We start from the raw sequence: 115343 nt of genomic DNA, 5'->3' as shown, positions 1-115343 counted from the left end.
GACGCCGTACTCGGCGGCGGTCTCCTCGATGTACTGACGGATACGCGGTCCGTCGGCGAGCACCTTGGTGCCGTTCCATGGACGGAAGCCGTAGCCGAAGGTATACATATCCGAGTCGGATCGAATTCCGGGATACCGGAACAGATCCCAGGTGCCACCGACCGCTGACCTGCGCTCCAGGATGACGTAGCTGCGTCCAGTGCGCTCTTTGGTCAGATGGCAGGCCATGCCGATTCCGGACAGTCCGGCACCAATGATCAGTACTTCGACATGCAGCGTCATCGGGTACTCGTTTCGTCGGGTCGGCACGGACACCTTCGGCCGAGCGCTGCCGCCAGATTACGTGTTATCTACAGTTACGTCTAGTCGCGCCTGGGACGCTTTCACACGGCTCCGCGTCACACCTTTTCGTGTCCGGTTACCTGCACGCACTGGTTCCGGGCGTGCGTCTTGCCGAATGCAGCGCCTCGACCCCAGCGAGCACGGCGGCGGCGGCGCACCGTCGAACAGCTCAACGCCGCGCTGTCGACACGGACGCAAACACCCCGGTAATCGGCGCAATTCCGAGCGCGGCGACAATGATTACCGATCCGGCCTCCGGCCGCGACCGGAAAGTCGACGTCTTAAGGGAATCATGACCAGTACATCCGCCCGGCGATGGCGTCGCCGCCTGCCCGACACCGCGATAACCGAGGCAGGCGCGCCAACGCTCGCGCGCAGGCTCGGACGGCTCGATCTCACCGCTATGGGCGTCGGCACTATCGTCGGCGCGGGGATCTTCGTCATCACCGGCGTCGCCGCCGCCGAAAAGGCCGGCCCCGCAATCATTTTGTCGTTCATCCTGGCTGGAACGGTCTGCGCATTGGTGGCACTGTGCTATAGCGAACTCGCGGCGATGGTGCCGGTGTCGGGCAGCGCCTATACCTACACCTACGCGACACTCGGGGAAGGTCCGGCGTTTCTGGTCGGATGGAACCTGCTGCTGGAGTTCATTATCGCCGGTGCCGCCGTGGCGATCGGCTGGTCGGGAACCACCGTGTCAGCACTGGACTCGATGTTCGGCATCACCGTCCCGAAGGCGCTCGCCGCCGGGCCCGCCGAAGGCGGCGTGGTGAACCTGCCCGCCATGCTGATCATCGCGGCGATCGTCGTGGTACTGGTCGGCGAAGTGACGCTCACAGCGCGGATCACCAAAGCGCTGGTAACGGTAACCATCGGTGTGCTCGTGCTGGTGGTGGCCGTCGGAGCGCCACACGTCGATATCGGCAATTGGACGCCATTCGCACCGTTCGGGCTCGGTGGCGTCATCGGCGGCGCGGCGATCGCGTTCTTCGCGTTCCTCGGCTTCGACGTCGTGGCCGCGTCGGCGGAGGAAGCGCGTGACCCGCGCCGGGACGTGCCATTCGCCATCATCGGTACGGTGCTGATCGCGACGCTGCTCTACGCGCTGGTCAGCGCGGTACTCACCGGTATCGCGCCGTTCGCGGAGCTGAACAACGGAGCACCGATCGCGACCGCGTTCGGCGGACTGCACATCGGCTGGATCGGCAACGTCATTGTGGTCGCGTCGATCATCGCGCTCAGCAAGGGCCTACTGATGGTCGTGTACGCGCAGGTGCGGCTGATGTTCGCGATGTGCCGCGACCGGCTGCTCCCGTACGGACTCGCGGTGACCGGCAAGCGCTCGACCCCGACACGGCTGACACTGGTGCTCGGCGTGCTCGGCGCGATGGTCGCGGGCTTACTGCCGATCGATATCGTGGTCGAACTGGTGAACATCGGCGCGTTGTCGGCGTTCGCGGTGGTGTGTGTCGGTGTACTGGTGCTGCGCCGGATGGAACCGGATCGCGAACGACCGTTTCGGACCCCGTTCGTCCCGCTGGTTCCAATTCTCGCGCTGACCGGCTGCGCCCTGCTCGCGACCACGCTCGACGCGCTCACCTGGGTGCGGTTCGCAGTATGGGTGCTCGTCGGACTCGCGGTCTATTTCGGTTACGGGCGCAAACGCTCCACGCTCGTCGAAGGATGACGCGCCGCTGAGCGGCCCCGGTCAGGGAATCTCACGGCCGATAGCCCTGGACGCACCACGTGTCCGCACAAGTTGCACATCTGCATCGCATGCCAAGGCATCAACCTTGCCCGGTGGCACCGCTGGACACTCCGGCATCGCCGTGCGGATCGGTGCGCTGAACCGACTCGAGCGTGTCGAGGTCGACATGATCTGCGGCTGCGCCGATCGCGCCGCGCCGCACTTGATGCAAGGCTGCGCGGAATGTGGAATTCCGTAGCGGCGCAACTATTTTCACAATGGCATCGACTGCACTGCCGGTTCCACGTGAATCAGCTCCGGGTGGACGCGCGCAACGGCTGTGCCCCTGATCGCCCAATCCCGGCGAACAACCGTTGCCGCGGTCACATCGTCTCGCCGCAGCACGGGCGTCTAGGGTCGAGCGATGACCTGCACCGCGGGATTCGACCTCGATATGACGCTGATCGACTCGCGCCCCGGCGTCTCCCGGGCCATCGACATTCTCGCCGCAGAGTTCGGCCTCCCGCTCTCCGGTGACAACTTCGCGGATCGGCTCGGACCGCCACTGGCCGATCTGCTCGTCGACGCCGGAGCACCCGCGGAACTTGTGCCCACGCTGGTCTCCCGTTACCGCGCGCTGTATCCCGCGCTCGTGCCGAGCATCCCTGCCATGCCCGGCGCGCAGGAGGCACTGGCGGCCATCGAGGCGCGCCATGGACGGGTGCTCGTTGTCACCGGCAAGCACGCCCCGCTCGCGCGCCTGCATATCGACGAACTCGGTTGGCGCGTAGATCATCTCGCGGGGGATCTGTGGTCGGCGGCCAAGGCGACCGTGCTGCACGAGCAGGGGGCGGATCTGTTCGTCGGCGACCACGTCGGCGATATGCGCGGAGCGAGGGCCGCCGGAGTGGTGGCGGTCGGAGTCACCACGGGCCCGTGCGCGGCGGATGAGTTGCACGCGGCAGGCGCCGACGTGGTGCTCGCGGACCTCACCGAGTTCCCCGCCTGGTTCGCGAAGGAGTTCGGCACAGCGGTCGTGGGGTAGCGAGCAGTGCTTCGAGTCGCGACGTCGGACCGTCCGGCAACGCCCGAAGGCCAGTGTCGAAGACCACCCTGGCGCTTCTCGCGCTTCCTCGCGCGGCCAGGCGCACCTCGTCGAATACGGATGGCCGCCGCGGTCGACCACCCTGGACCATGGGACCTGAATCCATGAACCGCCCATCGGACGCACCCGCAGCGACATGTTCGCACTCTGAGAGGAGAATGAGCGATGCACCGATTCACCGACAAAGTCGCCATCGTCACAGGCGCCGCACAGGGCATCGGCGCGGCGACAGCGTTACGCCTGGCCGCGGAGGGTGCGAGCGTCGCCGTACTGGACCGCAGTTGCACCGACGAAACCGTCGCGCAGATCACCGCTGCGGGTGGTGTCGCGCTCGGTTACGTGTGCGACGTCACCGATCGCACGTCGGTCCAGACCACGTTCGATGCGACGGCATCCGATCTCGGCCACCCGCACATCCTGGTCAACAACGCCGGCATCACCCGCGACGACCTGTTCTTCCGCCTGTCCGAGGATGACTGGAGTACCGTGCTCTCGGTCAATCTGACCGGCGCCTACCACTGCGCGCAGGTCGCGCAGAAGTTCATGGTGGCCCAGCGTTACGGCAAAATCGTGTCGCTGTCGAGCCGATCGGCGCTCGGCAATCGCGGCCAGGCCAACTACGCGGCCGCCAAAGCCGGCATCCAAGGGTTGACCGCGACACTCGCGATCGAGCTCGGCCCATACAACGTCAATGTCAACGCTGTCGCGCCCGGATACATCGCGACGGCTATGACCGCCGCCACGGCGGACCGGGTGGGGATGACCGCCGAGGACCACCAGACGATGGTCGCCGAACGCACGCCGCTCGGCCGGGTCGGGCAGCCCGAGGAGGTCGCGGCGGTCATCGCCTTCCTCGCCAGCGACGAAGCCTCCTATGTCAGTGGGCAGACGCTGTACGTCAACGGCGGCGCGCGCTAGCGATTTCGGACCGGCGTACCTGCTGGTCCCATCACAACGACCGGCCCACGCACCGCGGTGATCGGCCCAGAACGCGAGCGCCGGGCTCACTCACCAAGCCACCGGGCCGGTCCGGTCGAAAAATCCACCGGTCGGCCCGTCCGGGCCGAGGGTTGCCAGCCGCACAATCGCATCGGTCCCCTCGGTGACGGTCTGGACACCGGCATGACCGTTGAGGTCCGTCGCGGTGTAGCCGGGGTCGGCAGCGTTGACCTTCATTCCTGGCAGCGCGCGCGAATACTGCGAGGTGATCATGTTCAACGCCGTTTTCGACGCAGGGTAGGGCAGACCGAGCAGTGTGGATTCGAGCCGACCGGGGTCGGAGGTGCGCGCCAGCGAACCGATGCCGCTCGAGACCATCACGATGCGCGGTTGTGCCGCATCGCGCAACAGCGGCAAGAACGCGTTGGTCACCTGGACCGGTCCGAACACGTTGGTTTCGAACACCGCACGGAGATCAGCGGCCGAGACCTCGTGCGGCAGCTTGCGAGTACCGCCGATACCCGCGTTGTTGACCAGGACGTCCAGCCGGGGCGAGCGCTGCTGGATCACCTCGACCGCTGCGGCGATCGACGCGTCCGACGTGACATCGAGCTGGACGAACTCGACGTCCAGCCCGATCCGGACGAGTTCCGCGGCGGCCGCCGCGCCCCGAGCCGCGTTCCGTGAGCCGAGGAACACTCGCCAGCCCAAACCCGCCAGTCTGCGTACGGTTTCTTGTCCCAGTCCTTTATTCGCTCCGGTCACCAGCGCCGTTGTCGTCTCAGTCATGCCATGAGCGTCGTGTGATCCCGAACCGGTGCACAGGGCTGCCAACTCCTGGGAGTAGCGGTCCCACCCCGGTCGCGACCGGCTGCGGCATGATCGGATGATGGATCGAACCGAGTTGGCCGCACTGCTCCGGCAGGCACGCGACAGGGTGCGTCCGGGTGATGTGGGCTTGCCCGCCGGTTCGCGCAGGCAGGTGCCGGGTCTGCGCCGTGAAGAGGTTGCACAGCTCGCCGGTGTCAGCGTCGACTATGTGGTGCGACTGGAGCAGGGGCGGGGCCCCCACCCGTCCAGCTCGGTGCTCGCCGCGCTCGCCCGTGCGCTACGGCTCAATGACGAGGACCGCACGCTGCTGTTCCAGTTCGCGGGCGCGGCACCGCCGCAGCAGGGCCGCATCGAGATGGTGGTGCGGCCGAGCGTATTGCGTCTGCTGGACCGGATGGCAGACCTGCCCGCGTTGGTCTTGTCGGCGAAATCCGATGTTCTGGCGTGGAATTCGATGGCTACCGCATTGCTCGGTGATTTGTCGGCGTGGCCGCCCGCGCGGCGCAACATCATCTGGCAGCGTTTCCTGGGAACCGAGCGAGGACGGTTCACAATGACGCCCGCAGAGGCCGACAACGCCGCGGCGTTCTCGGTGGCAAGTCTGCGCGGCGCCCGCGCCCGTTACCCCGACGATTCCGATCTGCTCCGCCTCATCTCGGAACTGCGTGCCCGCAGCCCGCGTTTCGAGCAACTGTGGAACGAGCGGCGGTCCGAGCAGTGGCGTAGTGCGAGCAAAACGGTCGACCATCCGGAGTTCGGGCCGCTTCGGCTGGACTGCGACACCCTGTTGGTTCCGGATACCGATCAAGCCGTTGTCGTCTACTCCGCGGCTCCCGAGAGCCCAGAAGCCTCCGCGCTGGATCTGCTCCGGGTCACCGGAACGCAGCGGTTCACCCCGGCGTAGTAACCGGGGGGAACCGCCAAGATCAGCCGGATAGGCGCAACGGCCTGGTCGGAGGGTTGCTGGCTGGCTATGGGGTGGGGTGCGACTGTTGGTTACGTTCCGCCGCAGTCGGTGACGACTCCTGCGCGGTGGTCGCGGTTCGAGGGGGTGTGGGGTGTGGGGCGATGGTCGGCCGTTACTGTGCGTGGGGTCTTGTTGGGTGTGGCGGGAGAGGGTTTGTGGTTGACGTCGATCGAGCGCACTGCTTATCCGCAGTTCAAGCGGTTGACCTCGGCGCGGGTGTTGCATGTGTTCTTCACTCCCCCTGGCGGAGGAGATCGCGTGGGCGCGGGAGCGGACCGGGGGTCCAGAGGCGTTGTTCGCGCTGGCGCTGGATCGGAAGTGTTTCCAGAAGATGGCACGATTCTGTGCGCGCCAGGAGATCGCCGAGGTCGTGATCGACCACGCCGCTCGGGACCGAGCGGAGGTCGACCCAGACCACGGCAAAGACCCGCGAGGCCGGTATTGCATGGCGGTGTTCACCGGCGGGAGCACCATCGGGCCGTACGAGGCGGCGGAATTCATGCTGGCCACACTGTTCGGGTTCGATCTGATGCCGCGCATCGGTAGCTTCGCCGACCTGACCTTCTTCCGCGCCAACGAGCACGTGGTCTACCCGCACATCGACGCATTGTTCGGCGCACGCACCGCCGCCGCCGGCGGCGGCGGCCGGAACGTCATCGACTGGAAGCTGATCGAGCGGCACTGGCGCGATCCGATGCAGGTCGCGGTCTCCATCGGCGAAGGCCGACTGAGCTCGTCGACGTTGATGCGCAGGTTGCGGTCGAACTCCCGCAAGAACCGCATCTACCAGCTCTTCCGCGAGGTCGGCCGCAGCGTGCGCACCGTCGCCCTGCTACGCCATCTGGCCGACCCGACCCTGCGGGTTTGCGTCACCGCCGCCACCAGCAAGGTCGAGTCCTACTACGGCTTCGCCCAGTGGCTGTCTTTCGGCAACAACGGCGTGCTCGCCGACAACGACCCAGTCGAGCAGGAGAAGCTGATCAAGTTCAACACCCTGCTGGCCAACCTGGTGATCTTCCACAACGCCCTGGAGATCACCGATGTCGTCCGTCGCCTAGTTGCCGAGGGCTGGACCATTACTGCCGACCAACTCGCCGCGCTCTCGCCCTACCCGCGAGCCCATATCAGCCGCTTCGGTGCCTATGCCACCAACGAACTCACCCACCAACCCGACCCGTTCGACCCGGCGCTCACCGAGGTCCACTTCACCACCTTCGACCTCGCTGCCTGAGCGCCCGGTCACAGCGCCAGAAAGCCTTCGATGGGCGGGTCGGGCGTCGATGAGATCATCGCGGAAATGCTGCAGGCAGCCGAGCGTATCGCCGCCGCGCTTGTTTACAAAGCCGCCCCGTATATCAGCGAAACGCACCACGAATTCCCGCACGGGATACTGAACACCTTCGAGCGAGTCCAGCACGAAGACGAGCGGCTCGCACCCGAGATCTACGGGGTTGGTCCGGATGCGCGCGCCGAACGCAATACCACCGCCGAACACCCGGAATCCGGCGTAGATGCGCGGGGACCGGTCCACGAGCCGGACCCGACCGCTGAGGAAGGATCTCCGGACTCGTCCATCGAGGAGCAGATCCACCGAAACGATCGCCACCGATTCGAAATAACTCCGGAAGAGGCCCGGGAATTGTATGAGCAGGTCCGGGATCGGGAACCGGATTTCGCTGGGACCGGCAACAGGGTGAATCTGGTTGACACGAGCGCAGGCCCAGCTGTGGTCAGATTCAAAAAAGAAGAACCGGCTGTGACATTCTTGAAGAAATGGATGCCCGAGAACACGGCCATAAGATACGCACGTGATTGCGGCGACGTGAGAACACCTGATATCCTCTACGCCGGAGTGGATCCCACTACTGGCGGGGAGTTCACAATCATGCGGTATGTCACCGGTACGCGGCCTTCCAATGATCCCGAGCTCAATTGGTTACCTGATCTTTTGGATCAAGTGCAGTCGATGTCTTCACACCCCGTACCGGCAGGAATGGAACTCGACATTCCAGGGTGGCAACAGCAGATGATCCAGCATGCCGACGACGCGTATCACAACCTGCCACCAGATCGTCTGTCGGCGCTCGACGAACTCGGGATCGGGCCGCTGTCTGAGTATGTTCAGCCGGATTATAGGCGTGCTGGCGAACCGATTGTCTTTGCCCACAACGATCTCTATCCGTCCAACCTTCGACTCGATGACCAAGGGAAATTGTGGATTTTTGATTGGGAAACTGCCGGACCCAGCGATCCGCTCTACAACGCATCATTCTTCCTCAACCGTATGGGTTTGGGGGTAGACGAGGCGACCCGCGCTCGGGCCACTGCGATGTGGACCGAGCGGGTGTCTCCTGTGAATCCCGCCGCTCATACCGAATCAGCCCTTCGCATGTACCGCACTATGGAAGACTGGAGAGGAATAGCGATGTGCGCCGGGAAGATGTCGCGTAGCGATGCCGCTGACCCAAACCTCCTCGAGAACGAGGTCGACTGGTACCACGAGCGATTTTCTCGACAGCCCGATTGGCCTGACATTTCACGGGATAAATTACGCACACTGCTCCGCAAATGGGCCGAATTATCCTGAACGTCACGATGAATTTCGCGCTGGAGTAGGCAGGCAAGCCGTCCGCCGCCGACGCCGAGCTCGACAACGATCCGTTGATGTTGTCGTCGCAGTGGGCCGATGAGATCAAGGCCGAGTGAACGCGACGGACCGTGGCGGAAAAATTCGAACAGTCGGGCAGCGACATCGATCCGCTGGACTTGTTCGATCTGGGACCGATGATGCAGCGGTATCTGCAGATGGGGCAACCCTTCCCATTGCCTCCGATTTCACGTTTTCGATCTCTAGACGCTCCGACCAGGGCGTTGCCCCTTTCGCCTTATCTTGGCTGCCCCCAACCTGGCTCGAGCACGCCCGTCGGCGATTACGTGCGCGCCGTTACGCTGCCTTGTACCGGCGCATGTACTTACCGGTCAGCGAGGTGGGGTGGTCGAGAAGAGCGGCGGGCGTTCCGGTGAAGACGATCTCGCCACCGGCCTTGCCGCCATCGGGACCCAGATCGATCACCCAGTCCGAGTGGGCGACCACATCGAGGTTGTGTTCGATCACCACGACCGAGTTACCGCGGTCCACCAGACCATCCATCAGCGCGAGTAGCGTGTCCACATCCGACATGTGCAGGCCGGTGGTCGGCTCGTCCAGCACGTAGACGGTTCCAGTGTTGTGCAGTTGCGTCGCCAGCTTGATCCGCTGGCGCTCGCCGCCAGACAGTGTGCTCATCGCCTGACCGAGGCTGAGGTAGTAGAGCCCGACCTCGTTCATAGTGCGCAACTTGGCATTCAGGGCCTTCTCCGGGAAGAACCCGAGAGCTTCCTCGGCCGACAGCTCCAGCACATCGGCGATGGACTTGTCGCGCAGGGTCAGCGCGAGCACGTCGTCGGAGAAGCGCCGCCCATCACAGGCATCGCAATGGGTGGTCACCGGATCCATGTAGGCAATCTCGGTGATGATCACGCCGCGACCCTCGCATTGCTCGCATGCGCCCGCCGAATTGAAGCTGAACAGGCCGGGCGACTTTCCGGTCGCCTTGGCGAACAGCTTGCGGATCGGATCCATCAGACCGAGATAGGTTGCGGGCGTGGACCGCGACGACGCCGCGATCGCCGACTGGTCGACAAAGATCACCTCAGGATGCTCGACCACGAACACGTCTCGGATCAGGCTGCTTTTGCCGGAGCCTGCGACGCCGGTGATCGCTGTGAGGATGCCGGTCGGGATCCCGACGGTCACATTTTTCAGATTGTGTGTTGTCGCACCCGCGATGAGCAATTCGCCCGTACTGTCGCGGAAACTGTCCTTGACGCGAAACGGCCGGCGCAGCCCGGCGCCGGTAGGGGTCTCGGCCGCTCGGAGGTCGGCGAAACTGCCCTCGAACACCACCCGCCCACCGTGCACACCCGCGCGCGGGCCGACATCGACGACATGATCGGCGATCTGGATGACATCCGGATCGTGCTCCACCACCAGCACCGTGTTGCCCTTGTCCCGCAACGCTCTCAGCAGGTTGTTCAGGCGGCCGACATCGCGCGGGTGCAGACCTACGCTCGGCTCGTCGAAGACGTAGGTCATGCCGATCAATGTGCTGGACAGATGCTTGATCATCTTGAGCCGCTGACCCTCGCCGCCCGACAGCGTCGAGGTCGGACGGTCCAGGCTCAGATAGCCGAGGCCTATGTCGGCCACGCGCTGCAAAGCGGTCCGGATGGCGCCCGCCAGGCCGACGGCAGCTGGGTCGGTGATCTCGTCGAGTACCACCATCAGGTCGGTGACCTGCAATCCTGCCCAGTCCGCGATGTTGCGGCCGTCGATCTTCGTGGCGAGCGCCGCGCCGTTCAGCCGGGCGCCGTCGCAGGTCGGGCAGATGCCCTCGGTGAGGAACTGCTGCATCTGTGCGCGGGTCTTCTCACTGAGTGTCGAGGTGTCGCGCTGCAGCCGGGTGCGGGTGAACTTGGTGACGATGCCCTCGTAGTTCGCCTTCCAGGTGCCCTTGCTGAAGGTCAGCTCCACCTTGCCGCCAGTGCCGTAGAGCAGATCGTGGAATTCGTCGGCGCCGTAGTCGGACAGCGTCTTGTCCGGATCGAACCGGCCCGATTTGCCATACAGTTGCCAATCCCCACTGCCCACCGCGTAGCCCGGCAAGAGGATTGCACCCTCGTTGAGTGACTTGGTCCGGTCGAGCAGCCGATCCGGATCGGCACGCACGGTGACGCCGAGCCCGTCACAGTCCGGGCACATGCCTTGCGGCACGTTGAACGAGTAGTGATAGACGAATCCGGCCGAGGGCGAACCGAATCGGGCGAACATGGCCCGCACCATGGAGAAGATGTCGGTCATGGTGCCGACGGTCGAGCGCGGCCCGCCGCCTACGGGTTGCTGGTCGATGATCACCGGCGCAGTGAGGTTTTCGATCGCTTCGGCGTGTGGGCGCTCGTAGCGGGGCAAGAAGTTGAGGATGAACGCGGGGAAGGTAGCGTAAAGCTGACGCTGCGACTCCACGGCGATAGTGTCGAAGACGATCGACGACTTACCGGAACCGGAGACCCCGGTGAAGACGGTGATCTTGTTCTTGGGAATCTCCAGGGACACATCGCGCAGGTTGTGTTCGCTGGCCCCGAGTATCCGGATTACGTCCGGGAATGCGGTGGATTCTGCGGAAGGCATATCGAACACCTTGCCATCGGGTACCGACAGGGCGCCCGCAGCGGCCATGCCAGATCCCCGCTGGGCGCACTCGGCGCTCGACATCCGTTGCGGCGATGGGCTGCTGGTGAACGAACTTGCTCTCCTAGCCGGCGCAACTGCGGTGGCGGCTCATGTGGCGCTACACCCGGCCCTGGCGCAAATCGATGTGATCGGTCGTTCCCCGCGAGCGGAGTGTCGGGTTACAGTCGTGGTATGACGTCGCCTCGGGACCGTGGAACGCGGAAGGTCACCGTTACGCTGCCCGAGGACGTGGTGGCGGCGCTGGAGCGGTGGCGGACGACCGGCCGGATCGAATCGGTGTCCGCGTTCGTCGCCGAATCGGTGCTGGCGAGGATCAACCAATCCGAATCGCTGGCCAAGCTCGAGGAGGCCTTCGGTGGCCGACCTCCGCTGGACCTGATCAACCGCGCCCGCGCCGCGCAGGGGTTACCGCCGCTGTCCGAGGAGGAGGCGGGCGGCCCGCACGCCGGCGCGGCGTGAGAGCCAGGGCCCTGGGTGGCGTCGTCTTCGACGCCGCCGCCGTGATTGCGTTCGCCAACCGCGCCAACTATGCCCAGGCGGTCACCTGGGCGACGGTAAGCGCTGGCAACACCATCGTCGTTCCGAGCACCGTTCTCGCGGCGGCACGCGCCCACATTCCGGCCGACCGGCGCGACGTCCTCGGTGTACTGCTCGGCCTGCCACACACCGTGATCCCGGCGTTCGATCGAGCGACCGCAGAACGCCTCGGCGTCGACATCGTCGGCAATCCCGCGGCCGAAGCCCTGATCGCGGCGGGTCACGCTACGCGCGAGGCGGTCACGCGGGACTGGCCGTGCCTCACCAGTCGTCCGAAGAAACTGCGCCAGATCGACCCGCGCGTCATCATCGACCCGCTCCCCTGACGCCGGCCGGATCGGTCGGCCTCCGGGGTCAGGTCAGCGCAGGAGTTGGATGACAGGCGCGAGCTTGTTCATACTGTCCTCGAGGACCGTGACATAGGTGATGCCGTACCGGTCCCGACGCTCGCGGAGGTGGTCGGCCATCTCCTCCGGGGTGCCCATGAGCAAGAGGGGGTGCGCTTCCGGGGTATCGGCGACGTCGGGAGGCAGTGCGGGGCCGAAAATCTCGAGGACACCCGCGCGCTCGGCGGGCGGGACCACACGCTGCACCAAGATGTTGAACTCGACCCTGTCGATGCGTGGTCCGAGTAGTTCGCGCACGTAGGCCACGCGCTCCTCGATTTCGGCGAGTCCAGCCATTTGCAGCGGCGCGCCGTTACGCGCGGGGGCGGCGCCAGTGAAAGCGATGATGTCGGCGTGCTCGGCGGCAACACGCAGCAACCGGTCGCCCCAGCCGCCGATGAGCAGGGGCGGGCCGTACGGTTGCGCGGGCTGCGGCTGGTACTCCGGATCGGCGAACAGCCGCCGCAGTGTGATCACGGTGTCGGCCAGATGCTCGACCCGTTTGCGACCACTGTCGAAGGGGATGCCCGCGGTCTCGAACTCCGCCAGCACATAGCCTGCGCCGAGGCCGAGTTCGATCCGGCCATCTGTGAACTGGTCGGTGCCTGCCACGTCGCGAGCCAGCAGCACCGGGTTGTAGAACGGGGTGTTGAGCACGAAGGTGGTCACTCGAACCCGCTTGGTCGCCTCGGCGGCCAGGATCATCGCGGGGAAGGGCGCCGGCAAGCCGAGGTGGTCGGCGACGCCGATCACGTCGAAGCCGAGTTCCTCTGCCCTACGACATTTTTCGATCCACTTCGACCGAGACTCCGGGACCAGCATATTGACACCGAACCGGAAGGAGCGCTGCGCAGTCACGCCTCTTGTCTAACGAACCGGGTTGACCGCACTCACCTCGCCCCCGCGATCGCGGTTCGCACAGGGCCGGGCGCCCCCGCTGCCCCCGCGATGGCAATGGCGATGGCAATGGCGAACTAGAGAACGGCAGCGGCGGACACCGGGACAGGGCAGCTCAACACCTGCCGGACCATGCGATCGGTCTGCCTCTCGGCGGTGTCATCGGCCGCCCCGCGACGGTGGTGACGCGCTGGCCGTCATATTCCCGGCTTCGGGCCACTAGCTGACCGCGCTATGTCCGGGCGGGCGGCAGGATGAGCGCGTATGCCACTCCCGCATATCGCGTCGGCATTGGTGGACGATGTCATGCGAATTATCGCCGCGCTGATCGAGCCGAGCGCGCCCCCACTGACCTACAGTGAACGCTAGATATTTGCTGTCTGATGCTCCCCATCGATCCGAGAGGAACGTACGGATGACCGCACAGCTGGACCCGACGGTGCAGGAGTTCATCGACGCGCTCAATGCCAACGATCAGGATCGGTTCTTCGCGGTGCTCACAGACGACGCGACGATGTCCGACGACGGTGTGGAACGCGATCTCGCCCGGTGGAGTGAATCGGAGATATTCGGCAGCAACGCCCGCATGCAGATCGAGTCCATCAGCGCCGGCGGCACCGAACTGGTTGCCGACTACACCAACTCGCGCTGGGGCTCGATGCGCACGAACTGGCGATTCGTCGTCCGCGACGGGAAGGTCAGTCGCTTCGAAACCGGGCAGGCCTGAGCACTTGCCCTCCGGACCCCGAACTTGACATTCTGACCCCGTGTTCGTCGCACCCCGTTACGGAACAGGCTCCTTGGCCGACCTCTTCCCCTCCGTCCTTGCCGGGCTCGGCGTACCAGGCGCGGACGATCGACTAGGCCTCGAGCTCACCGCGGCCAAAGTCTGCGTCCTGCTCGTGGACGGACTCGGCGCGGACGCGCTCGCGGCGAATCTCGATGCGGCGCCATTTCTCTCCGGCCTCCCGTCCGCCACACTGACGGCGGGGTTCCCGACGACGACGGCCACCAGCCTGGGTTCACTCGGCGTCGGCGCCCCACCCGGCGAGCATGGGATTGTGGGTTATCTGCTCAGTATCCCCGGCTACGACCGACTGCTGAACCCGCTGGCCTGGCGGTTGCACGGCGAGCAGAACCCGTCCGATCTGCGGGCCGAGCTCGTGCCCGAGGAATTCCAGCCCACTCCAACGGTATTCGAGCGCGCCGCCGCCGACGGTATCGCGGTGGCGCAGGTGTCGCCGCGCTACCAGGAAGGATCGGGATTGACCAGGGCGGTGTTGCGCGGCTGCGAGTTCCGTCCCCAGATATCTTTCGGCGACCTGGTCGCCAACGTCAGCGACGCGTTGCGCGCAGGACCCCGCTCGCTCGTCTACACCTACCACGGCGAACTCGACCTCACCGGCCACGTGCGCGGACCGTCTGCCCTGTCCTGGCAGTTGGAACTCGCCAACGTCGACCGACTGGCGGCGGCCATCGCCGATCAGCTGCCCCGGGGTGCGGTTCTGATCGTCACCGCGGACCACGGCATGGTAGAACTCGTCGAGCGCGTCGACTTCGACACCACAGCCGCGCTGCACGAGGGCGTTCGTCTGCTCGGCGGCGAGCCGCGCGCCAGACACGTCTATACCCGCGATGGCGCGTCGGCCGACGTCGCGGCGACTTGGCAGGGCACGCTAGGCGCGGATTTCGCGATACTCACAAGGGACGACGCGATAGCCAACGGCTGGTTCGGGCCGACGGTCAGGCACCGGATCGCCGACCGTATCGGCGATCTGGTCGTGGTCGCTCGCGCGCAGGGCGGCGTGATCCGCAGCGGCACCGAGCCGTTGCAATCGATGCTGGTCGGCCACCACGGCTCGCTCACCCCAGCCGAGATGAACGTCCCGCTACGGGTATTCCGCGCGTAGACCCGGTCCACCGGTCGGCGTAGACTCGCGCGCCCCGGCCTTAGGCTGGACTCGATCGACGCGGGCATCGCCGCGACATAACCATTCAGGAGGAGCACATGAACGCCACGCTGTCACGGACCGGCCGAACCGGCCTCGGGATCGCGGCGATCGCCATGGTGCTCGCGGGCTGCACAGACATCGAGCGAGCCCTCAACCGCGGCGGTGACACCCCGTGCAACGAGTACATCAAGCAGGACCAGGACACCAAGCGCACGACAATCACCAAATTCGTCAAGGAACAGTCCCAGAACGATCGAGAACCGGCGGGCACCGTGGTAGATGCGACGATCGTTTCGGTCGACATGCTCTGCGGCAGCCAGGCCAATGCCCAAACCCCCATCAAGAACGCTGACGTCGCGGGGATTTTCATCAAGAAGTAGGCACTGGGTCACTGCGGCGAAGGAAGCGGGCGGCCGATCGGCCGCCCGCTTTCGTGCGTCCGCGCCGGCCGTCGGAGCGGCCTGGTGCGGTGTCCCGGGCGGGATGCCGCGCGCTATTGCGCACGGCCGACTGGGACGTCGACGCGATTCGGGACGATGTGCGTACCCGTCAACCAGGTCGGGCCGCCCGCCCGATTCACCACCGACCCGTCGCGGCTGGCGGTGTGTCGTCAAATCCGCCCGCTTGCACTCGGCATAGGTCAGAATGTGTGAGCGAAGGTGAGTTCACTCGACGATGGGGTTCTACCAGGTGGCGCAGTTCCGCACCCTCACTCAGCAGCGGGTCGAACTGGAACGAGAATGGGAACGCTGGGCGAGGACTCCGAATATCGCGATGCCGCGTACGCCTCGGACCAGCTTGCTACGCAAAGAGGTAGCGCAATCCTGGCAGCGGTCACTGCACACGGTCGATCCCGGCCGCACGGTCGCGCCGGGTTTGGACGACATCGGCGATCTGTGGGCCGAGTCCCCACTCCGACGCCCGGTGACCGAGTTGGCGCCCGATCTGCGCGGAATCGCTGAGGACTCCGGCTATCTCGCCGTGGTCAGCGATGCCGAGGGCACCATTCTCTGGTCGTGTGGTGCGCGCCCTCTGCGCCGGCAGGCCGAGCAGGTCAATCTCGCGCCCGGCGGCTGCTGGAACGAAAGCCACATGGGCACCAACGGTTTGGCACTCGCGTTGCGTACCGACCGCCCGGCATCGGTGTTCTCCGCCGAACATCTGGTGGCCGTGCTGCACGGCTGGGTGTGCTACTCCGCACCCATCCACGGCCCGGACGGCAGGCAGGTCGGCGCCCTGGATCTGTCCGGTTCCTGGGACCGGTCCCATCCCGCGGTACTCACCTCGGTCCGGGCCTTGGTCACCGCGGTGGAGACGATGCTGCGGGCCGCCGAACCCACCCCGTCACCCGGGCTCCGGCTGGACTGCCTCGGCACCGCACGGCTGCTGCGCGATGGCAGTCCACTTCCACTGCCGCCACGGCAACTGGAAATCCTCGCGCTGCTCGCGCTCGAGCCGAACGGCTTCACCCCGGAACAGCTGCATACCGCCGTATACGGCGACCGCGCGGTCTCCACCAGCACGCTGAAGGCGGACGTCTCTCGGCTACGCCGTGCCACCGGTGGCGAAATCACCAATCGGCGTTACCTTTTGACCGGGCCGGTGGGCTGCGACGCCGTGGACCTGCTCGGCGCCATCGCAACAGGCGACGTCACCTCAGCGGTGTGGCTGTATCGCGGCCCGCTGCTGCCGGGGTCGGAGACACCTGGCGTGGTCGCGTGGCGCGATTATCTTCATGTCGGTGTTAGGACCGCGGTTCTGGCCAGCGACCGCGTCGAGCACGCCGTGGCATTCGGCGAACGAGCGCCCGACGATGTCGAGGTGCACGAACACGCGTTGCGGATGCTCCCATCCGGCGATGTGCGACGTGCGGTGGTGACCGCACGATTGCACACCGCATTGCACGCTTAGCCGTTCCGCACCAACCTCGCACCAACCTCGTCGGACCATAGTGACCCGGTCAGCGAGAGTCACGAGGAGCAAGTGTCATGGTCTACGCCATATCGGGGTCCTATCCCGGCATCGTCGACTACGCCAGGTGCTGTGACGACGTCTTCGGTGGCGAGTGGGCGGCGCTGTGATGCCCGAGCGGATTCATCGGGTGGACATCACCGACCGCGCCAGGATCGCACTGCGCCGAATGATCGACCAACACGGCGCGGTGCTGTTTCACCAGTCCGACGAGCGTTTCGGCGGGAGCACGCCCGTGTGCCGTCCGGTCCGTGAGTTCCGGGTCGGCGGGGCGGATGTCCTGGTCGGAAGTCTGCCCTGGCACACCGAATTCTGGATGAGCGGTGACCAGTACGAACTCAGCAAGCACGCCCACCTCACCGTCGACGTCGCCTACAGTGGCGGCACGCTGGACACATCCGACGGCGTGCGCTTCACCCTCAGGTCACGGCTGCTCACGGACGAGGAAGCAGCAGCGCTGGCGGCACGACCACCGCCGCGCACCGGAGCCGACCGGTTGGCATGAGCCTGTATGGGCCGACCGGCGGGATGTCCGCCCGGGTGGGCACGACCACCCGGGCGGATGTCGAGCGTCAGCGACCCGGAAGGTGACGTAGGGCGCGGGCGATCGCCATGAGGAACGGCTGCCATTTGTTTCGCGGGAACAGTGTCGGCGGATCGAGATTCAGGTATCTGGTCACCACGACGGTTTGCGGTTCGGTGTATTTCAGCAGACCTTGGGGACCGTGCCTGCGGCCGACGCCGGAGATGCCCATACCGCCCATCGGCGCGGCCGTAGTGCCCCAGGCTGGCGCGTAGCCCTCGTCCACGCACACCGTGCCGGCGTGCAACTGGGCGGCGATCCGCTCGCCCGCGGACTTGCTCGCCGCCCACACCGACGCGTTGAGGCCGTAGTCGGTGTCGTTCGCCGAGCGCACGGCTTCCTCGATGTTGTCCACCGGATAGATCGACACCAGCGGGCCGAAAGTCTCGTCGCGGAAGCACTCCATTTCTTCGGTCACGCCGGTGAGCACGGTGGGCTCGAAGAACAGTGGACCGAGATCGGGGCGGCTGGCGCCGCCCGTGAGCACCTTCGCGCCCTTGGACGTCGCGTCCGCGACGTGTTTGGACACCTTCTCCAGCTGCGCTTCGGAGATGAGGCTGCCGATGTCGGCCGAATAGTCATAGGACGCACCGAGTCTCGCAGCGTTCACCGCAGCGACGAATTTCTCGGTGAACTCCGCTTCGACTTCCTGCTCGACGTAGAGCCGCTCGATCGAGATACACAGCTGCCCCGCATTGGAGAAGCAGGCCCGCACGGCGGCCTTCGCAGCCTTGTTCAGATCGGCGCCCTTGGTGACGATCATCGGGTTCTTGCCGCCGAGTTCGGCGGAGAACCCGATGAGTCTGCGGCCGCACCGCTCGGCGAGCCCGCGACCGGTCTCCGAGGAGCCGGTGAACATCAGGTAGTCGCAGCCCTCGACGATCGCGGTGCCGACCACGGTGCCCGGGCCGGGCACGACCGCCAGCAGATCACGCGGCAGCCCGGCACGGTAGAGCAGTTCGACACCGGCCAGCGTGGCGAATGGAGTCTGACTGTCGGGCTTGGCCACCACGGCATTGCCCGCGAGCAGCGCCGGGATGGAGTCGCCGATCGACAGCAACATCGGGTAATTCCATGGTGCGATGATCCCGACCACGCCCTTGCTCTGATAGCGGACGGCGGCTCGGTTGAGCACAGGGAACGCGCCGGGCACCTTGTGCGGGCTCAGCAGGCGCGGCGCCACCTCGGAAAAGTACCGGGCCGCGAACATCAACCCCATGACCTCTTCTTGGGCCGCCCAGCGTGCCTTGCCCGTCTCGGCCTGCAGCACGTCCATCAGGAAATGGCGGTGCTCCACCACCAACGCACGGTAACGCTCCAGCACTGCGGCGCGCTCCGTGACCGGGCGCGCCGCCCACTCCGCCTGAGCTGCGCGCGCCTTCTCGATAGCGACAACCACATCGTCGGAGGTGCCGATCGGTACACTACCCAGCGGCTTGCCGGTGAACGTCTCGGCGATCGTCTTGAGTTGGCGGTCCCCAGGCGCGTCGATCGCGGCCAACGCGCTCAGGCGCTCGAAGACTCCGGCTTCCGGCGCGGGCATCACGACCTCCTATTTGTGAGTAACCGCAAGATACAGACAATCTACTCCATCGCGAACCTGATCGGCAGCCGGTTTCCGCGACCGGCGACAACCCGATCCCGCACGGAATCGACCCACCCATATCAGCCCACGAATTCCCCTGCGGCACATCAGAAATGGCGTCATGTCACATTGGCGGGTAATTATTCCTCCATACCGACAGTGCGATGTCAAACCGAGTCCCGGTCAACGGGATAGGACATCGGGCGGACATCGATCTCGAGTACGTTGGGCAAATGTTCAGAAGGAGGCTCGGTGTCCGCGGCCGGATTTTGGCCATCGCACTCATCCCGAGTCTGTCCCTCCTACTAGTCGGCGTGGGTACGGCGGGGTACCTGGTGTTCAAGGGAACCTACGCACGGGTGTGGGCCATCCAAGTGCAGAAGTCGACGCCTTCGGCCAGGGAATTCACCGAGTCCGTCCAGCTGGAACGACGCCTGACCCTTGCCGAACTCGCGGGTGACCGTGAAGCCGCACCCGCACTCGCCGCGGCGCGGGTGCGAACCGACAAGGCGGTCGCCGAACTGCGCAACGCCTCGGGCGGGCTGCAAACACTCGCATCGTCCCTGATCGGAGACAAGGTCACCCACTTCCTGAATGTGTTGGACCGACTCCCGACGGTGCGAGCTCAGGTCGACACCGGGACACTGCCCATTCTGGAGGCGTACGCCTTCTACAACGATGGGCTCCGGGCCATCCCGACCGCCACACAGATCGCCCAGCAGTTCTCGCCGGACCCCGAGATCGCGATCGAACTCGCGGAGGGCCTGCGGCTGTTCTACGCGGCGGAAGCGATGTCGCGCAGCAACGCCCTGGCCCTGGCCCTGGTGAACGCACATGATCGCGCGACTGTCCCGGCGGCGGAATACCTCAGGCAGGTCGGCTATTACCACGCTCAGATCGACTATCTGACCAGCGAATTCGATGCTCCGCAGCGCGATGCCGCCAAGGCGGCGACCAGTTCCCCCGCATGGCAGCAACTGACCTCGATCGAAGAGGCCCTCGCCCGGCTGGCGCTGGGGAACCCTGCTGACGACGGTCAGAACACAATCCGGCCGGGTGGCCCGGACGCCGAGGGCACGCCAGGGGCCGGCATCGGCGCCGACTTGCCGCGGAGCGTGGCGGACTGGCAGAACGCGGCGACCGACGTCAACCGCGGGCTGATCGACATCTGGATCAACCAGAACAAGCAGGCGCAGGAAGTCGCCGAAGACAAGGCCGGCGGCTCCACAATGAACTCGCTGCTGTTCGGGATCGTGGTCTTGCTGGTTGCGATAGCGGGTTTCATCATCGCGGTCGAACTGGCCAATCGGATCATCCGCAGGCTGCGGCTGCTACGTGGGGAAACCCTCGCACTCGCCGACGAGGGTCTACCCGACATGATGCGCCGGCTGCGGGCGGGCGAGCCGGTGGACCTGGCAGAGGAGACGCCGCTCCTGGATTACGGCCACGACGAGATCGGCCAGGTCGCCAAAGCATTCGGTCGCGCGCACGCCGCAGCGGTCGCGGGGGCGGTCACAGAGGCCCGTACTCGCGAGGGCGTGAAAGCGGTCTTCCTCAACATCGCCCACCGCAGCCAGATCGTGGTGCACCAGCAGTTGGAAATCCTCGACGAGGCCGAGCGACGGCAGGAGGATCCCGCCTTGCTCGACACGTTTTTCCGGCTGGATCACCTGGCCACCCGAGAACGCCGCAATGCCGAGAATCTGGTTATCCTCGGCGGTGGCCAGCCAGGCAGACAGTGGCGTAATCCGGTGGACCTCGTCTCGCTGGTGCGCAGCGCCATCGGCGAAACGCTCGACTATTCGCGCGTCCGGCTCGCCCGGCAACCCGATGTGCTGATCGTCGGTTCCGCGGTCGCCGACTTGATCCACCTGCTCGCGGAACTGATCGACAATGCCACCGCGTTCTCACCACCGCAGTCACGCGTAGAGGTGAGCGGAACCGTCGTCGGCAAAGGCGTGGTCGTCGAGATCGAGGACCAAGGCATGGGCATGCCCACCGGCGAGTTGACCAAGGCGAACGAGATGCTGCGCAATCCACCGGATTTCGGTGTCGCCGCTTTGTCCGCCGATTCCCGTCTCGGGCTGTTCGTGGTTGCTCAGCTCGGTGTTCAGTACGGAATCTCGGTTCGGCTGGTCGAGTCCGATTATGGCGGGATCCGGGCTATCGTGCTCATCCCCTCCGCACTCATCGCCTGCGACACCGGGACACCGTCCTCGAGAGCCGAGAAATCGGAGGCGGCACCCGCACCATCGTCGGCACCACCATCCGCGCACAAGCCCCCCATACCGATAGCCGACTCGAGCCCGGCTTCCATCGAGGCGCCCATCGCGACGCTGGTCGCCGAGCCACCGGCAGCGAACCCGACAGCACCCAACGACACTTCCACCGAATCGCCCGGCAACGGCGAAGCCAGGCCCACATTGCCGCGCCGCAATCGCCAGGCGAATCTCGCACCGCAACTGACCGAGCCGGCCGCGACCCAGACCGGACCACAGCGACAGCGCACCGCCGAACAGGCACGTGATCTGATGTCAGCAATCGAGAACGGCACCAGACAGGGCCGCAAACCGCTCACAGACGACAGCCCCATCCCGGACGATCGGAAAGACTAAGGTGACTTCATCCAACCCAGGTGATCTCAATTGGCTGCTCGACGACCTCGTCGACCGGCTGGCCGGTGTCCGTCATGCGGTAGTACTGTCCACAGACGGATTGCTGCTCGGTCGCTCAGTGGCGATAACGCGCGAGGACGCCGAACATTTCGCCGCGATGTCCTCCACCCTGCACGGTCTCGCCCGCAGCGCCGGTCATCGCTTCGACGGCGGCGGTGTGCGCCAAGCAGTGATCGAACTCGACCGTGCCGTGCTATTCGTGACCTCCGCCGGTGACAACGCGTGCCTGGCGTTGCAGGCGGCCGAGTCCGCGAATCTCGGCATGGTGGCCTACGAGATGAACCTGACCGTCCAGCGGGTCGGCACATATCTGTCCACCGCTGCCCGACAAGATCCGGTCGGACAAGTCGAGTCCGAACTGGCATGACCAACCCCGGTGAGCCTTGGTTCGACGACGCAGCAGGTCCGCTGGTCCGTCCCTACGCGCGCACTCGTGGGCGCACCAAGGGATCCGGACCGGAACTGGATATGCTCACGTCCGTAGTCGCGGACGACTCCGCGCCCGCGCTGCGTCGGAACGAACCCGAATACACCGAAATCTCTCGGCTATGCCGGGTTTCGCAGACGGTGGCAGAAGTGTCCGCCCGGTTGCGATTGCCGCTCGCGGTCACCAAGATCCTCGTTGGTGATCTGATCGGCGACGGGCAGTTGATCTTCCGTGCCCCCGTTCCGACGGAGGCCGGACCCGATGACCTCAACATATTGCGAGCGGTGCTGGATGGAATCCGAAAAATTTGACTCGAGCGGCACGCCGCACCTGGCCGCCTCGGTCAAAATTCTCGTCGCCGGTGGGTTCGGCGTCGGCAAAACGACCATGGTTTCAGCGATCAGCGAGTGCGCGCCATTGCGCACCGAAGAGCTGATCACCGAGGTGAGTACCGGCGTCGATGACCTATCGGGTGTCGAGCGGAAGACCACGACCACGGTCGCGCTGGACTTCGGCAGGCTCACCATCGACGGCAACCTCGTGCTTTACCTCTTCGGCACCCCCGGCCAGGATAGGTACTGGTTCCTGTGGGACGAACTCGCTCGCGGTGCCCTCGGTGCTGTGGTATTGGCCGATACCCGCAGGCTGGGCAACTCCTTTGCCGCCGTGGACTTCTTCGAGCGCCGCCGCCTGCCGTTCATGGTCGGCGTCAACTGTTTCGAGGGCGCGCCGCGTTACACCATCGACGAGGTGCGTGACGCGCTGGACCTCGATTCGGTCACCCCGGTGATGCTCTGCGACGCCCGCGACCGCGGATCCTGCAAGACCGTGCTGCTCACCCTGGTCGAGCATCTGATCGAACGGGCGCACCGCAAGCGAGTCACGACCTGAACTCACCCCGCACAGCGTGTCGGGCGTCCCGCGGGCCAACCGCCTCCTCAGCACACCGAAGGGCAGCAGCGAGATAAGCCGAATAGGCACAGCGGCCTATTCAGCGGCGCTGGCCGAGTCAGACGTGACCGATCGCGTCGATTCGGTTGTGGTTCAGAGGGTTGTAGGGGACGGGGGAGGACGGTCCTTAGTTATAGTGCAGGGGGTGTTTCGGTGTGGGTGTAGAAGAGGTGCGTTCGCGACGTCGATCGAGTGCACCGCTTTACCGCAGTTCAAGCAGTTGGCTTTGGCGCGGATGTCGCATGCGTTCTTCACCCCCGACAAGGTCGAGCCATACCCTGGCTTCGCCACATGGTTGTCCTCCGGCAACAACGGCGTGCTCACCGACAACGACCCTGACGAGCAGGCGAAACTGATCAAGTTCAGCACCCTGCTGGCCAACCTGGCGATCTTTCACAACGCCCTCGACATCACCGACGTCGTCCGCAGGCACGTCGCCGACGGCTGGACCATGACCGCCAACCAACACGCCGCGCTCTCGCCCTACCTACGCGCCCACATCAGCCGCCTCGGCGCCTACGCCACCGACGAACTCACCCGCCAACACGACCCACTCGACCATGCGCTCACCGAGGTCGACTTCACCACCTTCTACCTCGCTGCCTGAACGCACGGTCACAGCGACAGGAAACCTCGATGGGCGGGTTGGGCGGCGGCGGGATCATCGCGAAGATGCTTCAGGCAGCCAAACGTCTCACGGCCGCGATCGGTGAGAAAGCTGCCGCGCGAATATGCGAAGCACACCACCAATTCCCACACGCGATACGAGACGGCCTCGAGCGGGCCTCGCACGAAGACGAGCAACTGGCACCCGAGTTCGACAGGATTGGTCGGGCTGTACACGCGGACCGCGATTACACCACCGCACACTCGACACCCGATGAGATAGCTGCACATGTCGCCAGAGCAGGGTGGGCCACCGACCCGATCACGTTGCGCACCCATACGACCGACACGGGAACGGTGATCCCGCCGAGAACCCTCTCGGAGGCCACAGCCACTGCCCCTCCCCCCCTTCGACCCACCGATCTTCCGCAGCCGAGCCGGTCTGACCGAACTGTTCCGAATGAACATCGAAAGAGGTGTCCGGCTTGATCAGCTCGAGCCGCTCGCACCGATCAATCCCCACTACAACTGTCACGGGTACACCTTCAGCCGCGACGGCGAAGCAGGGTGGCTGGCGGGCCGTTGGGTCGACGGGATCCTGTCGGACAACGGGTTCCGCAGAATATCCGATGTCGGTGCGGCGGCTCCGGGGGATGTAGTGGTCTACCGGGACGCCGGCTCCGTCGTCACACATTCCGGCGTGGTCGCAGGCGTTACCTCTGGTGAGGTCTATGTGGATTCCAAACAGGCAGCGCTGTCACTGGTGCGGCACCGACTCCACGAGGTGAGCGAGATGTACGGTTCGGATGTGGCGGTATACCGCACAGACCGCCCGGACGGCAGGTTCCTCACACCGGTCGAGGACTCTGGACTGCCGGCACCGCCATGGCCGCCTGCCCCTTCACCTCACGACCTGTAGCCGGTGGGCTACCGGCTACTGTCCCGCGAAAAACTCACCTTCGTCGTCTCCCGGCACCGGCATAAAGTCGACCTCGACAACTCCATCGCGTGCCGCTGTGGACTGTTCGTCGGCTCGAAGTATCGGCTCCGCCGAACACTCACGCCTGGCGCAGCCAAGCGAGAAACAACACACCGCCGCCCGCGGCCAGCAGGAGCGCGACCGGGAGTGGCCACCACTGCCCGTTCCGGCCGAGGAGACCACGGGTGAACCGCACCTGGAACGCGCCGAGTCCGGCCAGAGTCAGCAACCAGACCGGCAGCAAGCCGACACCGAGCACCGCATACACCGCCCACGCGCCCGCCAGAGTCGACCCGCCCCAAGAGCCTTTGACATTGTCCGCGATCAGTGGATAACAGATCCCCGGGTAGCTGCGACTACCACGAGGAAGACCAGAAACCGGGCGAGGACACCGACCGCACCGCTGAGCATCGAATGCGCGATCGCACGCACTGCCGAAAACTTATGCGGAAGAACGGTTTGGCCGAGCATTCGACGCGGCAGGCGCAGCCGTGTCCCGATTCGTCGCAGCGCCAGCGGTGGCATAACGCAGCAATGCTCGCATCCACGGCACGGCGCCGACAGTGACGGCGTTCGACCCGCGCCTCACCGCAGCTGTCCCGCCGCGACCAAGTCATCGAACAGCAGTTGGTCGACCGGAGGGACCAGAGCCCGGTCGGCATAGGAGAACCACGCGACCTCCTCGATCTCGTTGCTCGCGGCCAGCGAGCCGCGGTAATCGGCGGTATAGCAACTCATCCGCACTACCGGACCGCCCTCGGGCCCGTGCACCGCCTCGTAGGTACCGACGTATGCGATGGTTTCGGGGAGCAGCGCGACCGTGAGTTCCTCATCGATCTCGCGCAGCAATGTCTGCAGATCGGTCTCCGCACCCTCGCGCTTGCCACCGGGAATGTAGAAGACGTCCTTACCCCGCGGTCTGGCGCACAGAATCCGCCCGTCCTCGATCCGCACCCACGCGACCGTGTCGATCAACCGCTGTATGCACCCATCCGCCACCGCCGCAGCCTAGCGCCGTCGCGTGCACTCGGCCGAGTGGACAGCACCGAACCCGGTCCGGGTCGTCTTCCGCAGTCGGGAGAAGCGAGGACCGGTTGGCCAACCCTGCCGCTTGACTCCGAAGGGGCGCTGTCCGGTGCGCGGCTGTTCAAGAACCAATCCATGTACGAACACCTCCACCGTGGCCTGCCCTCTCGGTTCAGCCAGGAGGAAGCTGTTCCTGTTCGATCAGGTGCAGCGTCCAGATCAGCCGTGGCCGACTTCCTTGCCGACAGGCGCGGAAGCTCGCCAGAAGTCGAACCGATGCTGGCTTTCATCGTCCAACTCGACACACCTCGAGCGATCCCGTGGCAGGCGGACGCGGGGGGTTGGGAACCTGTGCGTGACAGCCCGCGTCGGCTCAGCGGACCCGCTGGTCGGCTGCGGCGGCGGTCTCGCGGACGGCCTGGGCGACGGCACGGAAGTCCCTCTTCACAATCTTGGAGTGATTACTCGCGACTTTCGCGCTCAGCTCGACGTTCGGGTTGGTGGCGAACACCGAATCCAGTGAGGTCCGTACCTTCTCCATCTCCCCGTCCTCGCTGCCGAGGCTGTTCCCGGTGGCCAGGACGAACCGCACCGGGCAGGGGAGACGCAGCAGGACAGGCGCACTGGCGTCGGCGATCTCGTTGAGTTCGAAGTTGACGTCGGCGTGCTGTTGAGCGCTCATCCGCGCGGCCATTCCGAACGGGCGCGCCAGCGGCAGCACGAACCGCATCTTGTGGAACAACTTCCGAATCCGCTCTCGGCCCTCCTCACCGGTCAGGCCGACCGGAGCGGCGTCCACGGTCACCACTCCGGCGACGCGGTCGGGATTGCGGTCGGCCCAGTGCCACGCGACGATCCCACCGTAGGACCAGCCCACGAGCAACGGCGACTGATCCACTGCCCGCGCGGCGAGGACTGCGTCCACGTCACGAAGGCACGCCTCGAAGGAGTAGTCCGCCGACCGCTGGGACTTCCCGCGAGCACGTTCGTCGAAGGTGATGTGGCGGAAGCCGGAACCGAGATCGGCGATCACCGGCCGCCAGGGTCGCTGACTGGCGTAGGCGCCGTTCAGGTAGACGACCGGTCGTCCGGTCCCGCCGGTGTCGGTGACCGCCAGGGCGGTATCGTCGACCGGCACCATGCCGGTCCAGGGAGAGGTGTTCGCTGTGCTGCTCATGGACATACTGTCACCGACTCGGCTGACATCGACCTGACACCACCCTGACATAGCCACCGACACAGCGTTCAGGCTGGTCACCGGGGTAGCGACGCACCTCCGATGAGCTGGTCCAGCTCGCCTCGCAACTGGGATATTCAGCAGAAGAGCGCCGCAACACCGAAGGTCGCGGCCACGAGCGCCAACCCGGTCACCAACATCGCGATCACGCCGACCAGCGCGGTGCAGGTGGTTGCACGTCGAACCGTACCGACCGGGTCGACCAGCCGCTCGGCCCGCGCGAGCACTGCGGTGCCTGCCACGGCCAGCGCCCCTGGTGGTGCGGGTTCGGCGATGCCGACGATCGCGAGCAGGCCGCCCAGCAGCGGAAGCGAACCGTGCGCCTCGGCAGCCCGGTCATCGGCGCACATCTCCAGTAATCGGGTGATCTCGGCAGCGCCGACGGTCATCAAGCGCAGGCCCGGCAGCGTGGTGGCGATTGCGCTCAGCGCGGCGGTCATCGGCGCGTGCCTGCCGGACAGATGCGCGCGTTCGTGGGCGAGAACCGCTGCGAGCTGATCGGTGGTCAACGCAGCGAGCGCGGCACTCGTGACGACGATGGTGTCTGGCCGACCCGGCAGGCAATAGGCCTGTCGCTCGGGCGAATCCAGTACGACAGCCCCGACGCCCGGCACTCGCCTGCCGACCAGACGCACAGCGCGCGCGTGGGCGCGTGTGCGCCTGCCCATGGACATGCCGACACCCACGGCCCGCGCCACCAGCGCGAACGTGGCCGTGGCCACCAACGCCGCCACCGCGAATGTGATCGCCTGGCCGGCCGCACCGCCGCGCACGTGGATCGGCACCCACAGGATCGCGAAGCAGACACGCAACGCTTCCTTCGGATGCCCCCAGTACGTAGCGAACTCGGTGGTCAGCATGATCGCCGCGACCACCCATGCGGCCAGTGCGGCACCGATCGCGACGCCCCATGCGATCGCGCCGAGCCGCGGCGCACTGCCGCGATGGGTGAGACCACGCAGTACCGGAGGACCCAGGGTCGCCACCGCGCTGCCATAGAGCACCAGCGCGATCGCCGGGCTCACGGCACTTCTGGGGTCTTGCGCGCCGACAGCCTGCGCAGCGCGGCGCGCAGCCCAGCCGATTCCTCGGCGCTGATCCGGTCGACGAAATGGCTGAGCACCAGGTCCGAGCGTCCGCCGGAACCGAGCGCCTCGAGCATCAGCCGGGCGCTGTGTTCTTCTCTGGTGAGGGTCGGCCAATAGCGATATGCCTTGCCGGCGCGCTCACGTGCCAGCCAGCCCTTGCGATGCAGGTTGTCCATGGTCGACATGACCGTGGTGTAGGCGATGTCCCGTTGCGTCGAGAGTTCGTCGAAGATCTCGCGCACCGTCGTGTCCTCCGCATCCCGATCCCAGATGCGGTCCATGATCACCGCCTCCAAATCCCCGAATCCACGCATCGTGCCGACTCCCTCATGGCTAGCTGTGCCCAATCGTGGCAACAGGGTACCGGCTATAGCGGATTACTACGGAGTCGAATCGTAGATTCGACCACGCCAGCCCGATGTCAGGGACTTACCTTCGTCGGCGTCGATATGCGAACATATGTTCGTGTCCGACGCCGCCGTCTCCCGATCTCGCCGAACCCGGATCGTCGCGCGGGCGGAGGCATCAATCCTGCATGCCGACCTCGACTCGTTCTATGCCGCGGTCGAGCAACGCGATGATCCGCGCCTGCGCGGCAAACCGGTGATCGTCGGCGGCGGTGTCGTGCTCGCCGCCAGCTATGAGGCGAAGGCGTTGGGTGTGCGCACGCCGATGAGCAGCGGACAGGCGCGCCGGTTGTGTCCGCAGGCAATAGTGGTCCGCCCGCGTGTGTCGGCCTACGCAGAGGCGAGCAAGGCAGTGTTCGAGATCTTTCACGACACCACGCCGATCGTGGAGGGCATCTCCATCGACGAGGCGTTCCTGGACGTGAGCGGGCTACGCCGGATCGCGGGCGAGCCGGCGGCGATCGCGCAACGGCTCCGCGCCGAGGTGCGCGATCGAGTCGGCCTGCCCATCTCGGTGGGGATCGCCCGCACGAAATTCCTGGCGAAGGTGGCCAGCGCAGTCGCCAAGCCCGACGGGCTGCGCCTGGCGCCCCCGGACGGCGAACTCGATTTCCTGCACCCGCTGCCTGTCGAAAGGCTGTGGGGCGTCGGCGATGTCACCGCTCGCACGTTGCGCGAACACGGCATCACCCGAGTCGGCCAATTGGCCGAGTTGGGCGAGGGACCACTGCGCGCGATACTCGGCCCCGCCGCGGCCCGCCATCTCTACGCGCTGTCTTGGGCACGCGATCCGCGCCGGGTCGAGACCGGTAAACGGCGCCGCTCGATCGGCGCTCAGCGCGCTCTCGGCCGCCGCTCTCGGCCGCCGGATGAGATCGAGGCCTACCTGCACGGCCTCACCGACCGACTCGGCAGGCGCCTGCGCGCCGCCGACCGAGTATGCCGAACGGTCGTGCTGCGCTTACGCTTCGACGATTTCACCCGCGCAACCCGTTCGCGCGCACTCGCCGAGGCCACCGACCACACCGAAACGATCCTGCACGCAACTCGCACCCTGCTGGCCGGGGCCATGCCACTGATCCAAGTGCGCGGCCTCACCTTGATCGGACTCGCGCTGACCAATCTCGACAATGCCGACGTGGTTCAGCTGACGCTGCCCTTCGAAGCCCGCGCCTCCAACACCCTCGACGCGACCCTCGACGACCTACGGCAACGCTTCGGGTCCGCCGCCGTCACCCGAGCTGCCCTACTCAACCGCGGCGAGGGCCTCTCGGCGCCGCTACTCCCCGACTGAACGGCGGCCCCACGGCTCAGCCCTCGCGACCGACGCCGATCGCGCTACCCTGCGGAGCCGACCGCGCTTCCCGTTGAATTTGCTCGAACTGGGCGCCCATCGCGGCCGACAGGGCTTGCGCAGCCGAGAGCGGGCGCACCATCACCATCAGGTCGTCGATCTTTCCGTCGTCGTCGAAATGCAGGAAATCGCAGCCGTTCACCGTCCGTCCATCGACGGTCGCTTCGAACAGCAGTGCGTGGTCACGTCCGTTCACGCCGGCGATCTCACGCACATAGCGGAAGTCTTCGAACACTCGCAGGACGCCGCGCAGAATCGCGGCGGTGATCGGCTTGCCTAGATACGGCTTGAAGGCCACGGGGCTGGTGAAGACCACGTTCTCAGCCAGCAGCCCCTCGATCGCCGCGATGTCCTTGGCCTCGACAGCCGCTCGGAATGCATTCATCCTTACCCCGCATATGCAACCAGTTGAATAGGTTGCCCTGACACTAGACCCTTTCCGGGTTGCCCGGAAGGCTGTTGCCACCCAGCCGCCCTATGCTCGAACCCTCACGAGGTACCGCGGCGGGTGTCGGGCACGCTCGGCGGGGCATTCCAGCACTGATCGTCGCAGCAGCAGTTGGGGACCGCACATGCCGAGTCGCGTCCGGCGTCGGGAAAGCTCGACGGATTTTCCGCACGAACCTGCCATCGACAGTCGACCAGGGGCGGCGGCAGTGATGCGCGACGACCTCTCGCGCGACGCACCCACAACGATCTGCGTCAACCTGCCACGCGGGCCGCCCTCGCCGACGTACCATGCCGTTCGTGGCCGATTCTGCTCGTTCCACCGCACTGCGGGTCCTCGTATACAGCAACGACGCCGACACTCGAAACCAGGTGATCCTCGCCCTGGGCAAACATCCGCACCCAGAACTTGCCGAACTCGACTTCCTCGAGGTGGCCACGGCGGCTGTGGTGATCGAGCAGATGGATGCCGGAGGCGTCGATCTGGCCATTCTCGACGGCGAATCGGCGCCAGCGGGCGGACTCGGCATCGCCAAGCAGTTGAAGGACGAAATCGCGGGCTGCCCCCCGGTACTGGTACTCACCGGCCGTCCGGACGACGCATGGCTGGCCAAGTGGTCGCGCGCCGAGGCATCGGTCGCGCACCCGATTGATCCGATCCGCCTCACCGAGGCGGTGGTCGGACTACTGCGCGACCGCTCCGCGGCCTGAGTAGCATCACCTTCGACAGCCACCACATCGCATTTATAGCGATCATAAATTAGTAATCTTCCACCGTCCGGACTCAGGCGTCCGGACGCGGCCTTTTGCCGTCCGAACGATTGCCGGGCGCTACCCGCGCGTCGTCGATTTTCGACTCCGAACCGCATCGAAACCCCACGAGACGTCGCCGACGCCGACGCATCCACGACGCAGGTCGACTACACATCAAACGTCACGTGACAATTTCCCGGATTACCCCCGTTTCAGTCATAAATAGGCGTACTGAATTCGATCAAACGGCGCACCAAAACGAGCTGCGTATCGACCGTTCAGTTGTAGGCTGTGCCCTAACTCACATGGGAGCGAGAGCGGTAATGAACTCGCTCCTCGAGTAAGCCGAGGGGCGAGCCTGGCCGAGGCGGACAACAACGTCAGCCCGCCTCGGGCGCGTTTGTTATTCAGCCCCAGCTCGCAGGAGGGGAAGTGCAATCGTGAACATCGAGGTGCCGACTCTTGTACTCGGCGCGATCGCTGCGGCCTTCGCGGTGTTCTCCATCGTCATGGCGGCCCTCGTCGGCCCGAAGCGCTACAACCGGGCCAAACTGGAAGCCTACGAATGCGGTATCGAACCCACTCCACACGCCGTAGCGGGTGGGCCGGGAAACGTTACCGGACAACGCTTCCCGGTGAAGTATTACCTCACCGCCATGCTGTTCATCATCTTCGATATCGAGATCGTGTTCCTCTACCCGTGGGCTGTCCACTTCGATGCGCTCGGTCTCTTCGGTCTTGCCGCGATGGCGCTGTTCATCGTCAACGTCTCCGTGGCCTACGCCTACGAATGGCGACGCGGCGGTCTCAGCTGGGATTGAGTGCCGGGCAACCGCATTCGTAGACGACGAGTGGAAGTGAGTCAGTAGAATATGGGTCTCGAGGAAAAACTGCCCAGCGGATTTCTGCTGAGCACGGTCGAAGATTTCGCAGGCTACCTGCGCAAGGGTTCGCTGTGGCCGGCCACCTTCGGCCTCGCCTGCTGCGCCATCGAGATGATGGCGACCGGCGCAGGGCGTTTCGACATCGCACGCTTCGGTATGGAAGCGTTCCGCGCCTCTCCCCGGCAGGCCGATCTGATGATCGTCGCGGGTCGGGTGAGCCAGAAGATGGCACCGGTGCTGCGTCAGGTCTATGACCAGATGACCGAGCCGAAATGGGTGCTGGCCATGGGCGTCTGTGCCTCTTCCGGCGGGATGTTCAACAACTACGCCATCGTGCAGGGCGTGGACCACGTGGTTCCGGTCGATATTTATCTGCCCGGCTGTCCGCCCCGCCCGGAGATGCTGCTCAACGCGATCTTGGCATTGCACGCGAAGATTCAAGAGACGCCGCTCGGCGTCAACCGCGAGGAAGCTGTCCGCGCCGCCGAACAGGCCGCGCTCGCTTCGACGCCGACCATCCGGATGGAGGGTCTCCTGCGATGACCTTCGACACCCCCGATGACACCGAAACCCCAGCAGCGCACAACGAGACCGATGCCGCGGCCACCGCAGGCCCCGAAGGCACACTGCCCGAGGCGGATTCCGCCCGGTCGGACGCCGAGGTGATCGGCACGCGCCGCGGCATGTTCGGCGTCAGCGGCACCGGCGACACCTCCGGTTATGGCCGTCTCGTCCGCCCGGTCAGCCTGCCGGGCAGTACCCCCGCTCCCTACGGCGGCTACTTCGACGAAGTCGTCGACGCGCTGCGCGCCGCACTACTCGCGGTCGGCACCCGCTTCGACGCGGCGTTGGAAAAAGTGGTCGTCTTCCGGGGCGAACTCACATTGCACGTCCGCCGCGAATATCTCGTTGCCGTCGCACGAGCGTTGCGCGACGACACCGCTCTGCGTTTCGAACTCTGCCTCGGCGTGAACGGCGTGCACTATCCACAGGACTCCGGCCACGAGTTGCATGCGGTATACCACCTCACGTCGATCACACATAACCGCCGCCTGCGGGTGGAGGTGTCCGTGTCGGACGCGGACCCGCACATTCCCTCGCTCTATGACGTGTACCCGACCACCGACTGGCACGAGCGCGAGACCTACGACTTCTTCGGCATCCTCTTCGACGGTCACCCCTCGCTCACCCGGATCACCATGCCGGACGATTGGCGAGGCCACCCCCAGCGCAAGGACTACCCGCTCGGCGGGATCCCGGTCGAATACAAGGGCGCGCGCATCCCGCCGCCCGACGAGCGGAGGGCGTACAGCTGATGAACGACACCGACACCCGGCCCGACGTCACCGACGACACCGGGCCGGAACCCGCTCTGGTCACCGTCGGAGGGCAGGATTGGGATCAGGTCGCCGAGACGCTGTCCGGCGCCGGCGAGGAACGCATCGTCGTAAACATGGGCCCGCAACACCCGTCCACCCACGGCGTGCTGCGGCTGATCCTGGAGATCGAGGGCGAGACAGTCACCGAGGCCCGCTGCGGGATCGGATACCTCCATACCGGAATCGAGAAGAACCTCGAATTCCGCAACTGGACCCAGGGCGTCACCTTCGTGACCCGCATGGACTACCTGTCGCCGTTCTTCAATGAGACGGCGTACTGCCTGGGCGTGGAACGGTTGCTCGACATCACCGAGCAGATTCCGGAGCGCGCCACAGTGATTCGTGTCCTGCTCATGGAACTCAACCGCATCTCCTCGCACCTGGTCGCGCTGGCGACCGGCGGGATGGAGTTGGGCGCGCTCACCCCCATGCTGTTCGGATTCCGCGAACGTGAACTGATCCTCGACGTCTTCGAGGCCATTACGGGCCTCCGAATGAACCATGCCTACATCCGGCCCGGTGGCCTCATCCAAGATCTCCCGACCGACGGCGTGACCAAGGTGCGCGAACTGCTCGCGCTGCTGCCCAAGCGGCTGCGGGACATGGAACACCTGCTCACCTCGAACCCGATTTGGAAGGCCCGCACCCAAGACATCGGCTACCTGGACCTGCAGGGCTGCATGGCTCTCGGGATCACCGGCCCGGTGCTGCGCGCGACCGGTCTCCCGCACGACCTGCGCAAGGCTCAACCGTATTGCGGCTACGAAAACTACGAATTCGAGATCCCCACCACCACCGGCTGCGACTGCTATGGCCGCTACGTGATCCGGGTGGAGGAGATGAAGGAGTCGCTGAAGATCGTCGAACAATGCCTGGACCGGCTGCGGCCCGGCCCAGTGATGGTGGATGACAAAAAGATCGCCTGGCCCGCTGATCTAGAGCTCGGCCCGGACGGACTCGGCAACTCCCCCAAGCACATCGGCAAGATCATGGGCACGTCCATGGAGGGCCTCATCCATCACTTCAAGCTGGTCACCGAGGGCATCCGGGTTCCGGCGGGCCAGGTGTACGTAGCCGTCGAGTCACCGCGTGGCGAACTGGGCGTACACATGGTCAGCGACGGCGGCACCCGACCCTACCGAGTGCACTATCGCGACCCCTCGTTCACCAATCTCCAAGCGGTCGCGGCGATGTGCGAGGGCGGGATGGTCGCCGACGTCATCGCCTCGGTCGCCAGCATCGACCCGGTCATGGGCGGAGTGGACCGATGACGGAAATCCTGCTGAAGCTCAGCACCCGACCAGAGCCCTACGCTCCGTTCGTGCGCGAACGGCTCGAAGCCGACGCGAAGGAGATCATCGCGCGCTACCCGCACCCACGCTCGGCGCTGCTTCCCCTGCTCCACCTGGTGCAGTCCGAAGAGGGCTACGTCACCGGCACCGGCATCGAATTCTGCGCCGACCAGTTGGGCCTCACCGGCGCCGAGGTCACCGCCGTGGCCACCTTCTACTCCATGTATCGGCGCACCCCGACCGGCGACTACCACGTCGGCGTGTGCACCAACACGTTGTGCGCGGTGATGGGCGGCGACGCCATTCTCGCCGACCTGAAACGCCACTTGGACGTCGAGCACGGCGAGACCACAGCGGACGGATCCATCACGCTCGAGCATGTCGAATGCAACGCGGCCTGCGACTTCGCGCCGGTGGTCATGGTCAATTGGGAATTCTTCGACAACCAGACGCCGGAATCGGCCCGTGCCCTGGTAGATGCGCTGCGTGCCGGTCAACAGGTGACGCCCACCCGCGGTGCGCCGCTGTGCACGTTCAAGCAGACCGCGCGCATTCTCGCCGGCTTTCCGGACGAGCGCCCCGGCGCCCTCGACGGCGCCGCGGGCGAGGCGACCCTCGCCGGTTTGCGCGTGGCCCGCGAGCAGAACATGCAGGCCCCTGAGCCACAACAGGATTCGGAGGGCATCTGATGTCGCTCACTCCGGTACTCACCAAGTACTGGGACGACCCGCAGTCCTGGACGCTCGACACCTACCGGCGTCACGACGGCTATCAGGCACTGCGGACCGCCCTCGACATGGACCCCGACCAGGTCATCCAGACCGTCAAGGACGCGGGTTTGCGCGGCCGCGGCGGCGCGGGGTTCCCAACCGGCATGAAGTGGAGTTTCATCCCGCAGGGCCTCGCTACCGACGGCGTCACCAAGCCGCACTACCTCGTGGTCAACGCTGACGAGTCGGAGCCCGGTACCTGCAAGGACATTCCGCTCATGCTGGCCACGCCGCACGTGCTGATCGAGGGCATCATCATCGCGGCATATGCCATCCGCGCCGCGCACGCCTTCATCTATGTCCGCGGCGAAGTGATCCCTGTGCTTCGCCGGCTGCAGGCGGCGGTGGCGCAGGCCTACGAGGCCGGGTTCCTCGGGCGCGACATCCTCGGCTCCGGCTACGACCTCGAGTTGATCGTGCACGCGGGCGCGGGCGCCTACATCTGTGGGGAGGAGACCGCACTGCTCGATTCGCTCGAAGGACGTCGTGGCCAGCCGCGCTTGCGTCCACCTTTCCCCGCCGTGGAGGGCCTCTACGCCTGCCCGACCGTCGTGAACAACGTGGAATCGATAGCCAGCGTGCCGCCGATCATCCGCAACGGCACCGCCTGGTTCCGTGCCATGGGCAGCGAGAAATCCCCTGGATTCACCCTCTACTCGCTGTCCGGCCACGTTGCCAGGCCGGGGCAGTACGAGGCGCCGCTCGGCGTGACACTGCGCGAACTATTGGGTTATGCAGGCGGCGTTCGCGCTGGGCACCAGGTGAAATTCTGGACCCCGGGGGGTTCCTCCACGCCACTGTTCACCGACGAGCACCTGGACGTGCCGCTCGACTACGAAGGCGTTGCCGGTGCCGGGTCGATGCTGGGCACCAAGGCATTGCAAATCTTCGACGACTCCACCTGCGTCGTACGGGCGGTGCTGCGCTGGACCGAGTTCTACGCGCACGAATCGTGTGGCAAGTGCACGCCGTGCCGGGAGGGTACCTACTGGCTGGTTCAGCTGCTTCGACGGATCGAAGCGGGCCGCGGCACGGAATCCGACCTGGGCAAACTCCTCGACATCAGCGACACCATCAACGGCAAGTCGTTCTGCGCCCTCGGCGATGGTGCGGCAAGCCCGATCATCTCCTCGCTGAAGCACTTCCGCGAGGAGTACATCGACCATCTGCGGCTCGGCGAATGCCCGTTCGACCCGGCGCACTCCACCGCATGGGCTGAAGTACGAGAAGGGGTTCGATGACCGCCACCGTGAGTAGCAACACCAGCGGGCTGGTTCCGGCCGACCTGGTGACTGTCACCATCGACGACACCACCGTCAGTGTGCCCGCCGGCACACTACTGATCCGGGCCGCAGAACTGATCGGCATCCAGATCCCCCGCTTCTGCGACCATCCGCTGCTCGACCCGGTCGGCGCCTGTCGTCAGTGCCTGGTCGAAGTGGAAGGCCAGCGCAAGCCGGTCGCGTCCTGCACCATGGCCGTCGCCGACGGCATGGTAGTGCGCACCCAGCTCACCTCCGCCGTCGCCGACAAGGCGCAAGAGGGCGTGATGGAGTTGCTGCTGATCAACCACCCGCTCGACTGCCCGGTGTGCGACAAGGGTGGCGAGTGTCCGCTGCAGAACCAGGCGATGTCCACCGGCCGTAGCGAGTCTCGGTTCGATGGTGAAAAGCGCACCTACCCCAAGCCGATTCCGCTGTCTTCGGCCGTACTACTCGACCGGGAACGCTGCGTGCTCTGCGCCCGCTGCACCCGGTTCTCGCAACAGGTCGCGGGTGATCCGTTCATCGAACTGATGGATCGCGGCGCGCTGCAACAGGTCGGCATCGCACAGGCCGAACCGCTGGACTCTTATTTCTCCGGCAACACCGTGCAGATCTGCCCCGTGGGCGCACTCACCGGCACCAGCTACCGGTTTCGCGCCCGACCGTTCGACCTGGTGTCCAGCCCGAACGTGTGCGAACACTGCGCCTCGGGTTGCGCCCAACGCACCGACCATCGGCGCGGCAAGGTACTGCGCAGGCTCGCGGGTGACGACCCCGAGGTCAACGACGAGTGGAACTGCGACAAGGGGCGCTGGGCCTTCGCCTACGCCACCGAACGCGACCGGCTCACGACGCCGCTGGTGCGCGGCTGGGACGGCAAACTCGCCCCGGCCTCCTGGTCGGAGGCGCTGGCCGCGGCCGCGGAGGGTCTCGCGGCCGCCTTCGGCAATGCCGGCGTGCTCGTCGGCGGCCGGGTCACCGAGGAGGACGCCTACGCCTACGCCAAGTTCGCGCGCATCGCCCTCGGCACCAACGACATCGACTTCCGCTCCCGCGTGCACTCCGTGGAAGAAGCCGACTTTCTCGCCGCCCGCGTCGCCGGGCAGGGCACCACGGTTACCTATGACAGCCTGGAGGCCGCACCGGTCGTCCTGCTCGTCGGTTTCGAACCGGAAGAGGAGTCGCCCATTGTCTATCTGCGGTTGCGGAAGGCGGCCCGCAAGCGTCGCCTGCCGGTCTACTCGGTGGCGCCGTACTCCTCACGCGGGCTCGATCGGATGTCCGGCCGCCTCGTGCACGCCACGCCCGGCACCGAACCACTCCTGCTCGACGCCATCCGCACCGGCGAGAGCGGCACACTCGCGGCCGATTCCGCCCAACTGATCGAATTGGCCCGGCTGCTGCGCGAGCCGGACTCGGTGATCATGGTTGGCGAACGGATGGCGGGTATCCCCGGAGCGCTGTCGGCGGCCGTCCAGCTCGCCGACGAGACCGGAGCAGCACTGGTCTGGGTCCCGCGCCGCGCAGGGGAACGCGGAGCGGTCGAGGCTGGGGCGCTGCCCGACCTACTGCCCGGTGGCCGTCCGGTCGCGGACCCCCGTGCCCGCCAACAGGTCCGGGCCGTGTGGAACGTGCCGGACCTGCCGGTCACCGGCGGCCGCGACACCGCGGCGATACTGGAGGCCGCATCCGGCCTCGGCGCACTGGTGATTGGTGGTGTCGACATCACCGACCTGCCCGACCCGGCTGCCGCGCTCGCCGCCGTCGACGCCGCGCGGTTCGTGGTCAGCCTGGAATTGCGCCACAGCCCGGTTACCGAACGCGCCGACGTGGTCTTCCCGGTGGCATCGGCCATGGAGAAATCCGGCACCTTCCGTACCTGGGAGGGACGGCCACGACCATTCGCCGCCGCGCTAGGTGATGACATGGTGCGCCGCCAGCCCGCACCACTGTCGGATCAGCGGGTGCTCCACGCCATCGCCGACGAGATGGCGGTGCGTCTCGCCCTGCCCGACACCGAATCCGCCCGGCGCGAACTCGCCGAACTGGGCACGTGGGACGGTGTACGCGTCGCACCGCCTACGCATGCCGCGCAACCGCCGGCTCAGCCCGGTCCCGGCGACGCGGTGCTCGCCAGTTGGCGAATGCTGCTGGACCTGGGCCGACTGCAGGACGGCGAACCGAACCTGGCGGGTATCGCCCGCCCATCGGTGGTGCGCCTGTCCGCCGCCACGGCCACCGAAATCGGCGTGACCGCCGACGATCGGGTCACCGTTGCCACCGAACGCGGCTCCGTCACGCTGCCGCTGCTGATCACCGATCTCCCCGATCGTGTGGTCTGGCTGCCACAGCACTCGCCCGGCTGCTCCGTTGCCGAGCAACTCGCCGTCCAACCCGGCGGCATCGTGCACGTGCGACGCGCCGACGACAGGATGAAGGAACACCGTCATGAGTGATCTGGCTGCGCTCTTCGCGGCGTCTGTGGAGCCCTCCGTGGTGACCCGAGCTGCCTCGTATGGGCCCGACGCGACCTCCAGCTTCGGACACGACCCGATGTGGCTCGTGATCGCGAAAGCACTGGCCGTCTTCATCTACCTGATGTTCATTCCGCTCATCGCGGTACTGGCGGAACGAAAAATTGTGGCACGCATGCAGATGCGGATCGGTCCCAATCGGACCGGCCCGTTCGGCTCACTGCAAAGCATCGCCGACGGCGTGAAGATGGCCCTCAAAGAGGACATCGTTCCAGCGATCGTGGACAAGCCGATCTACATTATGGCGCCGATCATCTCGGTGATTCCCGCCTTCATGGCGTTCGCGGTCATCCCGTTCGGCCCCGAGGTGTCGATATTCGGCAACCACACCGCGCTCCAGCTCACCGACCTGCCCGTGGCGGTGCTGTACATCCTGGCGATCACCTCGATCGGGGTATACGGCATCGTGCTGGCGGGATGGTCGTCCGGCTCCACCTATCCGCTGCTCGGCGGCCTGCGCTCGACCGCACAGGTCATCTCCTACGAGATCGCGATGGCATTGTGCTTCGCGACCGTATTCCTGCTCGGCGGCACCATGGCCACCTCCGGCATCGTCTCCGCGCAGGAAGGTACCTGGTATGTGTTCCTGTTGCTTCCATCGTTCCTGATCTACTGCGTCTCGATGGTCGGCGAGACCAACCGGGCGCCCTTCGATCTGCCGGAGGCCGAGGGCGAGTTGGTCGGCGGCTTCCACACCGAATACTCCTCGCTCAAGTTCGCCATGTTCATGCTGGCCGAATATGTCAACATGGGAACGGTTTCCGCGCTGGCGACCACCTTGTTCCTCGGAGGCTGGCACGCCCCCTGGCCACTGAATATGTGGGACGGCGCGAACTCCGGCTGGTGGCCGGTGCTGTGGTTCACCGCCAAGGTGTGGACGTTCCTATTCGTGTTCATCTGGCTGCGCGGCACGTTGCCCCGGCTGCGATACGACCAGTTCATGAGCATCGGCTGGAAACTGCTGATCCCGACTTCCCTGTTTTGGGTCATGGTGGTGGCCACCGCACGGGTGCTGCAGGCCGAAGGCTACCCGGTGCAGACGCCGATCCTGGTCTTCGGCGGCCTGGTGATCTCCGGGTTGCTGGTGCTCCAGTTCTTGCGCGCGGGACGGGCGAAAGGCGCGCCACCACCGACGGACCAGCCCGCAGCGGCCACCGACTCGACGGTGTTCCTCGGCTTCCCGGTGCCGCCGCTGCCCGCCGATATCCGCTCCCGGGACGCCGGCCAAGCAGGGCTACTGGAACCACTCGCCGGATTCATGGTCACCGCCGCCACGATGTTCAAGCGGCCCATCACCGAGTTCTATCCGGAACACAAGGTGCCCACCGCACCCCGCTACCACGGCAGGCATCAGCTCAACCGGCATCCGGATGGTCTGGAGAAGTGCATCGGCTGCGAACTGTGCGCCTGGGCCTGTCCCGCTGACGCGATCTACGTCGAAGGCGCCGATAACACCGAGTCGGAGCGCTACTCGCCGGGAGAACGTTACGGCCGGGTCTACCAGATCAACTACCTGCGCTGTATCGGCTGCGGGTTGTGCATCGAGGCATGCCCCACCCGGGCCCTCACCATGACCAACGATTACGAACTCACCGACGACAACCGGGCCGGTTTGATCTACGAGAAGGACCGACTGCTCGCTCCGTTGGGGACCGGCATGACCGCGCCGCCGCACGCCATGTACCCCGGCACCGACGAAGCCGACTATTACCTCGGCAATGTTCCGGGCACACCGGACACCGTCGCGACTTCTGACAACGGCGACGTCGAGCCGAGGCGGCCCGCACCGGCGAGCGCGGAAGGAGCAACACGGTGACCGACTCGATCCTGGCCGCCGAGCCATTGATTCGCGCCTCTACCGGTGAGGCCGTTCAGTTCTGGATCCTGGCTCCATTGGCGGTGCTCGGCGCACTCGGCATGGTGTTCGCGCCCAAGGCGGTGCATTCCGCGATCTGCCTCGCCGCGACGATGATCGCGCTAGCCGCGTTCTACATCGCCCAGGGCGCGCTGTTTCTCGGCGTCGTGCAGATTGTCGTCTACACCGGCGCGGTGATGATGCTGTTCCTGTTCGTGCTGATGCTCGTCGGTGTCGATTCCGCCGAATCACTGAAGGAAACCCTGCGCGGCCAGCGCCTCGCCGCCGCCGCGGTCGGCCTCGGCTTCGGGTTGCTGCTGATCAGCGGCATAGCCAAGGGTGTGCGCGACTCCGGAATCAGCTTCCCAGCCACCGGTTTCGCCGACCGCGACGTGATCGGCGAACTAGCCGAGTTGATCTTCGTGCGTTACGTGTGGGCCTTCGAACTCACCGGCGCCCTGCTTATCACGGCCACCATCGGCGCGATGGTGCTCGCGCACCGCGAACAGTTCGGACCACGGATGGGCCAGCGGGAGCTGTCCCGCCGTCGCTTCCGCGAAGCGGGCCACCGGGCCACGCCGCTACCGACGCCGGGCGTCTACGCCCGGCACAACGCGGTCGACATCCCGGCGCAGCTGCCCGACGGCACCTTCGAGGAACTCTCGGTCAGCACCATCCTGCGGCACCGCCGCGCCAGGGCGCTCACCGAAGCGGCCGTCATCTCGGTCGGCACCGCCGGCGCATCGAACGAGGCCGAGAATCAGAGCGACGAGGAAGGCAACCGGTGAATCCAGAGAACTACCTGTTCCTGTCGGCCCTGCTGTTCACGATCGGTGCGGCCGGTGTACTGCTTCGGCGCAACGCCATCATCGTGTTCATGTGCATCGAGTTGATGCTCAACGCGGTGAACCTCGCGTTCGTCACCTTCGCCAGGCTGCACGCCAACCTGGACGGCCAAGTGTTCGCGTTCTTCACCATGGTGGTCGCCGCGGCCGAAGTCGTCGTCGGCCTGGCCATCATCATGACCATATTCCGCGCCCGCCGCTCGACCTCGGTCGACGACGCCAACTTGCTGAAGTTCTGACATGGACACGGCAATGCTCTGGCTGCTGCCCGCGCTGCCCTTGGCGGGTGCGATCGTCCTGCTGCTGACGGGACGCTACGCCGATAAGTGGGGTCATCTCCTCGGCACCGCGATGGCGCTGGCCTCTTTCGTGGTCGCCGCGATCGCGTTCTTCGCGATGCTCGGGCGCGATACCGCCGAACGCGCGGTACACAAAGACCTGTTCAGCTGGGTTCCGGTGGCAGGTCTCCAGGTCGACTTCGGGCTGCAATTGGACCAGCTTTCGGTGTGTTTCGCACTACTGATCACCGGTGTCGGCTCGCTGATCCACGTCTACTCGATCGGCTATATGAGCCACGACCCGGCCCGACGTCGGTTCTTCGCCTACCTCAACCTGTTCCTCGCGGCCATGCTGTTGCTGGTGCTCGCGAACAACTACCTCGTGCTCTACCTGGGGTGGGAGGGCGTCGGCCTGGCGTCCTACCTGCTGATCGGGTTCTGGCACGAGAAGCCGTCAGCAGCAACGGCGGCCAAGAAGGCGTTCGTCGTCAACCGGGTCGGCGACATGGGCCTGGCGATCGCCATGATGGTCATGTTCGCGACGTTCGGCTCGATCGGCTTCGGGGACGTGTTCGGCGCCGCACCGGCCGCGAGCGAAGGCACTCTCACCGCGATCGGTCTGTTGCTGCTGCTCGCCGCGTGCGGCAAGTCCGCGCAGGTGCCGTTGCAATCGTGGCTCGGCGACGCGATGGAAGGCCCGACACCGGTGTCGGCACTCATCCACGCAGCCACCATGGTCACCGCGGGCGTTTACCTGATCGCGCGGTCCAACCCGATCTTCGACCTCGCGCCGAACGCGCGCCTCGCTGTCGTACTTGTCGGCGCGGTGACGCTGCTATTCGGTGCGATCGTCGGTTGCGCCAAGGACGACATCAAAAAGGCGCTGGCCGCCTCCACGATGAGCCAGATCGGTTACATGGTGCTCGCCGCGGGCCTCGGCCCCGCCGGATACGCGGTGGCGATCATGCATTTGCTCACCCACGGATTCTTCAAAGCCGGTCTGTTCCTCGGAGCCGGTTCGGTAATGCACGCAATGAACGACGAAACCGACATGCGCCGCTACGGCGGCCTGCGCACCCTGCTCCCGATCACCTACATCACTTTTGGTCTCGGGTATCTCGCCATCATCGGGGTCCCGCCGTTCGCCGGGTTCTTCTCCAAGGATCGGATCATCGAGGCGGCGTTCAACCAAGGCGGCACAAGCGGGTTGGCCCTCGGCACGGTGACGTTGCTGGGTGCCGGGTTGACCGCGTTCTACATGACCCGGGTCATGTTGATGACCTTCTTCGGCAAACGCCGCTGGAATCCGGACACGCATCCCCACGAATCGCCTGCGGTGATGACCGGTCCAATGATCCTGCTTGCCGCCGGGTCGGTAGGCGCGGGCGCCCTGTTCGTCCTCGGCTCCTCACTACAGAACTGGCTCGAACCGGTGGTCGGCGCTCATCACGGCGAAGAGGTCGTTCCCGCCACCGTGGTCACGGCACTCGCCTTGGCGGTGGTCGCCATCGGTGTCGGCGTGGCTTACGCACAGTACGCGCGGCGTGAGATCCCTGAGACCGCACCGGAATCCGTCTCGCCGTTGACCGTCGCGGCACGCAGCGACCTCTATGGCGACGTGGTCAACGAGGCGGCGTTCATGCGGCCGGGACAGCATCTGACCCGGGCATTGGTCTTCCTCGACAATCGCGGCATCGACGGAGTCGTGAACGGCACCGCGGCGCTGATCGGCGGCTTGTCCGCCCGGGTCCGGCGGGTCCAGTCCGGATTCGTGCGCTCGTATGCCCTGTCCATGTTCACCGGCGCGGCCCTGGTCGCCGCAGCCCTGCTGGCAGTGAGGTTGTGGTGAGCGGTTTTCCTTGGTTGACGACATTGTGGGCGGCGCCGCTCGTCGGAGCGGCGATCGTTCTCGTGCTGCCCGCCGCGCGCCGCACCCTCGCCCGCGGTGTGGCGCTGAGCTTCTCCCTGGTGGCGCTGATCGTCGGTGTCGGGCTCGCGGTGGGCTTCGATCCCGGTGGGGCGCAGTACCAATTCATCGAATCCCACCGGTGGATTCCGGCGTTCGGCGCCGGATACACGTTGGGGCTGGACGGGATCGCGCTGGTTCTGGTGCTCCTCACCGCGGGTCTGGTTCCGCTGCTGATTCTCGCGGGCTGGCACGACGAACGTGAGGTCGGTAGCGGCAAACGAGTCGCTCACACCTACGTCGCACTCACCCTGCTGGTCGAAGCGATGGTGCTGATCTCTTTCGTCGCGCTGGACATTTTGCTGTTCTACGTGTTCTTCGAGGCGATGCTGATCCCGATGTACTTCCTCATCGGCGGCTTCGGGCCGCGCACCGGGGATGTGCAGCTGCGTCAGCAGCGGTCACGGGCGGCGGTCAAGTTCCTGCTGTACAACCTGTTCGGCGGACTCGTCATGTTGGCCGCGGTGATCGGCTTGTACGTGCTCACCGCACGCGAAGGACTCGGCGAAGGTTCCGTGGGCACGTTCGACTTCCGTACCGTGATGGCGGCGGCGAATGCGGGCCAGCTCGGCGCCGGACCCGCGGTGCTCAACGCGCTGTTCCTCGGGTTCATGTTCGCCTTCGCGGTCAAGGCCCCGCTGTGGCCGTTGCACACCTGGCTGCCGGACGCCGCTGTCGCGGCCACACCGTCGAGTGCCGTGTTGATGATGGCGGTCGTCGACAAGGTCGGCACCTTCGGGATGCTGCGCTACTGCCTGCCGCTGTTCCCCGACGCGTCGGGAACATATGCGCCGCTGGTGATCACGCTCGCGGTGATCGGCATCATCTACGGAGCGCTGCTGGCCATCGGACAGACCGACGTGATGCGCCTGATCGCCTACACCTCGATCTCCCACTTCGGGTTCATCATTCTCGGCATCTTCGCCATGACGAGCCAGGGCCAGACCGGCGCGACGTTGTATATGGTCAACCACGGTATCTCCACCGCCGCGTTGTTCCTTGTGGCCGGATTCCTGGTGTCGCGCCGAGGGACCCGGCTCATCGCCGACTTCGGTGGTGTGCAGAAGGTCGCCCCGGTGCTGGCGGGCTCGTTCTTCATTGCCGGTCTCGCGACCCTGTCACTGCCCGGCCTCGCGCCTTTTATCAGCGAATTCCTCGTACTGGTCGGCACTTTCAGCCGCTATCAGTTCGCGGCGGTGGTCGCCACCGGCGCGCTGGTGCTGGCTGCACTGTATATGCTGTGGCTCTACCAACGGATGATGACCGGACCGGTCAAAGACGGCAGCGAGCGAATCCACGATCTGGTGCCACGGGAACTCACCGTGGTGATTCCGCTGATCGCCGCCCTGCTGTTCCTCGGCGTCTACCCCAAGATCCTGACGGACTTCATCAATCCCGCCGTGAGTCACACGCTCACCACGATCGGCCGGACCGATCCCGCGCCGTCGACCCCCCCGCTGCCCGAAGCAGGTTCGGCCGAACACCCCGGAGGTGCCCACAAATGAGCCGACTGATTCCGTGTCTCGCTGTTCTGGTCGCTGGCATCCTCGCCGTGGTGACCGCCTTCTCGAGGACGGCCTGAGTGAGCGACTTCGACTATGCGACAACGCTCGCCGCGAGTATGCCCGCGCCGAGTATCGAATACGGCTACCTGTCCCCCATGCTCTTCGTGTTCGGCGCCGCTGTGCTCGGTGTGCTCGTCGAGGCGTTCGTCGGTCGTCGCTTCCGCTACAACAGTCAATTGGTGCTGAGTCTGGTCGGGCTGGTGGCCGCGCTGGCGGCCGTCCTTGCACTGGCCGGGACCAACGCGACCGCGATAGCGGGCGCCGTGGCAATTGACGGATTCAGCTTGTTCCTGCAGGGCACGATCTTGGTGGTGTCGATTCTGAGCGTCTTGTTCATCGCCGAGCGCGGCGCTGAACCAGGCTCCGAAACGCGGTCCGGACCGGGAACCTGGAGTCTGGCTGCCGCCACGCTCGGACGCGGCGTAGACGCCTTCACGCCGCAGGCGTCGGCGGTGCCCGGCAGCGCGACCGAAGCGGCGGCTTTGCGGGCGGGTGTCGCGACCACCGAGGTGTTCCCGTTGACGTTGCTCGCGGTTGGTGGCCTCATGCTGTTTCCGGCGTCCAACGACTTGCTCACCATGTTCGTAGCGCTCGAAGTGTTGTCGTTGCCGCTATATCTGCTGTGCGGGCTGGCGCGACGCAATCGGTTGCTCTCGCAGGAGGCCGCGCTGAAGTATTTTCTGCTCGGCGCGTTCTCCTCGGCGTTCTTCCTTTACGGTGTCGCACTGTTGTATGGGCAGGCTGGCACAGTACGGCTCGGCGGGATCGCCGACGCCATCGCACAACACCCGGACAACGCGATGCTCGCCCTGCTCGGCGTGGCGATGCTCGCTGTCGGGCTGCTGTTCAAGGTCGGTGCGGTGCCATTCCAGTCTTGGGTGCCGGACGTATATCAAGGCGCGCCGACCTCGATCACCGGATTTATGGCGGCGGCGACCAAAATCGCGGCAGTCGGCGCATTGTTGCGCGTCCTGCAGATCGCTGTGCCCGGTTTGCGCGACGACTGGCGCCCGATCCTGGCCGCGGTCGCGATCGCGACGATGGCGGTCGGCGCGATCATGGCGATCACGCAGACCGACGTCAAACGCATGCTCGCGTACTCCTCGGTCGCCCACGCCGGTTTCATCCTCACCGGGCTAGCAGCGGCGAACAATCGCGGCGTCGCGGCGGTGCTGTTCTATCTGTTTACCTATGGCCTCGGCACCCTCGGCGCCTTCGCTGTGGTGAGTTTGGTTCGCGAATCCACCGGCGCCGAAGCGACCGGTTTGTCTCGATGGGCCGGTCTCGGCCGCCGCTCCCCTTGGCTGGCTACGGTTTTCGCGACATTGTTGCTTTCCTTCGCGGGTCTGCCTCTCACCAGTGGGTTCGTCAGCAAGTTCGCTGTCTTCGAGGCGGCCGCCACGGGCGGTGCCGCGCCGTTGGTGATTGTCGGCGTGATCTCCAGTGCAATCGCGGCCTTCTTCTATATCCGCGTGATCGTGCTGATGTTCTTCACCGACCCGCCCGCCGACGCACCTCTCGTCGTCACCCCCACGCTCACCACAATCATCGTGGCGATTTCCGCGGCGGCGACGCTTGTGCTCGGCGTGTTCCCACAGCCGGTGCTCGACCTGGCCGAACAGGCGGCGACGTTCGTCCGCTGATCTCGTGTGATCTTTCGATCCAGTGCCCGCCGTAGTGGCGGGCACTGGTCGACCGCGACATCTGCCCAGACACCGACCTGGCGCGGTTGTCCTACGACCAGGCCCGCGATCTCCTCGACACCGCCGCCATGCCCGACGCGCCCGGAACCGGCTGGGCCTGCACGAACTGCGCCATTCTGGCCTGACGCATTTCGGGGAGTCCGGGGCCAACCTGCGAGAACTCACTGCCAAGTCCCGGCACCGCAAACCGAAGAACCTGCGCCGCTACTTCAAACCGTTCCCGCAGGCGATGCGCGATTCACCGCACTGCTCGGGCCGGGAGGTGATCGCCGACGCTGACCAGCGGCTTCGCCACGGCGATTACTATCGGAACCCCAGTACACCTACTACGGTGCCAGGAAGCCGCCGATCTTCTGCTCGAGCAGTTCGGCCAGCCGCAGCGGGGTACGGTCCTCGAACATCGGGCCGATGAGCTGCACCCCCACCGGCAGGCCCTCGGGGGACCGGCCCGCAGGTATCGCGGTGGCGGGCAGTCCCGGCATTGTGGGCAGACCGGCCCAGACGAGCTGGTCGAAGTACGGGTACTCGACGCCGTCGATGTCTATCCGGCGTTCCAACAGATTGGGGTCGTGGTCGTGCGGGAACGCGGGAGTCGGCGTGATCGGACACACCACCGCATCGAACTCGGCGAGGAGTTGCCGCCAGCCGTGGCGGTGGAACTCGCGACGGTTGTTCGCCTCGATCCAGTCGCGGTGGCTGAACACTATGCCGCGCAGCCGCGCGGCGTCGAGACTGTGGTCGTCTGCGCTCAGTCCGGTGGCGCGGGTCCGCAACTGCTCGTACCCATCGACGGGAAAACGTGCAACGGAGCCCGAAAACAGCAACTGCGTGTAGAGCGTCCCGGATTCGGTCAGATCGGGCAGCAGCGGACTGTGCCGTTCTACGCGAGCCCCACTGGCGATCAGCGCGTCGGCCACCCGGTTCACGCCTGCCCGCACAGCGGACCCGGTGGGAATGAGCGGATGCTCGTCGAGGACTAGAACCCGGAAGTCGCCGAGCCGCTCATGGCGCGCGGGCGGCAGGCTCTGGTCGTACGCGACGCCGTGCGTCAGTGGATCAGGTCCGGCCATCACATCGAGCAGGAGCGTGAGGTCGCGGGCAGTGCGCGCCATCGGACCGACGACGGCAAGGTCGAGATCGACCGGCAGCGCCGGCGCGGATGGCGCGACCATACCTCGGGTCGCTGCCAGCCCGAGTGTCGGCTTGTGCGCGTAGATGCCGCAGAAATGCGCGGGGGTGCGCAGCGAACCGGCGAGGTCGGAGCCGATGGACAGCGCGCCGAATCCGCACGCCAGGGCCGCCGCAGATCCGCCGGAGGATCCGCCCGACGTGCGCTCGTGATCCCAGGGGTTGTTGGTGGTGCCGTAGATCTCGTTGAAACTCTGGATATCTTGCAGCCCTAACGGCACATTCGTCTTCCCGAGCACCACCGCGCCGGCAGCCTCGAGCCGTGACACCTGTACCGCATCCTCGGACGGTACGTAGTTCGCGTGCTGCGGCATGCCCCAGGTCGTGGGCAGCCCAGCCATGTTGTAGGACTCTTTGACCGTCACCGGAATACCGAGCAACGGGCGATCCTCGCCGCAGGCGCGGGCATGGTCGGCGCGACGCGCGGCGGACCGTGCGCGGTCGAAATCCGGTACACAGATCGCGTTGATCACCCTGTCTTCCCGCTCGATACGCGCGATCGCCTCATCGGTCAATTCCACCGATGTCACTTCACCAGCATGCAAGGCAGTCGCGAGTTCCTCCGCCGACTGAAAATTCCAATCCATGAATCCGACGCTATTGGCCCGCCGGAGAGGGCATAAAACGCCGCTTCGCACAACGGAAAGTCGAACGGTTCACCCGCACCGGTGAAGTCACGCGCTCGTTCTGCCATCGAGGCCGCCTCACCCCAGGTCACAGCGTCGCCAGCCGGCTAACTCCATGAGCACAGGGCATGAGAATGCCGCGCCGTGCAACGGGATAGATGTCTCAATACCCCAAAAGTGTCGGCTGGGGCGATGGCAGGCCGGAAGCGATCCGCCGCCCGGCACCGCCGATGAAGAGAAGGCGCAACCGCGACGCCCACTGGATCGAGAGGAGAGGTAACGCCCGCGGGTTCACCCTATGTTGTTCCCCCGCCAGGACCGGTGCGGAGTAAGTCGCGTTTTCCCTCGTTTTGGCCTTCCGTCTCCGGTTGGTCATCGACATGTGTTGTGGGACTTGTATGTTTGCCCGTTGGTGTGATGTCGAAGTTGGTTCGGGTCGGTGGCGGCGTGCTCACGCGGTTTTCGACCCTGGTGGGAGCCGCTGGGGTCGCGTTGCTCTTCAGTTGGTCGGGGTCTCGAGTGTTGGTCTTGGCGGCTTCGGGTGCGCCGTATCTGATGGGTGCCGCGCTCGTTTGGTCTGTGGCGTTTGTAGCGATGCGGTACTCGGTCAGTGCGGGCGCGGCGGTCGTTGTCGTAGCCGCTGCGGTATGGACTCGAGCTCCGCTGTACGTCCATCGCTCGGGTGGCGTGGAAGGACCTGCGGTGACGGTTATGCAGGCCAATCTTCTGTTCGACGGAGCTGATCCCCGGGCACTGGTCGATCAGGTGCGCGGACGGAAGGTCGATGTGCTCACCGTCAATGAGCTCACGCCCTCGGCGGTCGAGGATCTCGGCGCGGCCGGAATCGACGAGTTGTTGCCGTACCGGTATCTCTCCCCTGGAAGGACCGCGAGCGGTACCCGGATCTGGAGCAGTTACCCACTGTCGGACACCGTCGAGTACGACGGGTTCGTGCTGAACCAGCTCTCGGCGACGGTCGGTATCTCCGAGGTCGGCCCGGTCACGGTGTACGCCTTCCATCCGGTACCACCGATGTTCGGTGCGGATGTCTGGACCGACGAGTTGTCCCGTTTACGTGAAATTCTCGAGCGGTCGCCGTCGAATCGGCCGGTGATCGTCGGTGGCGACTTCACCGCGACCTACGATCATCGGCAGTTCCGCGCGCTGTTATCCGGCCGTTTCGACGATGCCGCCGAACAGGCCGCCGCCGGGCATCTGGTCACCTATCCCACTGACAAACGGTGGCCGCCATTGGTCGGAATCGACCATATCCTCGTCGCCGAGGGGCGAACGATCACGGTGAAGACAGTGGACCTACCGGGCGCGGACCACCGCGCCCTGGTGGCACAGATCCGTCTGAACCGCGGAAGGCAGTAGAAGCCCTTCGGTGCTGGCCGAGCAAACCGCCGCAACGTTTCCCAACGCCGAGGCGATAGCGCTCGACGAAGCCGGTCACATGGCCCGCACCGACCAACCCCAGCAATGGCTGGCCCGCCATCGAGAAATTCCTGCGCTGACTCCGGCGCAGAAAGTCCGTCTGCCGAAATTTTTTTTGCCGCCCGCAGCCGCTCCAACCCGATGCCCTCGCCCCGGATCAAGGCACCAACGCCTTTGTCGGGGATCTGCGAGTCGGTGATGATCGCCAGCAAGTCCTCGCCAGCACCGGCCGAGACCGTGATCTCCTCGGTGTTGTCGGTGCCGCTCACTGCGCACCGCCGCCGCGCCGGATCGCTGCGGCGAGATCGTCGTCGACTGCTGAGGCGGTGGCCGCGAATGAGTGCATGCTTTGGTTATATTCGCTCACCAGCCGCCCGCCGAATGCCCATTCGGCAGCATGGGTGTCGAGTATGCGCCCGAAATCTGCGGCGAAGTCGGCGCCCACTTCACCTAATTCGGCAGTGTTCGCGATGACGGCCGATTCGGCGCTGACACCGGCAGATGCGGAGCCGAGCTGATCAGCTACTCGATCCATGACTGTGGTGTACACGGCTACTGCGGCGGGATCCAGCCGCAATCGGCCGGATGGGCTGCTCACCGGTTCCTGCTGCTGCACGTCCTTATACACGTCGATTTCCTCACTGTTTCGGATAAGGCGGTCGGTCGTCGCCGGGGTAGGTCCAGTCCTCGTATTCGGTGCCACTGAGGTCGTCCCAGAATCGGCGGTTGACTTCGGTTTTCGGTTCAGGGGCGGTGCCAGCCGGTCAGGCGTCCGGGTGGCGTTGTATGCATCGAACTCACGAACACCTGCGAAACCTGACCTCCAGCACACCGCCCAACCTCATCGGCAGCCAAGCCGTGCACCAACCGAGTCCATCCGCAGCCCGAACCCCAACCAACAAGAAGAGATCACCGCTGGTCCAGGCACCTTCGTTGTCTTTCGCGCGATTATTACGGAACCCCCACTCAGTTGACGGCCGCGCCGAACCACTTGCGCACCCGGACAAGCAGATCCTGCTGATCTTCACCGACCCACGCCACGTGACCGTCCGGCCGCAGTAGCGCCGCGGGCACGTCCAGCTCCGGACTCATGTCCACGACGTGGTCGACCCGATCCGTCCAACCCGCCACCGACAGCTGGCCGGTCTGGTCGAGCAACAATCCACGGCCGCCGTGCATCAGTTCATAGAGGCGCGCCCGCTTCAATTTCACGTCCCGCAACCGCCGACCGAGTAGTTCGTGCCCCTCGCCGAAGTCGTAGCGGACCCCGATCGCGGTGATCTTCTCGGTCAGGTACCGGTTCACGTCCTCGAAGTCCATCAGTTCCGACAGCAGCCGACGCACTGCCTGAGGACCCGGCTCGGTGGACATCAGTTCGGACTGCACGCGGGTGTTGTTCAGCACTTCGGCTGCCGCCGGGTGCCGCTCGGTGTGGTAGCTATCCAGCAGCCCGTCCGGTGCCCAGCCGTTGACCTCGGCGGCCAGTTTCCAGCCCAGATTGAACGCGTCCTGGACGCCGAGGTTGAGGCCCTGCCCACCCATCGGTGGGTGGACGTGCGCAGCATCACCGGCCAACAGCACCCGGCCGACCCGGTAACGCTCGGCCAGCCGGGTGGCGTCGCCGAAGCGGGACAGCCAGCGCGGTGAGTGCGCGCCGAAATCGGTGCCGGCGAACACCCGCAGCCGTTGCTTGAACTCGTCGAGGGTCGGCGGGACCGACCGGTCCCCGGCAACCCTCTCGGCGGGCACGACGACGCGGTACACCCCGCCGCCGGAGGGCCCGGCGCCGAACCCCTTGTGGATCTTGCGGACCTCAGTCACCACGGCGTCCAGCGTCTCCGGCGGCGCGGTCACCTCCATCTCCCCCAGCAACCACTCCACCCGCGCTGGCTCCCCGGGAAAGTCGATCCGGAGCAGGTTGCGCACCGCGCTGCGGCCGCCGTCGCAGCCGACGAGGTAGCGCGAGCGAAGCTGCGTGCTGTCGGCCAGCTCGACGGTCACCCCATGGTCATCCTGACTCAGCCCGACCAGTTCGCGGCCCCGCCGGATCTCGACGCCGAGTTCGGTGGCGTGCTCGGTCAGCAAGCGCTCGGTGACGGGCTGCGGGATGCTGAGGACGTACGGATGGGCGGTGTTCAGCCGGTCGGGCTGTCGCTTGGTGATGCCGGCGAAGAAGCCGCCGACCGGGTACTGCTTACCCAGTGCGAGGAACCGCTCCAGCAGACCACGCTGGTCCATCACCTCGATGCTGCGCACATGTAGGCCGAGCGACCGGACATGTCGGGTCGGCTCGGCCTCCTTCTCCAGCACAAGCGCGTGCACGCCGTGCAACCGCAACTCGCTGGCCAGCATCAGGCCGGTCGGTCCACCGCCGGCAACAATCACGTCGATCATGAAGACCCCTCATCCACCAAGGTTGCATTTCGGCCAACTGCTCCGCGCAGGCCCGCGGCGAGCATGCCCGCACCGCGCGCCGAGTGCTCACAACCGCACGGCGACTCGCACCGTCGATTCGACGTCCCGCAGGACCGTACGCCGCCACAGCACGGGTACTCGCTGAGCTTTTGTTGCCGCAGGTTCTGGCTTCGGTTGGAGATTCTCCAGCACGACGGGGGTCTTGCCGCAAGACCCCTGGTGCGTTATATGTTGAAAGTGGCAAGGAGTGTGTAATCCTCTTGCCCTTTGTCGTGCGCCGGGTTTCGTCGCGCGGCGCGTCTCGCCGTCGACAGACTCTGCACGGATCAGCGACGTGCGGCATGAGTGTCACCGCCAGCCGAAACACCTCGGGATCATCCCTATTGATGTCGCCGGCTGGTCAAACGCTTCAGCCCACAGTCCTTTCCCCTCCGGATCGCGAGCAGCATCAGCAGATCCGCGCTCGGTCTGCTGTTGGACGCCCGCGCACAGGGCCTCAGAATCCTGAAGCCGGTTCGCGTCGCAAAGTAGTTTCGCGTCAGGGTCATCGTCAATGGTTATCGCCACCGCGCCTGGTCGATAGGAATACTCGCGACATCCACGAGTCGATCCCGAACCGAAGTCGAGGCCGCGATCAGAGAGTTCAGATGATGCGGGTGTCGTAGTTGTCGCGGTTGGTGAGAAACTCGTCCATGTGCGCCTCCGCCCAGTGCTTGATACCGCGCATCAGCTGGTGGAGCGAAAGACCGAGGTCGGTCATCGTGTAGGTGACCGTCGTCGACACGGTCGACCGAACATGGTGCCGGCAACCGACCGCTGCATCACGGTGAAAGCGCTGGTGACACAGGTCGACGGTTCGAGGTTGGGCGAACTGCTGGTCTGCGCCGCGTCCGGCCGGTTGCCGACCCGAGGGCACGCCGTCGTGCCGTTGGACCAGGTTGCCGAGGCCCACCGGGCCGTGGCCAAAGGCGGGGTGCGCGGTCGCTACGGCTCCAGCCCCTGACCAACCGTGCTGGATGACCGGACAGCACACGAATCGCGCCCGTCGCTGCTAGCGCCACACGACATCGGCGCGCTACCAATCACCTACGGTGGGCATGAACACCGTAGGTTCCGAAGACGCGGGCCCGCTGGATCTGTGGGGAAAGCCCGTTTTACGGCTGGAACATCGCTTTCAGGTCCGGCAGGTTGCCGATCCGCTGGGTCGCGGGCCGTCCCGACGCATCGGCCTGGGGTGATCCCGTTTCGCGCAACAGCGCACGTACCTGCGCGGGCGTCTTACGTCCGGTCGCCGCACCGCTCATTCCCTGGTAACTCGCGACCGCGCCGACAACGATCGGCGATGCACTCGACGTGCCACTGAATGCGTCGGTGTACCAGAGGTCTTCCTCGGTGCCGCCCTGCAAATCGCCATAGCCGGTGGTGGTCACCTCCAGTCCCCAGCCCTGCACGTCGACCCGCTGTCCGTAGTTCGAAAAAATCAGTCGAGAACGAGCGGGTCCGTGATCGCGGCCGTGCCACCCGGGCGGTGGTGCGCCCGCACCGACCACGATCGCCCCGGAGTCGGCCGTGCCACCGCGGAACGGATTGCGCCACGTCGTAGGAAAATCCGCGGGACGCGTGTCATACAGCTCGGCATCGAGATCTTCGCCGCCGTTACCGCCCGCCTCCACCACGATGACCCCCTTGCTGATCGCATAGCGAATCGCTGCCCAATCATCGGGCCACCATTCGATCGCAATATAGCCACGTTGGTCCGACCTGCCCGCATAGCCGAATCGTGGTCCGGGCCGATGTAATTCGAGCAGGATGACATCGCCGGGGCCCAAGGCATCGGTGGCCGAGCGGATCGCGGTCGCAGACCCAGGTCCGAAGATCGACACCGCTCTGATATCCGCCTCGGGCACGATGCCGGTGATGCCATAGATGTTCACATCACCGCTGATCTGGCCCGCGACAGCGGTGCCGTGGTCACGCCAGCCCTGCTCCGGTGCCGGATCGCCTCCGATCACGCCACCCTGGTTGGCCCGCAAATCCTCGTGGGTGAAGCGCCACGCACCCTCCACATCCACCACGCGCACACCCGCACCGCGCCCGCCGGGTATGGTCCATGCCCACCTAGCGCCGATCCCCTGCGGTGCTGCTGCCAGATACCCCTGGCGTTCCTCGAAATTCGGTGTCGCCAATCGCTCGGCGCCCGTAGAACCCGCTACGCGCAGGAAACTTCCGGGCGCGACCGGGGGCTCGGCGGGCGGCTTCACATAGGCCGCAGCAACAGCTTCGTCCGCACGCAATTGCGTGGCGACGCCGTCGAGATCGTCCGGGACGCCCCGGACAACGAAGTAGTTCAAATAGTCGGCGCCGTTGCCCTCCTCCGATGTTCCGGCAAGCCTGCTCTGCATTCGGTCGGCCGATCCGAAGATCCGGACCAGTTCAGCGCCTGCCGGAAGTCGGTCACTCACTCGCCTCTGCATGTCATAGTGCTCGGTGTGGGCGATCGGGGTGATCGCCGAGCCGGTGCCGTGGGTGACCACGACGAGTTCGGCGGGCGATCGGAGCCCATGATGCTGGGATGGCATGGTGCCAAGTCAACCCGGTGTGCGCGCTCGCCGCCACCACAATCGTTGTCGCGGTGTAAGTTCCGCTAAACGTTCGGCGCCATCCCGGGAATCGCGGCCTCCCCGTGCCGCACAACCACGCTGAGTTCCATCGACCCGATCGCGAACAGGCACAGCCCGATCACCCAGCCGAACGCTTCCAGTGAGTCGAATGGCAGCACACCGACGACGATGCCGAGCACCAGCGTGACCAGGCCGATTACCTCCTGCTGCCCTCCGCCGGGCAAGCCGCCGACCCAGACCGCCACAGTGGCATGACAGATTCCGCGAATCGCCCACGCCAACCCGATCCACAGTGCCAGCAGAAGTACCGAATTGCCGCCCGCGAAGCACAGCGCGGCCAGTAGGACTGAGAGTAGGCCGCTGATAGACAGCAACATGCGTAGGGCCGCCGCGAAGCGGGCGCCCAGCGCCACAACCAGTTGGAGCACTCCGTTGAGCAGCAGATAAGCGCCCGACAGCGATTCCGCCGTCAGCAGCGACTTGTGTGGCCACACCGCGAACGCCACACCCACGATCATCGAGCAGGTACCGGCCACCGATACCGTCTGCCGGACACTGCCGGCCAGTGGTCCCGTACGCCCTGCGACCTCAGTTTTGGGCATAGCTACATGATATGACCGAAGCTGCAATTAGCGGTCAATTTGCCTGTAGTCCGCTCAATTCCTCGGCAGAGAGCCAACATTCGATCCGACACCGTCATGGCGACCCACAACGGGCCGGTCAGCGTATTGCCGGTTGGTCAGCGAAGGACAGGTTTACACCGTGAAGGGCGGTGCTGCCAGTACGCCGACATGATCCGATGACGAGGCTGAAACCATGCTGCCGCCACGCCACAAGCCTGCCGGCAACTCGAAGCCGCGCCAATTGAGTTGACACCGTGACAGTCCGATAGATGGCGGCCACGCCCGAGCCTCATCGGACTGATGAGGCCGCCGATCATCGTTCAACTACGTCGGTCTGGGCAATCGAGTCGGTAGCAGGTGAATTTCGGCGAGCATCGGCCAGCAATTCATCGAGTTGGGATTCGGCGCGCTCGGCGCGGGCCAGCGTTTGGGCGCGGGCCTCATCGAGTGCCTCGATACGGTGCGCGGCCTCCGCATGAGCTTTGTCGAGCGCCACTGCGGCCTCGCCGCGAGCTGCTGCAAGTTCAGCGACACTAGTGCGGCGTGCTTCGGTGAGTTCAGCACGGGCGGCATCGAGTTCCGCGCGGACCCTGCGCCATTCGATGCGCGCCTCATTCGCGGCTTCGCCCCGCTCTGCTGCGGATTGCTCGGCCCGTTCGGCCGCGCGTTCGGCGTCGGCGGCCCGTTGGACGGCGAGGTCTCGCTCGGACTGGGCAGCCGAGACCTGCGTGGCCGCTTCGCGCCGCGCGTGCGCGATCTCGGCGTCTGCGCGCCGTTCGGCGCGCTGGATCTGATCAGCCGCCTCCTGCTGAATACGCTCGATCTCTTCGGCGGATTCGCGACGCACAGTGCGGATCTCCGCTTCCGCCGCGCTGCGCGCCGCGAACACGTCGTCGGCCGCTTGCTTGGACGCGCGTTCGACTTCACGCAGTGCGTCATCGCGCACCGAATTCGCCTCGGCGATCCGGCCTTCAGCCTCTTCGGCTGCGTCCGCCGCGTCATCGGCCGCGGACTCGGCCAGCGTCCTGGCTTCCTCTGCCTGTCTACGTGCCTGACCGGCTGCCACAGAAGCAACCTCGGCCTCGGCGATCCGCCGCGCGGCGTCCGCCTGCACCGCCTGGACCTGGGCTTCGGCAATGGACGGGTCGGCTAGCGTGGACAATTCGGCGACGGCGGCGGCGATCGTGTTGTTCAACTGGTCAGCGAGTCCACGGAACTGAGTGAGCAGTTCATCTGCCCGCAACCGGGCGGCAGTGACCGGACCTTGTTGCGTCACAGTGACAGAAACTTCTGGTGTCTCCGACTCCTGCTGCTGCCGTTGACGTTCCCGCCATGCGCGCCATCGGGTGTGATCCGGGTGATCGCAGTATTCCGATGGCCGACCGGGGCCACCTCCACGCGGGATGGGACGGGAACAGCCCGGATAGTTGCACACATTCGACACCGTGAAATCGTAGCGTTTCTTTCGTTTCTTTTGACGTATTTACACGAAACGAAATGTCAGCCGTCGTCGAGAACCAGGAACGACACGGCGGCGTTCTGACCTCCGATAAGTGAACCTTATCGGCGGTCAGAACGGATGGATCATTTCGAGCAGCAGCACTTTGGATTCGTTTAGTTTCGTTGTGCGCGACGTAACTAAACCTCAACGAAACCGCTCGAAAACTGGGTACCTGGTTCGCGTTGTCGTCGCCGCCGATGGCTTTGCCTCGTCGGCGGGCGGATTCGTGGCCTTCGAGGGTGCGGTCGCGGACGTATGCCCAACCGGCGCAGCAGGGGCACCGAGGACACCCAGTCCTCCCGAATCGAGATGGCCGTGCGGAACAGGTCGTCCAGTGGCGTTGGATCAGTCCCCGGTTCAGCTCGATCTCGCCGTAAAGCAGTACGCGCGATGACGAACATCACGTCGGGGTGGTGTCACACCCGTAGGGCCAGGGGTGTCTGATGCCCGACCCGTTCCACCATCGGGAAGCCGACAGCGATGCCCGCGAACAGCATCGTCCGACAGCCCCATCGGCGACGAACGGCCCGGCCGGATTGAGGACGAGCCCGAGTCGCCCGCACCTGAAGGAGAAACTCATGGACCTCACCCTCTGGATCGTTGCGGGGCTGCTTGCCGCCCTCGCCCTGTCCGGTGGCGCCAGCAAAGCGTTCATGCCCAAGGCCAAACTGGACCAATTGAGCGCGAAGACAGGCGGAGGATGGACCATGCACGCAAGCGCCGGTCTCGTAAAAACCCTCGGTGTCCTCGAGATCCTCGCCGCGGCCGGGTTTACCCTGCCCGCCGCCCTCGACATCGCACCGGTGATGGTGGCGGTGACAGCCGTCTGCTGGATCCTGTTGATGATCGGCGCGATGATCACCCACGGCCGCTACGGCCAGTACAAATACGTCGCGCTGAATTTCGTATACCTCGCTCTGGCCGCCTTTGTGGCCTGGGGCCGTTTCGACCCCGAGTCCTTCACCGGCTGATTCACCTAGTCGCCAGCGGGTCTCGACACGCGGACCGGACGCCAATGGACCTACCGGTGACTCGCCCTGCTGGGCGGCTTCGAGGTCCCGGACGACGACCTCCACACCGACTTACGGCGGGCGACGCGAGGTCGCACGAGCCGAGTGGACCAACCGAAAGAAGGGCCGAGTGATCGGCGGCATGGTCCCAGGACAGTGCCCGCTTCCCGTCTCCGTTTCGGCGTGCGTCGCAGGCAACTGCGGGGTGCGAAGCTCGAAGGAAAAGCCCAAGGGTTCCCGTTCCATTCGGGGACCACAGGCAAGGGGAAAGTCCGGACGGGTGAACGCAAGTGAACCTTCGATGACACCTCGTAATGCGAGTCTCCGCAGATGGGAAGAGGTAGCAGAGTGCAGGGCCTGTCACTGAGAAGCGGCGCTGACGGTCGGATGGCTGTAGCCGACCGCGTGGGCACCATGGCCTCGGGGAAGAGAAGGCACCCACCCCGGTCGTATCTCGCTCGTGTGGAACGTGGAAACCCATCGGAGTCCGGCACTTTCGTTTCAAGTACTGGTAGGCCGACCGTAAGGAAAGCGGAATGCTCCGGCGGGAACAGGATGGCCCGACAAGCCAACGGTGGTGAGCCGAAAGGCAGCGGGAAGCCAGGGCAGGCGACCATCCCTCCGAGGGTCGCGGTGGATAACCGGCCGCATACGGAACCTGAATGGTCCGGCACGAAAGTGCGCTGACGTGGGCCAGGTGGGCTTTTGACGAATCAGACACCAAGGCAGCAGAACTGAAGGACAAGTGGACACCACATCACAACTGGTAATGACCGCGAGGAGTATTTCCTCGCTGGTGCAGGAGCTCGTCGGCAACCTGGCGGAGCTTCGTGACGCCGGGATGTCGCGTGGCCAGCTGCCGTTCCCCGAGCCGGGCGGGCTCCTCTCCTGGGGCGATTCCTCAAAGGGTGACGTCTTCTAATTGGAGATATCGAAGGCAGACAGCGCGTCGTGGTCGGTTCTGTCGGTTCTGGTCAGTGGTCGCAACGACGACGGGTACGCGTACGCGGGAGGCCTGACCTCCTATCTCGCGGGGTTGGTACGCGGGACGGTTCCTCCGGACGGTCCGCCGCCTGAGTTCCCGAGCGACGCCGGTCATCGAAGCCGACTGATGGACAACCCAGGCTCGCCATGCCTGGCGGCCCCGCTCCGGCAACGAATCTCCACCGTCCCGTAACCCCAGTGCTGAAGACGAGTACGGGCTGAAGCAACCCTACTGTGGGACACGCCGATGTTCGCAGTCCCGTTCAACCACACCGGAATCCGCAGCCCAGCACTGTACACGACTTCGAACAATCACAACCAGGACGATCGTTGGGTTCGCGTCCGATAGACGGTCGTTTCCGCACGCCGCATGAGGGAACCGCGTCACCAGCCAGGAGGGATGGTCAGTCGGATCGGATGTTCGCCCGCTCCCATGCCGCTGTAATCGCGGCGGGAATGCGCCCTCTGTCGGGTACCAGCGCGGCCCGCGGGCTTCGTTGATGGCTATACGCCAGTCGTCGGGATCGTCCGCGGGTTCGGTGATCCAGAAGAGATACTCGCCGTTGTCGGTGACCCCGCAGACCAACAGGCTGTCTGGGGCGTGCGGCACCGGAAATCGACCAGTATCACGATCCTCGCGCAGTTGCTGGCGCAGAGTTGCTGGCATCGGGCCGAGGAGATTGCCGCACTCGGTTGGACCGTGCGGGTAATACGTCACTGTGACGCATGAGATCTCGCGGAGCCGCCGCCTCCCTGGCCCAGCCGGACCGCAGCGCACAATCTCCATCGAGAATCGGTTGGCCAGGGAGAGCAGGGCTGCCCCGCCCTGCTGTCATACGGCGAGTCCTCTCTCCGAATATGCTGGCGCAGACAGCCAGTCACCGATTCGACCGCGGGAGCCGTGCCATGGACGATCCATCCGCTGTTGTCGCGGTCCCCGACTCAGTGCGTGCGGAGTTGCGCCGCGGTGTGCGTAGCGTGCTGGTGGATGCCGCCGCATTGCGTCTGGTGCGTGATCGGTTCGACGACGATCAGGCGGGATCGCTGCGCCAGTATCTCGAAGCCTCGCAATCGCCGAACACTGTGCGCGCCTACCGCAGCGACTGGATCGCATGGTCGGCCTGGTGCACCGCAGAGGGCAGGCAGGCGCTACCCGCCGATGCCCTCGACGTCGCGGTCTATCTGGCCGCCGCCGCCGACGCGCACCGCGACACCGGCGGCTGGGCGTTCAGTCCGGCGACGTTGGAACGCAAATCGGCTGCGATCGCCGCAGTGCACGCCGCGAACGGGCTGCCATCACCGACCCGCTCGGATGTCGTGCGTCTTACCCTGCGCGGCATCCGTCGCACCCGCCGGACCAAACCCAGTCGAAAACGTCCCGTTCTCCTGCACACCCTCGACCAACTGCTCGCCGGACTTCCAGAATCGGGCTGGCCCACCGAACCCGCCCGCCGCCGGGATGCGCTGGCACTGCTCATCGGTTTCGCCGGCGCACTGCGCCGCAGCGAACTCGCCGGTCTGCGCATCAGTGATGTCGAGGTGAGCCTCGACCACCGCACCGGTGAGCCGATCCTGCTGGTCCGGCTGCCAACTACGAAAACCGACCCCACCGGTGCCGCGGAACAACGCGTCGCTCTCCCCCGCGGGCGCCGACCCGCCACCTGCCCCGTCTGCGCGTTCGCCGACTGGCTGCGTCTGCGCGAAACACACACACGCGCAGGCGACGTCGGCGTTCGCGCGTGGCTGACCGACCTGCCCACCGCCGACCTCGATATCCATCGTTGCCACGGGTTCACCGGACCCACTGGTGCCGACGAGAATCTTCCGCTCTTCCCCACCATCACCCGGCACGGCACCATCGCCAATCGCCCGATGTCCGGCCGCGCCGTCGCCGAACTGGTCAAACGCTACGCAGCTCGGGCCGGACTGGACCCGGACCTCTTCTCCGGCCATTCGCTGCGTGCAGGCTTCGCCACCCAGGCCGCCCTCGGTGGGGCTAGTGACCGCGAGATCATGCGGCAGGGTCGATGGTCGAACCCGCGCACCGTGCACGGCTACATCCGCACCGCGAACCCCCTCGAGGACAACGCCGTCACCAAGCTGGGGCTTTGACACCCGACGATCACATGACCACACCATCGACATTCGCGATCAACGGACACCACTTGTCACGACGGGAGTCACAGCGAGTGATCGTAACGGACGCTTCGGCATTCGGGCGAGATCGTCGTCGTGCCCGTCCAGTGATCATGCGAGGGGATCGCGGTCCGAGTGGTGATGACCTGTGCGCCTACCGAATCGGGTATCCGACGGCATCACGAGCTCGGTGAACGCTCGTCACCGACAGACCGGTTGTCGACTGCGGTGCACAGGCACGACCAGGACTAGCGCGACGTCCATGGCGCCTGCGACCCGACCCGCAACGACGGCACCGCGCGCGAAGGCAGATCGGCGACCACGAGCGGGCTGAGTGCCGCGCCGAGCACGGGGAAGGACCCCGCAGCGGCATCACCGCATACCCGCTATCCGCGAAACTCGGTCGAGAGCCGGATCGGTCGGGTCACTCGCCGGAGGCAACACGGCGAACACGACCAGTCATGGTTCGTGCTCGGCGGCGAGATCAGTCGGCTACACGGCGCGGCGCCCGGTCCGGCAGGATCCCGGCCCGGATGAGTTCCTCGTAGATCCGCTGCTGCTCATCGTCGAGGTTCGAATACAGCATGTCGTATGCCAGCTCTTCCTCGGCCAGCACCGCGACTGGATCCCAGTCGTCGCCGAGCGCCGCGACGACGGCGGTGCGGCGTCGTGCCTCGTCCAACGTGAGATCGTAAGCAAAATTGTGGTCGGCCATGTCGGCATCTCCAACCAGGTTCTTTCCAAAAAACGAAGTGCCGACGATGCCCAAACACGCTTTCTCTGGCAATGACCTACATCACGTTCTATGGTTCGACTTCGTCACATTCTGTGCCGCTACCCGTACTGGACCGGGCTCGGATCGACGACAATAATGAGACCAATCGGTACTATCCAGGTCATTGTCGAAGCCGACTCTGTTCTCGCGAAAGGTCGGGCGATGGCGGCGCTGCGAGCGTGACCGAGTTGCCGCACTACGCACCGATGCTCGCGCAGGCGGGAACCCTCCCCGGCGACGACGAGCACTGGGCCTACGAAGTGAAATTCGATGGGATCCGCGCGATCGGCTACGTTGACCATGACTTACGCCTGGTGTCGCGGAACAACAAGGACATCACCGTCGCTTGGCCTGAGCTCGCACCCATCGCTCCAGCGGTCCCTCCATTTGTCGTCGACGGTGAAATCGTCGCCCTCGCTGCCGACGGACGAACCTCCTTCGAGGCACTGCAGCCCCGAATGCACCAGCGCAACCCCGCAGCGGTCCGGGCCCTGGCCAGAGCGGTCCCAGCAACCTACATGATCTTCGATCTCCTGCACATCGGCGCTCGATCGCTGATCGATCTGCCCTACCACCAGCGACGACAGCTGCTCGAACAGATCGGTTTGCGTGGCCCACAGTGGCAAGTCCCACCCCGGCTCTCCGATGCCGGAGCCACCGCGCTCGCAGAATCCGAACGCCGCCATCTCGAAGGCATCGTCGCGAAACGCCTCGACAGCCCCTACCTCCGCGGACGACGCAGTCCACTATGGACGAAGATCAAGAACGTGCACGACCAAGAGGTCGTCATCGTCGGCTGGCGCCCGGGAACCGGGCGCCGGTCCGACCACATCGGCTCGCTACTCATGGCGGTCCACGACAGTACCGGGAAACTGGTCTACATCGGCAATGTCGGCACCGGCTTCACGCAGACAACCCTCGACAACCTGCACGCGAGACTCGCACCGCTGCAACGGAAGACGGCCACCGTCGACGCTGACGTCAAGGATGCGATCTGGGTCGAGCCCGATCTTGTCGGAGAAGTGTCCTTCACCGAATGGACTGGCGACGGCCGACTCCGACACCCCTCTTGGCGCGGACTACGAGTCGACAAATCCCCCGATCGCGTAACCCGCGAACCGCAGCCGAACGATCAGCTCTGAGCTGCTGCCGCGAACCGCAGGTCGCGACGTCCGGGGCAGACTGGGGGATCGATCCCGACCGGGATCAGAGCCCTCGCCCCGCGACATCTCCGACCCGTGGCACCAGGCCCACGCGCTCGCCTCCGTCACCGAAGCGATCGCGCGGGCTGACACCGCCGAACTGAACAGCGCACAGCAGACTCAGGCGTGCGCCTTCTCCTGCGAGGCCGCCTTATACAGCTCCTTGGCGATGCCATCGCGCAACATTTGCGGGGTGCCGCCGCCCAGGCCGCCGTACCGCGCCCACCGGAGGTAGCGCTCGGCCGGCTGGTCGCGGGTGAAGCCGTGACCACCGAAGATCTGCAGAACCCGGTCGGTGACCCGCAGCGACATCTCGTTGGAGAACACCTTCGCGATGGCGGAGTCGTAGCGCGACGGGAACTGTCGGCCGTCGTTCCAGGCCGCCTTGTGCACCAACGCGCGAGCCGCCTCGATGTCCAGGGCACAGTCGGAGATCATCCAGCGCAGTCCCTGAAAGCCGGAGATCGGTCGGCCGAACTGCACCCGCTCGGTCGACCGGGCGATCGCATGATCGAGCGCGCCCTGCGAGATGCCGATGCTGATCGACGCGTTGAGGCAGCGTTGCCCGTTGAACGCCGACATCAGTTTGGCGAACTCGCCAGGGCCGAGCAGAACATTCTTCGCTGGTACACGGACCTCGTCGAGGGTGAGCGTGAAGAGTCTCTCGCCGCCGAGAGTCTGCACGCCATCGCTGACACCGACACCAGTCCGCTCGCGCTCGACGACGATCATGCCGACGTTCCCGAGGCCGTTGGCCTCGGCTCCCGGCTCCGCGTAACGCAGGCAGACGAGCAGCACGTCGACCACATCGAGGCGGCTGATGAGGGCCTTGGTGCCGGTGATGACGAACTCGTCCCCGTCGCGGCGGGCCGTCGTGGCAACGCTGGAGATGTCGCTGCCGGTGTCGGGCTCGGTGATGCAGATCGAGCAGATCGTCTGTCCCTTCGCGATGCGCGGGAGCAGCTCGGCCTTGAGTTCGTCGCTACCATATGCCGCGATGGCGCGCGGCTGCACGCCGAGCTCGCCGAGGGTGGCCATGGCGGTGACATAGCAGGTCTTGGCGACCTCCTCGAGGATGACCGCCGAGTCGAGCCAGCTGCCGCCCTGGCCGCCGTACTCCACCGGGACGGCGGCGCCGAGCACACCGGCCTCGGCCAGCAGCTTGATGTTGGGCTCCGGAAAAACACCAGTTGTCTCCCACTCGAGCGCGCGCGGCGCGAACTCGGCCTGAGCGATCTCGCGCACCCGCAGAGCAAGTTCCTGCTGCTGCGGAGTCAGCCCGTAGCGGTTGTCAGACATCTATGACTCCTTCGACGACAGCTGTGCTGCCTGATAATTGCGGTGCAGGCCGAGCATCCGCGGCGTGATGACCGACTCCGCGGTCTGCTGTCGCGCGTTGCCGGCCGGCAGCGAGACGTAGGGACGCCCCGACGCCATCGCGGTGAGCAGGGCCTGGGCGTTGGCCTCGGCCTGGATGGAACGGAAGACAGCCTCCTCGAGGGTGGCGCCGACGATGACGGCACCGTGCCAGCGCATGAGGATGAGCGGGCTGTCGCCGAGCTGTTCGATGAGGCGTACGGCGTCATGGCGCTCGACGACCAGGTGGGTTTCCTCGAAGACCGGGACCACGTCGGGCCAGAAGGCGGCGTGCAGCAGCAGCGCCTCGCCCGGAACCTCCGCCAGGGTGCTGAGCTGCGTCAGCGCGGGCGAGTGGCTGTGCACAAGGGCACCCACCTCCGGGTGCATCCGGTGCACCTCGGAGTGCATGTAGATCTCGAGCGGCAGGCCCGGCACCCACTCGTCGTCGAACGCGAGGTCGTAGACGTCGTCACCGGTGCACTTCTGCTTCTGGAAGCCCGCGCCGGGACTGAGCAGGTAGCGGTCGCCGGAGTGCTCCGGGTAGTAGCTCAGGTGCCCGAACATCCCGATCAGGTCATATGCGGCAGCGACCCGGGTCGCTTCGGCCAGCAGGTCATTGTCGGTGCTCATCGGACTGCTCCTCTCGTGAGTTCCGTGACGGCGTCGGCCAGCTGCCAGGGAGTGTGGTGTACGACGACCCCGGCCTCGCGCAGACGGCTAACCTTGCTGTCGTAGCTGCCGGCGTCGCCGAGCATGACGGCGCCCGCATGTCCGAGCGGTTCGTCGGGTCGGGCCGACTCGCCGACGATCAGCGCGTGCACGGGGACGTCGACCAGCCCGTCCAACATCGCCTGCGCCAGGCCCTCCTCGCCGGTGCCGCCGATCTCGCCGACGACGACGAGCACGTCGGTGTGCGGGTCGCGGGCGACCAACTGGGCCGCCTCGGACATCGACGTGAACGGCACGACGTCCCCGCCGATGCCGATCCAGCTGGAGATCCCGACACCGCGCTCGGAAAGCGAGCGCGAGACCTCATAGGACAGCGTGCCGCTGCGCGAGACCAACCCGACCCGCCCGGCCGCGACCGCCTGCGTGGGCATGAAACCGAGTTTCGCCACGCCGGGCACCACGACGCCTGGGGAGTTCGGCCCGATCAGGCGGGCCGCACCGCTTCGCTCGCGGATCGCCAATACGTCGAGCACCGGCACACCCTCGGCGAGCAACACCACCAGCCTCATCCCGGCATCGAGCGCGTCGAGCGTCGCGGCCTTCGCGTGCTGTGCCGGCACGAACAGCAGCGCGACGTCGGCGGCGGTCTCGGCCGCCGCCTCGGCGATTGTGGCGTAGAGCGGGATGCCGGCGATCGCCTGTCCGTTCTTCGAGGACGACACACCGGCCACCACCTTGGTGCCCTGCCGCTGGATCTCCTCGATCTGGACCATCGCGGCACGACCAGCGAGGCCGTGCACGATCACGCCTCTGGCCTCGAGCATGGTGCGCAGGTCGTTCACGCGGTCACCCCTAGCAAATCGCAGATCTTGTCGATGGCGTGCTCGAGCTGCGGCTCGACGACGACGCCCGGTAGGCCGGCGAGAGCCGCACCGGTCCCCTCCGAGTAGGGACCTTGCAACCGAACGACCGTGGGCAGGTCGGCCGCGCCGAAGCGGCCGATCACGTGCTCCAGGTCCTCCCGCAGCGTGCGGAGGTCGGTGATGCCGGCATGGATGTTGACGATGACCACACCAATCTCGTTGCCGCGGCAGATCAGGTCGGCGGCGGCGTCGAACCGCTCCCGCCGCAGGTGTGGCGAGCCGGCCCGGATGTCGCTGAAGTTGTAGGCGTGGATGCCGCGGCGGGCGAGTTCGTCCATGACCAGCATTCCGGCGCCGGCACCGGTGTTGAGGATGGCGACCCGGCCCGCGGCGTCGACGACTTTGAAGTCGCCGCCGTAGCGCCGCCGCCAGGCGCGGCCGACGTGGACCAGGTCGAGGTCGGCGTTGAGCGAGTTCACCCACTCCTGCCGGAACTCCGCGGCGTCGTCCACGGTGACGTGGGCGTCGACGACCACGGCAGCACCTTCGCGCGTGATCGCCAGCGGGTTCACCTCGAGCAACAGCAAGTCGCGCGCCAGCGCCACTCGGCACAGGTCGGCACACAGTCGAGCGATCTGCTCGACGTCGGGGCCACTCCAGCCAAACGTGACCATGATCGAGTCCGCGGACGGAGGTGCCGATGGTGTAAACGACAACTCATAGCGGGCGTCACCGCTGAGCCGGTCCTCGACGCCCGAGCCGCCCGCGTCGCTCACCTGGAGCACGAGACCCGACCCCCACGGGTCGGTGATGATCGAGACGAACCACTCCTGCGCGATCGGCAGTCTGTTCTCCACGAGCACGGCGGCGGCCCGGTGACCGGCGATGTCGGCAGACAGCAGCGCCGCCACCTCGGCGACCACGGAGGCGGCGTCGTCCGCGAAGCGGATTCCACCCGAGGCGGCGCGGTTCTTCGCCGCGACCTGGGCCTTGCAGACACCTCCCGTCCGCCGGCCGAGCGCCGGGTCGTCGGCGGTGCGCACCAGCGTGCCATCCGGCACCGGGATACCCGCGACGCGCAACATGTCCTTGGCCTGGAACTCCAACAGCGAGACCATCAGGCCACCTGCCTTCCGAAATGTGTGACGTACGGCGCGATCCGCTCGTCGGCGTGCAGAAGCGTGGCGACCGCGGCCACAGCCGCCTCGGTGAGATCGCACCCGTCGGCCGCGGCTCGATACACGGCCGCCTCGATGTCTTCGAGCACCGCGAGCTGCTGCGCGATGAGTTCGCGGCCGCCGACGCGACCGTGCCCGGGCACGACGACATCGACGTCGAGTTGGTCGAGCGCGTGCAGGGCCGCACGGAGGCCAGGCAGGTCGCTGTCTCGGGCGACAGGCAGGACCCCGTTGAAGATCAGGTCCGAAGCGATCAGCACTCTGTGCTCGGGCACCAGCACGTAGAGGTCGGCCTCGGTGTGCGCCGCACCGCGGACGGGTCGCAGCTGAGCGGTCAGGCCACCGAGGTCGAGGTCGAGCGGGCCGTCGATCTCCTCGGTCGGCAGTACCCAGGCAACGTTCTCGATCTCCGGCTCGAGGTCGGGCCGGATGCCGCAAAGCAGGTCGAGGTACTCCGCGCCGCGCGTCTCCAGCCGCTGCTTCACGTGTGCGGCGGCGATGATCCGATCGGTGGGGATAACACCGTTGCCGAGCGTGTGGTCGCCATGGAAGTGCGTGTTCACCAAGGCACTGACCGGCAGGTCGGTCACGGTACGCACGTCGGCCATCATCACCTCGGCGTGGCGCGGGGTGAACAGCGAGTCCACCACGACCAGCCGCTCGGAGCCGATCAGGGCGACGGCGTTGGGCATACCGTGCTCACCCTCGTAGACCAGCACACCGGGCGCGATTTCTCGCCGGTGCACCGTCGTGTGCTCGAGGGTCATCAGGCGACCTCGATGTGCTGGTCGAACCACGCCTGCATGCGAGCCCAGGCGTCCTTGCTGGCCTCGGCGTTATAGTGATCGGGCCGGTCGTCGCAGTTGAAACCGTGGCCGGCGTCGGCGTAGCGGATCAGCTCGGTGGGCACCTGCGCCGTCGTGGCGCGCGCACGCAGCTGCTCCACACCCTCGACGGGGATCGAGTGGTCGAGGTCTCCGTACAGGCCCAGCCAGGGACTCTTCAGGTCCGGGGCCAGGTCGACGAGCGCCGGCAGGCCGAAGCGGCCGAAAGTGACGCCGCCGCCGTAGTAGGTGACCGAAGCGCCGAGCTCGCGGAGGGTCGAAGCGCGCAGGGAGATGGCGCCACCCATGCAGAACCCGACGATGCCGCACTGCGCCTCGCTGAAGCCGGCCTCCTCGAGGACGGTGAAGGCGGCGTCGACGTCGACCTGCATGTCGGTCGGGTTGAGCGTGCCCATCATCTCGAGCGCGGGCGGGAGATCCTCGTAGTCGAAGGTGGCGTTGCGCGAGCGGTGGTAGAGCGCCGGAGCCACGGCGAGCCAGCCGTCACCGGCCATCCGGTCGACCACGGAGACGATGTGGTCGGTCAGCCCGAAGGCCTCCTGGATGATGACGATGCCGCCGCGCGGCGTCCCGTCGGGGCGGGCGACGGCGCACTGCATCGGACCATCGACGGTGCGAACGTTGATGAATTCAGCCATGTTGCCTGTCCTTTCGCGTGGTGGTGAGCGGGAGCAGTGCGGCGGCCCGTAGAGACCAGCCAGCCAGAGCCGCGCGCCAGTCGTCACGCTCGGGGAGTTGGGGTAGCCCGACCGGGAACGGCCAGTCGGAGCCGGGGAGGACGTGTTCGGGAGCGAAGGTCGCCTCGACCAGCCGGGTGGCCGGCCCGTCGAAGACGAGCGCGTCGGCGAACAACCGAGCCATGCGCTCGACGACGACGTCATGTTTGCCGGGAACGCCGCGCAGCAGCCGGGGCAGGGTCAGCGCGAGGAACCCGCCGCCGTGAACCAGGCACAGGCGCGCTCCGCTGGCCCAGAAGCCGTCGCCGTCGAGCAGGAGCCGGACCACCACAGCGGTCGTTGCGGAGGGGAAGCCGAGAACGGAAGCGTTGGCGAGCCCCTTCGCGTCCGTCCGGTAGGGGTCGGAGTCGGGGTGGAGCTGCAACGCCAGGCCGGCTTCGGCCAAGGCACGCCACACCTGGTCGTACGACGAATCGGCGAGCGCGGACCCGTGGGTGGTGCCCATGGTGAGGCCGACCGCCTTCGGGTGACCCGCGAGGTGCTCGATCGCCGCGAGGGCCGCGTCTGGCGACCGCATCGGCAGCCAACCGAGCACACCCACTCCGTCCGGCGCCCACCCGAGAAGGTCGTCGTTGACCTGCTCGGCGTAGCCGGGTCGCTCCTCGGCGAGGGACTCCAAGTAGAGCCCCGGCGGAGGGGAGGCGACGGCCAGGTCGAGTCCGGCGATGTGCGCGGCGAAGCCGTCCGCGTCGCCGAGCCGGGCCGGCAGCGGCAGGGTGCGGCCGGCGTGGGAGATAGTCCCGTCCCCGAGTCGGACGGTCGGGATGCTGTCGAGCATCGCGATCGTCGGACCCGGAACGAAGTGGCAGTGGACGTCCAGCATCAGTTGACCGCCATCAGGTATTCGCTGGACGGAATGACCTTCTGCTGCGATCCGATCGAGACGAAGAACTTCTGCATCTCGTCGATGCTCGCGGTATCCACCGCACCGGTCGGGTCGAAGAGGGTCGGTTGCATGGCCTCGTAGACCTCCGGCTTCTTCACCGCCGTGTTGGCGATGAGCGCCGCGACGACGTTGTCGCGACCCACCACCGCGGAGCCGTCGGTCGGAAAGGCCGCGTTGTAGTCGGCAACGCCCTTCAGATAGGCCGTCATGAACCGCTTCGCCAGCGCGGTGTTCTTCGAGAGCCGCTCGCCGAAGAGCATGATCCCGTTCTGACCGTTGGGCAGCACCTGGCCGAACGGCACCAGCACCTTCGCGTTGCCTGTGGCGATCGCCTGCGCGATGAACGGCTCCTGAAGCGCGGCCGCGTCAACGGCGCCGCCCACGAAGGCGGAGTAGTTGTCGGCCGCGGACCCGGACACGAGGTCGACGTCCTTCGTGGAGATCCCGGCACCCTCGAGCGCCATGTCGAGTTCGGCGCCGGTGGAGGTGTTGAGGTCCGGCAGGGCGATCTTCTTGCCCTTCAGCTCGGCCACCGAGGTCGGCCCATCGCTGTGTACGACGAGGCCGGTCCAGCTGTGCGTAGGGTCGATGCGGCCCTTGTCGGCGGCGATCTTCAGCGAGACATTCGAGCCCAACGCGTTGAAGAGCCCGGGCGTGGGCGCCGTGCCGGCGGCGTCGAGCTGGCCGCTGGCGACGAGCCCGATGATCGTGGGTGCGGACTGTGAGGGGGTGAACGCCACGTCGATGTTCTGCTCGGTGAAGTAGCCATGCTCTTTCGCCAGGATCAGGCCCGCGTCGGAGAGGGCTCCGAACAGACCGATCTTCAGCGTTGCGTTGCCGGAGTCTCCTGCCGAGGTGGCGGAGTTGTTGCCGCACGCGCTGACCAGGGCCAGCGCGGCGACGGTGACGGCGACCAAGGCGCGGGTCTTGAACGCGTTCATAGGGGAGCCTTTCGTGGTGGGAAGCGACATAGAGTGCCGACGGATCCCGGAGGTGGAGAGGAGGTTCAGTGCTCGGTGCGCCAGGGCACGAGCGTGCGGTGCAGCCAGCTCATGACGAGTTGGATCACCAGGCCGTAGATGGCGATCACGGCGAGCGCGGCGTACATCGACGAGACGGCGAAGGTCTGCCAGGACTGCCAGATGGCGTGACCGAGGCCCGCGCTGCTGCCCATGAACTCCGCCGCCACGACCAGCAGAAAGCCGACGCCGATGCCCAGTTCGAAACCGGTGAGGATGAGCGAGAGCGAGCCCGGGAGCGCGACGGTGCTGATCCGGCGCCAGAGGGAGACCCGGTAGACGGCGGCCGTCTCGCGATGGATCGGGTCGATCTCGCGGATGCCGGCATAGGCGTTGAGGGCGACTGGATAGAAGACGCCGACCGAGACGATCGCCCACATGGCGGTCTCACCGAGGCCGAAGATGATGAGGAACAGCGGCAGGATCGCGATCTTCGGGATCGGGTAGGTCATCGAGACCAGCGGGCGCAGAACCGTCTGCACGAACTGGGACAGCCCCATCGCGATGCCGACGACCAGACCGGAGACGCCGCCGATCAGCAGGCCCATGGCGAGCCGACCCGTGGTCAGCACAGTGTCGTGCAGCAGGGTGCCATGCCCGAGGCCGCCGCGCAGGCTGTCGAAAATCGCCGACGGCGCCGGGAAGAAGCGGGCGTCGAGGACGCCGGCCGTGGCGAGGACCTGCCATAGGATCAGCAGGATCACCGGCGAGGCAGCGAAGAGGACCACCTTGCGGACGACGTCGTAGGTGCGGCTGAGGCGGACGCCGGGGCGCAGGGGAGCCGCGTTCACGGTCGTGGCGCTCATCGCTGGGCCTCCCGCTGCTTCATCATCTCCGTCTGGAGACCGTCCCACAGCCCTTCGGAGAGCCGGGCATAGTTGGGGTGCGCTTGGACGCCGACGAGGGTGCGCTCCGCTCCGAATGGAGGCCGGACCACCTCGCGGACCGTCGCGGGGCAGGCGGAGAGCATCACGACCTGGTCGGAGAGGAGCAGTGCTTCGGAGATGCTGTGGGTGACGAAGAAGACAGTCGGGCGGGTCTCCCGCCACGCCGCGAGGAGATCCTGCTGCAATTTGATTCGCGTGGGCTCGTCGACAGCGGCGAAGGGCTCGTCGAGCAGCAGCAGTTCGGTGTCGGCGGCAAGGGCGCGAGCGATGGCGACGCGCTGCGACATGCCGCCGGAAAGTTCGGACCCCCGGCGCTTCGCGTACGGGGCCAGCCCCATCCGCTCGATCCAGTGCGCTGCCTTCTCAGCGCGTTCCTTCTTGGGAACGCTGCGCTCGATGCCGTACTCCACGTTCTTCTGCACCGACATCCAAGGAAAGACCGCCGCCTTCTGGAAGATCATCGCCGCACGCGGTGCGCGGCCCGCCCAGCGGATGGTCCGCGGGTCGTTCGCCGTCTCCAGGCCGGACAGGATCCGCAGCAACGAGCTCTTGCCGCAGCCGGACGGGCCGACCAGGCACGTGAACTCGCCCTGCCGAACCGAGAGGGAGAGATGGCTCAGCGCCGGGTTCTCCTTGCGGTTGCGTTTGTAACTGAAGTTGAGATCGTCGAGCACGAGGTACGGCGCCTCGGTCGGCGTGAGCGTGTCGGCTGTCATGGGGTGGACACTCCGGTCTGGTCGGGTACTAGCTGGTGGATGATGTCGTCGCGGGTCCGCTGCAAGGCGGCGAGCCACTCTCGCCGCGAATCGGCGGTTGCGCGTGCCTCGGGAGCGAAGACGGTGAGCGCGTAGACCGCCCGGGTAAGCGGACTGATGAGGGGCACCGCGATCGCGCAGGCGCCGCGACTGCGTTCGCCGGAGCTGATCGCCCACCCCTGCTTGCGTGCGTCGGCGCACTGGCGGCGCAGGTCGTCGGCGTCCGGCGTAGCCTCGGTGTAAATCTCGAGCGGGCCGTGACACACCCTGTCGAGGAGCTTCGGTTCACTGAACGCGAGCAGCACCTTGCCACTGGCGCCGGCGGCCAGTGGGCCGACGGTGCCGACCCCGTGGACGAACCGGAGCTGCTGCGAGCTCTCGAGTTCGATCAGACAGACGCGCTGGATGTCCGCGGCGACGGTGAGCGAGACAGTCTCGTCCAGCTCGGCGCGCAACTTCTCGAGGGCGATCTGAGCGGCCGCGATGAGCGGGTCGCGCTGCAACGCCTTTCCCGCTGCCGCCAGCAGCTGCGGGCCGACGGTGTACGCCCCCGAGGGCAGCCGGGCGACCCAAGCGCGCTCTTCGAGGGCACGCAGCAGGCGCAGAACGGTCGGTGCCGTGAGATCGACTCGGTGGGCGAGTTGGGTGAGCGTCATCGCCTCGACGCTGCCCAGCGTCTCGAGGATCTCGAGGAGTCGGTCACTAGACCGCATCAGCGATGCCTTTCATTAGGTGAAAGTCGAATATCACACGTCAACATCGCGTGATGCTAATCACGCGATGACGTCCAGGTCAAGAGATCCGCGCTCCGGAAAACTGCACCGCCGACGAGGGAGTAGGTGCGACCAGTGTCCGTACCCGCGGCGAGCGGGCTGATCTCCTCGCCGCCGGGTTCGGCATCGCGGACAGGCGAGCACGATCCCGTCTGCACCGACGAACGTGACACCTCGTGGACAGCGACTATCCGCATGTCCGGGTCTATGACCACGACGGCCCGAACCAACGACCGACCGGCAGCGCGAACGCTGGATTCGCCACAGTGCCCTCACCAGGATGCCGAGAGAGTCGATGCCGGTTTCTGCGGCGTCCGCGGTGCGCGATCTCGACACCGCCGATGCTCGGACCCGCCGTGTCTCGGCTAACGGACCGAATCAAAACTGTTGTGCTACTGCGGAATGCGAGCCGAAACCACTCGTGAGTCCGTGACTATCGGCATCGCTCTACGTTGCGGCCCGCCGCAGCTTCGATTACCGGGCCGACACTAGCCGAGCCGTTTTTGCAATACCTCGGTCAACTGCTCGCCGATCGACGGTGTCAACCTTCCTGTCAACTCGAACCCGATCTGGTTGGCGACGTCCCTGGCATACAGGTCGACTGACGCCTCCACGAGGTCCGCGTACACCCCCACCGCGCGGCGAATCCGATGGCGTGACACCAGAAACGCGCACACACCCGGCACGAGCGCCGGCCACCAGTACACACCGACCGTCAGATAGGCCAAGCCCCACACCGGGGTACGGGCGGCGGCGGCACATCGCTCCTGGACCGTCGTCACCTCGGTCCGCGCCGCGTCGGGCAGCACCAGCCACAGCCGCGGCCACGTCGTGGTCAGGTCGAGTCCGGTGCCACGGCCGACCCGCTCGTCCACGGCCCGCAGTCGGTCGCCCGCCCACATCGGGCATGCCGGTTCGATCTCGGAGATCGCGTCGCGCCGCAGCACGGCCCGACGTGCCTGACGCTTGGCTCGCCGGTCCGATCGGTCGGCCAGTACCGCCTTGACCGCGATGTCCGCCTTCGCCGCCGCACGTCGCCAACGACGGTGGCGCAGCGCGACGAACGGCCTGCCGACACCCGTGCCGGTCACTCCCCACGCGAAGATCACGACGCCACCGAGCGCGGTCACCACCAACCCCACGACTGCCGTCGCGGCGAGGAACGCCGCCGCGGCCCACACCAGCGCGGGCCCGGTCGACACCGCCGTCACTCGCGTCCGCAACAGATCGACATCGAGTGCGTGCGATGGCCCGAGGGTGACCGCCACCATCACAACGGCCACGAACACCGCGGCGGGCAGCGCGAGCGCGGAAGCCCATCGGGTGGCCATGTTCTTGCCGAACTCGGTGAGAAACGCGGTCACAGGTCGATCCTGGTCTCGCGGAACGGCTGCCCGGTGAGCTGGCAGAACGGGCGCGTATCGGTCGCGGCACGTGGGCACGCACTCACGGGGCACACCCATGCGGTGGCCACGACGCCGCGGGCGCCCTTCCATGGTTCGAAGCCGCGGTGCGTCCGGGTCAGGTTGTCGATGCCGTGCTGGGCGAAGGCGCTGTCGAGTAAGTCGAGGTCTGCCTCGGACACTTCGCCGCGCTCGACCGCCGCGACGATTCTGGTCAACACATCCGCGACACCGTAGCGAGAAGCTCGTTCGACCAGCGCTTCTCCCGCCTGCGAGCACAGGACTTCGACCCGTGGACCGGTCGTTGGTGACATACCGACTCCGAATCTCCTTCTCCGCGTACCCGATCACGCTACCGTGGACCGAACGGGATTGGGGGCTAGGCGTGTACGACGACGTCCGGTTGGTGGTCGAGGACTTCGAGCACACCGGTGACGTCGGAACGCTACTCTCGGCCAGCCTGCCGCCACCGCAGCAGTGCCCTCCGCACCTGCTGCCGTGCCTCGCACGGGCGCACTGGTTCCGGTTCGAAGCGCAGAGCGGATTCACCGGCCTGATCGACCGGGAGATCGCGGCCGCGATCACCGGAGAGCCCAGGGATTTCGCGGTTGCGCGAGTCACCGCCATGCCGCAGTACCGGGCGCTGGACGAGGCTCGCAAGAAGTTCGAGGACCGCCTGGACCGCGCGTCGCTGGTAGGGTTCGCGAACGCCTACACGGCGTTGATGAACGTGCTCGACGACGACCGAATGACGGCCGCGCTCACTGCCGATCACGCCGCATTGCTGCTCATGCTCGACGAGCACGACGGCACGGACACCTACCGCGAGCTCGTCCTCAACGGGCTCGATTGGACGATCACCCGCACACCCCGCGACGATCCACAACGCGCCCGCAGGCTGGTCGACCGCGCGCGGGCACAGCTGAACGCGGGAAGGCGGCCGGGGCGGATCCTCGCCGACTATCGAGCCGCCGCTCAGTTGGCACTGCGGGAACGCCCGGTGTGGCGCGACGTCGTGATCGAACTCGCCCAGTACCAATCCGATCTCTACACGGACACTGGGATGCCGATACACCTGACCGGCGCGCTGGTCACCTGCCGCGATCTCGTCGACGCGCTGCGGCGGGACTTCGGCAACACGGCTACCGTGCCCGAGTTCCGGCAGCTCGAGCTAGAGGTCAGCGACCGGATCGGTCCCGAGACAACGCGATTCCTACTGACCTGCCATCGCGATCCCCGCGTTCTCCAGGCACAGGACGACCTGGTCGGGAGCCTGCATCGGCAGCAGGTCACGCTGGAGGTGCTCGAGCAGCGACGTGACCAAGCGTGGATGCTGGCCATCGGGCTACCACTGGACCACGACGGCAGGCCGGCCGCGCTACTGGACCTCTACCACGCACACAGCGACCTCGGCGAGATCGGCGGCGACACCGAGGCGATCATGCTCGCCTACGACACGGTGATCGAAGCGCTGCTCACCACATCACCGGACGACGCAGGCCGAGCGCAACTGCTGAATGCACTCGCCAACTCCGCGACGGCCGTCGCCCGGTGGACCGGCTCCCGTGACGAGGCGAAGCAGGCGGTCGACGCCGCACGCGCGGCGCTGGATGTTCCGACCGCAGACGATGGCCAGCGTGCACTCCGCCTCGCCACACTCGCGTCCGCGCTGATCGTGCAGTTCCAGTCCGGCGACAACCCCGCAGCAGGCCAGGAGGCCGTCACTGTCGCGGAGGAGGCTGTCACTCTGACCCCACCCGGCGACTCGAACCTCCCGTTGCGCTGGTCGACGCTGTCGAGGGCAGCTCAGGAGGTGGCCCAGGCCGGTGATCACGGCATGTTCGCCAAAGCTGTCGACGCGGGCGCGTCGGCCGTGGCCACCATCCCGGCCGACGACGTACGCCGGATCGGCATGCTCTACAACTACGCCGCCGCTGTACAGACGCAGGCGGTCGAGACGAACGTGACCGCCGCCGAACCGTTCCGCGAGGCCGAACACGCCTACCGAGCCGCACTGGCGCTGATGGGTCTCGATCACCCCGATGTTCCGCGGATCGAGAGCACCATCGCCGACCTGCTCTATCACCGATACCGGCAATGCGGCGACCTGGACGCGTTGGACGACTCGCTCGAACTCGCGCAGAAAGCCATTGGTCAGACGCCGCGGGAGCATCATTGGTGGCCGTTGCGGGCCATCGCCCTTGCACGCTCGGCGCGTGAACTCGCCATATTCGGCGGGACGCGTGCTGACCAGCTGCGCCAGCTCGCGATCACCTACTACCGAGCGGTCGCCGCGCACCCGGCCGCCAGGGCGCAGCACCGGATGATCTGCGAACAGGCCCAGGCCGCGATGCATGCCGAGGCCGACCCGGCGACATGGCTGGACGCGCAAGAACGCGTCATCGCCGCCATCCCCGCGACGGTCAGCCGGGCGCTGCCGCGGTCCCGCAGGCTGGCGGCGGTGCGGCAGCTGGACGGCCTCGCCGACCGGGTGGTCGACGCGGGTGCGCGCTCGGGCCAGCTCGACCGGGCACTGGAGCTGGTCGAACAGTGCCGCGGCGTGTTATTCGGCGACGCGTGGGGTATCCGCCGCGGCTGGGCACGACTGCGCTATTCACAGCCGCAGTTGGCCGAGGAACTCAGCGCGGTCGAACACAAACTGGCTGATGCCGACGCCTACGCCGACCTCACGTTTCACATCGAGGTGGAGTTCGACGGCCGGACATCCGTTCGAGACTGGGACCCGCGACCGCAGGCCGTCGGACAGATCCGGCAGCTCGCGGCACGACGGGACCGGCTGCTCACCGAGGCGAGGGCCGTGCCGGGGTTCGAGGATCTGCTGGCGCCACCGGATCTCGACGTCCTGCGTACGCGCACGGCCGGGCACACCGTCGTAGTCGTCAGTGCCGTGGGCACGGCGCTCGTGGTTCCCGCCGACTACGCGCAGCCTGTCGAGGCGGTGCCGTTGCGGCAGATGACCGAGACCGCGACCCGCGCCCAGATCAAGCGGCTGCGGGCTGCGCTCGCCGACGTCAATGACCCGGTGTGCTCGTTCGATCGGCGCGAGCAGGCCCAACTGGACGTGCACGCCGTGCTGGAATGGTTGTGGGACAGCATAGCCGAACCGGTACTGGACCGGGTCACGACCTCGCGGCTGTGGTGGTGCCCGATCGGAATAACAGCTCAGTTGCCACTACACGCGGCGGGCAAACACCGTGACGGTGCGGGGCAGACCGTGTTCGACCGGGTCGTCTCCTCGTACACACCGTCGCTGACCGCGCTCGCCGACACATCGACCACTCCTCGCCCGCAGCACACCTGCCACACCGCGCTCGTCGTCGGCGTCAGCGAGCGGAAAGGCGTGCCCGTTCTGCCGAGCGCCCGCGCCGAGGCCGAGGCGGTGGCCAGGCTGCTGCCCGGCTCCACTGTGCTCATCGACTCCGCGGCCGACCCCGAGGCCATCGAGCATGGCCTGCACGAGCACGCGATCGCCCACTTCGCCTGCCACAGCCGGACGGTCAGCTCGGCCGAGCATCCCGACCAGGGCGGGCTCATGCTCAGCGACGCGATGTTCGTCCCCTCGTTCGTGCACAATCTGCGCACCACGCAGGCACAGCTCGCGTTCCTGTCCGCGTGCGACACCGCGGGCCACGACCCGGCGCTGCTGGACGAGCCACTCAACTTGGCGTCGGCGTTCCATCTCGCCGGTTTCCGTGGCGTCATCGGCACGCTATGGCACACTGCGGACAGCACCGAGACGGCCGAGGCGGTTTACGCGGCGCTCACCGCGCACGGCACCCGCCCTGCCGACACGGCCGAGGCCGCCGCCGCACTCACCGAAACGCTGCGCCACATACGCAACACCTATCCGGCCGTGCCGACCAGGTGGGCCGCCCATGTGTACGTCGGCGATTGAGCTGCCTCCGGTGATAGAGCGTCGCGTTCGCGTCCACTTCGTCCATCAGCAGTCCTGCTCCTGATGGACGGGATCGCCGTGATGGCAGCACCGCGATCAGGGTTTTCGGGGTCCCGGTAGTTTTCGCCGAAGATCGGCAGGGTATGCCGAACGCTCTCGCTGTGCTCCGGTGAGATGGAGGCGAACACCTCGTCGTCGATGCGCCGGCCTTCGCGGCGCATCTGCTAGACCGCGAGCCCATACTCTGTAGTCCAGGCGATGACCGCGTGGGTGGCCAACGTCAGGCACCATGCCTGTTCGGTCTGGGCTTCCAGATCACGCGCTCGGAAGGCCGCTGGTTGGGCGTAGAGGAGATCACGCTCGAGGGCGTGGATGGATTCGCCCTTGTTGAGTTGTCGGGAGATCTTGCGCCGGACCGCCGGACCCCGGCCCCGGCCACGATCAACAAACGCCACATCCGCTGGCGTCAGCGTGAAATACCGGAACAACTCTTCACGACTGATCTCCGGGAACCCCCGCAGACGCTCCAACTCGTCATCCGCGAACACCCGCGTCGCCACGAACCCCAACCTCCACCACACCAACCAACCTCATCGGCAAGCCCAGCAAAGCACCAACCACCTACCTCCGCATCCCGAACACGAAACACACCTTCTACCAAACAATTACGGCACATCAGCCCGATTTCAGGCGAAAACTACGGGACCCCTTACGAGCCGAACGCCGCCTACCTGCCGACCAACCCGACGCTGCGTTCGACGAGTTGGCAACAGCCACAATCATTTACATCACACCCGCGATCCACTCCCCGTGGCCTGATGCGAACCTATTTACGCTATCGCGTTGTCAGAAAGCGACTTTCACCGACATGGTCGGCCAGCGCGGTCAGCGCCGCCGAGCATCCAGCATCGATGGTGAGCGCGGCGACCTCGTCACCGCGGGTTCGGCCCCGGTTGACGATCACCACCGGGCGGTGGTGCGCGGCAGCGTGCCGTACGAATCGCAACCCTGACATCACCGTCAGCGACGACCCGGCGACCAGCAGCACGTCCGCGTTGTCGACGAGCTCGTAGGCCGCGGCAACACGGTCTTTCGGCACGTTCTCACCGAAGTACACGATGTCGGGCTTGAGCATCCCACCGCACCGCTCGCAGTCCACCATCCGGAAACCGTCGGTATCGGCGATCACCGCGTCGGCGTCGGGGGCGACCTCGAGCCCGCTGGTGATCGCCGCCGCCGCGAATCCTGGATTGGTCGCCTCCAGGCGCTCGGCCAGTGCCATCCGTGAGATCAGCGCGCCGCAGTCCAGACAGCACACTCGCGCGTACGTGCCGTGCAGATCGATCACCCGGCGATGACCTGCCTTCGTGTGCAGTAGGTCCACATTCTGGGTGATCAGCCCCGTGACGACGCCGGACTGTTCCAGCCGGGCCAGCGCGCGATGGCCCGGGTTCGGCCACGAGCCGTCCATCCGGCGCCACCCGACATGGTTGCGCGCCCAGTACCGCTGCCGGAATGCCGCGTCACCGACGAATTGCTGGTACGTCATCGGGTTGCGCGGCGGTGCGGACGGACCACGGTAGTCCGGTATCCCGCTGTCGGTCGATATCCCCGCACCGGTCAGCGCAACGACTCGGCGCCCGTCGAGCAGTTCCACCAGCCGCTCGAACTCGGCGTGTCCCCGTGTGATGTCCGACATGCGGTTCAGGGTACGACGACGCCACGGCGACCGGCTGCCGAGGCCGGGTCGGTCACATGCGACGCATCACCGAAACGACCTTGCCGAGCACGACGGCCTTGTCGCCGTCGATCACGTTGTAGGCGGGGTTGCGCGGCTCCAGATACACATGCCCGTTGCGCCGTCGATACACCTTTACCGTCGCCTCCCCGTCGATCATCGCCGCGACGATCTCCCCAGAATGCGCTTCGTGTTGCTGGCGGATCACCACGATGTCACCGTCACAGATCGCCGCGTCGACCATCGAATCGCCGCGCACACGCAGCCCGAACACGGTGCCGCGCCCGACCAGCTCCCGGGGAAGCCGCATCGAGTCGTCGGTATGCTCCTCGGCCAGGATCGGCGTGCCCGCCGCGATATCGCCGACCACCGGCACCGCGACGGTATCGTCAGCGGTCTCCCGCTGCACCGTGGTCGAGAGGAACATCCGCACATCCATCGCCCGCGACAGTGTCTCGCTGCGACGCAGAAATCCGCGCTCCTCCAAACTCTTCAGATGCTTGGACACCGACGACGATGACCGCAACCCCACTGCGTCGCCGATCTCGCGGGTGTTCGGCGGATACCCGTACCGGACTACCCAGTCCCGAATCGTTTCGAGAATCCGCTGCTGCCGCGGCGGCAGTGTCGAGGTGTCGAGGTGCTCGAACGCGTCGAGCCGGTCGTATCCGGTCACCCCGGAATGGTAGAGGTGATGGCCGCCGAGCCGTGCCGACGGGCCACGCCGACCCGCCCCGGCCAAGACCGCGAATCCAGGTCACTCGTATTCGCACCTGTGTCGTGCGGCAACGCCGCGCCGTGTACGACGAGTTCAGGACGACGACGCGGCGGACCCGGTTTTGATGAGGTCGGCGGCCTTTTCCGCAAGCATCACGGTAGCCCCGTTGGTGTTGCCGCAGACGATGGTCGGCATTACGGACGCGTCGACGACGCGTAGTCCATCTATGCCGTGCACCTTCAGGCGCGGATCGACGACAGCGCGTTCGTCGACGCCCATCGCGCAGGTTCCGACCGCGTGGTACTCCGTCTGCGACCACCGTTTCACATGGTCGGCAAGCGCTGCGCTGTCCAGGGTTGTTTCAGCCGGCAGGTTCAAGCCGCTCAGATACTCGACGATCGGGGTTTGCTCAGCGATCCCGAGAGCGATGCGCAATCCTGCTTCGATATCCGAAAGGTCCTCCGGGCAAGAGAAGTACGCCGGATCGATGTGGGGATGGGTCAGCGGGTCGATCGATCTCAGCCACAACCGGCCCCGGCTGCGCGGCTGCGTCGACGCGGTGAGAATGGTGAAGTTCGGCAACGGCGGACTGGTGCGCCCATGATCGACGAACGCGGTGGGGCCGCCGATGAATTGGACGTTCGGCACCTCACCGCCCTCGGTCGACAGGAAACCTCCGACCTCACCGCCGTTGGAGGCGAAGGGGCCGCCGCCGCCACTCTGCCAGCGCGTCATGTTCTCTGGGCTGGCCATTTCCAGTAGATCCGTGGAGTGCTCGGTCGCCCATACGAGCGGCGCCATGGTGTGGTCGTGCAGGTTCTCCCCCACGCCCGGTAGGTCGGCGACGACGTCGATAGCCAAGGCACGCAACTGGTCGGCCGGACCGATCCCCGACAGCAGTAGCAATTGCGGGGAGTTGACGACGCCACCGCTGAGCAGGACCTCGACCTCCGACCGCGCGGTTCGCTCAGCGCCCCGCTCGACATACTCGACGCCGATCGCCCGGTTGCCGTCGAGGAGGACCCGAGTCACCATGGCTGCGACGCGCACGACGAGATTGGGCCGCCGCATCGCCGGCCGTAGATACGCATCGGCGCACGACCAACGACGGCCATTGTGACAGTTGACCTGATAGGCGCCGACACCGAGTTGCGACGGCCCGTTGAAGTCGTCGTTTCGAGTCAGTCCCCAGTCGGCGGCCGCGTCCACCCAGGCGTGCGACAACTCGTGGGTGAACAAGCGATCCTCGACATATACCGGCCCGTCACTGCCGTGGTATGGGGCACCGAGGCGGCTGTTCTGCTCGGCTTTGATGAAATACGGCAGCACGCTGTCGTAGTCCCATCCGACATTGCCCAGCGCGCCCCACCGGTCGAAGTCGGCACGGTGTCCACGGATATAGACCATGAGGTTGATGGAGGATGAACCTCCGAGCGCTTTGCCTCGCGGGAACGTAGTCGAGCCCTGATAGTGGGCCTGTTCTTCGAGTTGATAGTTCCAGTCGATCTCCGAACCGAACAACGCGCTGAACAGCGCCGGCACTTGGATGGTCGGCTCATTGTCGGGCGGTCCGGCCTCCAAGAGGAGGACTCGCGTCGCGGGATCCTCGGTGAGCCGGTTCGCCAGCACACAGCCGGCACTGCCCGCGCCCACGATGATGTAGTCGAAATTCTCGGTCGTTGGAATCAATGGTGTTGGAGTCATGTCGTCACCATAGGCTCATCTGGGGACGGATACAATCAGATGATGCTTGACCCCAGATGCTGATATCGTGTGGATACACTTCTGCACGAGAAGCAACCCCGTGGCGATGGGTAATGAAAACGACTATGAGGGACTACGACGGCAAGACGGCGGCCGAACGTGCCGCCGAACGACGAACGCGACTTATCGATGCAGGCTCTGAACTGTTCGGCGAACGCGGTTTCGCCGCCACCTCGATACGCTCCGTGCTGCAGAGAGCCGGATTGCGGGACCGGTACTTCGGAGAAAGCTTTGCAGATCTCGACTCGTTGCTGGCCGCCGCGTACACGCGGCTGATCGATGAGGAGGTCGCGGCCTGCCGCGCGGCGATCGCGAACGCGAGCGGGGCGTCGGAGAGCGCCCACGCCATGATCGACACGCTCACCCGCTCACTCGACGGGAATCCTGGTCGTGCCCGCGTCAAACTACGCGAGATCCTCAGCGGCGGTCCGGTTTCCCGTCAGCAACGTCAAGCGGGACTGCACCGGCTTGCCCAACTGGTCGCCGATCTACTGCCCGCGAATTCGACTGAAAGCAAGTCCGACACACACCTGCTCGGGCTCGCGATTGTGGCGGCTTCCGACGAGCTCTTGCTGGCGTGGATGGACGGCGAACAGGGGCTGTCCCGCAGCGCCGTGGTGGACCTGGTGATGTTGATGTTCGATGCCGTCGCTCAGCGAATGAGCTCCGGTCATCCACCGACGTGAGCGCGAAACGGCCCAGCACCGGCTCGACTGCGATCGCTGACCGGAAGAGGAACGCACACCGGGCAGGGTGCCGAGAGTCGATCACGGTCGTGACGAACCGGTGGCATAAGCGTGGTCGAAGAGTTCGCGGGCGGTTAGCCTCGGGGGATGGGGACTGTCGATCGACCCACCCCACCGGTTGACTCCACACCGGCTCAGGGGATGGACAACACCTCGATGTCGACCTACCGCGCCCAGCTCCGGCCGGGCGAGGACGTGGTCAATCCAGCCACATGGGCCGGTCGGATACCCCACACCGGAGGCATCGCACCACGACTGAGAGTCGGCCAAAACCGATGGTTCAACGTGCTCTGGCTGCTTCCGATCGGATTCGTCGCCTTGATTACCGCGGTCGCGGTCGCCAAGGGCGCGCACAATGTGCCAGCCATCCAGGATTTCATGGCGCGCTATCCCGGGACGCGAATTCCGGACGGCATCGACGCCAGTCCGGGCATTCCCGCTTGGGTCGACTGGCAACATTTCTTCAACCTTTTTCTAATGATCTTCATTCTCCGCTCAGGGATTCAAATCTTCGTCGATCACCCGCGGTTGTACTTCAGCAGAGACTGCACTCCGGGAGAAGAATGGCTACGCGTTCAGCATCGCGTCCCCTCCGACCCGCTATGGACCGCGAAGGAGGACTCCGTCGGGCTGCCGCGGCACGTTGGGCTGCCCGGAATCAGGCACTCGATCGGCCTGGCCAGGTGGTGGCATCTCGGAGCCGATGTCCTCTGGCTGATCAACGGCGCGATCTTCTACATCCTGCTTTTCACCACCGGCCAGTGGCGACACCTCGTCCCCACCAGCTGGGATGTCTTCCCGAATGCCGTGACGGTATTGATCCGCTACCTGTCGCTCGACTGGCCCGCCGGCAACGGCTGGGTCGCCTACAACAGCCTGCAGCTGCTGACCTACTTCCTGACCGTCTTCGTCGCCGCGCCCCTGGCGATCCTCACCGGCCTCGGTATGTCACCGGCCCTGTCGACCCGATTCACCTGGATCAGTAAACCGCTGAACATCCAGCTCGTGCGTTCGGTCCACTTTCTGGTGATGCTGTGGTTCCTGCTGTTCATCATCATCCACGTCACCTTCGTCGTGACCACCGGCGCGCTGCGCAATCTCAACCACATGTTCGCCGGCCGCGACGACGAAAGCTGGATCGGCTTCGGAGTTTTCATCGTGGCGATGGTTGTCGTCGTAGTCGGCTGGGTGGCTGCCACACCCTTCACCTTCCGCCATCCGCGGACCGTCCAACGCGTCGGGTACGCGCTGATCGGACCGCTACAACGCCTGTTCGAGTACGCCGACCCGAAACCGGGCGCATACACCGACAAGGACATCTCACCGTACCTGTGGCACAACGGCACCTACCCGGACAGCGACGAGTACAAGCGAATGTCCGAGACCAAGTTCATCGATTACCGATTGCGAATCTCCGGTCAGGTGGCGAATCCCGTAGAACTATCTCTCGAACAGTTGCGTGCGCTGCCATACCACCGACAAACCACCCAGCACTTCTGTATCCAGGGCTGGTCCGGAGTGGCCACCTGGGGCGGGATTTCTATGCAGACCATCCTCGACCTCGTCCAGCCACTCCCGAAGGCCGAATGGGTGATCTTCTACTCTCTCGCCGAGGGCTCCGATGGTGGTACGTACTACGACGCGCACGCGATCGAACAGATGACTCACCACCTGACGATGCTCGCCTACGACATGAACGATGCGCCGCTGACATACGGACACGGTGCGCCGTTGCGCCTGCGAAACGAACTGCAGCACGGCTTCAAGCACGTCAAATGGGTCGCGGCGATCGAATTCGTCACCCATTTCTCGGAAGTCGGCGGTGGGCACGGCGGCTACAACGAAGACCACGAGTACTACGGCTACCGGCAGTCACTTTAGGTCCGACACGTCACGTTTCATCAGTGACCTGGACCTGACACCTCCCACTGATCCACGGTCCGCACACAGCACCATGATTGCCGGAGTGGTCCTGCACCGCTAGCTCGTCGCAGGCGGGCAGCGCACCGTCACGTCCGCAATCACACCGGAATACCGTTCGATCTGAACCAAGGCGAGCTGGCCGGTGCAGCCCTGGCTCAGCGTGGATGCTGGCCGGTCCGCGGTCAACGCATTTGGATTGCCGTGACGGCAGAAGGTCGGATCTGCCGGGTCAGGGTCGTACCACGCGCCGGTGGACAGCTGGGCGACCCCCACCCGCACCGCGTCATCGATGATGAGCCCGGCCAGGCAGCTGCCGCGACCATTGAAGATCCGGACGATCTCACCGCCCCCCAGACCACGCGCCGCCGCGTCCGACGGATGCAACCGAACCGGTTCACGCCCACCGATTTTCGCCGACAGACTGTGTGCGCCGACATCGAGCTGGCTGTGCAACTTGGTGCGCGGCTGGTTCGCCACCAACTGCAGTGGGAATCGCGCCGCGGCGGGACCGCCCAGCCACTCTTCGGGCTCCAGCCACACCGGGTGCCCCGGGCAGTCCGGGTACCCGAAACCGTCGATGGTCTCGGAAAAGATCTCGATCTTCCCGCTCGGCGTCGTGAGCGGGCAGCGGTCCGGGTCGTCGCGGAACTGCGCGGCCAACACCTGATCGGCTTCAGGCACCGGAAGTTCGATGCTCTCACTCGCCCAGAACTGGTCGAAACCGGGCAGGTCGTGTCCCGCGGCGGACTGGATGAGCCGCCAATCCTCATACAGGTGACGCAACCACTCGTCCACGGTACGGCCTTCGGTGAATTCCTTGCCGACGCCGAGTCGCTCAGCCAACTCGGCAAACATCCAGTGGTCATCGCGCGCCGCACCATGCGGCCGGGTGAGTGCCGGCATCGGGAAGAACATCCGGTCTCCCTCCCCCACGCCGAAGTCGTCCCGCTCGATGGACATGGTCGACGGCAGCACGATGTCGGCGTGCCGTGCGGTGGCCGTCCAGAACGCATCATGCACCACCACCGTGTCCGGACACGCGAAAGCCGTACGCAACCGCGCCAGATCCTGATGGTGATGAAACGGGTTTCCGCCGCACCAGTACACGAGCCGGATATCGGGGTACACCAAATCGTGGCCGTTGTACCGATAGGGCACACCAGGATTCAGCAGCATGTCAGCGATCCGCGCGACCGGGATGAAGGTCTCGACACCGTTGCCTCCCTGCGGCAATCGCGGCACCGGAATGCGTGCCGGTTCACCGAGGCCCGCGGTCGACCCGTAACCGTGACCGAAACCGCCACCGGGCAGCCCGATCTCACCCAGCATCGCCGCGAGCACCACACCCAACCACAGTGGCTGCTCACCGTACTGTGCGCGCTGCAACGCCCAGCTCACCGTCACCAACGTCCGCGCGGCGGCCATCTCGCGCGCCAGCATCCGGATGCGGTCGGCGGGTACGCCCGTGATCGTGGCCGCCCATTCCGGATCCTTCGTGACGCCATCCCTCGCACCGCGCAGGTACTCGGCGAAGCGGTCGTAGCCGACGGTGTACTCGCGCAGAAAGTCCTTGTCCGCCAATCCTTCCGCGTCCAGCACCTGTGCCAGCGCCAGCATCATCGCCGCATCGCTGCCGGGCAGCGGGGCGATCCATTCGGCCGCACCCTCGGACGGGGTGTCGTCGCGCAGCGGACTGATCGACACGAACCGGCAGCCCCGCGCGCGGGCCTGGGCGATCCAGGTCCGCGCGTTGTGCCGGGACACCCCGCCCGGTGACACAGCCGCGTTCTTCGGCGACAAGCCGCCGAACGCGACGACCAGCTCGGAGCGAGCGGCCAACACCGTCTTCGCCGTCGCATGTCGCATCACCCAGTCGAGTTCGCCGATCACGTGCGGCAGCAGCACCGCCGATACACCGAGGCTGTAACTGTTGACATGACGAACATAGCCACCAAGGCAGTTGAGAAACCGATGCAACTGGCTCTGCGCGTGATGAAACCTCCCCGCGCTGGCCCACCCGTAGGAGCCGCCGTACACCGCTTCCGCACCGTACTGCTGATATACCCGCCCGAGCTCACCGGACAACAGCGCCAACGCCCGTTCCCACGACACCGGGACGAACGGTTCCGCTCCCCGAGGAGTCGCGCCTGGCCCGTTTTCCAACCATCCTCGACGAACATGCGGCTGATCGATTCTGGTCACATGATGCTGCGCGGAAGCGACGTTCTCGATCAGTGGCATCGGTTCCGGATCCCCGCTCCACGGCCGCACCGACGTCAGCCGTTCCCCGTCGCTACTGGCCTCGAATGCGCCCCAATGAGTCAGATGCGTGGTCACAATCCCACCGTAACCGCCGCCACCGTAACCGGGCCGCGGTATGAACGCACTGTTGATGGACAGTCGGTCCGCCCGAGCGCCGCCACCGCGGAACAGTTCGGGACGGCCGCTGGATGTGAGACGCCACTCGCTCCCCGCTCGCCGGTTCGGCCCATGACCAGCGACGTGCCAGTATTCGAGCATGGTGTCGAATCCGCTGCCTTCGCTCTCCCGTCGGCTGGCCCAGCAGCGCTGGGTGATGCGCGCGGGACCGGTGGTGTTGCCGCTCGAGCGGCTGATCCGGCGGGTCAGCGGCGGCCGAATGGGAGTTCTGGACCTGGCCGGGCTGCCGTCGGTGGAGGTCACGGTCCCGGGGCGGAAGACAGGCATTCCGCGCACGACGTCGTTGTTGTACGTCCCGCATGGCGACGACTTCCTGATCCTGGGGTCCAACTGGGGCCGCCAGAAGCACCCGGTGTGGTCGACGAACATGCGCGCTACCGGCGGTGCGACAGTGCGCCACCGCGGCGAACGCTTCCCCGTTTCGGTCACCGAGATCACCGGTGTCGACCGCAAACGCGCCTGGGATCTGGCGCTGGAGTTCTGGCCCGGGTACGCCATGGAGCACGAACTGTCGGGCAGACGTCGGTTCCGGATCTTCCAGTTGCGCCGCCTTCCCTAGTGACGTCGTCAACGAGTTCGACCACCGGACTGCCCTGCGGCTGCTGCGTGCGCATCGGGGCGCCCGCGGCGCACCCAGCCGCGGCGGTGGCGCTGACTATGCCGATAGTTCGGGATACCGCGATCGGGGTGACAGGGCCGGAACAGAATTTCCGCTGGGCCGACTCAGACGTTCACCGATACCACCGTGCGGTGGGGTGGGGTGGCGAACTCGACTTCCCCTGCCGACATCGGGCCGGGCATGTTCGGCGTCGCCTCGCCGAAGTTCCACCGATCCGAGCCGCCCGAAGTACGCTGTCGCGGTGTCCGGCTGAACCTCGCCACATTGTCGCGCCAGGAACACGACATCGTGGTGCGCCGACGGATCCCCGCTGCGGGAAGAGCGTTTTCTCGTAGCGAGATCGTCGAGGTCGAGGACCTCGGCACCGCGGCGGTGCTGGTCCAGCACACCACGCTCGCCGACACCGACGGCATCCATTGATCACCGGGGTGCCACGCATTCACGCCCGAGGCGAGGGTGGCCGCGGTCGACCACCCGGCGTCGGAATCGCGCCAGCGCCGGATCGTGAACCGGACGCCCGCTCGGACCTACCGACCACGCCACAGCAGGCACTTCGATACCAACGGTGTGATCGCGGAAACTCGATGCGCAACAACGTGCAGACCGATCCCGCTTTCGCCGGGGCTGCCGGATTTCCGATGCCCATCCTGCTAGGTGCGTGTGCCTACGGCCAACGCGAAGGTCGTCCTTGACCGCCTCCCACGCCGTGTGCAACGAGGTGCTGCGCAGTGAACGGATCGCCGCCGCATCAACTTTCGCGGTCCGGCTGAAACCGACGCCTCCGACCCGGCAGCGCGACGACGTGCTGGTGCACCCGCTCGACGACTCCTCCGCGAACCCGCCGGAGCACACCAGCCTGCGTCGAATCGTCGCGCCGCGGTTCAGCCCGCAGCACACGCGCCCCAATCCGCCATGAACGCTGGCAATGCAGACACTCGGACGAGCACTGCTGGGAACACCTCGGTGTCAGCTCCCCAGAACTGACACGTCGACCGAAAGTCCGATGTAGGCATTTCCCCCATGTGAGCACACGACCTCCCCGACGAGAATCGGAAGCGCGGGTGGACACATATGTCAACTCCGGAAGGGAGCGTTCAACCGCAAGACGATACCCGCCAAGGACGATCGCGACCCCTGCGGCGCACAGTGGAGTGAAGCCGAGGTCGAGCAACGATGCTCGGTGGGGTCGCAGTCCCGACCCGAAAGTTCTCCATACTCGACGGGTATCCGAGTACTGGCGGCGACGCGGACCATCGACATGCACATCTAATGACGCGGACCATCGACATGCACATCTAATTAGGAAACGGTACATCCGATGACCGAACTATTGCCTCTTGCGTACGGATACTTGCGAGATGACCTGCTCCGGGCACACGACCGAGAGTCGAGTGAAGACCTATTACGGACCGCTGCGGAGTCGCTCGGCTACGAGCTGGGCACCGTGTTCTACGAGCCGGCACCTCTGACTGGAACACTTCCTCCGGCGTTCGCCGACCTTGTTCAGGAATGTCGGCGAGCCGCAGCGAACGCTGTGATCACATTGCACGGACACCTGTCGAACATGCCCGTATGTCGGATGGTCCTGCCGGCGGCCCTCGGAGTACGAGCCGATGCCGCGGTGCATGAAGTCGCGCCCTGAATCCAATCCGGCAGGCCGTCTCTGCCGAACTCGCCGCGGCCGATCGTCGTGCGTACAGCGCAATGGCCACCGCTGATATAGACAAATGCTCGAAGCACACGGTCCCGATCTGGCAGGTCCGCGTGTGCCGCAGCTCGCTAGATGCACCCCTTCTCACCCCACCGGATCCAGTACGCGGGATCCCGCCGAACGACTTCGAGCTTGCCCGCTGCCGACGCGATCGCCATCCGCTCCGTCTGATCACCACCGACCTCATCGCCATGCCGACCGCACGCTCACACGACTCAGCCGGTGTGTCCACGATCGCGATACCCCACCACAGTAATTCGTGCGGCATATCGTAGGCATTTCCCCCATATCCGCCGTGTGAACAACTTGCGACGATCGCATCCCACAAACAGCACAACCCGGAGTCGCGAACAGATTCCTCTGTCACCAGAATTACCTCTGTACGCTCATCGGAGCGTCTCGCTCACCCGCTGGTAGACGGCTCAACAACATCTACGGAAATATCGATCCGCAAAGCCGCATCGCGGCGCGTATCTCGAAGCATTTCCGGTCCGCTGATTCGCGCATCATGCACAGCATTCGAATAAATGTGAAGTGACAATGTTTCCGATGGAAACCGTCCTCTCCGGAGATGAGACACCCCAACAAGGTATCGAACGACATGAGCTGTCGGTCGCCGCGGGCCGGGCGGTGCGTTCGCTCGCCAGAGCGATATCCGCCGCACTCGATGCCGCGATCGCCGATCCGGCCGTCGCCGCACGCACCCTCACGGATCCGGCGCTCATCGACCAGATCGACACCCGCGCCGCGGAACTGCCCGCCGCGGCACCGTGCGACGCGCCGGCCCCACCACCGCGGCAGGCGCCACCATCGTCAGGCGTTTCCGCTGGTAGACAACGAAATCGGGCCCACGCCTACTCCGCGTCGCGTCCCCACCAACGTTGGATGCCGAGATCATCTGCGATGGCGCCTGCGGCGTTGTAGCCGCTTGCGCCGCCGATAGAGCCGCCAGGATGGGTCGAGGCACCGCACAGGTAGAGATTCTCGAAAGCGGTCCGGTAAGGCGGGTATTCGTGGAAAGGCCGGAAGACGCCCAGCTGGTCCTGGGTCATCTCGCCGTGGTTCCAGTCGCCGTGACGCATGCTCGGCATCACTCGCTCGATGTCGATCGGACTCGATATGTACCGGCCGACAATGGCCTCGGGCTCGAGCCCGCTTTCCAGGTACGGTCGCCAACGTTCCAGGACGAACTCCGTGTAATCGGCTTTGAGGTCATCCCATGCGGCCGATCCGCCGTCGCGCAGTTCGTACGGCGCGATTTGTTCGCAGAAGGCGGCTTCCCCACCTCCAGCGGCGAGACTGGAATCGAAGAGCGAGGGGTGCACGGTGAACAGCCCCGGAGTTCGCGGCGCGACACCCAACCGACAGTCCGATGCGTTGTCGTCGAGGATGTCCAATGATTCGCAGAGCGAGACTGCGAAGCTGGCCTGCACCTCGGGTACCTTCGCCGCGGCCTTCCACCGAACCGGCTCTCGAAGCGCGAGGTAGAGGCAGAACATCGACATCCGATCGTAGCGCCAGCGCTCGACCGCGGGGCGGAATTCGGTGGGCAGGTCGCCTTCACCGACAAGATCGAGGAAGGTGTGCTTCGGATCGAGGTTGGACACCGCGATACCGTCGACAGGAATTCGCGTCGTGTCGTCCAGCACAATCCCGGTGATCCGATGGTCACACACCTCGATCTGCCGAACAGGAGAATCGAGTCTGATTTCTCCGCCGTGCTCCAGGACGAAACGCGCCATGGCTTGCGCCAGGTTGTTGGAGCCGCCCTCGCAGATTGCCCATCCGTACGGTTCGAGCGAGCCGGCGAGCATGAGCGGATAGTTGGCGCCGAGACCGAAGACGTCACCGGTGCCTGCCAGTTGCGCGACCCAGAAACCCAGGAAGGTCTGCACCTCGGGCGACTCGAACAAGTCCCGAGCGAGGTGGTTGGGGGTCGTGAGGAATTGGCGGACCAGATCGAAACCGCCCGCGGCTTCGATGTCGGCCAGTTCCGTCGCGGGCGAGCCAGGCATGGAGAACATTCCGGGAATCAGCCGGGTTTCCAGCACGTGACGGTATACCTGCATCAGGTCGTGGAAGGTCTCAGCGTCCCGCTTGGAGTACCGGGCGATATTTCGCACCGTCGTGTCGAGATCCCGTGACAGTACCAGTCCGTTCCCGTCCGGAAAGACATGCGCGAACTGATTGTCCGGCCAGATGTATCGGGCGCCACGGCGGCGCAGTTCCAAATCCTGATACACCGGGCCCATATGGATGATGCCGTGAAAGTTCGAGTGGAAATTGTGCCGAAATCCTGGTGCTGCCACTTCTTCAGTGGCACAACCTCCGCCGACGACCCCACGAGCCTCCAGTACCAGCACTTTCTTACCAGCCTTGGCGAGGTACGCCGCACAGGTCAGGCCGTTGTGTCCCGCCCCGATGATGATGACATCATAAGACTCCATTGCAGATCTCCGTTTTCACTTGCAGACAGCTAGGTGCTACACGAATCGGTGCCCGCCGTCGATATTTATGAGTTGACCGGTGATGAAAGATGCCTCCGGACTTGCCAGATAGCTCACGCACGCGGCGATGTCTTCCGGCCTGCCACGACGCGGAATGGATTGCTCGGAAACAATTTCGTCGAATAGCGCCAGTTCTTCGGGTGACGCCAGAACTCCCGGCGTCTCGATGAACCCGGGAGCCACCGAGTTGACGGTAATCCCATGTCTACCCGCACCTTTCGCGAGCGACCGAGTGAACCCGATTATGCCGCCTTTCGACGCAGTATAGTGCGTCATGTCGAAATCGCCGACGAAGAAGGCCGATGACGACACATTGATGATCCGCCCGTACCGCCGCTGCTTCATCAACGGGTAGACAGCTTTGCTGCAGAGAAAGACCGAGTCGAGATTCGTCGTCAGTACCCGCCGCCACGCTGCGAAGTCGAGTTCATCGAAAGCGACGTGCGGGAAGATCCCTGCGTTGTTCACCAAGATATCGATGCGTCCGTAACGCCGGACAACACCCGACACCGCGGCAGCGACATCTTCCGGATCGGTGACGTCGACGCTGGCTTCACACCCGATGTCGAATACTTCCACGGTAACTCCGTCGCGGGTGAGGCGATCGGTCACCGCCTGCCCGATGCCTTGCCTGCCTCCGGTGACGATGGCGACCGGACCCTTGTGCGTGGCGGTCATCGCGGCATTCGTCCGTCTACACGGGCGACGGATGGCGCCAGCGCCGCGATGCGCGCGACCAAGTCGTCCGCGCACAGTTCTTGTTCCGGCTTCATCAGCGCACTACGCAGAATGCGTCCGCTTGGAGCATCGATGTCGAGATGGTGACCGCGGCCGCCGAATCCAGCCGCGTCCACCCGAAGTGTACTGAGAAACATGGCGTCCGTCGGACCGGCAGCCATACCATCGGTGAGCATCCGGCCCGAAACCGCATCCACTTCCGACACAGTGCGCCCAGCACTGGGAAGGTAAGTGACCACGTCCAGAGCGGGTTGCTGGTAGAGCGTCAGCGCCGACGATTCCTCAACTCGGCGCGCGAAGCGCAGAGCGGCGCGGCGAGTTGACGCCAGGAGCGTTCCGAGGCCGTCGCGGCGCAGGGGAAGCAGCTGCAGGGTAGTCCAGAGAGCCGCGGCAGAAGCGCCGGCTCTGGAGCATTCCAGAGTAATCTCGCCGAGATGCGCGGGCGCACCTGAGAACATTCGCGTGTAGGGCGAGTCATGCCGATAGTGCCGTGCCACCGCTGGATCGGCGAACAGCACCGCTCCGCAGCCGTATGGCTGCAACCCATGCTTGTGTGGATCGACAACGATCGAATCGCAACCACGGATAGCCCGCCATGGCGCGGGATCCCACTCGAGCGCATTGTCGTCGTCATCGGTCAGCAGCGCGAAGAATCCGCCGTACGCCGCGTCCACATGGAGTCGAACACCGTAACGCTCCTTGAGACACAGCGCATCGGCGATCGGATCGATCGCACCCACCCCGGTCGTTCCGGCTGTGAGGACCACCGTCCCCACCGAACCGGTCCGCACAAGCTTCTCCACCGCCGTCAAATCAATCGCGCCACGTGTGTCTGTCGGCACCGAGTACGCGGTCAAACCGAGAAGAGCACACATTCGCTCATGAGTAAAATGGGCGTCGGCGCTGAATGCCACTCCTCGGCCGGGGTGCGTCTGGCGGGCGATGAACAGTGCTTCCAAATTCGCGATCGTCCCGCTGCTGGTGAGATGCCCGATGTGCGCAGGCAACGAGAACATCGCCGCCAGATCCCGCACGACCTCGTGTTCCATCTCCGTCGTCGCCGGCCCGCCCGCGAGATCGTGGTTGTTCTGGTTGAGCAGCATCGCCGCGACATACCCAACGACTGCCGCCGGATGCGGCGCCCGCGTCATCTGACCTACGTACCGCGGATGGAAGAACGGAGTGCTGTCACGCAGCCGCTCGGACAGTTCGTCGAAGACCCTGCCGAACTCCTTGTCGCTGATGATGGCAGCCGGATGCGGCAGGTAATCGCCGAACGACGCCTCCCACTCGGTCGCCGAAATAGCCGCACGCGCGAGCCATTTCACGATATCCACAGTCACTTGCCCCCTTCTCGTAGCCCAGCGAATCTTTCGATTCCGCTGGTCTGTCCGAAAGGACCCGAACCGGTCACGTCCTCGACGCCGTGCACGCGGTGATCGGTGATCGCATCGGCGGTATCGCCCGCCGCGCGAAACAGGTAGTCGGCCATGGACCTGCGCAATCTGATGGGAAGCGCATGACCGAACCGCGTCAAGTAGGCGAACAACCACTCGCTTCTACCCAGCAGAAAAGGGTAGTCCGACGGCATCATGTTGCGTACTACCAACATGGGGAGCGGCGCGTCCAGTGGACGAAAATCTCTGTTCCACAATCCCGGTTGCGAGCACCCTGGATAGAACTGGCCGAGCATCATGCCCTCCGCCACGAATCGGTCTTTGCTCAGCGAATGCATAGTGTCGACCCGGTGGTTGTCCGTCAAATCCTGAAACACTATGAGGAGAGCGGCCTGGGGCGCTCCGGAGACAGTTGACCGCGCGTGTGCGACAAACAGGTCGAAAGCGTCGTCGATCACCGATTGCATCCGTTCGACGGTCAGTTCGGCGTCCCCCGGCACTATGGCAGACCACAAGGCGTGGCGTCCGGCAGCCGGCTTGACGAATGGACATACCGGCCCGTCACGACCCAGATCATCATTCGGCCGCTCGAGATAATTTCGAATCCACTTCCGCAATATCGCCGTCGATGACACCGCAGTGCCAGGTTCATCGATGTCGCCGAACAGATCGAACCACTCGACGCGTGAGCGCGCGCCTACGAGTATTCGCACAGACATGACTTGCTCCTGCTCGACAGCTCGAACGTGTTTGCCGAGGATCCGGAGTCGAATGGCTCGAACTGCTGCGCACAGATTACTCAGCGGGCCAAATCGCACCTTCCCACCTCTGGGCAGGTGAGTAATTCGTCAGCGAACAGGCCGATGGCATCCCTCTCCGCCAGAGCGGACACCCGCTCGGCGCTGTATTCCCACACCGCCGTGGAAGGTCGAGGATCGCTGCACGCCGTGATCAACTCCTACGGTGGGCACCGGAAGGGTCCGTCGTGTGCGAATCGAAACAGGAGCCTGGACTGCCACTGTGCAATACTGCGCCTGAGCGAGAAATTGGTTGCGCCTCAAGGAAGTTCACGTGTTCAGTGCGCGGCACCAAGCCGCTGACATCAGACGAGTTGCGCACCCCGGCCGCGCGATTTCGCCGCGGTCGACGGATGCCATGTGGGAGGTGAAGCGGCGGCCCTTCACGACGGCGCGCGTTCGAGTATCGAGCGATCCGCGCCACGCATTCGGAAGTGTGATGTGCGACGCCGCCGCCGCCTCAGCTATCCGACACTGCCTCCGCCGTTCCGGCGCCAGGCAAGGTCATGCACTCCGCAACCCTCCGGCAGCGTCTGCCCGACTGCCGAGGCGTCAAGCGATGTATGACTGCGCGTCGAGATTGCCTGTCGCCTGCGGATGCGAAGGCCTGATTTCCGATGGGGCATCAAACCGTAGGCATTTCCCCCATGAGCGTCTGCCCCGGTGACGCACGACGATCGCATCCATGGCAGCAGTTGTTGTTGTCGATGCGAGAGGCGTTCTGAAGGAGCCAACCATCGAATATTCCTTCCTATTGCTCGCAGTCGCTGCTGCAAGCGCATTCGCTCTGCTGGTACCGCAGACGGCTCGCGCGGTAGCCCACTCTGCGAAGTGCGACGAAGCCATCGAGGCACGAAAAGAAATCTCGGTCCGGTCATGCACCGGTCCGGCGCCGCCAAGCGTTCCACCATATGTCCACACCAGTGCGGTGAGGTGCGCACGACGGTGGATTACATGAATATCCGAAAAGTCCGCACCGATGCGATTGCGCCCCACTCCGCTCCCCAGTTGGATGGACCGGCGATCCGCCTGATCAGTATTCGGTACGGCGGTTGATCGCGGTGGCCACACCAGCGCGAGAGGCGACGCCCAGTTTCGCGAAAACCCGCGCGAGATGCTTCTCTACGGTCTTCGGGCTCAGGAACAACTCCGCGGCGATTTCGCGGTTGGTGTATCCCTGTGCCACGCGATCGGCGACGGTTCGTTCACGTTCGGTCAGAGTGCCCGGATTGTCCGGCTCGTTGATGTCCAGCCTGCGCCGTACTCGCTTTCCGAACGCTCGTAGCTCCTGCGCAGCCTGGCTGGCGAGCCGTACAGCTCCTGCGTCCCGGAAAATGCTGTGCGCCACTTCGAATTCGCCGATCGCTGATCCGATATCGCCGGTCCGTGCGAGAGCACGGCCCGCCTCGAGCCGGGCACGGGCGGCCCACACGTGCATTTCAGCCGCGTCGAAGCACTCACTAGCCCGGTTGGCCGCTTCGGCAGCTGCCCGAAAGTCGCCGGAAACAGCGATGACGCGTGTTCGGGCATAGTGGGCCTGGCCCGCACAGGATAATCCCTGGGCGGAATCCTCCTCGAGACGTCGAGTCACCGCCGAGGCTGCGTCGATACGACCCGCGGCAAGCTCGACGGTGACTAGCGCCTGAAGGAAGTACGGGCGGGCGGCGGGCGGCATATCACGAAGTTCGAGCCCACCGGTCGCCAGTATCGCTTCACGACCCCGCTCGTACTCGCCGGTTTCGATGAGGGCTTCCGCGTAACCGGCGCGAGCCAGCCACGCGTATCGCACACCAGGAGAACGATCGACCGCCTCCACCGCGGCGCGCCCGGCGGCCAATGCCGCCGGCAGGTTGCCATTCGCGATCTCGATCCAACAGTGGATGCCATCCGCCGCTGCCCGCATCTGATCACTGTCGAACAACTGCGCTACCTCGACGGCGGATTCTGCGGCATGGGATGCTTCGTGTAATCGTCCCAGCATGAGTTTCGCTGCGGCCTCGGCGACCAAGAATCGGGAGACCAGCCAGCCATGACCGGTAGCTCTGCTGATCTTCAGCCCCCGTTCGGCGTGCCGGGCCGCTGCGCTGAAACGGTCCAGATGGAGCTCGGAATCAGCCAGATTCGCCAGCGGCCACAATAATTCAGGTACCAGGAGGTCGTCGCTCGAATCCATATCATGGGCGAGGTCGTTCGCGATAACACGTGCTTTGGCTGCATCGCCTTGATGGGCGAGCGCCGAAACCAGAAGCGATCTCGCCAAGTTCAGCACCGCGGTCTCACCCAGCGCTCCCGCCTGCTTCTCAGCTAGGGCGGCGAGGCAGATGGATTGTTCCCACTGCCGTCGGACGAGGCTATTCTCGGCGAGCGCAAGTTCCAGCGTTACAGCGTCCACGCTGCCGGGCTGCACGACGTCCAGCGCCCGGACGATGAGCTGCCGCGCCTCCTCGGATCGCCCGAGACCATGGTCGGTGCGAGCGATCATGTGGACGATCTGCACCCATGCACCCCGCGACTCGTTCGAGACCGATTCCAGCACCTCTTCCAGCACGTGTCGGCTGTCGTGCAGACGGCCGGCGTCGGCAAGCGCGTTCGCGTGTGAGACGAGCAACTTCAGTCGCCGCGGCTGCTGCTCACCGGTCTTCGGTAGCAGGTGCAACGCGGCCTCGAACCAGCCTGCGGCCGCCACCGGGGCACGCGGTGCGGCCGCCAGCCCCGCCTCTTCCAACAGCGTGATCGCTTCATCGTCACCGGTGACCGCCGATTGTTCGACATGATGGGCTCTCGCGCTCAAATCAGCGCCGCGCCGCGCGAGAGCGTGCGCAGCCTGCTTGTGGGCGAGCATGCGCCAGCTGGGTGTCACCTCGTCGTAGATCACTCGGCGCACGATCGGGTGCCGGAAACAAAATTGTCCTGGTGTAGTGGTCGAACGAATCAGGTCCGAGGCGACGAGCTCGTCGAAGTATTTCAGCACCGCCTGTTCGTCGAACTCCGCGATCGCGGCGACGAGATCCACATCGAACGGGTCACCGACCACCGCCCCCGCCCGGAGCACTGTGAGCGTATCGGCATCCAGCCCGGTCAGCTCATCGAGGATGACCGTGCGCAACGGTGTGGGAATATCGTTCTGGTACTGCTTGCCATGCGGTGGGCGACACGTCGATGGTGACCGACCGCACCGCGCCGTTCGTGCGAGATGCTCGAGGAAGAAGGGGTTTCCCGCGCTCTCGGCATACAACGACTCCACTATCGACGACTCGGCTCGCTCACCCAGTGCCTCCGCCGTTTCGGTGATCGTCAGCGGTGCCAGATCGAGCGCGCACAGCGTACCCTCTTGAGCCACATGCACGATGGCGTCGAGTATCAGAGTGGGCATTTGCCGCGGACGGTACGCGAGCGCGAACACCATGCCCGGGACCAAGCGTCTGAGCAAATAGCTGACAAGTTCCACAGAAGCCGGATCTGCCCAGTGCACGTCATCGAGCGCCAGCACCTGCGGCCGGAACGCAACGAGGCGCTCGAAAGTCGCACGTACCGCGCGATAGAACTTGAAGCGCTCTATTCCCAGGCTGCTGGCCTGGTTCTCGCCGCGGCCGGCCAACGAAGGCAGCACCGCGGCGAGCTCCGCCAACCGTTGCTGCCCGAGATCAGCGAGTACCTGATTGTCGAGCGCCGCGAATGGCTTGTCGAGCGCCTCGACGACCATGCCGAACGGGACCTCTCGTTCCAACTCGGATCCCCGGCCTGTCGACACGTCGAAACCGGCCGCGGTGGATCGCCCGGACAACTCACTGAGCAACCGCGTCTTGCCGATTCCCGGTTCACCCAGCACAACCAGAGCACATGCCGCACCCGACCGGGCATCGGCCAGAACCCGCTCGATGCTCGTCACTTCGGTACCTCTACCGGCCAGTGTCGTCATCGCTCGTTCACTGCGAGCATTGGTGAATACCATCGCACCTCCAACCGATACCGAATCCACCGCGACTTCTGTACCGACCGGTCGGCGTCTTCAACCGCGACGCCAGTTTTCCAAGGGCTACCAGGAGTCGAGCAGCTGTGAGACGTCGCCCTCTACCCGAGTACGCTACTCCCGAGACCGAGAACGCTGCTTCCCGCACTGAGGAGCAGGGACAGGATCGACAGAATTTCCATTTGAGACCTTCTTCCTTCCAGGCGCACCGTGGTGCATTTCCGGCGGCCGAGCAGTACGACACCAATCAATCGACTTACCATGTATCCGACGATGATCGAGACCGCCGCCATCGGCGATGATATCCAGCTCCCCCGGATGCAACGCTCGTCGCACTTCCCAACTCTGACAACATAATCTCTGCGAGTGGTGTACCGGAGCCCATTTACGCGACACCGACGCTGGATGATTCGTCTGACAATGTGCGACTTTCCCGTACTATCGAGTCGGCTGATTCGAATGAAATCCGACATTCGTACATGTAACCCATTTCGCGTATCCAGACCGAGGTCGAAGGGGAATTCAAGAGAAATCCGGATGCTGGGTAGCCACCCGATATGCACCGGAATGGAATACCAGCGGAGCACCTTCAGCCGTATCGAACTGTTCGATCTCAGCGATGAAAATGACATGGTCGCCAGCGTCGACACGCTGAACGGTTCGACACTGAAACCTGGCGATGGCGCGATCCAGGAGCGGTATTCCGGCAATTCCGTCGTGGTATTTCACACCGGCGAACTTGTCCACAGCGGGAGTCGCGAACTGCCGAGACAGCTGGTGCTGGTCGGCGGCGAGGACATTCACTGCGAAATGATGTGCCGCCAGGAGATCAGGAAGGCTAGGCGCCTTCTTTGCCGGACACCAAGCAATCAGCGGCGGGTCCAAGGACACAGAGGTGAACGAGTTCGCCGTTACACCGACCTTCCGTCCATCCGGCGCGCGGGTCGTCACCACCGTGACGCCGGTCGCGTACTGACCGAGGGCATGCCGCAAGCCCCGCAAGTCCAGCGTCTCGTTCGCCGATCTCGCCGCATCGAGCATGCGGTCGGCCTCCGCGCGATCGAACCACCAGTCGTGTACGGTACTCGGATCGGCGAAGCCGGCAGCGAACAGTGCGGCGACCCCCGGCTCTTCCGAAGCCGACCGAGCCAGATCGAGCAGGTGTTCGGGAAGACCGTTCAGAACTCGATTGGTCCAGGACACCGACCAACGTCCCCAACTGCGCCAGAACGCTTCGAACGTTTCGTGCATCCACTCGGTGTCGAATGGCTTCGGACCACGCTGCAACACCGCGTCCAAATAGACACCAGCAGCGTGCACCGCGTTGTTCGCCCCTTGCGCTGTCAACGGATCGTTGAGCACCACCGCATCTGCGAGCCCGAGAACCGCACGTCCGGATGAAGTAAAGGCGACCGGACGACGCACCATCGGCGTGACCCGACCACGCAGAATTCCGCCGTCGTCGGTCAACTGGATACCACGAGCACGGGCCGCGACGGCTGGAAACAGGTCATCGAGGATTTCCAGGCAGCGATGCAGATGGCCCTCGGGAGTACCCACCTCGTCGAAACGATCCATGGGCCCCCCAGGGACGCCCTCGAATACCAAGATCGAGCAGTGCCCAGTTGTAGTCAGGGCGGGTAATGTGATCAGCTCCCCCACCCCGGGGATCGCATGGAAAGTGAGCTCGGCGCCGGATTTGTCGGGCTGCAATCCGCGCACATACGCGACGGCCAGTGCTCGTTTCGGGCGGTCGAAAGGTGATCGAACGCGATCGCGAACGAACATCCGGCCGAGATCGCCGGTGCCGGTAGCCACGATCGTCAGATCGTGGTCGACGGCGATTGCATCGAGACGCTCCGGCCCGACATCCTCCACTACGAAAGTGCCGGATTCGGCCACGAAGGAATCGATCAGCGACGCGCAAGCCAACCGCTGGTCGACCGATCGCGCCGGATCATCCAACGCCGAAACGACGGTGCCCACACCATCGATCGTCAAAGCCAGACTGTGGATCGCCGGGGCGTCGAAATCCTCTGCCGCATCAACAATCCGGTTCATCATCCGCAGGCCCGGGCCGAACAAGCACTGACTCGACAAAACGTTCCCGGCTCGAATCTCATCGGACGTCCGGTCGCCGACCAAGGTCACGACCCATCCATGGCGTTGTAGCCCCAGTGCCAGCAGTGCCCCGGCTTGACCGGCCCCGACGATCGCGACTCTGTGCGGACTCCGAGTGTTCATGCAACCGTGGAGAACTCGTTTAGATATGTCTGAGCACTGGTAGATTCCATGAACCAGAGGAAAAAATCACGCGGGTCGTCGAATCCATTGGCAAAGCGCCGCGCGATGCGCGGATTCGATCCCGCGGCCCGCACGAGTTGCAGTACGTGCCACGGAGTGGGGCCTAGCAGAGTGTTGGTCCAGTTCACGACGTACCGCGTGTAATCCCAGTAGCGTTCGAATGTCTCAATCATGAAGCGCTCATCGAAGGCCCGGTCGGCGTGCTCCAGAATGCTCGACAAGTAGGACGCAGCGCACTTGCTGGCGTTGTTCGATCCCTGCCCTGTAAGGGGATCGTTCAGAACGACGACATCGGCCATGCCCAGCACAGACGCACCCGATGGCAGCTTGCCGACGGGGCGGCGCACCGTCGGCGCGAAACGGCCAGCCAACACACCGAGTTCGTCGGTCAATTGGACATCTCCGCAACGCTCGGCCTCCCATGGAAGGTATTCGGCGACCACACGCTTGGTGACTTCGAGATGTTGCTGGGGATCGGTAACTCCACGAAAGCAATCCATCGGTCCGCCGGGTAAGCCTTCCAACAACATGATCTCGCACGGACCAGTGGTCGTCAGTGCGGGAAAGACGATGAGTTCGCCAACACCTGGAACCAGATTGAACGAGATCGCGGAACTCGACGTTCGCGGCGTCATCCCGGTCACATAGGTGAGCGCGAGCGCACGCTGCGGATTCACGAATATCGATCGTTCGCTGTCGCGTTCGAAAAGGTTCGCGATACTGCCTTTGCCCGCTGCGACCAGCACCAGATCGGCGTCTCGCCGATAGTCCTCGAGATCATCTATGGTCGCATCACGAATTTCCAAAGTTCCGCCACGCCGGACAAATTCAGCGATCCACCGCGGGATCTTCAACCGCTGGTCGACCGACTGCGCGGGGAGATCCAGGAGAGAACTCCAAGAAATTCCTTTGCCGCCGTTTCCATCTGTCACGGTGAATGACATCTCGCGGACAGCCGGACATCGCTGCGCCCAAAAGTCTATGCCCAGCGCGTGCTCACGGGCCAAGGCCGTGCCGAACATGCATTGACTGGAACTGACGCGGCCGTTGTAGATTTCCTCCGGTGTGCGGTTGGAAACAATTTTGACCTCGTACCCGGCATCGAGCAGGCCGATGCCCAGCTGTAATCCGGCCTGACCAGCACCTACGATCGTAATGGAGCGCACTGTTTTCCTTTCGAGTCGCGCAGCAAAATGTCTCACTGGAGGCCGCGGACGCCGGCTCGGCAGCGTCCGAGGGGTGATGGCAGCCTCGCGGTGCCCGACCCGCACGGCGGTAGTTGGACGACTCGCGGGGTACATCGTTGTCCACTGGAGTGGACGCGATCGAAGTCGAGGCCGGGAACGTGCTGGTTCGTTCGTGCGGCTCTGTCTACGCGGTATCGGCACGGTATATGCACGACAACACGGATGCGGCTTCCAGAAAATTCATGGACTTCACAGATCCAATCGACCAGTTCGATCTGCATGTGTCCTTTTCCGAAGCGCAACCGTGTTGACGTAATGTGATCGTCGCACTCGCCGACAGCATCGCACATGGGGGAAGTGCCTACGGTGACCCTATCGTTCGTATTCTCTAAAGTTTTTGGTGCGGATCCGATCGAGTTGAAGTAGAGCTCGGCGAGAATGATCGGTTCGGAAGCGGAATCGGAGGTGTCGGCAATCTAGCGACGCCGTGCGAGACGGTGCCGGATGCGAGGCGAGCGAGCCGACAGATTGACGGTTGGGAACGGGCTGGCCCGATCGCGGTCGGCACCCAGCCACCGCGGGCCATCGATTCCACGCCACTTCCAGGTGTGTCCGAATCTTGCGTGAACTGCGCGTGGTCGACAAATGCCACCTGACCATGTCTCTCGCCGCAGTACCGGTTATGACATCGGCATCTACCCCACCCACCGATGTCGGTGATCAACGAATTCGGCTGAACACCTCTGCGAAGCCGACCATGCTTGTGGCGGGTACGACGAAGTGCGTCAGATGGTACTTCTCTCGATATCGTTGGAGGGTTTCGGCGATGTTTCCGGGCGAACCGTGCAGCACTCCGGGCAGTGCCAACAGCTCGTCATCAGCCAGATCAGGTGCCGCCATCCGCGGCAACGTCAGGTCGAACTTGCCGTTACCGTCAACGTACACCGCGCCGAGCGTCAGCCCGAGTTCCAGCTCCTGGATCCGTCGCCCGGCCGCGGCGCGGATATATCCTGTTCGCTCTTCGAGCGCCCGCTCGACGGCGTCCGTGGTGACCGGACGTCCGGTCGTCGGCACACTCGCCAACGAGATGATGTCTGCGTGGATCGCGGCTGCGGCGAGCAGCCGATCCCCGCTGCCGCCTACGAGAATCGGTGGTGCAGGTTGTTGCCGCGTCGGCGGATCCCCCGCAGCGAACCGGCGCCGGATTTCGGTGATCGTCCGCTCGAGGTGGGCGATGCGCTGACCCGGGGTCGGAAACGGTAATCCCGCCTCGTCGAACTCGTTTCGAGCCCAACCGGCACCGAGCCCGAGTTCGAGGCGGCCGTCGATCAGCAGATCGGTGGACGACACCTCGCGGGCGAGCAGTGCCGGGTTGTAGAAGGCCGCATTGAGAACGAAGGTGCCCAGCCGCGGCCTGGTCGTCACAGCCGCAAGCGCAGCCAGGGTGGGGAATGGCGCGGGAGTTGCCAGGTGGTCCGGAAGCATGATCACGTCATAGCCGAGGTCCTCCGCCTTTCGGGCCTGATCCTGTAACCAGGACACCGAACCGCTGCTCGACAAATTGGCTCCGAAGCGAACCCCGAAGCGAAAGGGTCTGTCACTCAACGTATTTGCTCCCGTCGAAATCGGCAGGCCCGCTCGCGACCAGCTCGGGCGAACAGAGCGCGGCCCGCCGGCGACCGCAGGCTCGCCAACCCGCCGACCGCCGGCTCCGTATAACGAAGATCCATCTGAATATGCCGCCTCGAACGAATGCGCCTCCGCCCGTATTACGCCTAGGTGTATTCCCTCAGTCGTTCGCGTGCATAGAGCGTGCAGGGCGCGCCGAGACCCGCTGCTTCCACGTACTGCTTTCGGGCCTCGGAGTTCCTTCCAGTTCCACGGAGAAAATCGGCCAAGCGAATGTGGGCTTTCGAATCCCACGGGTCGTGATCCACCAGCCGCCGATAGTAGCTCTCAGCCTTGACGAGATCTCCCGCGTCCCATGCCGCACGACCGCGCGTTTCGAAAAGCGGGTGGAAGTTCTCCACCGCGAAGATGCGGTCATCATCTGTCGACTGCTCGAGCGCCTCCACCGCGGATTCCTCTGCCCGGTCCAGCATCTCGGCCGCCGACTTGTGGTCGCCCGTGCGATACGGGATGAAGCTGACTCCGCGCCAGTACGCGCTTTTCAGTACCCAAGGCAAGCTGTCCGCATCTGGCGACGACCAGAGCCTTTCGGCATAGGTGGACCACTTGCGCACCTCCGCGTCGTCTTGTCGTCTCCGCACGTAATGAACCGTGAGGTTGACGGCCGATGCCAACCGAGTTTCCAAAGGCAACTGCTCGTTGGTCGCCCGTGCCATGCCGATCTCGGCGAGCTGCATTGCGGAGTCGGTGTCCTGCGGGTCGAGTTGGCATCGCGAGAACACACGCAGATACGACAAAGCCAACGCCTCCGATGTCTGACCGGCAAGATCATGGGGTTGGATCAATTCTGCCAGGAAGTTCCAGAACGCAAGTTTGGCGAGAACGCGCGCAACGCGGAGCTGCTGCGCTGGTCCCAACGAGTACCACTCATCGATGAGCCTGCACAGGATCTGCCAGGGACCGGTACGTTTGTCGATCGGCAAAAGGCATGGATCTTCCAGGTACGGCACGCTCGGCTCATCCAGGGTGATCGATGCTCGCAGATGGAGGGGAGGCATAGCTTGATTCGCCGGAATCTCCGCGCCGGTTTGCAATCTGGTACCGAATTCAGCAGCGACGCGTGCGTGAATGGGCCCCGTGTCGCTGCACAGATCCGAATAAGCGGCGAGCAGCTGCCCACTCGAGGGAGATGGGATCATGGCACTCCTGTATGGATTTCGGATCTATTATTGTGGTGTAAGCCAGTCAACAAGTTGGACAATGTCGAAGGTGACGCCACGATCGGCAAGAGCGCGATACACGTGTGCCACAATTTCAGTGCGCTCACGAAGCAGTGTTAGATCGGCTTCGGCGTGCAGTTGTGGCAACACGAGGGCGAGGCCTGCCCAGGTCTGCGGGCGGATTCGGTCAAGGTGTAATTCCGCTACATAGCGAGCCGAAGCTTGCTCGAAATTCCCAATCGTGCATGCGAAATCTCCGGAGCCATCGTCCTCGGCGCTCTGCGAAGCGGACATGGCCGCATGTCGTGTCAGCGCGTGCGGTAAGGTGAGTCTGTGGTAACCGGTGGGTATCCCTTCCTGGTCTACAATCGCGGCCTGAGGCAGTTCACCAGCTGAAGGCGAGCCATCCAACCAGCTATCGACAAGGGCTGCCACATCGCTGGAGGCAGGCTTCAGATTCCGCACTCGCCAGAACGCCTCGAGACAGATCGAGACCTCGGCGGCGACTTCACGAGCCTCGGCGGAAATATCTTCGGACTGCCATGAGGCCATGCCGTCGGACAGCACCGAGAGAAACTTCTCCCCGGTCGGAGTGAGCACCCCCGATGACAAGACTTGCTCTAGGGCAGTTGCTACTTGGCGACGGCCACATTCGAATTCCATCTCGGCGCGTAGGTCTCGATGACAACTCGAACGTCGGTGCACACGCCAGAAATCGGTCACACCGAAGAATGCATAGATCCCATGCATGAGCCCGTATACCGGGCGCGGGTCTATGCGCCACGGAGCATAGAATCGCGCTGTCGTGTCCGGCTCGAACAGCACTGCCTGATCGGCCACCAGGCTGAATTTCGCGTGCTGGAATTCGTGAATGAGCGTGAGAGCCAATTGACAGGAGTCTTCGGGCGCGGTCGAATAGACTGCCCCGAATCCGGTTGGCGAAGTCCAACTCTGACCGGTCGTGCCCGGCTTCGAGGTGAGCGGCACAATTACGCGCAAGCCTGCGCACATCGGAGCGTGATATCGTGCGAAATCACGGCGTAGCATCTGCCAGGCGCCATGAAAATGTTCAGCCCAGGACAGAGCGTCTGCGACGCCCAGCGGATCCGGCGGCAATTTGAAGAGATCGGGCAATTTTACGTCGAAGTCGCGGAACGGATCGAGGTCGTCCAGATAAAGGCGGTGTGCCGAATCACCCACGTCCAGACTGCGTAGCGGTAGCCAGTCCGGCGTAGTTTCCGAATCGTGTGAAGCGACCACAAGCGTGATGTCGCGATAGTCGAAAGTCAGTACGCCGTCGGCTGACCAACGGAGCGTGCAATGTCCGTGTTCTGTGGCATCGCCTAATCGGGCCATACCGATAAGCGGAAGCATCACCACCCCGGAGCGAACTACCACTTGCACGGCACCGGGACGGCCGGCGATGATTTGCCCACTCGCGGCGAGCCAGCCCAGGTAACCGAGGTCGGCCCATAGCGGAATCGGTTGTGCGGCATCATGATCAGTGAAGTTTAGACGCCGAAAGATCGAGGTGAGCCAGTTTCCGACATGCGGGTACGACAACAACTCCGCGACCGAATCGGAACCAGCCTGTAGCAGGTCCGCAAGCGATCGGTGCGCGGATTCGACATGCACGAAGTCGTCAGGCCGATCCGCTGCGAGCCTTGCCAGTAGTGCGTGCAAGAGGATCAGGCGACCTCGAAATGCCTCCTCTGCTAGCGCAACGACGGTTTCGTCCGTTCCATATCCGGACCCGAGTTCGATGATCGCGGATTCGATATTCGAAGTATCGGTGGATGTCACTTTATTGTCACCTTATCGAGGTCATCTTCAAGCCGGGCTTTGATATGCCGAATCAGCGCGGCGAGATCACTGCAGTAAACCGACGGATTCCGGAACCCGGTGTCTGCGCGATACCGGTGCACATAGTCTCCACCTCCGCAGATATCCCTAAGCGAACACGACATGCACGTGTCACTCAGCGCCGCACTGCCGATCTGGCGAGCCACAATCCCTGGATCCCACAGCGCATGGTTCAGCCGGTCACCCATACCCATGTCTGCGATTGTGACGATCCGGGTCGCGCCGGCGAATGTCGATTTCAACGAATCGACTTGTTCGAGGGTTCCATCGGTTTCGATGATGGCGACCTGAATAGGTGTGAGCCCTACCGATATACCGCGTCCTTCCCCGCCGAGAAGCACACGAATGATGTCGTCGAAAAGACGAATCTGGGTATCCAGTTCCGGAGCGCCGTACCAGTGATCGAAAATCGGAATCAACCACTCGGCGTATGGAGCCGCCGCCTGATCTTCAATCTTACCCGGGGGAGGTGATTGCCAATTGCTGTGCGGCAGAAGGAAATCAACGCCCGGTGGACGGAACGCAAGTAGTTCTTCATACGTTTGGATCGGGTCGTTAGCGAGATCGATTGTGCAGAGTAGGCCACCGAACAGTCTATTGTTCCGGTGTTTTCGCAGCTGCGTCACGCCTCGTGCCACGTCGTCGAAACTTCCGTCGCCGCGACGTGACTTGCGATGGCGATCATGAGCATCACGACCGCCGTCGATACTTACGCCGATAACTACGTCCCACTGGTCGCAGATCCGAAGGAACTCCTCATCGATGAGCACCCCGTTGGTCTGCACACCCAACCGCACCTCGACTCGTGGTCCCAACTGTTCTCGGGCGTGACGCGCAAAGAACTCGAACCGGGAGTGGCCCGCGAGTAGGGGCTCACCGCCATGAAAAACAAGGCTGACGGCGGGGATTTCGAAGCGACTGACGTGATCGGCGATGCCGCGGCACGTATCGATAAAGATTTCCTCGGTCATCACCATCGGTTGGTCGCGCCAACTTTGGTCGACCATTTCGTACATATAGCAGTAGTCGCAAGCCAGGTTGCACCGGCTGTGAATCTTGATCACGAATTCATTGAATGGGTACGGGCGCCATCCGGACGATCGGAGTGCATCGACATCCAATCCTACCGATGGCCACGGACTCGAGCTCAAATCGGTCATTATTTAACACCTCGACAAGTGCAGAAGTAATACAAACCGGACGCCGTGTTGCGCTGTGGTGTTACAACTGAGGTGAACCCTGCGGTCCAGATGGGCAATCTGGACCGCAGGCGAATCACCCGGCCCACTCGAAAGAATTCCGGCGATTGAGAACGAGAACAGAAAGCCGCTGGCGATCGATCAGCTGCCAACGTTGGCGCCTGTTCAGGTGTCGCGCGCAGGACGAGCGCAGGCCGTGGACATCAGTAGGATCAGCGTCCTGGTGACTCGTTACTGGTAGTCGATGAACGCTTGGAACGCGGCCGGCGCCGCATGCAGCGACGAGGCCATCTGGCGTCTGATCGAAGATTGCAGAGCTGGGCTGACCTCCTTCAGCAATCGCTCGATGTCGCCAATAGAGCTGTCGAGAGAAATCGTCGATCGGTTCATCTTGTATCTCCTTTTGTTAATCACATCGCACCGTGATGCACAGACTCCGTTCCATTGACCGCAACGGAGGATCACGGCACGGCATCTGCACAACATTGTGGGGATCGTCTTGAAGATAGATTTTGGTAGCAATATTGCCGAGCGTCGTCATACAGTGTCTTGTTGTGTGCTTGCGCGTAATGCGCGGCGAAAGTACTCGGGATCGTATGCAGTCGTAGGATGGAGGCCGAGCAATGCCGTGCCGCACATGCCGATGGCTATGAAAAGTCCCGTCTTTCCCGTTCCCAGCCAATTGATCAGGTACCCTCCCGTCAAAGGACCGAGAGCGGCGGCCCCGGCGTTCCAAGTCGCTATCGCGGCCATTGCTCTGCCAAGGACGTGGTCAGGCAGCACCTGCATTCGTACCGTGGTCAACGCGACGCCAATAATCGTGCCGACGCAGCCCACGCCGCACCAACAGACCGTCAAGACACGCGTATCGAATGTGAAAGCGAACGGGCAGAAGACCATCGCCCACGTCAACAGCGCGCAACGGTAGACGGTTGTGGTGGCGAACAAACGAAGCAGGTGAGGCGCGACGAACGCCCCGATCAGGCCGCCGATGCCACCTGCACCGAGAACCACCGCCACCGTCCATGCTGCTCCGCCATAGCTGCGTGCTCGTACCAGAATCAGCATTATCGCCATTTGAGCGATCATGCTGCTCAGGCCCGCGATCAGTGTTGTAGTGCGGAGGAATCGATGGCGCCACACGATACGAATGCCGTCGATCACGAGGGTTTTCGTCTGCTCGGGACGACTTACCGAGCGCGACCGATCGGCTCGGTCTGCGTCCCTCATCGCGAACAGGGTTGCCAGGCAGAAAAGATATGACAGGGCGTTCACGAAGAACGGCAGCAATCTGGCTATATCAGCGATAGCGGCACCGAATGCACGACCCACCATAATCGCGATAGGCTGTTGGGCCTCAAAAAATGAGTAAGCCTTCATTCGATGCTCCTCTGGCACAACGTCGCGAACAACCGGCGTTTCGCAGATTTGGAACAAAACCAACGCGCTACCCTCGATAAACGCCGTGAAACACCACAGGTACGCCGCCCCCGGTGGTCGGAGGATCGCAATCAGCGCGGCAAGCGCTACGGAAGCCAGTCCAATTGTCTGACACACCATCAAGATGCGTTGACGGTCGAAGCTGTCCGCGACTTTTCCCGCAGGCAGTTGAAGAAGTAGCGTCGCCAACGTGAACGAGAACGCAACCCAACCTGCCATGATCGGCGATGCGGTCATGGCCAGCACAATTATTGGATAACTTATCGAGATGCAGTAACAGCCGACAAGCGAGATAGCGTTGCCCGACCACAAAAGCAGGAAGTTCCTGTTCCCGAGAATGCCGTTCGGGTTTGGCAAGGCAGCTCTCCCAACGTGACAATCATCTTGACGATGCCTAGATCAGCAAATCGACGTCATTCTCGATATTTGATTCGACAGGTCAGTGGTGCCCACACCAGCCACCGACCAGCGGATCACATCCCTGGTACGGCCCCTTTCCCGCTTATTCGGCTGATACTCGTAATGCGTCGCCTTTGTCTGGGCTGGTTTCCATACTTATCGAAATCCGGGACCAGACGCCCTCGATAGTCATAGCCGACACCTGCCCAGATCATGCATCGAGGAGGTAATTGTTTACGCCGCATGTCCTCGACCAATTGCTGGCAATCGTCGAGCGCGGGACACTGCCGGCAGATCTGCGCCGATTGCCGCCACACCAGCGGTGATCCGATCTCCAAATCCCAGTTTCCTGGGTTCGCGGAGCACGGCGGATACTCTCTGCTTCTCAGTGACCCATCCGGCTCGGAGATGTCGGAATCTCTCGCTGACGGCTGGATGGACTGCCATTTCATATTCATCCTCTTGATCTGAATAGCTCGCGCAATCCGATACCGTCGGTACCGACCTCATGGGTTGAGTCGGGACAGGAGGCGTCGGCGCCCGTGGACTACGTCGGAAATTCTGTCGACTGATGGTGCCCGGCCGAGTGCACCAGCGGGGTCGCATACAGCGAACGCGGTTTCACCGCGAGATCCGCAGCGACGCAAGCGACAGCGAGTCGGTCGATGACTCGAGCAAGAGCGTGAAGCTGCTCTACTCGTGGCACCTGGCTGGAGGTATGCCGCCATCGTGGCACCGAGCAGGCAGGTCTCAACTCTGTGGCCCGCGCCGCCGACGGGTTCGCCGCAACGACCGGAGGCCAGCAACCCGAAAAGACAGCGGCTATCTCCGGTTGTGCCATCAGTGACGAATCCCGAGACTCGCGGCTAGATCTGTCGGAGCAGGCAAGGGCTGGCGCCCGCGGGAGATAACACGCCACAGCAGCGTCACGGTCAGGACTCGAAGAACGTTCCCGCTGTCGGCACGGGAAGTTGCATCGTTCTGGTGGGCTGCCAGTGGCCGCTGACGAGGATCCCGCAGATGGCGGGGGCTGCCAATGCGGTTCCGATCCGCGGCAGGGGACGCCGGAGCAACAAGCGCGGGGGATGGTGCACGGCGTACGCGCGGCGCATCACATACGCGCCTTCCTCGACTCTCGATATCGCGGCTGTGGTTGTCATTGTGCGTTCCTCCATTTACTGGTCGGTGGCCGGAGTCCGACGAAAGGTCACCGATCAGAGCGTCGGCCGCTGGCTCGACAGCGTCCGAGGGGTGATGGCAGCCCTTAGTGCCCGGCCCGCACGGTGGCGGATCGGTGGACTTGCGTGCACTCCGTTGTCCGCCGGAGCGGACGTGATCGGAGCCGACGCCGGGTAAGCGCTGGTTGTTTCGCAAGGCTCTGCCCACGCGGTCTCGACCTTGCATCGTGCACGACAACACGGATGCGGCTTCCAAAATTTTCACGGACATTACAGACGCAATCGACCAGCTTGATCCGCATGTGTCCTTTTCTGAGGTGCAACCGTGTTGGCGTGATGTGATCGTCGCACTCTCCGACGGCATGGCACATGGGGGAAGTGCCTACGGCGACCCTACCGATGTATTTGTTCAAGTCTCCGGTGCGGATCTGATCGAGCTGAAGTAGAGCTCGGTGAGAATAAACGGGCAGGAGGCGGTACCGGAGATGCCGGTAATTTGCCGATGCCGTGCGCGCGGCGCCGGACTTTCAGCATTGCGCAGTGTGAAATCCGTCGCACGGAACAACTGTCTTCCGCTTCGCGACACAGACGGAATTCCCGAGTCGACCCGAAGCGGAGCAAGTCGAATTACATCGCACCCTTCACGTCACGCTCGAGTGCCTCGCTCCCTGTCCGTCAGGATGAAGCGCCGGACAACGATGCACGCAGCACAGTAGCCGAGAGCCTCCAACTACGCGTTTCATCCGCTTCCTCGAGGCATATGACGTGCAACGGTCGAACCGACCGCCCTCCGCAACCCGAAGTGGGTGCGTCGAACCTAGGCTGATTTCAGTCCTCTCGCCATTGGGAAGGCGTCTTGTTGTGGGCTCGACCACCCCAGTTGCATCGTTGTGCTGGCGTGAAACTTCTTTGTGGGAAAGTGATGAGTTCCGGAATCAGCAAATCCGATCGGCCTGGCGACATCCATGCGGAGATATTGCCGGAGTCGGATTTCAGTCAGTCGGCCGACACGTCCGACCGGTTTCCGAGTCAGCTGCGGGGACAGCGGTCGGAACCCATACGGCACCCGAACGACTCGGTACTACAGAACACTCGATCCGACGACGCCGACCCGCGGTTACACACGCGGCCAACAGCACGGCCCACTTCCAGCTGGGCGCTTGACCCGGATATCGTTGCACTCACGCTCGCATCACTGGTACGTAGACCACGGGCGACCGGCTCGCGGACGAACCGGGTTCGTGCCGCGCTGGCGGTCGTACTGGGGATGTCGATAGTCGCCTTCGGCGCAACGGTCATGATGATCACCAGGAGTGAGGAGAAAGTTGCTGCTGCCGTTCCGATCGAGCAGCCACTTCTGATCTGCAAAGCCGAGCGAACCGACAGATTGACGGTGGGGAACGGGCCTGGCGGAACGACAACCGGAGCAGATGCGATACTCGGGTTTCAATATGCCTACTACATCGACCGCGCCGGAAAGGCAGCGTGGAACTTTGTCGCGCCAGATGCCGCCAATGTTTCTCCCGCCGAGAATCTAGAGAAATCCATCGAGGCTGAAATTCCGATCGGTACCACTCACTGCGTGCACATCGCACAACGCGAGCCGGATTTATTCGATGTCGACGTCCAGGAACTCCGCCCGAATGGGATGCGAGCTGTCTATAAACAACATGTGCGGACGGTCGTTCGCGATGGTCACACGGTGATATACGAAATCCTTGACCGGTAGCGCTACTTCGACATTTTTCGCACTATTCTTACGCGTGCATTGCCTGCTTCTCCCGGCTCGACCTCGTTTCCAGCACGTGCTGCGGGATCACCAAGGTCCGACCGAACCCGGCCCAGCGGCCGCAGACCACCGTGTAGTTACGCGGCGATGGCCATCCGATTACGAACTTTTACGTCCGGGGTGCGGGTGGGTGGGGGTGACTAGCATGGCTGTTGCGAATCCTGACCGTAGGCGGGTTGGTATTCGTTGGAATTCGATGTTGTTTGGAGGTTGGATGGCGGTGGCTGGTACCGAGGGTACTCATGGTGTGACTCTGGTGGGCAGGGCCGCTGAGTTGCGGTGTGTGGAGGAGTCCTTAGCGGGCGCTCGGTCGGGTTCGGCGGGTGCGGTGGTGCTGTTGGGTGAACCGGGTATCGGGAAGACGCGTCTACTCGGGGAGTTGTGTGCGCGGGCGGGTGCGGCAGGTTTCGATGTACTTGCGGGGCGCGGGTCGGAGTTGGAGCGGGAAGTTCCCTTCGGGATGGTGGTGGAGGCGCTGGATGAGCGATTCGCGGGTTTGGACCATCGCGTGGTGACGGCGTTGGGTGCGGATCGGATGGCGGAGTTGGCGGCGGTGTTGCCGTCGCTGTCGGGGGTTGATAGACAGCCGGCGAGCCGCTTGGAGGTGGAACGGTTCGAGTTCCATCGTGCGGTGCGGGCGGCGTTCGATCAGTTGGCATTGTCCAAGCCATTGATGTTGGCACTGGACGATGCGCATTGGGCGGATCCAGCGTCGGCGGAGTTGATTGGTCATCTGTTGCGGCGTTCGGTACCGGGGATGGTGCTGGCGTTGGCGTATCGTCCGCGGCAGGCACCGCGCTTGTTGCGGGATGCGGTGGCGCAGGCTGCGCGTGAGGGTGTGTTGTGTGAGTTGAGGTTGGCGCCGTTGTCTTTGGTGGAGGCTGCTGAGGCGTTGGGTGAGC

The 115343-nt window shown here is 64.9% G+C and carries 97 protein-coding genes and 4 pseudogenes (1 of these 101 running past the window's edge); 49 read left to right on the top strand and 52 right to left on the bottom strand.

The window, feature by feature from the left end:
• A protein-coding gene (locus tag AB0C34_RS24245; protein ID WP_357077146.1) for an NAD(P)/FAD-dependent oxidoreductase crosses the window boundary here: on the bottom strand, positions 1 to 282 show its 5' end (the start). 1215 nt of this gene lie to the left of the window's left edge; 282 of the gene's 1497 nt are visible here — the first part of the coding sequence; its start codon is at positions 280 to 282; the stop codon falls past the left edge of the window.
• Between the two features lie 352 nt (positions 283 to 634).
• Between AB0C34_RS24245 and AB0C34_RS24240 the strand changes: the two genes are divergently transcribed.
• The 3 genes from AB0C34_RS24240 to fabG all read left to right on the top strand — a co-directional run bounded on the left by AB0C34_RS24240 (position 635) and on the right by fabG (position 4052).
• Positions 635 to 2029, top strand: coding sequence for an amino acid permease (locus tag AB0C34_RS24240; RefSeq protein WP_357077143.1), 1395 nt, complete (start codon positions 635 to 637; stop codon positions 2027 to 2029).
• A 424-nt stretch (positions 2030 to 2453) separates the two neighbouring features.
• Positions 2454 to 3074: an HAD hydrolase-like protein gene (locus tag AB0C34_RS24235; protein WP_357077140.1), complete on the top strand. Its 621-nt coding sequence runs from the start codon at positions 2454 to 2456 to the stop codon at positions 3072 to 3074.
• Positions 3075 to 3299: 225 nt separating this feature from the next.
• A complete protein-coding gene (gene fabG, locus AB0C34_RS24230) occupies positions 3300 to 4052 on the top strand; it encodes a 3-oxoacyl-ACP reductase FabG (protein ID WP_357077137.1) in 753 nt (250 codons plus the stop codon).
• A gap of 90 nt (positions 4053 to 4142) precedes the next feature.
• On the opposite strand, the gene AB0C34_RS24225 is transcribed toward fabG, so the two are convergent.
• Positions 4143 to 4862, bottom strand: coding sequence for an SDR family oxidoreductase (locus AB0C34_RS24225; RefSeq protein WP_357077134.1), 720 nt, complete (start codon positions 4860 to 4862; stop codon positions 4143 to 4145).
• 100 nt (positions 4863 to 4962) lie between these two features.
• On the opposite strand from AB0C34_RS24225, the gene AB0C34_RS24220 reads away from it, so the two are divergent.
• The 3 genes from AB0C34_RS24220 (at position 4963) to AB0C34_RS24210 (ending at position 8458) form a co-directional block, all read left to right on the top strand.
• Positions 4963 to 5808: a helix-turn-helix transcriptional regulator gene (locus AB0C34_RS24220; RefSeq protein WP_357077131.1), complete on the top strand. Its 846-nt coding sequence runs from the start codon at positions 4963 to 4965 to the stop codon at positions 5806 to 5808.
• A gap of 286 nt (positions 5809 to 6094) precedes the next feature.
• Positions 6095 to 7102, top strand: a complete 1008-nt coding sequence (locus AB0C34_RS24215) for a Tn3 family transposase (RefSeq protein WP_357077128.1) — start codon at positions 6095 to 6097, stop codon at positions 7100 to 7102.
• A 30-nt stretch (positions 7103 to 7132) separates the two neighbouring features.
• Positions 7133 to 8458 carry an aminoglycoside phosphotransferase family protein gene (locus tag AB0C34_RS24210; protein ID WP_357077125.1) on the top strand — a complete coding sequence of 442 codons (1326 nt, stop codon included), beginning with the start codon at positions 7133 to 7135 and terminating at the stop codon, positions 8456 to 8458.
• Positions 8459 to 8815: 357 nt separating this feature from the next.
• On the opposite strand, the gene AB0C34_RS24205 is transcribed toward AB0C34_RS24210, so the two are convergent.
• A complete protein-coding gene (locus AB0C34_RS24205) occupies positions 8816 to 11098 on the bottom strand; it encodes an excinuclease ABC subunit UvrA (RefSeq protein ID WP_357077122.1) in 2283 nt (760 codons plus the stop codon).
• A 234-nt stretch (positions 11099 to 11332) separates the two neighbouring features.
• Here AB0C34_RS24205 and AB0C34_RS24200 point away from each other — a divergent pair, with 234 nt between their 5' ends.
• Both AB0C34_RS24200 and AB0C34_RS24195 read left to right on the top strand, forming a co-directional pair.
• A complete protein-coding gene (locus AB0C34_RS24200) occupies positions 11333 to 11620 on the top strand; it encodes a hypothetical protein (RefSeq protein WP_357077119.1) in 288 nt (95 codons plus the stop codon).
• Positions 11617 to 12024: a hypothetical protein gene (locus AB0C34_RS24195; protein WP_357077116.1), complete on the top strand. Its 408-nt coding sequence runs from the start codon at positions 11617 to 11619 to the stop codon at positions 12022 to 12024. The genes AB0C34_RS24200 and AB0C34_RS24195 overlap by 4 nt, the downstream gene beginning before the upstream one ends.
• 33 nt (positions 12025 to 12057) lie before the next feature.
• On the opposite strand, the gene AB0C34_RS24190 is transcribed toward AB0C34_RS24195, so the two are convergent.
• On the bottom strand, positions 12058 to 12942 hold the full coding sequence (locus AB0C34_RS24190) for an LLM class F420-dependent oxidoreductase (RefSeq protein ID WP_357077113.1): 885 nt from the start codon (positions 12940 to 12942) through the stop codon (positions 12058 to 12060).
• A 454-nt stretch (positions 12943 to 13396) separates the two neighbouring features.
• On the opposite strand from AB0C34_RS24190, the gene AB0C34_RS24185 reads away from it, so the two are divergent.
• The 5 genes from AB0C34_RS24185 to AB0C34_RS24165 all read left to right on the top strand — a co-directional run bounded on the left by AB0C34_RS24185 (position 13397) and on the right by AB0C34_RS24165 (position 17409).
• Positions 13397 to 13708: a nuclear transport factor 2 family protein gene (locus tag AB0C34_RS24185; protein WP_357077111.1), complete on the top strand. Its 312-nt coding sequence runs from the start codon at positions 13397 to 13399 to the stop codon at positions 13706 to 13708.
• Between the two features lie 40 nt (positions 13709 to 13748).
• Positions 13749 to 14891, top strand: a complete 1143-nt coding sequence (locus AB0C34_RS24180; RefSeq protein ID WP_357077109.1) for an alkaline phosphatase family protein — start codon at positions 13749 to 13751, stop codon at positions 14889 to 14891.
• Positions 14892 to 14989: 98 nt separating this feature from the next.
• Positions 14990 to 15313: a hypothetical protein gene (locus tag AB0C34_RS24175; RefSeq protein WP_357077106.1), complete on the top strand. Its 324-nt coding sequence runs from the start codon at positions 14990 to 14992 to the stop codon at positions 15311 to 15313.
• Between the two features lie 295 nt (positions 15314 to 15608).
• Positions 15609 to 16844, top strand: a complete 1236-nt coding sequence (locus tag AB0C34_RS24170) for a transcriptional regulator (RefSeq protein ID WP_357077103.1) — start codon at positions 15609 to 15611, stop codon at positions 16842 to 16844.
• 169 nt (positions 16845 to 17013) lie between these two features.
• A complete protein-coding gene (locus tag AB0C34_RS24165; RefSeq protein WP_357077099.1) occupies positions 17014 to 17409 on the top strand; it encodes a DUF779 domain-containing protein in 396 nt (131 codons plus the stop codon).
• A gap of 67 nt (positions 17410 to 17476) precedes the next feature.
• Here AB0C34_RS24165 and AB0C34_RS24160 read toward each other — a convergent pair whose 3' ends face one another.
• Entirely contained in the window at positions 17477 to 19030 is a 1554-nt protein-coding gene (locus AB0C34_RS24160; RefSeq protein ID WP_357077096.1) for a succinic semialdehyde dehydrogenase, read from the bottom strand.
• A 275-nt stretch (positions 19031 to 19305) separates the two neighbouring features.
• Here AB0C34_RS24160 and AB0C34_RS24155 point away from each other — a divergent pair, with 275 nt between their 5' ends.
• The 6 genes from AB0C34_RS24155 (at position 19306) to AB0C34_RS24130 (ending at position 24650) form a co-directional block, all read left to right on the top strand.
• Positions 19306 to 21687 (top strand): nitrate- and nitrite sensing domain-containing protein, encoded by a 2382-nt coding sequence (locus tag AB0C34_RS24155; RefSeq protein ID WP_357077093.1) that lies wholly within the window; start codon positions 19306 to 19308, stop codon positions 21685 to 21687.
• 1 nt (position 21688) lies between these two features.
• Entirely contained in the window at positions 21689 to 22114 is a 426-nt protein-coding gene (locus AB0C34_RS24150) for a roadblock/LC7 domain-containing protein (protein ID WP_357077090.1), read from the top strand.
• The gene (locus tag AB0C34_RS24145; protein WP_357077087.1) at positions 22111 to 22485 is read left to right on the top strand and encodes a DUF742 domain-containing protein; all 375 of its coding nucleotides are present in this window, start codon (positions 22111 to 22113) and stop codon (positions 22483 to 22485) included. Before AB0C34_RS24150 ends, AB0C34_RS24145 begins: the two co-directional genes overlap by 4 nt.
• Complete coding sequence (locus AB0C34_RS24140) at positions 22466 to 23065, top strand: ATP/GTP-binding protein (protein WP_357077084.1); 600 nt, start codon at positions 22466 to 22468, stop codon at positions 23063 to 23065. Before AB0C34_RS24145 ends, AB0C34_RS24140 begins: the two co-directional genes overlap by 20 nt.
• A 295-nt stretch (positions 23066 to 23360) precedes the next feature.
• Positions 23361 to 23732: a Tn3 family transposase gene (locus AB0C34_RS24135; RefSeq protein WP_357077303.1), complete on the top strand. Its 372-nt coding sequence runs from the start codon at positions 23361 to 23363 to the stop codon at positions 23730 to 23732.
• Positions 23733 to 24191: 459 nt separating this feature from the next.
• Positions 24192 to 24650, top strand: coding sequence for a hypothetical protein (locus tag AB0C34_RS24130; RefSeq protein ID WP_357077081.1), 459 nt, complete (start codon positions 24192 to 24194; stop codon positions 24648 to 24650).
• A gap of 139 nt (positions 24651 to 24789) precedes the next feature.
• Here the strand turns inward: AB0C34_RS24130 and AB0C34_RS24125 are convergent, their stop codons facing one another.
• The 5 genes from AB0C34_RS24125 to AB0C34_RS24105 all read right to left on the bottom strand — a co-directional run bounded on the left by AB0C34_RS24125 (position 24790) and on the right by AB0C34_RS24105 (position 28375).
• Positions 24790 to 24969, bottom strand: coding sequence for a hypothetical protein (locus AB0C34_RS24125; RefSeq protein ID WP_357077078.1), 180 nt, complete (start codon positions 24967 to 24969; stop codon positions 24790 to 24792).
• Positions 24970 to 25295: 326 nt separating this feature from the next.
• Positions 25296 to 25709: an NUDIX domain-containing protein gene (locus AB0C34_RS24120; RefSeq protein WP_357077075.1), complete on the bottom strand. Its 414-nt coding sequence runs from the start codon at positions 25707 to 25709 to the stop codon at positions 25296 to 25298.
• A 400-nt stretch (positions 25710 to 26109) separates the two neighbouring features.
• Complete coding sequence (locus AB0C34_RS24115; RefSeq protein ID WP_357077072.1) at positions 26110 to 26913, bottom strand: alpha/beta hydrolase; 804 nt, start codon at positions 26911 to 26913, stop codon at positions 26110 to 26112.
• Positions 26914 to 27050: 137 nt separating this feature from the next.
• Positions 27051 to 27998, bottom strand: a complete 948-nt coding sequence (locus tag AB0C34_RS24110; protein WP_357077069.1) for a M56 family metallopeptidase — start codon at positions 27996 to 27998, stop codon at positions 27051 to 27053.
• The gene (locus tag AB0C34_RS24105) at positions 27995 to 28375 is read right to left on the bottom strand and encodes a BlaI/MecI/CopY family transcriptional regulator (RefSeq protein ID WP_357077066.1); all 381 of its coding nucleotides are present in this window, start codon (positions 28373 to 28375) and stop codon (positions 27995 to 27997) included. Before AB0C34_RS24105 ends, AB0C34_RS24110 begins: the two co-directional genes overlap by 4 nt.
• Positions 28376 to 28520: 145 nt before the next feature.
• On the opposite strand from AB0C34_RS24105, the gene dinB reads away from it, so the two are divergent.
• Positions 28521 to 29762: a DNA polymerase IV gene (gene dinB / locus AB0C34_RS24100; protein ID WP_357077063.1), complete on the top strand. Its 1242-nt coding sequence runs from the start codon at positions 28521 to 28523 to the stop codon at positions 29760 to 29762.
• Positions 29763 to 29778: 16 nt separating this feature from the next.
• Here dinB and AB0C34_RS24095 read toward each other — a convergent pair whose 3' ends face one another.
• A complete protein-coding gene (locus AB0C34_RS24095) occupies positions 29779 to 30207 on the bottom strand; it encodes a nuclear transport factor 2 family protein (RefSeq protein WP_357077060.1) in 429 nt (142 codons plus the stop codon).
• A 353-nt stretch (positions 30208 to 30560) separates the two neighbouring features.
• Here AB0C34_RS24095 and AB0C34_RS24090 point away from each other — a divergent pair, with 353 nt between their 5' ends.
• From AB0C34_RS24090 to nuoN, 15 genes and pseudogenes are all read left to right on the top strand, one after another.
• The gene (locus AB0C34_RS24090; RefSeq protein WP_357077057.1) at positions 30561 to 30980 is read left to right on the top strand and encodes a hypothetical protein; all 420 of its coding nucleotides are present in this window, start codon (positions 30561 to 30563) and stop codon (positions 30978 to 30980) included.
• Between the two features lie 482 nt (positions 30981 to 31462).
• Positions 31463 to 31843, top strand: a complete 381-nt coding sequence (locus AB0C34_RS24085) for an NADH-quinone oxidoreductase subunit A (protein WP_357077054.1) — start codon at positions 31463 to 31465, stop codon at positions 31841 to 31843.
• Positions 31844 to 31894: 51 nt separating this feature from the next.
• Positions 31895 to 32449: an NADH-quinone oxidoreductase subunit B family protein gene (locus AB0C34_RS24080; RefSeq protein ID WP_357077051.1), complete on the top strand. Its 555-nt coding sequence runs from the start codon at positions 31895 to 31897 to the stop codon at positions 32447 to 32449.
• Positions 32446 to 33222, top strand: coding sequence for an NADH-quinone oxidoreductase subunit C (locus tag AB0C34_RS24075; protein WP_357077048.1), 777 nt, complete (start codon positions 32446 to 32448; stop codon positions 33220 to 33222). Before AB0C34_RS24080 ends, AB0C34_RS24075 begins: the two co-directional genes overlap by 4 nt.
• Positions 33222 to 34556, top strand: a complete 1335-nt coding sequence (locus AB0C34_RS24070; RefSeq protein WP_357077045.1) for an NADH-quinone oxidoreductase subunit D — start codon at positions 33222 to 33224, stop codon at positions 34554 to 34556. The genes AB0C34_RS24075 and AB0C34_RS24070 overlap by 1 nt, the downstream gene beginning before the upstream one ends.
• Entirely contained in the window at positions 34553 to 35266 is a 714-nt protein-coding gene (gene nuoE, locus AB0C34_RS24065; RefSeq protein WP_357077042.1) for an NADH-quinone oxidoreductase subunit NuoE, read from the top strand. The genes AB0C34_RS24070 and nuoE overlap by 4 nt, the downstream gene beginning before the upstream one ends.
• Positions 35266 to 36588 carry an NADH-quinone oxidoreductase subunit NuoF gene (nuoF, locus tag AB0C34_RS24060; RefSeq protein WP_357077039.1) on the top strand — a complete coding sequence of 441 codons (1323 nt, stop codon included), beginning with the start codon at positions 35266 to 35268 and terminating at the stop codon, positions 36586 to 36588. The genes nuoE and nuoF overlap by 1 nt, the downstream gene beginning before the upstream one ends.
• Positions 36585 to 39068, top strand: a complete 2484-nt coding sequence (locus tag AB0C34_RS24055) for an NADH-quinone oxidoreductase subunit G (RefSeq protein ID WP_357077036.1) — start codon at positions 36585 to 36587, stop codon at positions 39066 to 39068. Before nuoF ends, AB0C34_RS24055 begins: the two co-directional genes overlap by 4 nt.
• A pseudogene (gene nuoH / locus AB0C34_RS24050) lies at positions 39061 to 40365 on the top strand (NADH-quinone oxidoreductase subunit NuoH); the annotation flags it as partial. The gene AB0C34_RS24055 and the pseudogene nuoH, both read left to right, overlap by 8 nt.
• Positions 40339 to 40962, top strand: a complete 624-nt coding sequence (nuoI, locus tag AB0C34_RS24045) for an NADH-quinone oxidoreductase subunit NuoI (protein ID WP_357077300.1) — start codon at positions 40339 to 40341, stop codon at positions 40960 to 40962. The pseudogene nuoH and the gene nuoI, both read left to right, overlap by 27 nt.
• Positions 40959 to 41789, top strand: a complete 831-nt coding sequence (locus tag AB0C34_RS24040) for an NADH-quinone oxidoreductase subunit J (RefSeq protein ID WP_357077033.1) — start codon at positions 40959 to 40961, stop codon at positions 41787 to 41789. The genes nuoI and AB0C34_RS24040 overlap by 4 nt, the downstream gene beginning before the upstream one ends.
• Positions 41786 to 42085, top strand: a complete 300-nt coding sequence (nuoK, locus tag AB0C34_RS24035; RefSeq protein WP_357077030.1) for an NADH-quinone oxidoreductase subunit NuoK — start codon at positions 41786 to 41788, stop codon at positions 42083 to 42085. The genes AB0C34_RS24040 and nuoK overlap by 4 nt, the downstream gene beginning before the upstream one ends.
• 1 nt (position 42086) lies before the next feature.
• Complete coding sequence (nuoL, locus tag AB0C34_RS24030) at positions 42087 to 43973, top strand: NADH-quinone oxidoreductase subunit L (RefSeq protein ID WP_357077028.1); 1887 nt, start codon at positions 42087 to 42089, stop codon at positions 43971 to 43973.
• Positions 43970 to 45595, top strand: coding sequence for an NADH-quinone oxidoreductase subunit M (locus tag AB0C34_RS24025; RefSeq protein WP_357077025.1), 1626 nt, complete (start codon positions 43970 to 43972; stop codon positions 45593 to 45595). The genes nuoL and AB0C34_RS24025 overlap by 4 nt, the downstream gene beginning before the upstream one ends.
• Before the next feature lie 116 nt (positions 45596 to 45711).
• Positions 45712 to 47298: an NADH-quinone oxidoreductase subunit NuoN gene (nuoN, locus tag AB0C34_RS24020; RefSeq protein WP_357077298.1), complete on the top strand. Its 1587-nt coding sequence runs from the start codon at positions 45712 to 45714 to the stop codon at positions 47296 to 47298.
• 386 nt (positions 47299 to 47684) lie between these two features.
• On the opposite strand, the gene AB0C34_RS24015 is transcribed toward nuoN, so the two are convergent.
• Positions 47685 to 49133: an amidase gene (locus AB0C34_RS24015; protein ID WP_357077022.1), complete on the bottom strand. Its 1449-nt coding sequence runs from the start codon at positions 49131 to 49133 to the stop codon at positions 47685 to 47687.
• 456 nt (positions 49134 to 49589) lie between these two features.
• On the opposite strand from AB0C34_RS24015, the gene AB0C34_RS24010 reads away from it, so the two are divergent.
• A complete protein-coding gene (locus AB0C34_RS24010; protein ID WP_357077019.1) occupies positions 49590 to 50549 on the top strand; it encodes an endonuclease/exonuclease/phosphatase family protein in 960 nt (319 codons plus the stop codon).
• Between the two features lie 325 nt (positions 50550 to 50874).
• Here AB0C34_RS24010 and AB0C34_RS24005 read toward each other — a convergent pair whose 3' ends face one another.
• The 3 genes and pseudogenes from AB0C34_RS24005 to AB0C34_RS23995 all read right to left on the bottom strand — a co-directional run.
• Complete coding sequence (locus AB0C34_RS24005; RefSeq protein ID WP_357077016.1) at positions 50875 to 51237, bottom strand: hypothetical protein; 363 nt, start codon at positions 51235 to 51237, stop codon at positions 50875 to 50877.
• A 338-nt stretch (positions 51238 to 51575) separates the two neighbouring features.
• Complete coding sequence (gene rox / locus AB0C34_RS24000) at positions 51576 to 53003, bottom strand: rifampin monooxygenase (RefSeq protein WP_357077014.1); 1428 nt, start codon at positions 53001 to 53003, stop codon at positions 51576 to 51578.
• A 664-nt stretch (positions 53004 to 53667) separates the two neighbouring features.
• Positions 53668 to 53811: pseudogene (locus tag AB0C34_RS23995) on the bottom strand (transcriptional regulator); the annotation flags it as partial.
• A gap of 9 nt (positions 53812 to 53820) precedes the next feature.
• Between AB0C34_RS23995 and AB0C34_RS23990 the strand changes: the two are divergent.
• Entirely contained in the window at positions 53821 to 54027 is a 207-nt protein-coding gene (locus AB0C34_RS23990) for a hypothetical protein (RefSeq protein WP_357077312.1), read from the top strand.
• A 151-nt stretch (positions 54028 to 54178) separates the two neighbouring features.
• On the opposite strand, the gene AB0C34_RS23985 is transcribed toward AB0C34_RS23990, so the two are convergent.
• The 3 genes from AB0C34_RS23985 to AB0C34_RS23975 form a co-directional block, all read right to left on the bottom strand.
• Positions 54179 to 55603, bottom strand: coding sequence for a S8 family peptidase (locus AB0C34_RS23985; RefSeq protein WP_357077011.1), 1425 nt, complete (start codon positions 55601 to 55603; stop codon positions 54179 to 54181).
• Between the two features lie 65 nt (positions 55604 to 55668).
• Positions 55669 to 56247: a DUF308 domain-containing protein gene (locus AB0C34_RS23980; protein WP_357077008.1), complete on the bottom strand. Its 579-nt coding sequence runs from the start codon at positions 56245 to 56247 to the stop codon at positions 55669 to 55671.
• 334 nt (positions 56248 to 56581) lie between these two features.
• Positions 56582 to 57544 (bottom strand): hypothetical protein, encoded by a 963-nt coding sequence (locus AB0C34_RS23975; RefSeq protein ID WP_357077005.1) that lies wholly within the window; start codon positions 57542 to 57544, stop codon positions 56582 to 56584.
• 803 nt (positions 57545 to 58347) lie between these two features.
• On the opposite strand from AB0C34_RS23975, the gene AB0C34_RS23970 reads away from it, so the two are divergent.
• The gene (locus tag AB0C34_RS23970; RefSeq protein WP_357077002.1) at positions 58348 to 58740 is read left to right on the top strand and encodes a DoxX family protein; all 393 of its coding nucleotides are present in this window, start codon (positions 58348 to 58350) and stop codon (positions 58738 to 58740) included.
• Between the two features lie 1929 nt (positions 58741 to 60669).
• Positions 60670 to 61875 carry a site-specific integrase gene (locus tag AB0C34_RS23965; protein ID WP_357076999.1) on the top strand — a complete coding sequence of 402 codons (1206 nt, stop codon included), beginning with the start codon at positions 60670 to 60672 and terminating at the stop codon, positions 61873 to 61875.
• Between the two features lie 508 nt (positions 61876 to 62383).
• Here the strand turns inward: AB0C34_RS23965 and AB0C34_RS23960 are convergent.
• The gene (locus AB0C34_RS23960; protein WP_357077295.1) at positions 62384 to 62632 is read right to left on the bottom strand and encodes a DUF6400 family protein; all 249 of its coding nucleotides are present in this window, start codon (positions 62630 to 62632) and stop codon (positions 62384 to 62386) included.
• 221 nt (positions 62633 to 62853) lie between these two features.
• Between AB0C34_RS23960 and ligD the strand changes: the two genes are divergently transcribed.
• A complete protein-coding gene (ligD, locus tag AB0C34_RS23955; protein ID WP_357076996.1) occupies positions 62854 to 63816 on the top strand; it encodes a non-homologous end-joining DNA ligase in 963 nt (320 codons plus the stop codon).
• A 180-nt stretch (positions 63817 to 63996) separates the two neighbouring features.
• On the opposite strand, the gene AB0C34_RS23950 is transcribed toward ligD, so the two are convergent.
• The 13 genes from AB0C34_RS23950 to AB0C34_RS23890 form a co-directional block, all read right to left on the bottom strand.
• Complete coding sequence (locus tag AB0C34_RS23950; protein ID WP_357076993.1) at positions 63997 to 65175, bottom strand: acyl-CoA dehydrogenase family protein; 1179 nt, start codon at positions 65173 to 65175, stop codon at positions 63997 to 63999.
• Positions 65176 to 65865 carry a class II aldolase/adducin family protein gene (locus AB0C34_RS23945; RefSeq protein WP_357076990.1) on the bottom strand — a complete coding sequence of 230 codons (690 nt, stop codon included), beginning with the start codon at positions 65863 to 65865 and terminating at the stop codon, positions 65176 to 65178.
• The gene (locus tag AB0C34_RS23940; protein WP_357076988.1) at positions 65862 to 66746 is read right to left on the bottom strand and encodes a CoA-binding protein; all 885 of its coding nucleotides are present in this window, start codon (positions 66744 to 66746) and stop codon (positions 65862 to 65864) included. Before AB0C34_RS23940 ends, AB0C34_RS23945 begins: the two co-directional genes overlap by 4 nt.
• The gene (locus AB0C34_RS23935; protein ID WP_357076985.1) at positions 66743 to 67885 is read right to left on the bottom strand and encodes an ATP-grasp domain-containing protein; all 1143 of its coding nucleotides are present in this window, start codon (positions 67883 to 67885) and stop codon (positions 66743 to 66745) included. Before AB0C34_RS23935 ends, AB0C34_RS23940 begins: the two co-directional genes overlap by 4 nt.
• Positions 67885 to 68712 (bottom strand): MBL fold metallo-hydrolase, encoded by an 828-nt coding sequence (locus AB0C34_RS23930; RefSeq protein ID WP_357076982.1) that lies wholly within the window; start codon positions 68710 to 68712, stop codon positions 67885 to 67887. Before AB0C34_RS23930 ends, AB0C34_RS23935 begins: the two co-directional genes overlap by 1 nt.
• The gene (locus tag AB0C34_RS23925; RefSeq protein ID WP_357076979.1) at positions 68712 to 69428 is read right to left on the bottom strand and encodes a dienelactone hydrolase family protein; all 717 of its coding nucleotides are present in this window, start codon (positions 69426 to 69428) and stop codon (positions 68712 to 68714) included. The genes AB0C34_RS23930 and AB0C34_RS23925 overlap by 1 nt, the downstream gene beginning before the upstream one ends.
• The gene (locus AB0C34_RS23920) at positions 69421 to 70350 is read right to left on the bottom strand and encodes an amidohydrolase family protein (RefSeq protein ID WP_357076976.1); all 930 of its coding nucleotides are present in this window, start codon (positions 70348 to 70350) and stop codon (positions 69421 to 69423) included. The genes AB0C34_RS23925 and AB0C34_RS23920 overlap by 8 nt, the downstream gene beginning before the upstream one ends.
• Positions 70350 to 71330 carry an ABC transporter substrate-binding protein gene (locus AB0C34_RS23915; protein WP_357076973.1) on the bottom strand — a complete coding sequence of 327 codons (981 nt, stop codon included), beginning with the start codon at positions 71328 to 71330 and terminating at the stop codon, positions 70350 to 70352. The genes AB0C34_RS23920 and AB0C34_RS23915 overlap by 1 nt, the downstream gene beginning before the upstream one ends.
• An 89-nt stretch (positions 71331 to 71419) precedes the next feature.
• A complete protein-coding gene (locus AB0C34_RS23910) occupies positions 71420 to 72238 on the bottom strand; it encodes an ABC transporter permease (RefSeq protein WP_357076970.1) in 819 nt (272 codons plus the stop codon).
• Positions 72235 to 73035: an ABC transporter ATP-binding protein gene (locus AB0C34_RS23905; RefSeq protein WP_357076966.1), complete on the bottom strand. Its 801-nt coding sequence runs from the start codon at positions 73033 to 73035 to the stop codon at positions 72235 to 72237. Before AB0C34_RS23905 ends, AB0C34_RS23910 begins: the two co-directional genes overlap by 4 nt.
• A complete protein-coding gene (locus AB0C34_RS23900; RefSeq protein WP_357076963.1) occupies positions 73032 to 73787 on the bottom strand; it encodes an IclR family transcriptional regulator in 756 nt (251 codons plus the stop codon). The genes AB0C34_RS23905 and AB0C34_RS23900 overlap by 4 nt, the downstream gene beginning before the upstream one ends.
• A 548-nt stretch (positions 73788 to 74335) precedes the next feature.
• Entirely contained in the window at positions 74336 to 75211 is an 876-nt protein-coding gene (locus tag AB0C34_RS23895) for a hypothetical protein (RefSeq protein WP_357076960.1), read from the bottom strand.
• Positions 75208 to 75564: a hypothetical protein gene (locus AB0C34_RS23890; protein ID WP_357076957.1), complete on the bottom strand. Its 357-nt coding sequence runs from the start codon at positions 75562 to 75564 to the stop codon at positions 75208 to 75210. The genes AB0C34_RS23895 and AB0C34_RS23890 overlap by 4 nt, the downstream gene beginning before the upstream one ends.
• Between AB0C34_RS23890 and AB0C34_RS23885 the strand changes: the two genes are divergently transcribed.
• Positions 75558 to 79166: a CHAT domain-containing protein gene (locus tag AB0C34_RS23885; protein ID WP_357076954.1), complete on the top strand. Its 3609-nt coding sequence runs from the start codon at positions 75558 to 75560 to the stop codon at positions 79164 to 79166. The genes AB0C34_RS23890 and AB0C34_RS23885 overlap by 7 nt on opposite strands.
• 149 nt (positions 79167 to 79315) lie before the next feature.
• Here AB0C34_RS23885 and AB0C34_RS23880 read toward each other — a convergent pair.
• The 5 genes and pseudogenes from AB0C34_RS23880 to AB0C34_RS23860 all read right to left on the bottom strand — a co-directional run.
• Positions 79316 to 79579, bottom strand: a pseudogene (locus AB0C34_RS23880) (Tn3 family transposase); the annotation flags it as partial.
• A gap of 24 nt (positions 79580 to 79603) precedes the next feature.
• Positions 79604 to 79714 (bottom strand): annotated as a pseudogene (locus AB0C34_RS23875) (DUF4158 domain-containing protein); the annotation flags it as partial.
• 287 nt (positions 79715 to 80001) lie between these two features.
• Positions 80002 to 80856: an NAD-dependent protein deacetylase gene (locus tag AB0C34_RS23870; RefSeq protein ID WP_357077292.1), complete on the bottom strand. Its 855-nt coding sequence runs from the start codon at positions 80854 to 80856 to the stop codon at positions 80002 to 80004.
• A gap of 61 nt (positions 80857 to 80917) precedes the next feature.
• Positions 80918 to 81580 (bottom strand): transcriptional repressor LexA, encoded by a 663-nt coding sequence (gene lexA / locus AB0C34_RS23865; protein WP_357076951.1) that lies wholly within the window; start codon positions 81578 to 81580, stop codon positions 80918 to 80920.
• A 135-nt stretch (positions 81581 to 81715) separates the two neighbouring features.
• Positions 81716 to 83326 carry a GMC family oxidoreductase N-terminal domain-containing protein gene (locus AB0C34_RS23860; protein ID WP_357076948.1) on the bottom strand — a complete coding sequence of 537 codons (1611 nt, stop codon included), beginning with the start codon at positions 83324 to 83326 and terminating at the stop codon, positions 81716 to 81718.
• A gap of 125 nt (positions 83327 to 83451) precedes the next feature.
• Between AB0C34_RS23860 and AB0C34_RS23855 the strand changes: the two genes are divergently transcribed.
• Both AB0C34_RS23855 and AB0C34_RS23850 read left to right on the top strand, forming a co-directional pair.
• Complete coding sequence (locus AB0C34_RS23855; RefSeq protein WP_357076945.1) at positions 83452 to 84072, top strand: TetR/AcrR family transcriptional regulator; 621 nt, start codon at positions 83452 to 83454, stop codon at positions 84070 to 84072.
• A 201-nt stretch (positions 84073 to 84273) separates the two neighbouring features.
• Positions 84274 to 86013 carry a molybdopterin-dependent oxidoreductase gene (locus AB0C34_RS23850; RefSeq protein ID WP_357077289.1) on the top strand — a complete coding sequence of 580 codons (1740 nt, stop codon included), beginning with the start codon at positions 84274 to 84276 and terminating at the stop codon, positions 86011 to 86013.
• A 99-nt stretch (positions 86014 to 86112) separates the two neighbouring features.
• Here AB0C34_RS23850 and AB0C34_RS23845 read toward each other — a convergent pair whose 3' ends face one another.
• A complete protein-coding gene (locus tag AB0C34_RS23845; protein WP_357076940.1) occupies positions 86113 to 88392 on the bottom strand; it encodes a molybdopterin-dependent oxidoreductase in 2280 nt (759 codons plus the stop codon).
• 181 nt (positions 88393 to 88573) lie between these two features.
• Between AB0C34_RS23845 and AB0C34_RS23840 the strand changes: the two genes are divergently transcribed.
• From AB0C34_RS23840 to AB0C34_RS23830, 3 genes are all read left to right on the top strand, one after another.
• Positions 88574 to 89053 (top strand): nitroreductase family deazaflavin-dependent oxidoreductase, encoded by a 480-nt coding sequence (locus AB0C34_RS23840; RefSeq protein ID WP_357076937.1) that lies wholly within the window; start codon positions 88574 to 88576, stop codon positions 89051 to 89053.
• 201 nt (positions 89054 to 89254) lie between these two features.
• A complete protein-coding gene (locus tag AB0C34_RS23835) occupies positions 89255 to 89533 on the top strand; it encodes a hypothetical protein (protein WP_357076934.1) in 279 nt (92 codons plus the stop codon).
• A gap of 268 nt (positions 89534 to 89801) precedes the next feature.
• Positions 89802 to 90029, top strand: coding sequence for a hypothetical protein (locus tag AB0C34_RS23830; protein ID WP_357076931.1), 228 nt, complete (start codon positions 89802 to 89804; stop codon positions 90027 to 90029).
• 1649 nt (positions 90030 to 91678) lie between these two features.
• Here AB0C34_RS23830 and AB0C34_RS23825 read toward each other — a convergent pair.
• The 14 genes from AB0C34_RS23825 to AB0C34_RS23760 form a co-directional block, all read right to left on the bottom strand.
• Positions 91679 to 93271: an NAD(P)/FAD-dependent oxidoreductase gene (locus tag AB0C34_RS23825; RefSeq protein ID WP_357076928.1), complete on the bottom strand. Its 1593-nt coding sequence runs from the start codon at positions 93269 to 93271 to the stop codon at positions 91679 to 91681.
• Positions 93272 to 93307: 36 nt separating this feature from the next.
• The gene (locus AB0C34_RS23820) at positions 93308 to 94009 is read right to left on the bottom strand and encodes an SDR family NAD(P)-dependent oxidoreductase (protein ID WP_357076925.1); all 702 of its coding nucleotides are present in this window, start codon (positions 94007 to 94009) and stop codon (positions 93308 to 93310) included.
• Positions 94006 to 95412, bottom strand: coding sequence for an aminotransferase class I/II-fold pyridoxal phosphate-dependent enzyme (locus AB0C34_RS23815; RefSeq protein WP_357076923.1), 1407 nt, complete (start codon positions 95410 to 95412; stop codon positions 94006 to 94008). The genes AB0C34_RS23820 and AB0C34_RS23815 overlap by 4 nt, the downstream gene beginning before the upstream one ends.
• Positions 95409 to 96185 (bottom strand): DUF6875 domain-containing protein, encoded by a 777-nt coding sequence (locus AB0C34_RS23810; RefSeq protein WP_357076920.1) that lies wholly within the window; start codon positions 96183 to 96185, stop codon positions 95409 to 95411. Before AB0C34_RS23810 ends, AB0C34_RS23815 begins: the two co-directional genes overlap by 4 nt.
• A gap of 1111 nt (positions 96186 to 97296) precedes the next feature.
• Positions 97297 to 100182 (bottom strand): AAA family ATPase, encoded by a 2886-nt coding sequence (locus AB0C34_RS23805; RefSeq protein WP_357077286.1) that lies wholly within the window; start codon positions 100180 to 100182, stop codon positions 97297 to 97299.
• Between the two features lie 573 nt (positions 100183 to 100755).
• Positions 100756 to 102384: a flavin reductase gene (locus tag AB0C34_RS23800; RefSeq protein ID WP_357076917.1), complete on the bottom strand. Its 1629-nt coding sequence runs from the start codon at positions 102382 to 102384 to the stop codon at positions 100756 to 100758.
• Between the two features lie 89 nt (positions 102385 to 102473).
• Entirely contained in the window at positions 102474 to 103703 is a 1230-nt protein-coding gene (locus AB0C34_RS23795) for a styrene monooxygenase/indole monooxygenase family protein (RefSeq protein ID WP_357076914.1), read from the bottom strand.
• Between the two features lie 741 nt (positions 103704 to 104444).
• Positions 104445 to 105329 carry a TIGR03621 family F420-dependent LLM class oxidoreductase gene (locus AB0C34_RS23790; protein ID WP_357076911.1) on the bottom strand — a complete coding sequence of 295 codons (885 nt, stop codon included), beginning with the start codon at positions 105327 to 105329 and terminating at the stop codon, positions 104445 to 104447.
• 170 nt (positions 105330 to 105499) lie between these two features.
• Positions 105500 to 106552, bottom strand: coding sequence for a tetratricopeptide repeat protein (locus tag AB0C34_RS23785; RefSeq protein WP_357076908.1), 1053 nt, complete (start codon positions 106550 to 106552; stop codon positions 105500 to 105502).
• A 27-nt stretch (positions 106553 to 106579) separates the two neighbouring features.
• Positions 106580 to 108208, bottom strand: coding sequence for an HEXXH motif domain-containing protein (locus AB0C34_RS23780; protein ID WP_357076905.1), 1629 nt, complete (start codon positions 108206 to 108208; stop codon positions 106580 to 106582).
• 164 nt (positions 108209 to 108372) lie between these two features.
• Positions 108373 to 109500 carry an FxsB family cyclophane-forming radical SAM/SPASM peptide maturase gene (locus AB0C34_RS23775; RefSeq protein ID WP_357076902.1) on the bottom strand — a complete coding sequence of 376 codons (1128 nt, stop codon included), beginning with the start codon at positions 109498 to 109500 and terminating at the stop codon, positions 108373 to 108375.
• Positions 109501 to 109866: 366 nt separating this feature from the next.
• Complete coding sequence (locus tag AB0C34_RS23770) at positions 109867 to 110025, bottom strand: hypothetical protein (protein ID WP_357076899.1); 159 nt, start codon at positions 110023 to 110025, stop codon at positions 109867 to 109869.
• A gap of 147 nt (positions 110026 to 110172) precedes the next feature.
• Positions 110173 to 111432, bottom strand: a complete 1260-nt coding sequence (locus tag AB0C34_RS23765; RefSeq protein ID WP_357076895.1) for an MFS transporter — start codon at positions 111430 to 111432, stop codon at positions 110173 to 110175.
• A 974-nt stretch (positions 111433 to 112406) separates the two neighbouring features.
• Positions 112407 to 112634, bottom strand: coding sequence for a hypothetical protein (locus tag AB0C34_RS23760; protein ID WP_357076892.1), 228 nt, complete (start codon positions 112632 to 112634; stop codon positions 112407 to 112409).
• A 245-nt stretch (positions 112635 to 112879) separates the two neighbouring features.
• On the opposite strand from AB0C34_RS23760, the gene AB0C34_RS23755 reads away from it, so the two are divergent.
• The 3 genes from AB0C34_RS23755 to AB0C34_RS23745 form a co-directional block, all read left to right on the top strand.
• Positions 112880 to 113098, top strand: coding sequence for a hypothetical protein (locus AB0C34_RS23755; RefSeq protein ID WP_357076889.1), 219 nt, complete (start codon positions 112880 to 112882; stop codon positions 113096 to 113098).
• An 821-nt stretch (positions 113099 to 113919) separates the two neighbouring features.
• Positions 113920 to 114381 (top strand): hypothetical protein, encoded by a 462-nt coding sequence (locus AB0C34_RS23750; protein WP_357076886.1) that lies wholly within the window; start codon positions 113920 to 113922, stop codon positions 114379 to 114381.
• Positions 114382 to 114697: 316 nt separating this feature from the next.
• A partial coding sequence (locus AB0C34_RS23745) for an AAA family ATPase (protein WP_357076883.1) occupies positions 114698 to 115343 on the top strand: 646 nt, incomplete at its 3' end.

The organism is Nocardia sp. NPDC049220, assembly GCF_040647855.1.
GTDB lineage: Bacteria > Actinomycetota > Actinomycetes > Mycobacteriales > Mycobacteriaceae > Nocardia.
This window is presented reverse-complemented; position numbering and strand designations above follow the sequence as displayed.

What these genes read in the sequence shown, in the direction of transcription:
- AB0C34_RS24080 (WP_357077051.1), top strand. Translation starts at nt 31,895, where the DNA reads ATGGGTCTCGAGGAAAAACTGCCCAGCGGATTTCTGCTGAGCACGGTC.
- AB0C34_RS23840 (WP_357076937.1), top strand. Translation starts at nt 88,574, where the DNA reads ATGGTGTCGAATCCGCTGCCTTCGCTCTCCCGTCGGCTGGCCCAGCAG.
- AB0C34_RS24200 (WP_357077119.1), top strand. Translation starts at nt 11,333, where the DNA reads ATGACGTCGCCTCGGGACCGTGGAACGCGGAAGGTCACCGTTACGCTG.
- AB0C34_RS23855 (WP_357076945.1), top strand. Translation starts at nt 83,452, where the DNA reads ATGAGGGACTACGACGGCAAGACGGCGGCCGAACGTGCCGCCGAACGA.
- AB0C34_RS23760 (WP_357076892.1), bottom strand. Translation starts at nt 112,634, where the DNA reads ATGACAACCACAGCCGCGATATCGAGAGTCGAGGAAGGCGCGTATGTG.
- AB0C34_RS23900 (WP_357076963.1), bottom strand. Translation starts at nt 73,787, where the DNA reads ATGCGGTCTAGTGACCGACTCCTCGAGATCCTCGAGACGCTGGGCAGC.
- AB0C34_RS24225 (WP_357077134.1), bottom strand. Translation starts at nt 4,862, where the DNA reads ATGACTGAGACGACAACGGCGCTGGTGACCGGAGCGAATAAAGGACTG.
- AB0C34_RS24170 (WP_357077103.1), top strand. Translation starts at nt 15,609, where the DNA reads ATGGGGTTCTACCAGGTGGCGCAGTTCCGCACCCTCACTCAGCAGCGG.
- AB0C34_RS23920 (WP_357076976.1), bottom strand. Translation starts at nt 70,350, where the DNA reads ATGCTGGACGTCCACTGCCACTTCGTTCCGGGTCCGACGATCGCGATG.
- AB0C34_RS23810 (WP_357076920.1), bottom strand. Translation starts at nt 96,185, where the DNA reads ATGTCTGTGCGAATACTCGTAGGCGCGCGCTCACGCGTCGAGTGGTTC.
- AB0C34_RS24160 (WP_357077096.1), bottom strand. Translation starts at nt 19,030, where the DNA reads ATGCCCGCGCCGGAAGCCGGAGTCTTCGAGCGCCTGAGCGCGTTGGCC.
- AB0C34_RS24220 (WP_357077131.1), top strand. Translation starts at nt 4,963, where the DNA reads ATGGATCGAACCGAGTTGGCCGCACTGCTCCGGCAGGCACGCGACAGG.
- AB0C34_RS24210 (WP_357077125.1), top strand. Translation starts at nt 7,133, where the DNA reads ATGGGCGGGTCGGGCGTCGATGAGATCATCGCGGAAATGCTGCAGGCA.
- AB0C34_RS24155 (WP_357077093.1), top strand. Translation starts at nt 19,306, where the DNA reads ATGTTCAGAAGGAGGCTCGGTGTCCGCGGCCGGATTTTGGCCATCGCA.
- dinB (WP_357077063.1), top strand. Translation starts at nt 28,521, where the DNA reads ATGTTCGTGTCCGACGCCGCCGTCTCCCGATCTCGCCGAACCCGGATC.
- AB0C34_RS23980 (WP_357077008.1), bottom strand. Translation starts at nt 56,247, where the DNA reads ATGCCCAAAACTGAGGTCGCAGGGCGTACGGGACCACTGGCCGGCAGT.
- AB0C34_RS24105 (WP_357077066.1), bottom strand. Translation starts at nt 28,375, where the DNA reads ATGCGTGGATTCGGGGATTTGGAGGCGGTGATCATGGACCGCATCTGG.
- fabG (WP_357077137.1), top strand. Translation starts at nt 3,300, where the DNA reads ATGCACCGATTCACCGACAAAGTCGCCATCGTCACAGGCGCCGCACAG.
- nuoL (WP_357077028.1), top strand. Translation starts at nt 42,087, where the DNA reads ATGGACACGGCAATGCTCTGGCTGCTGCCCGCGCTGCCCTTGGCGGGT.
- AB0C34_RS23750 (WP_357076886.1), top strand. Translation starts at nt 113,920, where the DNA reads ATGTCGATAGTCGCCTTCGGCGCAACGGTCATGATGATCACCAGGAGT.
- AB0C34_RS24165 (WP_357077099.1), top strand. Translation starts at nt 17,014, where the DNA reads ATGCCCGAGCGGATTCATCGGGTGGACATCACCGACCGCGCCAGGATC.
- AB0C34_RS24055 (WP_357077036.1), top strand. Translation starts at nt 36,585, where the DNA reads ATGACCGCCACCGTGAGTAGCAACACCAGCGGGCTGGTTCCGGCCGAC.
- AB0C34_RS24215 (WP_357077128.1), top strand. Translation starts at nt 6,095, where the DNA reads ATGTGTTCTTCACTCCCCCTGGCGGAGGAGATCGCGTGGGCGCGGGAG.
- AB0C34_RS23905 (WP_357076966.1), bottom strand. Translation starts at nt 73,035, where the DNA reads ATGACAGCCGACACGCTCACGCCGACCGAGGCGCCGTACCTCGTGCTC.
- rox (WP_357077014.1), bottom strand. Translation starts at nt 53,003, where the DNA reads ATGATCGACGTGATTGTTGCCGGCGGTGGACCGACCGGCCTGATGCTG.
- AB0C34_RS24010 (WP_357077019.1), top strand. Translation starts at nt 49,590, where the DNA reads ATGTCGAAGTTGGTTCGGGTCGGTGGCGGCGTGCTCACGCGGTTTTCG.
- AB0C34_RS23805 (WP_357077286.1), bottom strand. Translation starts at nt 100,182, where the DNA reads ATGACGACACTGGCCGGTAGAGGTACCGAAGTGACGAGCATCGAGCGG.
- AB0C34_RS24090 (WP_357077057.1), top strand. Translation starts at nt 30,561, where the DNA reads ATGCCGTTCGTGGCCGATTCTGCTCGTTCCACCGCACTGCGGGTCCTC.
- AB0C34_RS23990 (WP_357077312.1), top strand. Translation starts at nt 53,821, where the DNA reads ATGGTGCCGGCAACCGACCGCTGCATCACGGTGAAAGCGCTGGTGACA.
- AB0C34_RS24240 (WP_357077143.1), top strand. Translation starts at nt 635, where the DNA reads ATGACCAGTACATCCGCCCGGCGATGGCGTCGCCGCCTGCCCGACACC.
- AB0C34_RS24015 (WP_357077022.1), bottom strand. Translation starts at nt 49,133, where the DNA reads ATGGATTGGAATTTTCAGTCGGCGGAGGAACTCGCGACTGCCTTGCAT.
- AB0C34_RS23820 (WP_357076925.1), bottom strand. Translation starts at nt 94,009, where the DNA reads ATGACCGCCACGCACAAGGGTCCGGTCGCCATCGTCACCGGAGGCAGG.
- AB0C34_RS24145 (WP_357077087.1), top strand. Translation starts at nt 22,111, where the DNA reads ATGACCAACCCCGGTGAGCCTTGGTTCGACGACGCAGCAGGTCCGCTG.
- AB0C34_RS23965 (WP_357076999.1), top strand. Translation starts at nt 60,670, where the DNA reads ATGGACGATCCATCCGCTGTTGTCGCGGTCCCCGACTCAGTGCGTGCG.
- AB0C34_RS23910 (WP_357076970.1), bottom strand. Translation starts at nt 72,238, where the DNA reads ATGAGCGCCACGACCGTGAACGCGGCTCCCCTGCGCCCCGGCGTCCGC.
- AB0C34_RS24070 (WP_357077045.1), top strand. Translation starts at nt 33,222, where the DNA reads ATGAACGACACCGACACCCGGCCCGACGTCACCGACGACACCGGGCCG.
- AB0C34_RS24135 (WP_357077303.1), top strand. Translation starts at nt 23,361, where the DNA reads ATGTCGCATGCGTTCTTCACCCCCGACAAGGTCGAGCCATACCCTGGC.
- AB0C34_RS24075 (WP_357077048.1), top strand. Translation starts at nt 32,446, where the DNA reads ATGACCTTCGACACCCCCGATGACACCGAAACCCCAGCAGCGCACAAC.
- AB0C34_RS24130 (WP_357077081.1), top strand. Translation starts at nt 24,192, where the DNA reads ATGAACATCGAAAGAGGTGTCCGGCTTGATCAGCTCGAGCCGCTCGCA.
- nuoN (WP_357077298.1), top strand. Translation starts at nt 45,712, where the DNA reads ATGCCCGCGCCGAGTATCGAATACGGCTACCTGTCCCCCATGCTCTTC.
- AB0C34_RS23985 (WP_357077011.1), bottom strand. Translation starts at nt 55,603, where the DNA reads ATGCCATCCCAGCATCATGGGCTCCGATCGCCCGCCGAACTCGTCGTG.
- AB0C34_RS24175 (WP_357077106.1), top strand. Translation starts at nt 14,990, where the DNA reads ATGAACGCCACGCTGTCACGGACCGGCCGAACCGGCCTCGGGATCGCG.
- AB0C34_RS23925 (WP_357076979.1), bottom strand. Translation starts at nt 69,428, where the DNA reads ATGGCTGAATTCATCAACGTTCGCACCGTCGATGGTCCGATGCAGTGC.
- AB0C34_RS23825 (WP_357076928.1), bottom strand. Translation starts at nt 93,271, where the DNA reads ATGGAGTCTTATGATGTCATCATCATCGGGGCGGGACACAACGGCCTG.
- AB0C34_RS24235 (WP_357077140.1), top strand. Translation starts at nt 2,454, where the DNA reads ATGACCTGCACCGCGGGATTCGACCTCGATATGACGCTGATCGACTCG.
- AB0C34_RS23770 (WP_357076899.1), bottom strand. Translation starts at nt 110,025, where the DNA reads ATGAACCGATCGACGATTTCTCTCGACAGCTCTATTGGCGACATCGAG.
- AB0C34_RS24140 (WP_357077084.1), top strand. Translation starts at nt 22,466, where the DNA reads ATGGAATCCGAAAAATTTGACTCGAGCGGCACGCCGCACCTGGCCGCC.
- nuoE (WP_357077042.1), top strand. Translation starts at nt 34,553, where the DNA reads ATGACGGAAATCCTGCTGAAGCTCAGCACCCGACCAGAGCCCTACGCT.
- AB0C34_RS23930 (WP_357076982.1), bottom strand. Translation starts at nt 68,712, where the DNA reads ATGACCCTCGAGCACACGACGGTGCACCGGCGAGAAATCGCGCCCGGT.
- AB0C34_RS24115 (WP_357077072.1), bottom strand. Translation starts at nt 26,913, where the DNA reads ATGAGCAGCACAGCGAACACCTCTCCCTGGACCGGCATGGTGCCGGTC.
- nuoF (WP_357077039.1), top strand. Translation starts at nt 35,266, where the DNA reads ATGTCGCTCACTCCGGTACTCACCAAGTACTGGGACGACCCGCAGTCC.
- AB0C34_RS24185 (WP_357077111.1), top strand. Translation starts at nt 13,397, where the DNA reads ATGACCGCACAGCTGGACCCGACGGTGCAGGAGTTCATCGACGCGCTC.
- AB0C34_RS24095 (WP_357077060.1), bottom strand. Translation starts at nt 30,207, where the DNA reads ATGAATGCATTCCGAGCGGCTGTCGAGGCCAAGGACATCGCGGCGATC.
- AB0C34_RS23970 (WP_357077002.1), top strand. Translation starts at nt 58,348, where the DNA reads ATGGACCTCACCCTCTGGATCGTTGCGGGGCTGCTTGCCGCCCTCGCC.
- AB0C34_RS23950 (WP_357076993.1), bottom strand. Translation starts at nt 65,175, where the DNA reads ATGTCTGACAACCGCTACGGGCTGACTCCGCAGCAGCAGGAACTTGCT.
- AB0C34_RS24205 (WP_357077122.1), bottom strand. Translation starts at nt 11,098, where the DNA reads ATGCCTTCCGCAGAATCCACCGCATTCCCGGACGTAATCCGGATACTC.
- AB0C34_RS23850 (WP_357077289.1), top strand. Translation starts at nt 84,274, where the DNA reads ATGGACAACACCTCGATGTCGACCTACCGCGCCCAGCTCCGGCCGGGC.
- AB0C34_RS23945 (WP_357076990.1), bottom strand. Translation starts at nt 65,865, where the DNA reads ATGAGCACCGACAATGACCTGCTGGCCGAAGCGACCCGGGTCGCTGCC.
- AB0C34_RS23890 (WP_357076957.1), bottom strand. Translation starts at nt 75,564, where the DNA reads ATGTCACCAACGACCGGTCCACGGGTCGAAGTCCTGTGCTCGCAGGCG.
- AB0C34_RS23935 (WP_357076985.1), bottom strand. Translation starts at nt 67,885, where the DNA reads ATGGTCTCGCTGTTGGAGTTCCAGGCCAAGGACATGTTGCGCGTCGCG.
- AB0C34_RS23860 (WP_357076948.1), bottom strand. Translation starts at nt 83,326, where the DNA reads ATGACTCCAACACCATTGATTCCAACGACCGAGAATTTCGACTACATC.
- AB0C34_RS23785 (WP_357076908.1), bottom strand. Translation starts at nt 106,552, where the DNA reads ATGATCCCATCTCCCTCGAGTGGGCAGCTGCTCGCCGCTTATTCGGAT.